The following is a 115343-nucleotide window of genomic DNA, read 5'->3' as shown; positions in this document are numbered from 1 at the left end:
AGTGGTGCCTCCCCAAGGGCCACGTGGAGGCCGGTGAGACGCTCGTGGAGACGGCGGTCCGCGAGGTGGCCGAGGAGACCGGCATCCGGTCGCGCCCCGTGCTCACGCTGGGCACCATCGACTACTGGTTCTCCACCCCCGAGCGCCGCATCCACAAGCGGGTGCACCACTTCCTCCTCGAGGCGGTGGGCGGTCACCTCACGGTGGAGGAGGACCCGGACCACGAGGCCGTGGACGTGCAGTGGTTCGACCTCGCGCACGCGCACCGCACCCTGACCTTCCCCAACGAGCGACGCATCGCCCAGATGGCGTGGCGCCGGCTGTGCGGCGGCTGACCCGGCGGGGCCTGCGACTGGGGGTGGCCCTCGCGGCCGTGGGGGGTGCGCTCCTGCCCTCGGCCCTGCCCGCACCGGCGGCCACCGCCGCGCACCTCCCCTCCTCCTCGGTCACGGGACGCCACCTGCCCGCCGAGGCCGCGGCCGACCGCCCCCCGGTGGACCTGCGGGTCGACGAGGTGGCCCCGGGGTGGGTGACCGGGGGCCACGACGTGCGGCTCACCGCATCGCTCACCGCCGCCGACACCGAGGTGACAGACCTGCGCGTCACCCTCTCCACGGCCGCCCCGCTGGACAGCCGCAAGGAGGTGACCGCCTGGCTCGACGCCGGGGGCGGCGAGCGTCGGCGCGAGCAGGTGCGCAGCGCGGGACGCCTCAGCATCGGCGCCTCCCGCGAGGTGGCCCTCGACCTCACGAGCCCCACCGTGGACCGCCCCCGCGTGCTGCCGGTCTCCGTGGCCGTCTCCGGGGTGGTGGACGGCGAGCGACGCCTGCTCGACGTGCAGCGCACCGTCGTGCCCGTGCTGCCCGAGGGCGGGGTGGACCGGACCACCGCCCGCGTCGGCTGGGCGGTGGGGGCCACGGCTCCCCTGTCGGCCGCTCTCCTCGACGAGGAGGACGACGAGCGACGCGCGGCCTGGACCCGCGCCCTCGACCTCAGCGGGTCGGTGGCGGCCGCCACGGACCTCGGGGACCGCGTCACGCCCGTCGTGGACCCCGCGGTGGTGCCCCACCTCTCCGGTGACCGTGCCGACGCCCTGGGGACCTCCCGTGACGGTGCGTGGCGCCTGGTCCGGCACGCCGTGGACCCGCTCGACGTGGACCCCGCCCGGGAGGCCCTGTGGCGCCATGCCACCGCTCCGCAGGAGGGCGTGGAGCGTCCCCTGGTGCTGGACCTGAGCTCCAGCTCCGGACGGCAGGGCAGCGACGACCCCCGGCTGCACCGCCTCGTGGACGCCACCGCCGAGGACACCGTGGTGCTGGCCCCCTCCGGCTTCCGCGGCGAGGACACGGCCAGCGGTCGGGACGCCGCCGCGGACCCGGGCAACTGGTGGCGCGGCCACCGGGTGGGGTGGGTCGACCAGGCCTCGAGCCACCACCTCGGCGAGCAGGAGAGCGCACCTCAGGGCGACGCCGGCGGACGGGCGCTGCCCGGACAGGCCCTGCTGGGGCTCACGCTCCTGGCCGACGAGACCCGGGAGGCCCACGGTGCGGACCCGGGGCAGGTCCCCGACCTCGTGCTGGCCCCGGACCCGGCCCGCGTGGACGCCGCCGCCCTGCGGCACGCGGTGGACCTGGCCACTTCGGCCCCCTGGCTGCAGTCCGTGCCCGCCGCCGAGATGCTCGCGTGCACCCGGGACTGCCCCACCGAGGCGCCCGAGGGCACTGCCTCCTGGCCCGCCATCGAGCCGCGCACCCCGCGCCCCTCGCCGCGGGCCGAGCTGCCCTCCGTGACCGGGGACGCCGCGGCCCTCGCGGAGGTGGTCGACCGCGGGCCCACCGACCTGCTGCGCGACGGCCCGCTGGCCCAGCTCTCCACCGTCTGGGAGAACGAGGAGCAGCGCCAGCAGTCGTGGACGGAGCTGCACCGCACCACCGACGACCTCCTCCGCGCCCTCGACGTGGAGGACAGCACCGTGAACCTGCTGGCCGACGACGCCGAGCTGCGCGCCACCGTGGCCAACAGCAGCACCACCTCGTTCCACGACCTCCGCGTGGTGGTGCGGCCCGGCAACGACCGCGTCACCGCCGACCAGCCCGAGGGGTCCCTGGGGCTGGGGGCCCGTGGCCGGGCGAGCACCTCGTTCACCGCCCGCACCCACGCCGCCGGCCAGGTGCCGGTGCGCATCCTGGTCACCACCCCCGACGGCGGGCGCGTGCTGGCCCGCGGCGAGGTCACCGTGAACGCCCGGCCCGCCACCGGCTGGTGGTACACCGGCATCGGTATCGTGACCGCGCTCCTCATCGGGTTCGGCGCCTGGCGCACGGTGCGCCAGGTGCGGGCCGGAGCCACCCCACCGCCCTCCTGACCGTCCCAGACCGGAGACCCCCGTGAGCAACTCCTCCTCCGTGGGCCGCAACGCCGCCCTCATGGCCGCCGGCACGCTCACCTCCCGCGTGCTCGGACTGGTGCGCGTGGCCCTGCTGACCGCGGCGCTCGGTGCCGCCACCGACGTCGGCAACGCCTTCGACACGGCCAACCAGCTGCCCAACGTGCTGTTCATCATCATCGCCGGGGGTGTGCTCAACGCGGTGCTCGTGCCGCAGCTCACCAAGGCGATGCGCCACTCCGACGGCGGTCAGGACTTCACCGACCGGCTGCTCACCCTGGCGCTGGTCATCATGGGCGCACTCACCGTGGTGGCCGTGCTGGCCTCGCCGCTGCTCGTGGCGCTCTACGGGTCGGGCTACTCCCCGGAGACGGCGCGGCTCTCGGTCTTCTTCACGATGCTGTGCCTGCCGCAGATCTTCTTCTACGGCCTGTACACGCTGCTGGGGCAGGTGCTCACCAGCCGTGAGAACTTCGGCCCGTACATGTGGACGCCGGTGCTGGCCAACGTGGTGCAGATCGCCGGCATCGTGGCCTACCTGCTGGTCTTCCCGCGCGAGCCGCGGGTCGCCGACGTCACCTGGCCGATGGTCCTGCTGCTGGGCGGCAGTGCCACGCTCGGCATCGTCATCCAGGCCGTGGCACTGATCCCGCCGCTGCGCAAGGTCGGGTTCCGCTACCGGCCGCGCTGGGGCTTCCGCGGGGTGGGGCTGCGCTCGGCCTCCCAGGTGGCGATGTGGTCGCTGGCCACCATCGTCGTGGCCCAGTTGGGCGTCATGGCCAACAAGTCGGTCCTCTCGCACGCACCCCACGGCGTGGCCGGGCAGGCCGCCTACACCAGCGCCTTCCTCATCTTCATGCTGCCGCACAGCCTGGTGACGGTCAGCCTGCTCACGGCCATGTACCCGGCCATGTCGCGCCGCATCCACGACCGCGACATGGCCGGCGTGGCCGGCGACCTGCGCCGCGGCCTGCGCAGCACCACCGCGGCGGTCATGCCGCTGGCGGCCCTGCTGCTCGTGATGGGCCCGGCCGTGGCGGCGCTGATGTTCCCCTCGCAGACCACCAACACGGTGCGCGCCATCGGCTTCGCGGTCGGCGTCCTGGCCGTCGGACTGGTGCCCTACGCCGCCATCGCGCTCTTCCAGCGGGCGTACTACGCCTTCGAGGAGGGCTACAAGCCCTTCGTCATCCAGATCCTCTCCACCTGCCTCATCGTGGCGATGGCGCTCATCGCCCTGGGGCTGCCGCCGGAGAAGGTGCTGCTCGGCATCGCGCTGGCGCAGACGCTCTCGCAGTTCGGCGGTGCGGCCTTCTCCACCCTGCTCATCCGCCGCCGTGTGCCCGGGCTGGCGCTGGGCTCCCTCGTGGCCTTCTACGCGCGCCTGTCGGTGGCCAGTCTGGCCGCGGCGGCCACCGCCTGGGGTTCGATGCAGTGGGTGGCCCGCCGCACCGGCGCCGACGCCCTGGTCTTCGGCACGGACCTGTCCAACCACTGCGGGGGTCCCGGTGAGATCGCCTGCCGCGAGGTGCCCCGGGTGGCCGACCAGTTGCTGCCGGTGGCCTTCACGGCGCTGCAGGCCGGGCTGGTGTTCGTGGGGGTCTTCGCCCTGCTGGCCGCGCTGCTGCGCATCGACGAGGTCTCCGGCGTGGTGCAGCAGGTGGTGCGCCGCCTGAAGCGCGCCTGAGCCGCCCCTAGGGCCTCCTACACTCGCAGGACGCACCCCTGCGCCATCCCGACCGAAAGGACATCGTGCCCGCACTGCAGCCCGGTGACATCGTGAACGGCCGTTACGAGCTGCTGCACCCGGGGTCCCCGGTGCCGGGCGTGGAGCGCTGGATCGGCCGCGACACCACGCTGCACCGCCACGTGGACCTCTGGATCACCCCGGACGACCACCCGCTGGCCGCCGCCGCCCAGGACGCCGCCCGCCGCGCGGCCCTCGTGGAGGACGGGCGCCTGCCGCGCGTGCTCGACATCGGTGTGGAGGACGGCCTGCAGTGGGTCGTCACGCAGCACGACGCCCGCTCCCGGTCGCTCGTGGAGCTCGTGGAGGAGGGGCCGCTGCCCGCGCACGAGGCACGGCGGCTGGTGGGCGAGGCCGCCCTGGCCCTCGAGTTGGCCCGGCGCCACGGCGTGCACCACCTGGCGCTCACCCCGGAGTCGCTCCGGCGTGACGCCGACGGCGGGGTGGTGGTCACCGGGCTGGGTCTGGCCGCGGCCCTTGCGGGCACCGACTCCCTCGACGCCGACCGGGCCGCGCAGCGCGACACCCGCGGCCTGCTGGCGCTGCTGCACGCGGGGCTCACCGGCACCTGGGGCGGTGACACCGCCTCGGCCCTCCCACGCGCGGAGCGCGACGGCCTCGGTGTCGTGCGCCCCTCCGAGGTGGTGGACCACGTGCCGCACGACCTCGACGAGCTCTGCTCCCACCTGGGCCTCGGGGGGCACCCCGTCCTCAACGGGCAGGAGGTCCGCACCCCCGGCGAGCTCGCGGAGGTCCTGGCCCCGTGGAACAGCAGCACCGTCCCCGGGCGGGGCCGGCGGAGGGACCGCGGTGCGGCCTCGGACACCACCCGTGCCGTGCCGGCGGCCGGCGCCGTGACCACCGCCGTCCCCGCGGCGGGCCCCGAGCAGAGCGGGAGCACCCCCGAGGAGACGACTGCGGACGCGCCGACCACGACCATCCCCGTGGTGGGGGCTGCTGCGGCCTCGGCGGCCGCGTCCGGTCAGGCCTCCTCGGCGTCCGGCCCGGAGGCCACGGGTGCCGCTGCCGGCGAGGCCGTCGACGCCGAGGCGCCGGAGGCAACGCACACCGACAGCACCGAGGAGGGTCCTCAGGACCGTCCCGCCGCCGCAGCCGCGGGTGGAACCGGTGGCCCGGGGCGCACGCAGCTGCTGGTCGCCGGCCTCGGGGCCCTGGGGGCAGCGGCCGCCCTGGCCCTGCTCGCGCTCGGCGCGCCCCACCTCCTGGGCGGCGACGACGCCGAGGACAGCGCGGCCCCCACGAGCACCACCCAGCCGGGTTCTCCCGCGCCGGCGGAGCCCGCCCCGGAGGACACACCGACCCCGACGGCCTCCTCGCCGCAGGACGTCACGCCCTCACCGGACGACACCACCGGTCAGGGTGACGAGCCGTCCCCGGACTCCGGCACGCCCTCGCAGACCGACGGGCCCACCGGCACCGAGCCTGCAGACACGGCCACGGACGGCGACACTCCTACGCCCACCACGCAGGACACGGCATCCGACTCCCCGGAGCCCACCACGGCCCCGGCGCCCACGCCGACGACGCCGTCCCCCGAGGCGCCCGAGAGCCCCACCACCACGCGCGAGACGCGGCCTTCACCGTCCGAATCGCCCTCTGCCAGCGCACCGTCCAGCGAAGGCAGTGCTCCGGGCAAGCCCTACCGGCTCCACGGGATCATCGGCTACGACCCCTTCCACGACGGTGACGAGCACACCGACTGGACCCACCGCATCAACAACCCGGCCACCGACCTCGCGTGGTCCACGCACAAGTACGACCACCCGCCGTTCGGTGGCTACACCGACGCGCTGGGCCTGCGCGTCGACCTCGGTGACCTGCGGACCGTGCACGCCGTCGACATCGGCATGCCGCAGGGCGACTGGACCTACGAGGTCCGCGTCGGCCCCAGCCAGGACGTGGGCCGTGCCGTGACCATCGGCGGACGCCGTGGCGGTGGCGACGTCACGTGGACCGCCGAGAAGCCCGTCCAGGGCCGCTACGTCTTCGTGTGGTTCACCGGCACGGGGCAGGGGCCCGACGGCAAGTGGTCGGCCCAGCTCAAGGACATCACCGTCCGCTGACCCCCTCGCCCGCCACCCCGGGGCCATGAGGTCCCCGCGGAACACCGGGCCCCGCCCGACTGTTGTCACCCCCGGTGCCCAGGCACCGCGCCCCACCCCCGGACCCCCAGGAGCCCTCGTGAGCATCATCGCCCAGACGTCGGCCGTCTCGCTGCCGACGCAGACAGCCGCCCAGCCCGCCACCGAGCCGGTCGAGGGCGAGGTGCGTGAGGTCGTCATCGTCGGCTCGGGCCCGGCGGGGTACACCGCCGCCGTCTACGCCGCACGCGCCAACCTGCGCCCGCTGGTCTTCGAGGGATCGGTCACCATGGGCGGGGCGCTCATGAACACCACCGAGGTGGAGAACTTCCCGGGCTTCACCGACGGTGTCATGGGCCCGGACCTCATGATGCAGATGCGCGCCCAGGCCGAGCGCTTCGGGGCCGAGCTGGTCACCGACGACGTCGTCGAGATGGACCTGGCCGGCGACGTGAAGGTTCTCCGCGACGGGTCGGGCGGCACCTACCGCGCCCGCACCGTCATCCTCGCGATGGGCTCGGCCTATCGCGAGCTCGGTCTTCCTCGCGAGAAGGAGCTCTCCGGCCACGGCATCTCGTGGTGCGCCACGTGCGACGGTGCCTTCTTCCGTCAGCAGCACATCGCGGTCGTCGGTGGCGGTGACTCCGCCGTGGAGGAGGCCACCTTCCTGACGCGCTTCGCCGACAAGGTGACGCTGGTGCACCGCCGTGACGCCCTCCGCGCGTCCAAGGTGATGGCCGACCGTGCCGCGGCCGACCCCAAGATCGAGTTCGCCTGGAACTCCGAGGTCTCCGAGATCCTCGGCGAGGACAAGCTCTCCGGCGTCCGCCTGCGCGACACGCAGACCGGTGAGGAGCGCGAGCTCGACGTCACCGGCCTGTTCATCGCCATCGGCCACGACCCGCGCAATGAGCTCGTGAAGGGTCAGATCGACCTCGACGAGAGCGGCTACGTGCAGGTGCAGGGCCGTTCCACGCTGACCAACCTCGCGGGCGTGTTCGCCTGCGGCGACCTGGTGGACCACACCTACCAGCAGGCCATCACCGCAGCCGGCTCCGGCTGTCAGGCCGCCCTCGACGCCGAGCGCCACCTCGCCACGCTGGACGCGTCCACCGTGGAGACCGCCCAGACCGCGCCCGCTGCGGACGAGACCGTCCCCGGCGACGCGCCCGCCTGACCCGACCAACCCGAACCACCACCACAGGAGGAACCCATGGCTGGAACCAGCACCACCACCGACGCCACCTTCGACCAGGACGTCCTCAAGAGCGACGTCCCCGTCCTCGTCGACTTCTGGGCGGACTGGTGCGGCCCGTGCAAGCGCGTCGCCCCCATCCTCGAGGAGATCGCTGGCGAGACCGAGGGCAAGCTGCGCATCGTCAAGCTGAACACCGACGAGAACCCGCAGACCGCCGCCAAGTACGGCATCACCTCCATTCCCACGATGCACGTCTTCTTCCAGGGCGACATCGCCAAGACGATCATCGGCGCGCAGCCGAAGCCCAAGCTGCTCAAGGAGCTCGAGCCCTTCCTGGGCTGACGTCCTCCCACTGCTCCGAAGGGGCCCGCGAGCCACGTGCTCGCGGGCCCCTTCTGCGTGCCGGCCTTCCTTCGCCTGCGCCTCCACGTCCTGACCCATCCGGCGCATGGGCCGCGACGCGCCCGTTCCACGTGAAACATCCACCCTGCACGACGGGGACGACACGAACGGGGCGGGTGATGTTCCACGTGGAACATCACCCGCCCCGTCTCCGTGGGCGCCGCCTCCGGGTCAGGCGTCGGGCGCCAACAGGGTGAGGATGCGGTCGAGGTCGTCCTGCCCCGCGAACTCCACGGTCAGCGTCCCCTTGTTCCGCCCCATCTTCACCGACACCCGGGTGTCCCACCGGTCGGAGAGCTCCGCAGCCAGGTCCTCGTGCTCAGGGGAGGTGCGGCGGCTGGGCAGACGACGACGGCCTGTCTTCTCCTGCTCCGCCCCAGCACCGAGAGCGATGAGCTCCTCCAGGCCGCGGACCGAGAGACCCTCGGCCACGACGCGCTGGGCCATGCGCTCCATCGCGGCTCCGTCCTCCAGACCCAGCAGGGCGCGGGCGTGCCCCGCGGACAGGACCCCGGCCGCCACCCGACGGGCAACGCTCGGGGGCAGCTTGAGCAGGCGCAGGGAGTTGGTGATCCGCGGCCGGCTGCGCCCGAGGCGCTTCGCCAGCTCCTCGTGGGTGCACCCGAAGTCCTCGAGCAACTGACCGTAGGCCGCCGCCTCCTCGAGGGGATTGAGCTGCACCCGGTGGAGGTTCTCCAGGAGCGCCTCACGGAGCATCTCCTGGTCCTCGGTCTGGCGCAGGATGGCCGGGATCGTCTCCAGTCCGGCAAGACGCGACGCGCGGAGACGGCGCTCACCCATGATGAGCTCGTAGCGGTCACCCGCCGTCCGCACCACGATGGGCTGCATGACCCCCAGCTCGCGGATGCTGTGTGCGAGTTCCTCGAGGTCGTCCTCGTCGAACACCTCGCGCGGCTGCCGCGGGTTGGGCACGACCTCGTCGACCGGCAGCTCCACAAGGCGGGCCGGGGCGTCGACCAGATCCTTGGCGTCCGTCGAGGGTGTCGCGGTCGCCTCGGGGCCCTCCGCACCGGCGGGCGCCGCCTCGCCCCCGGCGGCTGCCGTGGCCGACGGGGACGTCAACCCACGCGATCCACTGTCGGCGCTGGGCGCCGCTGCCTGGTCACGCTGCGCGAAGTAGACGTCGCGGGGCCGCGCCCCGCCGTCCTCCTGGGGAATCAGTGCCCCGAGACCTCGCCCCAGTCCTCGTCGCTGCCCTGCCATGCTGTCTCCTCTCGACGCCTTGCCCTGCCGGACGACCCCCAAGTCTCCCATGCAGCGCGAACGTCGACCTCCACGGTCCACATGGCATGTTTCACGTGAAACGCGACGAGCGCTTCCCATCGGGCCCGTTGACTCACGGCATGTGGAGCCCACAACAGATCAGGCGACCCTCCCGAGGGGAGGGCCGCCTGGTGGGAACGCGAGGCTCCTGATCAGCTGCTGGGGCGCTTGCCGTGGTTGGCCTTGCCCTTGCGCTTCGTCTTGCGCTTGCGCGCACGCTTGCTCGACATGGTGACCTCCTGAGCCTTCTGAGACATCGAAGCGCCCCTGAGGGCGCGTATCGCGCAGTATCTCATACCCGGAACCACCGGATCACGTCCACGAGGTGACGTCAGGCACCACGTCACCCCCGCACCCCTCAGGACCAGCGGGCGACGACCTCCTTGGCCGCCGAACGGTAGGCCCGGGCCCCCGGGCCGTCCGCGTCGTAGGCCAGGACGGTCTGCCCGTAGGAGGGCGCCTCGCTGATGCGCACGGACCGCGGGATGAGCGTCTCCAGCACCACCTCACCGAAGTGGTCACGCACCTCCTGCGCCACCTGCGTCGCCAGTCGCGTGCGCGCGTCGAACATCGTGAGCAGGATGCCCCCGAGGCGGAGCTCCGGGTGCAGGTGCCGCTGGATGAGGGAGATGTTGCGCACGAGCAGGCTCACACCCTCCAGGGCGTAGTACTCGCACTGGATCGGGATGAACACCTCGTCGGCCGCCACGAACCCGTTCACCGTGAGCAGGCCCAGGCTCGGCGGGCAGTCGATGAGGACGACGTCGTACGCCTGCGCCTCGCGGATCTCCTGCAGGGCCCGGCGCAGACGGTTCTCCCGCGCCACGAGCGAGACCAGCTCGATCTCGGCACCCGCCAGGTCGATGGTGGCCGGCACCACGCTGATGCGTTCGCTCTCGGGCGACACCTGGGCCACCTGCTCGAGCGTGGCCTCGTCGATGAGCACGTCGTAGACACCAGCCACCCCCGACTGGTGCTCGATGGACAGGGCGGTGGAGGCGTTCCCCTGCGGGTCCAGGTCGATGACGAGCACCTTCAGCCCACCCTCGGCGAAGGCGGCGGCGAGGTTCACCGTGGTGGTCGTCTTGCCGACGCCACCCTTCTGGTTGGCCACCGTCATGACCACGGTCCTCGAGGGGGCCTTCAGCGGCGTGGGGCGACCACGCTCCTTGCGCTCGGCGGGGGTGAAGGGGGGCACCGGATCGTCGTCCTCGTCGTCGTCCGTGGAGGGCTCACCGGTCGGGGCGGACGACCCCTCGGCAGCGGCCGTGGTCGTGGACCCCGCCGCGGCCCCGTCGGTCCCGCCCTGCGCGGTGTCCACCGGGGACTCCTGCGGGACGGCCCCCACGGCCGGCACGCGCTCCACCGACGAGGGCGCCACCGTCGGCTGCCAGCCCACCGGCGCGGTCCCCGGCGTGGGGGCGGTGGGGGTGGCGGGGTGGCTCCCATTGGGCCAGCCGACGGGGTTGCTCATCGCTTCTCCTTGCTCCGGGACCGACGGCCGCGGGAGCTGCCTCCCGAGCGACCGACGTCCTCCTTGGTGACGATCACCACCGTGGTGGGGACCTCCAGGTACGCCGACCCACAGTCCACCACGTCCACGGCACCGCCGCCCAACCGCCGCAGCACCTTCTGCGCCTGCTCGACCTCCTGCTGGGCGGAGGACCCCTTGAGGGCCACCATGCGACCGCCGGTCTCCACCAGCGGGAGGCACCACGGGGCCAGCACCTCGAGGCGGGCCACGGCCCGTGCGGTCACCACGGGGGCCGTCGTCCCGTCGTCGAGGTTCTCTGCACGAGAACGGATCACGGCCACACGGTCGCCCAGGCCCAACTTGGAGACGACCTCGTCCAGCCACACGGTGCGCCGCAGCATCGGCTCCACCAGGGTCACCCGCGTCTCGGGCGCGGCCAGCGCCAGCGCGATGCCGGGCAGCCCAGCCCCGCTGCCCACGTCGAGCACGTGGTCGGCGCCGTCGAGGACCTCGGCCACCACGGCGCAGTTGAGCACGTGGCGCTCCCACAGCCGGGGCACCTCCCGCGGGCCGATGAGGCCCCGCTCCGTACCGGAGGTCGCCAGCATCTGCGCGAACCGCTCGGCCTGCGGCAGCAGGTCACCGAAGACCCGTGCCGCGGCCTCCGGGCTGGGGGCCAGGCCCTCTCCGCCGGCCTCGGGGGCGTCCACGTCACTCACCGGCCGGCGCCGGGGAGACCACCACGTAGCGGTTGGGCTCCTCGCCCGCCGAGGACGAGTGCAGCCCGCCCGCCAGCACGCGGTCGTGCACCACCTTGCGCTCGAAGGCCGTCATCGGCTCCAGGGAACGCTCGGTGCCGCTCTCGCGCACGGCCTCCACGGTGCGATCGGCCAGCTGCTCCAGCGCCTTGCGGCGGTCGGCGCGGTACCCGGCCACGTCCACCATGAGGCGGCTGCGCTCCCCGGTCTCTGCCTGCACGGCCAGGCGGGAGAGCTCCTGCAGGGCCTCCAGCACCTGGGCGCCGGGGCCGACGAGACGGCGCGGCACCGTGCCCTCCTCGGAGTCCACGATGCTCACCACCGCCCGGTCGGCCTCGTGCTGGACGTCGATGTCGCCGTCCATGTCGGCCAGGTCGAGCAGGGTCTCGAGGTAGTCCGCCGCGATCTCGCCCTCGACCTCGATCTGCGCGGGGGTCCGCTCGGGGTGCGCCGGTGCGTCGGCCATGGGTCAGCCCTTCTTCCGCTGCTTCTTGCTCTTCTTGCTCTTCTTGCGGCGCACCGGCTGGGAGCGCTGCCCGCCGGTGCCGCCCTGGGCCATGCGGGTACCGGCCGAGACCGGGTTCACCTGCGGCCCCGAGGCCCCCTTGCCCGAGGGGGTCGAGCGACCCCCGTCGGTGGCCCCGTCCTTCTCGTCACCGAGCGCGTGCGCCCCGGAGTCCTTGCCGCCCACGGGCGCCAGCGTCATGCGCGTGGGCTCCTGGCCCTTGGCGATCTGGCGCGCGTGCATGCGGCGCTCGGCCTCGGTGTTGGGCGTCGGCATGTGGCGGATGATGTACAGCTGCTGGAAGTAGGACCACAGGTTGCTCAGGGTCCAGTACACGAGCAGGGCGATCGCGAAGTTCACACCGGTGAAGGCCAGCACCAGCGGCATGACGTAGAGCATGATCGTCTGCGACTGCCCCATCGGCCCTTCCTTGGCCGTCTCGGGCATGTTGATGTCCATCGACATCTTCATGCTGAAGAAGGTGAACGCGGTCATGAGCACCACGAGCACCAGCGCCACGACCTTGGGGGTCACGCCGGGGTCGTGCAGGAAGGTGTCGGAGAGCTCGGCCCCGAAGATCGAGGCGGAGTCGAAGGAGCGCGCCAGGTCCTGGGTCATGAACCCGATGGGGGCGTGCGCGCCGTCCGCGACGCCCGGGACGGCACGGAGCACCCGGAACAGTCCGTACATGATGGGGATCTGCAGCAGCAGCGGCAGGCAGGAGGCCATCGGGTTGGTGCCGTTGGCCCGGTAGAGCTCCATGGTCTCGGCCTGCTGGCGCTGCATGGAGGCCTGGTCGCGCTTGCCCTTGTACTTCTGCTGGATCTTCTTGATCTCGGGCGCCAGCAGCTGCATCTTGCGGCTGCTGTGGATCTGCTTGATCACCAACGGGATCATGGCCAGGCGGGCCAGGACCACCAGGGCGAGAATCGACAGGACCCAGGTCCAGCCCGACTCGGAGGGCATCCCCAGGGCGGTGAGGCCCCGGTGGGCGCCGGCGAGGATGGCTGCCACGGCCCATTCGATGGGGTAGAGCAGATTCGGCACGGAGAATCCTTCGTCTGTGGACTGCTGAGGTTCAGGGGGTGGGGACCGCAGGGCCCGTCAGGCCGCGTCCCACTCGGGGCCATTGTCCCCCGGGTCGGGCCGGGTGTGCAGGCCGCCCGGGTCGGTGCCGGGCACGGGGTCGTAGCCGCCGTGCGACCACGGGTTGCATCGTGCCACGCGCCAGACCGCCAGGGCAGTGCCACGGAGGGCGCCGTGCTCGGTGAGGGCGGTGACGGCGTAGGCCGAGCAGCTCGGGTAGTAGCGGCACGTGGGCGGCAGGAGGGGGGAGACCAGCCGCTGGTAGCCCCACACGAGCACGAGCAGGGGCCAGGCCAGGAGGGGACGCCCGCCGACGCGCCACATCAGGCGCCCCGGGGGACCGCGCGGGCCAGGCAGCGGTCGAGATCGCGCACGAGGGCGCTCCACTCGGCGGTGGCGCTGGCGGGATGGGCCCGCACCACGAGATCGTGCCCGGCGGGCAGGTCGGCCAGCCGATCGGCCACGAGGTGGCGCAGGCGACGCTGCACGCGGGAGCGCACCACCGAGTTGCCCACCTGCTTGGACACGACGAAACCGACCCGCACGGGGTGCGGGTCGGTCTGGTCGGGCGTCGAGGGCCGGGGGGTCAGCACCACGGACATCGTGGTGGACGAGCCCTTGCGGCGGCCGGTACCGCGGAGCACGGCCGTGAAGTCACGGCTGCGTCGCAGTCGGTGGCGGGCCGCCAGCACCGCGGGTCCGCTCAGGCGGAGATCTTGGCGCGGCCCTTGCCGCGGCGGGCGGCGAGGATGGCACGGCCGGCGCGGGTGGACATGCGGGCGCGGAAGCCGTGCTTGCGGGCGCGACGACGGTTGTTGGGCTGGAAGGTGCGCTTGCTCATGGTGTCTCCTGGTCGTTCGGGCAGGCCCTGGTTCCCCGGGCTTGCGGCCCCGCTCCACGCATGCCGGTCGGCACGACGGCGGGGGATGGCGAGTGCCCGAGCTCCGTGGGCACCTCATGGGCCGTGCGCCGACGCCCCCGGAGGGGTCACCACGGCGCAGACCGGACCCCTCACCCTACGTTTTGCCCCGCTCCCGGGTCAATTCAGCGCGGAGTCGGGTGTGGAGAGCCTGTGGACAACGGCTATCGTTGGGTCTCACCCACCACGCACGTTGGATGTGTCCACAGGGTGTGGACGATGGTGTTGACAACGCCCCAGGGCGGGCGATCCGCACCTCGTGACCCTGGGGACGGACGTGTGCACGACGCCCCGGAACGCTGTGAGGACCCCCTGTGAGCCAGACCCCCGACGACCACGCCGCCGCCATCTGGCACGAGGCCATGGTCCGCCTGCAGGGAGCAGGCCTCGCCCCGCGCGACGTCGGCGTGCTCCGTCTGGCCACGCTGGTGGGCCTGCTCGACGCGACGGCCCTCATCGCCGTGAAGTACGACCACGTCAAGGACGCGGTGGAGGGCCACCTGCGGGACGACGTCGCCACCGCGCTGTCCGAGGTCCTCGACCGCGACGTGCGCCTGGCGGTCTCCGTGGACCCCGACGCGGTGGCCGCCGTCCAGGAGCCCGCCCAGGCCCCGCCCGCGTCCCCGGCGCGAGCGTCCACCACGGGTTCGTCCACAGCTGTGGACGAACCCGTGGAAAACTCCCGCGAGGTCCCCGCGCAGCCCGCGGCGCAGAGCGCCCCCGCCCCTGTGGAGGGCACCGGAGCCCCGGCGTCCCAGGGTGTGGAGCGGGACTACTCCGCACTGAACCACAAGTACACCTTCGACACCTTCGTGCTGGGTTCCTCCAACCGGTTCGCGCACGCCGCGGCCACCGCCGTGGCCGAGGCCCCCGCCCGCGCCTACAACCCGCTGTTCATCTACGGCGGGTCGGGGCTCGGCAAGACCCACCTGCTGCACGCCATCGGGCACTACGCGCGCACCCTCGACTCCTCGGTGCGGGTCAAGTACGTGAACTCCGAGGAGTTCACCAACCAGTTCATCAACGCGGTCTCGGCGGGCCAGGCGAACGCCTTCCAGCGCCAGTACCGCGACGTGGACGTGCTCCTCATCGACGACATCCAGTTCCTGCAGGGCAAGGAGCAGACGATGGAGGAGTTCTTCCACACCTTCAACACGCTCCACAACAGCGAGAAGCAGATCGTCATCACCTCCGACCAGCCGCCCAAGAAGCTCAGCGGCTTCGCCGAGCGGATGCGGTCGCGCTTCGAGTGGGGGCTGCTCACAGACGTGCAGCCGCCGGACCTGGAGACCCGCATCGCGATCCTGCGGCGCAAGGCGGCGGCCGACAAGCTCGACATCCCCGACGACGTGCTGCACCTCATCGCGTCGAAGATCTCGTCCAACATCCGCGAGCTCGAGGGCGCCCTGACCCGCGTGACGGCCTTCGCGAGCCTGTCGGGCTCCCCCCTGGACGAGTACCTGGCGCGCACCGTGCTCAAGGACGTGATGCCCGGGGGCGACTCCGGCCAGATCACGCCGGGGACGATCCTCGAGGAGACCGCGGCCTACTTCACCATCTCGGTGGAGGAGATCCAGGGCGCCTCCCGCTCGCGCAACCTCACGCGCGCCCGGCAGATCGCCATGTACCTGTGCCGTGAGCTGACCGACCTCTCGCTGCCCAAGATCGGCAAGGAGTTCGGCGGGCGCGACCACACGACCGTCATGCACGCAGAGCGCAAGATCAAGCAGCTGCTCAGCGAGGACCGTCGCGTCTACGACGAGGTCAGCGAGCTCACGAGCATCATCCGCAAGAAGGTGGCGCGCGGCCGCTGAGCCAGCGCGTCCCCTCCCCTCCTCCCGCGTCGTCCCCATCCTGTGGGGCCTCGGTCCACACCGCCGTCCGCAGGGTGGTGCACAGGTGTGCTCCGCGGCAGCGGGCCCCGTTTGACAGCGATTCACCGGATCTCCACAGCGTGTGGACAACCTTGTGGATGTGGACGAGGTCACGTCAGGTCCCCACCGGGCCGGGCCGCCACGACCCCCTGTGCACGTTCCTGTGGGCACCTGTGGGAATCCCCCTCCGGGGCGTGGACGGGACGGGCCGGTTCTGTGGGAGCAGGTGTGGACGCCGATCCGTCGTCCCCATCCCCCGCGGTCCGCCCACAGCTCGTCCGCAGGCCTCGTCAACAGGAGGATTCCGCTCCACGCCGCGCAGGACGGCCGTCGTCCCCAGTTCCCACAGCACCGATGACGACGACTACCCGGTTTCTCGAGGAGGGGTTGCGCACCGCGTACGTGGGGGGGTCGTGCTGAGCCCGGTGCGGTGAGGGATCGGGGCTCGGAGGGTGGCGGTGGCTCGCGCTAGGCTTCGCCGGACGTCGCAGGCGCCGTGGACGGGACAGTGGTCCGCATGGCCGAGCAGTGAGGAAGCCATGGAGTTCCAGGTTCAGCGTGAGGTGTTGTCCGAGGCCGTCGCGTGGGTGGTGCGCGGTCTGACCAACCGTCCGCCGGTGCCGGTGCTCGCCGGTGTGCGCCTGGTGGCCGACCCCGCCGGCACGCTGACCCTCTCGGCCTTCGACTACGAGGTCTCCGCCGAGGTCACCGTGGAGGCCGACGTGGTGGAGGGCGGCGAGGCCCTGGTGCTGGGTCGCCTCCTCTCGGAGATCTCCCGCTCCCTGCCGGACAAGCCGGTGCGCATCCAGCAGGAGTCCGGCAAGCTCCAGGTCACCTGTGGCTCCAGTCGCTTCGCGCTGCTCGAGATGCCGCTGGGCGACTACCCCTCGCTGCCCACCTCCCCCGAGGCCAGCGGCACCGTGGACGGCTCGCTGTTCACCAAGGCCGTGGCCCAGGTGTCCGTCGCCGCCGACCGCAGCGACGCCCTGCCGATCCTCACCGGTGTGCACGTGGAGTTCGACCGCGACCGCATCACCATGCTGGCCACCGACCGCTACCGCATGGCCCGCCGCGAGCTCACCTGGACGCCGCGCGACCCCTCGGCCCACCACGTGGCGCTGGTGCCCTCGCGCACGCTGTCGGACACCGCCAAGAGCCTGGGGGCCGTGGGCCCGGTGGACATCGCGCTGGGCGACGAGGCCGGCGGCAAGGGCCTCATCGGCTTCTCCGCGGGACAGCGCCACAGCACCACCCGTCTGCTCGACGGCGAGTACCCCAAGCTCTCCAGCATCTTCCCCACCAGCAGCGAGGTGGACGCCGTGGTGGAGACCGGCGCCCTCATCGAGGCCATCAAGCGCGTCTCGCTCGTGGCCGAGCGCACCACGCCGGTCCGCCTGCGCTTCACGCCCGGCTCGGTGGCCATCGAGGCCGGCACCGGCGACGACGCGCAGGCGTCCGAGGCGGTGGAGTGCACGCTGGACGGCGACGACATCGACGTGGCGTTCAACCCGGGCTTCCTGCTCGACGGCCTGGGGGCCCTGGGCACGGCGTTCGCGCGCATGTCCTTCACCCAGCCGGGCAAGCCGGTGCTGCTCACCGGCCAGGCCGAGGTCGACGGCGAGTCCGACGACTCGTTCAGCTACGTGATCATGCCGGTGCGCTTCCCGGGGGCCTGAGTCCCGCGGGATACGGTGGAGGCCGCAGCAGCCTCCCCCAGCCTCGACTCACCAGGAGTGGTCATGCAGATCGGACTCGTCGGCCTCGGCAAGATGGGCGGCAACATGAAGACCCGCCTGGAGCGGGCCGGCCACGAGGTCATCGGCTTCGACCTCGATCCCCAGCTGCGTGACGTCGACAGCCTGCAGGCCCTGGCGGAGACCCTCACCGGTCCGCGCGTGGTGTGGGTGATGGTCCCGCACGGCAAGCCGACCCGGAACACCATCACCGAGCTGGCCAGGCACCTGCAGCCCGGCGACCTCGTCATCGAGGGGGGCAACTCCCCCTACCAGGACGACGTCGAGCACGACCGGATGCTGGCCGCGCAGGGGGTCGGCTACGTGGACTGCGGCGTCTCCGGCGGCATCTGGGGCCTGGAGAACGGCTACGGCCTGATGTGCGGTGGCCGGGCCGAGCACGTGGAGATGGCGATGCCGATCTTCGACGCGCTGCGCCCCGAGGGCCCCCGCGACGAGGGCTTCGTGCACGCCGGCGAGGTGGGTGCCGGTCACTACGCCAAGATGGTGCACAACGGCATCGAGTACGGGCTCATGGCGGCCTACGCCGAGGGCTACGAGCTGCTCATGGCCAAGGACATCGTCAAGGACGTCCCCGGCGCCTTCAAGGCGTGGAGCCGCGGCACCGTGGTGCGTTCCTGGCTGCTGGACCTGCTCGTGGACGCGCTGGAGGAGAAGCCGGACCTGGAGGGCGTGTCGGGCTACACCACCGACTCCGGCGAGGGCCGCTGGACCGTCATCGAGGCCGTGGAGAACGCCGTGCCGATGCCGGTGATCTCCGCCGCGCTGTTCTCGCGCTTCGCCTCGCGCCAGGAGAACTCCCCCGCCATGCAGGCGGTGGCCGCGCTGCGTGGTGGCTTCGGTGGCCACGAGGTGATGCAGTTCGGCAGCGAGCCGTGGGACCGCGACCGTCCCCAGCAGGTGCACCGTGCCGCCGAGCCCGCCGACACCCGGGGCCAGGCGACGCCCGGGGCCACCGACGACGAGGCGTGAGGCTCCGCCACCTGGCGGTGCGCGACTTCCGGTCCTACGAGGAGGCCGCGCTCGACCTGCCGGCCGGGGTGACCGTGCTGGTGGGCCGCAACGGCCAGGGAAAGACCAACCTCGTGGAGGCCGCCGGCTACCTCGCCACGCTCGGCTCGCACCGGGTGAGCAGTGACGCCCCGCTGGTGCGCTTCGGGGCCGAGCACGCGATCATCCGGGGCGCCGTGGAGCGCGACGGCCGGGAGACGGTGCTCGAGCTGCAGCTCAACCCGGGGCGGGCCAACCGCGCGCAGCTGGGGCGTTCCCCCGTGCCCCGGCCGCGTGACCTGCTGGGCACCCTGCGCACGGTGCTCTTCGCCCCGGAGGACCTGGCCCTGGTGAAGGGCGACCCGGCCACCCGGCGGGCCTACCTGGACGCACTGCTCGTGGCGCGCCAGCCGCGCTGGGCGGGGGTGCAGGGGGACTACGCGCAGGCGCTCAAGCAGCGCAACGCCCTGCTGCGCGACGCCCGTTCCTCCCGCAGCACGCCGTCGGCCTCCACCCTGGCGATGCTGGACGCGTGGGACGAGCACCTGGCGATGGGGGCCGCTTCCCTCCTCTACGCTCGTCTACGCCTGGTGCAAGATCTACGGAGATTCGTGGAGAACGCCTATCGAGAGGTGAGCGACGCCCAGTCCGAGGCCGGCATCGCCTACCGCTGGTCACTGGTGGGCGAGGAGGCCGACGCCGCGGCGCAGGCTCTGGTCGACGGGGGCGAGGTGCCCGAGCGCGAGGAGCTGGCGCGCCTCGTGGTGGCCTCCCTGGCGCAGCTCCGGCAGCGCGAGCTGGAGCGCGGCATCACACTGGTGGGGCCGCACCGTGAGGAGCTCGAGCTGACCCTCGGTCCGGTGCCGGCCAAGGGCTACGCGAGCCACGGGGAGTCGTGGTCGTTCGCGCTGGCCCTGCGGTTGGCGGCCTTTCACCTGCTGCGCACCGACCTGGGCACCGACCCGGTGCTGGTGCTCGACGACGTGTTCGCCGAGCTGGACGCCGGGCGGCGCGAGCGGTTGGCGCAGATGGTGGCCGACGCCGAGCAGGTGCTGGTGACCGCGGCGGTGGAATCCGACATCCCGCCGAGCCTGCGGGAGAGCGCCCACCACGTGGACGTGACCATGGGCCACGCCGAGGCGCGCACGTGAGCACCCCGGGACCGCTCGGCGGGCCGGTTGACCGGAGCGGCAACGGACCCGCGAGCGGGGACCCGGCGGGCGGCGAGGCCGAGCTGGACGCCGCGGACCTGACCCTGGCCCGGATGCGGGACATGGCCCGGGCGCGTGGTCTGCGCCCCGGAGCACCCGGGCGGCGCCGCCGGAAGGACTCCCCCGGCCGGGCCGGCACCTCCGGCAAGGGCCGCCGTGACCCGCAGACCCTGGGTGCGGAGTTCACGCGGATGATCGAGGACCGCGGCTGGGGCGACGAGCTCAAGGTGGGCCGCGTGATGGGCGACTGGGTCGGCATCGTGGGTGCCGACGTGGCCGGCCACAGCCTGCCGGAGAGCTTCGAGGACGGGTGCCTGGTGGTGCGGGCGGAGTCCTCCACCTGGGCCACGCAGCTGACCATGCTGACCAGCACGCTGCAGCGCCGGCTGGACGAGGAGCTGGGCTTCGGGGTGGTCACGAGCGTGCGCGTCATCGGCCCGGCGGCGCCGTCCTGGCGCCACGGCCCGCGGCGCATCTCCGGCCCGGGCCCGCGCGACACCTACGGGTGAGGTGGCCCCGGGTCCGATGCGGGCCCCTGTGGCCGTTCGTGGGGGTGGTGGCCGTACCCGCCCACGGGTGGGGACCCGCTCGTCGCTCGTGAGGTGCCTCCCGGCCCGATTTCGGGGCCGTGAACCGGTGGACGGCCATGGGGAATCGGCGTCCTCTTGCTAAGATGGGGCGTTGCATGTGTCCTCGCGCGCCCGCGCGCGTGAGAGAGGTGCGGGTACGCCAGTGCCCGCCGCACGGCATCGAGCAGCACCCCGCACCACCGACAACGACCAGCCGTCCCAGGGAGTCCCGTGGCCGACCAGCCCCAGCAGCCCACCGCGTCGTCCTCCAGCTACGACGCCAGCTCGCTCCAGGTGCTGGAGGGCCTCGAGGCCGTCCGCAAGCGCCCCGGCATGTACATCGGCTCCACGGGCGAGCGCGGCCTGCACCACCTGGTGTGGGAGATCGTCGACAACGCGGTGGACGAGCACCTGGCCGGGTACGCCGACCGGGTGGAGGTGACGGTCCTGCCGGACAACGCCGTGCGCGTGGTGGACAACGGCCGCGGAATCCCCACCGACGTGCACGCCAAGGAGGGCATCTCCGGTGTGGAGCTCGTGCTCACCCAGCTGCACGCCGGTGGAAAGTTCGGCGGCGACTCCTACGCGGTCTCCGGTGGTCTGCACGGCGTGGGCTCCTCGGTGGTGAACGCCCTGTCCACCCGCATGGAGGTGGAGGTGCGCCAGAAGGGCCGCGTGCACCGCATCGAGTTCGACAACGGCGTGCCCACTGCCCCGCTGCAGGCGATGGAGGAGGTGCCCGAGGACGAGACCGGCACCACCATCACCTTCTGGCCGGACGGCGACATCTTCGAGACCACCCTCATCGACTTCGAGACCCTGCGGGCGCGCTTCCAGCAGACCTGCTTCCTCAACAAGGGCCTGACCATCCAGCTCACCGACGAGCGCCCGCGCGCCACCGACGCGGACGACGAGGGCCTGGACGACGCTGATGCGGACGTTGCCGACGGCCTGACCAAGGGTGCCGACGGCGAGCAGGTCAACGACGCCCCGCAGGAGGGTGACCAGGGCGCCGAGGGCGAGGCCGCCGAGAAGCCCCACCGCTTCCGCACCGTCACCTACCGCTACGACGACGGCCTGCTGGACTACGTGCGCCACCTCAACAGGTCCAAGAAGTCCGAGCCGGTGAACGAGGAGGTCATCGCGTTCGAGACGGAGGACACCGAGCGCATGCTGCAGTGCGAGATCGCGATGCAGTGGACCACCTCGTACTCCGAGTCCGTGCACACCTACGCCAACTCGGTGAACACCCACGAGGGCGGCACGCACGAGGAGGGCTTCCGCGCCGCGCTGACCCGTCTGGTCAACGAGTTCGCCCGGGCCCACAAGCTGCTCAAGGAGAAGGACGCCGCCCTCACCGGTGACGACGTCCGCGAGGGCCTGACCGCCGTCATCTCCGTGAAGCTCGGCGAGCCGCAGTTCGAGGGCCAGACCAAGACCAAGCTGGGCAACTCCGAGGTCAAGGGCTTCGTGCAGCGCGCGATGGCCGACCAGCTGGGCCACTGGCTGGAGGCCCATCCGTCGGAGGGCAAGGCCATCGTGGGCAAGGCCGTGCAGGCCGCCCAGGCGCGCATGGCCGCCCGCAAGGCCCGCGAGGCCACCCGCCGCAAGGGCCTGCTCGAGTCCGGCGGTCTGGCCGCCAAGCTCAAGGACTGCCAGAGCAACGACCCCACGGTCTCCGAGGTCTTCATCGTCGAGGGTGACTCCGCCGGCGGTTCGGCCATCGCCGGGCGCAACCCCTTCAACCAGGCCATCCTGCCCATCCGCGGCAAGATCCTGAACGTCGAGAAGGCCCGCCTGGACAAGATCCTCGCCAACACCGAGGTGCAGGCGCTCATCTCGAGCTTCGGCACCGGCATCGGTGAGGAGTTCGACATCGAGAAGGCGCGGTACCACAAGATCGTGCTCATGGCCGATGCCGACGTGGACGGCATGCACATCCGCACCCTGCTGCTCACGCTGCTCTTCCGCTTCATGAAGCCGCTGGTGGAGCACGGGTACGTCTATTTGGCGCAGCCGCCGCTGTACCGCCTCAAGTGGACCAACGCCGAGCACGACTTCGCGTTCACCGACCGGGAGCGTGACGCCCTCATCGAGGCCGGCCAGGCCAAGGGGCGCCGCCTGCCCAAGGAGAACGGCATCCAGCGCTACAAGGGTCTGGGTGAGATGAACTACTCCGAGCTGTGGGAGACCACCATGGACCCGGACAACCGCGTGCTGCGCCAGGTGACCATGGACGACGCCGCCGCGGCCGACCAGGTGTTCTCGGTGCTCATGGGCGAGGACGTGGAGTCCCGCCGCTCGTTCATCCAGCGCAACGCGCACGACGTGCGCTTCCTGGACATCTGACGCTCGATCAGAGCTTCTACGACTTTCTAGCGACTACGAGATACTGAGGTAGGCACTGTGAGCGAGCAGCCCCCGCAGGACCCGAACGAGCCGATCGAGCCCACCGACGAGACCCCGGTGGAGGGGACCGGGGCCGGCGATGCCGAGCAGCCCACCGAGGGCGCCCAGGTGGCCGCCGGCACCGACCCGGTGGACGACCTGCCCGCCCCCGTGGCCCCGGCGTGGGACGCCATCCCCGAGCACGGCCGCATCGAGCCGGTGGACCTCTCCAGCGAGATGCAGCGCAGCTACATCGAGTACGCCATGAGCGTCATCGTGTCTCGCGCGCTGCCGGACGTCCGTGACGGCCTCAAGCCGGTGCACCGCCGCATCGTGTACGCCATGTACGACGGCGGCTACCGCCCCGACCGCTCGTACAACAAGTGCGCCCGCGTGGTGGGCGACGTCATGGCCAACTACCACCCGCACGGCGACTCGGCCATCTACGACGCGATGGTGCGCCTCTCGCAGCCGTGGGCCATGCGCTACCCGCTCATCGACGGCCAGGGCAACTTCGGCTCCGCCGGTGACGACGGTGCCGCCGCCCCGCGTTACACCGAGTGCCGCATGCAGCCGCTGGCCATGGAGCTGGTGCGCGACATCACCGAGGACACGGTCGACTTCGAGCCCAACTACGACGGCCGCACCCTGCAGCCGACCGTGCTGCCGGCCCGCTTCCCCAACCTGCTGGTCAACGGCTCGGCCGGCATCGCGGTGGGCATGGCCACGCAGATCCCGCCGCACAACCTGCGGGAGGTGGCCGAGGGCTGCCAGTGGCTGCTGGAGCACCCCGAGGCCTCCAAGGAGGAGCTGCAGGAGAAGCTGCTCCAGGTCATCAAGGGTCCGGACTTCCCCACCGGGGCCAAGATCATGGGCCGCTCCGGCATCGAGGACGCCTACCGCACCGGCCGCGGCTCCATCACCATGCGCGCCGTGGTGGAGGTGGAGGAGATCCAGGGCCGCACCTGCCTGGTGGTCACCGAGCTGCCCTACCAGGTGAACCCCGACGCCCTGGCCCGCAAGATCGCCGAGCTGGTGAAGACCGGCAAGCTGCAGGGCATCGCGGACCTGCGCGACGAGACCTCCGGTCGCACCGGCCAGCGCCTGGTCATCGTGCTCAAGCGAGACGCCGTGGCCAAGGTGGTGCTCAACAACCTCTACAAGCACACCCAGCTGCAGCAGAACTTCGGCGCCAACATGCTGGCCCTGGTGGACGGCGTGCCCCGCACGCTGCCGCTCAACGCCTTCGTGCGCCACTGGGTGGACCACCAGGTCGAGGTCATCGTCCGCCGCACCACCTACCGCCTGAAGCGCGCCGAGGAGCAGATCCACATCCTGCGCGGCCTGCTCAAGGCGCTGGACATGCTCGACGAGGTGATCGCCCTCATCCGCCGCTCGCCCACCGTGGAGGAGGCGCGCGACGGCCTGATGGAGCTGCTCGACATCGACGAGGTCCAGGCGCGCGCCATCCTCGACATGCAGCTGCGCCGCCTGGCCGCGCTGGAGCGCCAGAAGATCATCGACGAGCACGACCGCCTGCAGGCCCTCATCGAGGACCTCCAGGACATCCTGGCCACGCCCGCCCGCCAGCGCACGATCATCAGTGAGGAGCTCGCCGAGATCGTGGACAAGTACGGCGACGAGCGCCGCACGGAGATCGTGCCCAACGACGCCGAGGTCAACATGGAGGACCTCATCCCGGACGAGAACGTGGTGGTGACCATCACCCGGGGTGGGTACGCCAAGCGCATCCGCGTGGACGCCTACCGCTCGCAGCGCCGCGGCGGCAAGGGCGTGCGCGGCACCACGCTGCGCGCCGACGACGTGGTGGACCACTTCTTCACCACCCAGACCCACTCGTGGCTGCTCTTCTTCACCGATGCCGGGCGCGTCTACCGCGCGCGGGCGTGGGAGCTGCCCGAGGGGTCGCGCGACTCCAAGGGCCAGCACGTGGCCAACATCATGGCCTTCGGTCCGGACGAGAAGATCGCCCAGGTGCTGGCCATCAAGGACTACGAGGCCGCGCCCTACCTGGTGCTCGCCACCAAGAACGGCCTGGTCAAGAAGACCCGCCTCACCGAGTACGACTCCCCGCGCTCCGGTGGCCTCATCGCCGTCAACCTGCGCGAGGGCGACGAGCTCGTGGGCGCGCGCCTGGTGGACGGTGAGGACGACATCCTGCTCGTGAGCCGTCAGGGCCAGAGCCTGCGTTTCCGGGCCTCGGACGACCAGCTGCGCCCGATGGGCCGCGCCACCTCGGGTGTGACCGGCATGCGCTTCCGCGGCGACGACGAGCTGCTGGTCATGCGCACCGTGCCGCACGAGCAGGCCGACGGGGCCCAGGTGTTCGTGGTGTTCGAGAACGGCATGGCCAAGCGCACCAGCGTGGACCAGTACCGTGTGCAGGGCCGTGGCGGCCTGGGCATCAAGGTGGCCAAGGCCACCGAGAAGGCTGGCGACCTCGTGGGCGCCCTCGTGGTGGGCGACCACCACGAGGTGATGGTGGTCATGAGCTCGGGCAAGGTGGTGCGCAGCCGCGCCGACGAGGTGCGCCTCACTGGGCGTGACACCTCCGGGGTGCGCTTCGCCGACCCGGGCAAGAAGGAGCACATCGTGGCCGTGGCCCGCGCCCACGCCGAGGAGCAGGCCGATGCCGAGGCGGAGGCCGACGAGAACGCCGACACCACCCAGGAGGCCACCGTGGTGGCCGACGGCACCACCGGTGCCACCGGAGAGGACGAGTCGTGAGCAGGACGCAGAAGACCCCGCCCACCCGTCGCAGCCGCTCCTCCCGCCGATCGGCGGGGGGCGACGGTGGCCGCCGACTCGACCTGCGCACCCTCTACGGTGGCGGCGATGGCGGCAGCCGGGCCCTGCGCCGCTCGACGGTGCACTCGGTGAGCCTCGGCTCGGCGCTCAAGCTGAGCTTCCTCACCGGCGTGGGGTTGGGGCTGGCCATCGTGGCCGGCACCACCCTGCTGTGGCTGGCGCTCTCGCTGCTGGGCGTCTTCGACGACGTCAACAAGCTCGTGGGCGAGCTGGTGGGCACCAAGGCCGACCAGGGGAAGGCCACCGAACTCACCGACCTGCTCGGCCTGGGGACGGTGCTCACGTTCACCACCGTGTTCGCCGTGGTGAACACGGTGGTGGTGACCGTCCTGGGCACTCTCCTGGCGTTCATCTACAACCTGATGTCGGCCCTCGTGGGCGGGCTGCAGGTGGACCTCGTGGAGGACTGAGGCGCCGATTGGCGCAATCCGCACGAGGTGCTGTACCGTATCCCCTCGCATCACGGTAAGCCGTGACAGCACGGGCCTATAGCTCAGTCGGTTAGAGCGCTGTCCTGATAAGACAGAGGTCACTGGTTCAAGTCCAGTTAGGCCCACCCATCCACCCCCTGGGGGCCTTGGCGCAATTGGTAGCGCATCTGCTTTGCAAGCAGAGGGTTAGGGGTTCGAGTCCCCTAGGCTCCACGGTTCCAGAAGGCCGTCCGGCACCCGCCGGGCGGCCTTTTGGCGTCCTGTGGGCGTGAGCGAGGCAGCGCAGGCTAGTCTCCGGACCATGCCCCCCGTCGCCCGTGCCGAGAACGTCGCCTTCGTGGACCGCGAGCAGGAGGTGGTGGTGGCCCTGCTCCCCTCCGGCCCGCTGCGCGTCCTCCAGGGGCCCGCGGTGCTGCTGTGGGACCTCACCGCCGAGGGCCCGGTGGAGCGCCCGGCCCTGGTCGAGCAGGTGCTGGACGCCTACGGCGAGTACCCGCCCGAGGCGCCGGCCCAACTGGAGGAGGCCCTGGACCTCATGCTCTCCGACGGGTTCCTGACGGCGTAGGCTTGCGGGTATGAAGAACACCCTCCTGGCCCTCGGTATCGCCGGCGTCGCCGCCCTCCTCGTGACCCGCACCCTGGACAAGAACGCCAAGACCTCCGAGCTCTGGGCCGCTGCCACCGACGAGCTGCCCGCGCAGGTCTGATCCCCCGCGGCCACGCAGAGCACGATGAAGGGCCGACCCCCGAGGGGGTCGGCCCTTCATCGTGCTCCGGGACGGTCAGCGCGTCAGTTGCGCAGCCACTTCTCGTCGGTGCCCTTGCGGGTGGGGGCGTCGCCCTCGCCGTAGGGGTCCACGTTGTTGTCCGACGGGCGGGCGTCCACCGGGTTGAGGCGCTCACCCACGGTCGGGATGGACTGGGTGGGGGCGTTGTCGCCGGCGATGTCGTCCGCCTTCTGGGCGTAGCCGGTGGCGATGGGGCCGGTCGTCGCCGGGTCCTCGAAGCGGCGCTGCGAGCCGGTGGTCGGCTCGGTGGCGGGCTTGTCCGAGGTGGCAGGCGTGGTGGTGCCGGTGCCGGCGGGGGCCACGGACTGGGCCGGGCGACCGGTGGCCAGGGCGGACACCGGGCCGGTGCCCTGCGCCTCACGAGCGGCCTCGGAGGGGCTCAGGTGCACCTTCTCGCCCACGGCCGGGGTGGTGTGGGCGGTGGCGCTGGGACGCATGCCGGCGCCGGGGTTGGCGGCGGCCGAGACGCTGCGGCGCTCGGTGCCGGCCCACGGGTCCTCGGTGGTGGCCACGCGCTGCCACGGGTCACCCTGACGACGCTTCTGGTCGGTGTACCAGAAGTAGGCGGCACCACCCAGGAGGGCAAGACCCAGCACCATGAGCACGCCGCCCTTGCGCTGACGCTTCTGCACGGTCTCCCCGGCGAAGGTGGAGAGCGCACCGCCGGAGTCGGCGGCCTCGTCCTTGGCCTCCACGGTGCCGTCCACCATGCCCTGCAGCTTGGGCAGCAGCTCGTCGACGATCCAGTCGCGGGCGTGGTCGACCTTCTCCGGGGCGGCGTCCAGGCCGTCGGAGAGGGTGCTGGCCGACGCGTCCACGCCGTCGCTGATGCCGTGGGCGGTCTTGGAGCGGGCCGCGGCGAAGGCGGCGGCCACGGTGGGCACGAGCCCGGCGAGGGCGGACCCGGCGCTCTTCGCCGAGGCGGTCGCACCCTCCGCGGTGCGGGCGCCGATCTCGCGGGCGCGCTCACCGGCGTCCTGCGATGCGTCGGCGGCGGCGCTGAAGCGCTGGCGCGCGTTCTCGGCCAGCCGCTCGCTGGCGGTCTTCTTGCGGAACGGGTTGTCGATCACGAATCCTCCTCGGTCGTGGGCTCTGCCCCCATCCTGCACCGAAGGGCGCAGTGACCACCACCTCGGGGGCCGTCGGAGGAGCTCGGGGTGACGCGCCCACCGCCCCGCACCACGGTCCGAGGCCGTTCTGTGACAATGGCGCCATGAACATCACGCTGCACACCACGCTCGGCGACATCCCGGTCGAGCTGTTCGAGAACCAGGCGCCCAAGACGGTCGAGAACTTCGTCGGCCTCGCCAAGGGCACCAAGGAGTACAAGGACGACGCGGGCCGCTCCAACCCGACGCCCTTCTACGACGGCCTCGGCTTCCACCGCATCATCGACGGCTTCATGATCCAGGGCGGCTGCCCGCTGGGCACCGGCACCGGCGGCCCGGGCTACATGTTCGACGACGAGATCTCCCCGGACCTGGCCTACGACCGCCCCTACCTGCTGGCCATGGCCAACGCCGGCATCCGCATGGGCAAGGGCACCAACGGCTCCCAGTTCTTCATCACCGTGACCCCCACCCCGCACCTGCAGGGCAAGCACACGATCTTCGGCGAGGTGAAGGACCCCGAGGGCCAGAAGGTCGTCGACGCCATCGCCAAGGTGCCCACCGGTCGCATGGACGCGCCGCTGGAGAAGGTCGAGATCACCAGCGTCACCGTCAACGACTGACGCACCACCGCACGTGAGCACCCCCCTGCCGGGTGACCCGGAGCACCGCCCCTCCACGCCGGGGGGCGGTGCTCCCGTCTGTCCGCGGCACCCCGACCGGCCCAGCTACATCCGCTGCCAGCGGTGCGAGCGGCCCGCGTGCCCCGCCTGCCAGCAGCCGGCGGCCGTGGGGGTGCAGTGCGTGGACTGCGTGCGCGCGGCACGCCGGGCGATGCCGGCGCGGCGCACCAGCCTGGGCGGCCGGGAGCTCGGGTGGGGCGACATGCCCGTGACGTACGGCCTCATCGGGCTGTGCGTGGCCCTGTGGCTGGTGCAGCTGGCGCTGCCCCAGCTCACCCAGTGGGGTGCCTTCGTGCCCGGTCTGGCCGACGCCGAGCCGTGGCGCTTCGTCAGCTCGGCCTTCCTGCACGACCCGTCCGGTCCCACCCACCTGCTGTTCAACATGGTGGCGCTGTGGTCGGTGGGGGGCTACCTGGAGCGGCTGCTCGGGCCGGCGCGCTACCTGGCGCTGTACCTGGTGAGCGGTCTCGGGGGCTCGGTGGGCTCGCTGCTGCTGGCCACGCCCCCGGACGTCGCCGCGCGCTCCTGGGGGGACTGGTACTCCGGCAGCGTGGGGGCCTCCGGCGCGGTGTTCGGGCTCTTCCTGGCGCTGTTGGTCGTGGACCACGCGCGGGGCCGGTCCACCACCCCGATGCTCGTGCTCATCGCCATCAACGCGGTGATCGGCTTCGTCTACCCCAACATCGAGTGGGAGGCGCACCTGGGTGGTGCGCTCACCGGCGCCGTCCTCGCGTGGGGCATGGCGCGGGCGGCCCGCACCCGCACGCCCGCCCTCGCGTGGTGGGTGGTGGCCGGGACCGTGGTGGTGCTGGTGGCCCTGGCGCTGGCCCGGTACGCGATGGTGGGCGACCCGCTGGCGGGTCTGGTCCCCTGAGCCGCGTGGGGAGGTGCCGTGGCTCCCTCCCCACCCTGTGGATCACAACGGTGTGGTTTTCCCCAGCCTGTGGACGGCCTGTGGGAAATCACATCGGTGTGATTCCCGTCGTCCACAGGCTGTGGACGGTCACTGCCAGCGTGTGGCGAGCAGGAAACCGCCCATGAGCAGCGCCATGCCGGCGGCCACGTTGTAGTAGCCCCAGGCCTCCACCGGGTAACGGCCCTGGGTCACGTAGTAGACGACCACCCACAGCACGCCCAGCACCATCAGGCCCACCATGGTGGGCACCAGCCAGCCGGGGTTGACGCCCGGGGCGGAGCTCGCGATCTCCTCTCGGTGTGGGTCCTGGGTGTCGTCGGCGTCTCGCAGTTCGGGGGGAAGCTCGGTCATGGGCCGCTCCTGTCGACGGGTCTCGGTGGGCGCCATCCTGTCCTACTGCCCGTGGGAGACTGCCACGGACTCGCCCACAGGCCACAGGGAGGACGCATGCGCAGGCTGTGGGGGACGGCCGTCCCCGTGGTCACCCTGGCTGCCGGACTGCTCTTCGGGATCTCCGCCTCGGTGGCCGACGGCGACGACATCCGCCCCGAGAACCGCGATCGGGCCGAGGCCCTGCGGGCCCTGACGGCCAACGTCCGGGACAAGGAGCAGGAGGTGGCCGGGCTGCGCACCCAGGTGGACGCCGCCGTGGCCGACCGTGCCGGCACGGACGACCAGGACGACCCGGTGGCGAGGGCCGCCGGCCTCACCCCGGTCTCGGGGCCCGGCGTGGAGGTGGTGCTCGACGACTCCCCCCTGCGTGGCGACGCGGTGCCCGACGGCTACGGACCCAACGACCTGGTCATCCACCAGCAGCAGATCCAGGCCGTGGTGAACGCGATGTGGGCCGGTGGCGCGGAGGCCGTGGTGCTCATGGACCAGCGCCTGGTGTCCACCTCGGCGGTGCGGTGCGTGGGCAACACGCTCATCCTGCAGGGACGCGTGTACTCGCCGCCGTTCGTGGTGCGCGCCGTGGGGCCGGCCGACGCCATCCAGGCCGAGCTCGACGCCGCGTGGGAGGTGCAGCTCATGCGCGAGTACACCTCGGCGGTCGACCTCGGCTACCGCGAGAGCCGGGTGGACCGGGTGGACGCCCCCGCCTTCACCGGCGAGCTGCAGGTCTCCGCCCGCCCGCTGGCCCCGAAGGGCTAGACGCCGGGGCGGGATCCCGTTCAGGGGGTGGTGCTGGACACCGTGGCGCTGGACGTCGGGGAGCTCTCGGTGGAGGACTCCGTCGGCTCCGTGGCGCTGGTCTCGCTCGCACTCGACTCCGAGGGAACGGGGTCGGTGGCCGAGGAGTCCGTCGGGCTGGGCTCGGTCGGGCTGGGCTCGGTGGGGGACGGGTCCGGGGACCGGCTCTCGTCCGAGGTGGTGGCGGTGGGGTCGGTCGGCGAGGGCTCCGTCGCGCTGGTCTCGCTGGGGCTCGGCTCCGTGGGGTCGCTCTCCGTGGGCGTGGGGTCGCTCTCGGACGGGGACGGCTCGGTCTCCGTGGGCGAGGGGTCGCTCTCGGACGGGGACGGCTCGGTCTCCGTGGGCGAGGGGTCCGTCGTCGGCGAGGGGTCGGTCTCGGTGGGCGACGGCTCGTCGGTCGTGGTGGGGTCCGGGTCGTCCGTGGTCGTGGGGTCCGGCTCGTCGGTCGTGGTGGGGTCCGGGTCGTCCGTGGTCGTGGGGTCCGGCTCGTCGGTCGTGGTGGGGTCCGGGTCGTCCGTGGTCGTGGGGTCCGGCTCGTCGGTCGTGGTGGGGTCGGGGTCCTGCGTCGTGGTGGGGTCCGGGTCGTCCGTGGTCGTGGTGGGCTCCTCGGTGGTGGGCACCGGACCGCCCGGCACCCCGGGGTCGCTCGTGACGGGCTCGTCCTGCGTGGTGGTCCCCGGGTCCTGCGGCGTGGTCTCCTCGTCCGTGGGGCCCTCGGACGTCTGGCCGTCGGTCGTGGTCGGGTCGGTGGCGGAGGGCTCGGTGGTGGAGGGCTCCGTGCCCTCGTCGCCGGCGGTGGAGGACGACTCCCGGTCGTCGCCCGAGCCCCCGTCGGTCTCGGTGGGCGAACCCTCCTGCCCGTCGGAGGACGACGGGTCCACGCCCGGGCCGGTGGGCGCCGGGCTGTTCTCCGTGGAGGCCACCACCAGGGTGACCATGGAGCCGCGGGCCACGGACGTCTGGGGGTCCGGGGTCTGCTCGAGGACGGTCCCCAGCGGGGCCGCGTCGATGCGCCCCTCGATGCGGGCCTCGAGGCCGGCGTCGTCGAGGATCTCCTCGGCCTCCTGCTGGGACTTGCCGCGCACGTCCGGCACGGCGACCGCGCCCCGTTCGTTCGACCAGTGGTTCACGCCGGCGGCCACGCCGACGCCCACGCCCAGCAGGGCCAGGCCCGCCAGCGGCCAGGCCCACCACGGGGTGCCGGTGCGTCGCGCGCGGCGGCTGAACCGTCCCATCATCGGCCCGCCGTCCTCGTCCTCGTCGTCGAGGACCGGGGCGTCGGAGCCCTCCCCCAGGCGGGTGGTGCCGGACACGGTGGTGCCGGTGTCCGTCGTCAGCGGCGCGCCGGCCTCCAGCGAGCGGCCCCCGTCGTCCGTGGCGGCGTGGTCGGTGGCGTCCAGCGCGGTGGCCGCGCTGGCCCCCGCCCCGGCCGCCCCGGCGGCGACGGCGGGCACGCGGGTGGTCTCGTCGGTGTCACGCGCGGCCGTGGAGTCCACCCGGGAGGTGTCGGCCAGGCGGATGACGTCGCTGTCCGCCGGGAGGGAGCCCGTGGTGGAGCCGGAGACGTCCGTGGTGCTCCCCACCGGCGGGGCCGGGGTCGGCTCGGGGGCGGAGACGCGGGTGGTGGCGGCCTCGTCGGTGCCGATGACGGGCACCGCGAAGGTGGGCACGTCGTCACCCGGCTGCCAGGGGGCGTGGTCGTCGCTCGACTCCGCGGTCCCCTCCTCCTCGACGGTCACGTCCGGAGCCGGGGCGTCCTGCGAGGCGTCGTCCACGGGCCCGGCCGGGGCGTCGTCAGCGGCCCCGTCCTCCCGGGGCGCACCGGTGTCCAGCGGCGTGAAGGGTGCGGGCTCGGAGGCCGTGGTCTCCTGCGACCGGTCCACCTCCAGCGGGCGAAACGCGGGGGACTCGCTGGCGACGGCGCCGACGGCGGCCCCGCCCCAGGCGGACGAGGCCCCGTGGCCCACGGCGGTCCCGGTGACCGCGGTGGCCGAGCGCGGCGTGTCCAGGTCGCCGGCCACCGCGCGCAGGAGGCGCTCGGCCTCGCTGGCGGGGTGGGGGCGCTCGGCGGGGTCCTTGGCCAGCATCGCGGCCACCAGGTCGTCCAGGTCCGGCGAGACCGAGGGCAGCTCGGTGGACACGCGGGGGGCCGCCACGTGGAGGTGCTGGTTCACCAAGGTGGTGGGGTCACCGGTGAACGGCGTGCGGCCGGTGAGCATCTCGAAGAGCATGCAGCCCACCGCGTAGACGTCGGAGGCCGGCTCGGCCGGGGAACCGTCGGCCAGCTCCGGTGCCATGTACTTGGCCGTGCCGAGCACGTGGTCCGGCTGCGTCAGGGTGACCGTCACGTCGGCCAGGGCCCGGGCGATGCCGAAGTCCATGATCTTCACCGTGCCGTCGTCGGTGACCATGACGTTGCCCGGCTTGATGTCGTTGTGCACCACGCCCTGCTCGTGGCTGTAGGCCAGCGCGGCCATCACGTCGGCGGCCACGTCCACGGCCCGCCGCGGGGCGAGCACGCCCTCGGTGTCCAGCACGGTGCGCAGGGTGGAGCCGGAGACCTTCTCCATGACGATGAAGGGCAGCGGCAGGCCGCCGCGGGTGTCCGGCTGGTGCTCACCCACGTCGAAGACGGACACGATGCCCGGGTGGTTCAGCCGGGCGGCCGCCAGGGCCTCGGCCTCGAAGCGCCGCACGAAGGCGGGGTCGCGCGCGAGGTCCTCACGCAGGATCTTCACGGCCACGCGACGGCCGAGGCGGGAGTCCCGGGCGGCGACGACGTCCGCCATGCCACCCCGGCCGAGGGTCTCTCCGACCTCGTAGCGGTCGGACAGCAGTGGGGTCTCCATGTGGGTTGTCTCCTAGGCGAGGTCGGACAGGTCGAGGGACTCGGTGAGGGTGATGTCCGGCGAGGACGGGTTGATCGGGCCGATGGTGACCGACGCGGTAGGGTCAAGGGGGCTGTCCGTCGGCGACGGGCTGTCCGAGGGGCTGGGGCTGTCGGTGGGGCTCGGCTCCGGGCTGTCCGTGGGCGACGGCTCCGTGGTGGGCGTCGGGTCAGGCCCGGGTTCCGTGGTGGGGCTGTCCGTGCCGGTGGGGTGCCCCGGACCCGTGGTGGTGGGCTCCGACGTGGGACTGGGCTCGTCCGTGGGGCTCGGCTCCGGGCTCTGCGTCGGCGAGGGCGCCGTCGGGGTCGGGGTCGGGTCGGTGGTGGGTGCGGTCGTCGGGTCGGTGGTCGTCGGCTCGGTGGTGGGTGCGGTCGTCGGGTCGGTGGTCGTCGGCTCGGTGGTGGGTGCGGTCGTCGGGTCCGTGGTCGTCGGCTCGGTGGTGGGTGCGGTCGTCGGGTCGGTGGTCGTCGGGTCCGGCGTGGGGTTCACCGGGTCCTGCGTCGTGGTCGGGATGGTGGTGGTCGGGTCAGCCGGCGTGTCGGGCTCGGTGGTCGGGTCCTCGGTGGGGTCCGGGCTGTTGGTGTGGGTGGTCGTGCGGGTCACCGTGCTGGGCCCGTCGCTCACCGGCGGTGGCTCGTCCCCGCCGCCGAGCACCATGGCCAGCAGCGCCGCCGCCAGGCCCACGAGGAGCACCGCGGCGAGGAACCACGCCCACGGGAAGCCGCGCCGGCGCTGGGGGGCCCGCCGCGACCCGCCGGCCGCCGGACGGTCCAGGTTGGCCATGACCGGGTGTCCCTGCGTGGTGGCGATGCTGCGTCGCCGCACCGGGGGCGCGGCCACCGGGCGGGTCGCCTCGTCGGCCGGGTCGGGACCGACCACGCGCGGGGGCGCGGCGGCCACCGCATCGGGGTTGGTGAGCATGGCCACCAGCTCCCGGGCACCCTGCGGGCGGTCGGCCGGGTCCTTGGCCATGAGGCGGGTGACCACGGCCGCCAGCGGACCGGGGGTGGAGGCCGGCAGCGGCGGGATGGGCTCGTTGACGTGCGCCATCGCGGTGGCCACCACGGACTCCCGCTCGTACGGGCGCTCGCCGGTGAGCATCTCGTGGGCCACCACGCCCAGGCTGTACAGGTCCGAGGCCGGGGAGGCGCCCCGGCCCATGAGCTGCTCCGGTGCCAGGTACTGGGCGGTGCCCATCACCTCGCCGGTGCGGGTGAGGCCGGCGGAGTCCACGGCGCGGGAGATGCCGAAGTCGGTCAGCTTGGCCACGCCCGAGGGGGTCACGATGACGTTGGCCGGCTTGACGTCGCGGTGCACCACCCCGGCGGAGTGGGCGGCCCCCAGGGCGCGGGCCGCCTGGGTCATGAGGTCGGCCACCTCCTCGGGGGGCAGCGCGCCGCGGTCACGGATCATCTGCGCCACGGTGAGGCCGGGGACGTACTCCATGACCAGCCAGGCGCCGTCGTCGTCCTCGCCGAAGTCGTGCACGGCCGCGATGTTGTGGTGGTGCAGCTGGGCGCTGTGTCGCGCCTCGGAGCGGAAGCGCTCGTCGAAGCCCTCGGTGTCCTTGAGGCCCTTGGTCAGCTGCTTCACGGCCACGGGGCGCTGCAGCACCTCGTCGTCGGCCTGCCAGACCTCGCCCATGCCACCGGTGGCGATGTGCTCGGTGAGGCGGTAGCGGCCTGCCACGAGGTCGCCGGAACCGTGCCTGCTCATCGGGCGAGCACCTCCTCCATGATCGAACGGGCGATGGGCGCGGCCACGGACCCACCGGTACCAGTCTCCCCCGAGGCCGAACGGCCCACGTCCTCGACCACCACGGCGACGGCCACCTGCGGGTCGTCGGCGGGGGCGAACCCGGTGAACCACGCGTGGACGTGGCCCTCGGGGTCGTCGAACTCGGCGGTGCCGGTCTTGCCCGCCACCTGCACGCCGGGGATGGCGGCGGCCCGGCCGGTGCCGGACTCCACCACCTGCACCATCATCTCGCGCAGGCGGTCCGCGGTCTCGGGGGAGACCGCACGGTCCAGGTCACCGTGCCCCGGCTCGTCGATGACGTCGAGGTCGTCGTCCAGGATCTGCTGCACGAGGTGGGGCTCCTTGGCCTGTCCGCCGTTGGCGATGGCGGCGCTGATGAGGGCGACCTGCAGCGGCGTGGTGCGCACGTCCTGCTGGCCGAGCGCGGAGAGGGCCGTGCCGGCCTCGTTGGGGTCGGCGGGGAACGAGCTGGGCACCGCGCGCATGGGCACGCGCAGCTCCCGGCCCACACCGAAGGCCTCGGCCTGCTCCCGCAGGGCGTCGTCGCCCACCTGCACGCCGAGGGCGGCGAAGGCGGTGTTGCACGAGACGCGCAGGGCGTCGGCGAGCGTCTGCCGGCCCGAGGGGTCCTGCGTGCACTCCTTGCCACCGAAGTTGCGCAGGCTGGTGCTGGTGCCCGGCAGGGTGTAACGGGCGGGGGCGTCGAGCTGTGTGTCCGGCTGGGCCACGCCCTTCTCCAGGGCGGCCGCGGCGGTGACGAGCTTGAAGACCGACCCGGGCGGGTAGGTGGAGCGCAGCACCCGGTTGGACAGGGGGCGGCCGGGGTCGGCGTTGAGCTCGACCCAGGCCTTCTCCACCGCACCGAGGTCCGTCTGCGAGAGGCGGGTCGGGTCGTAGGAGGGGGAGCTCACCATCGCCAGGATGTCGCCGGTGCGCGGGTCGATCGCGACGGCGGCGCCGCGGCGGTCCCCGAGGGCCTGGGCCGCGGCGTGCTGGGCGCGCGCGTCCAGCGTGGTCTCGATGCTGGCGCCGGCCGGCTCACGGCCCGCCAGCAGGTCGGGCAGGCGCCGGTAGAACAGGGAGTCGTCACGGCCGGACAGCAGGGAGGACTCGGTCCCCTCGAGGCCGCCGCCGCTGCCGTACACCAGCGAGAACCAGCCGGTGGTGTGGGCGTACTCCTCGGCCCGGGGGTAGGTGCGCACCCACGGCACCTGCCCCTGCGCGGGAACGCTGGTGGCCACGGGCTCGCCGTCCACGAGGATCTTGCCCCGCTCCCGGCCGAAGTCGTTGAGCATGGTGCGCCGGTTGCCGGGCAGCTCGCGCAGGTGGTTGGCGTCCACGACCTGGATCCAGCTGCCCGCCACGAGGAGGGCGCCGAAGAGCAGGGCGACGAGCCACGCGAGGTGTCGGATGGGCTGGTTCACGCGGCCACCTCCCGGGTGCTGCGGGCCAGGGCCGAGGCACGCGCGGCCGGGCTGTCGTCGTCGGGTGCCTCGTCCTCGCCCAGCGGGATGGGGGAACGGGCGTCGTGGGAGAGGCGCAGCAGCAGGGCCACGATGGTCCAGTTGGCCAGCAGGGAGGACCCGCCGGCCGAGAGGAAGGGCGTGGTGAGGCCGGTGAGCGGGATGACGCGGGTGACGCCGCCGACCACCACGAAGACCTGCAGGGCCACGGCGAAGGCCAGCCCTGCCGCCAGCAGGGTGCCGAAGCCGTCCCGGGAGCCCAGGGCGATGCGCAGCCCCCGCTGCACGAGGACGGCGTACAGCACCATCATCGCCATGAAGCCGACCAGGCCGAGCTCCTCGGCGAAGGACGGCACGATGAAGTCGCTCTCGGCGAAATAGGTGAGGTCCGGCCGGCCTCGGCCCAGGCCGGTGCCGAGGAGCCCGCCGTTGGCCATCCCCATGAGGCCCAGCGGCACCTGGTCGCTGATGGCCAGCGCCTCCGGGCTGAAGGGGTCGAGCCACATGGTGACGCGCTGCTGCACGTGCCCGAAGAGCCGCCAGGCGGTGAATGCGCCGGCGGCGAACATGCCCAGGCCCAGCAGGATCCACGAGAGGCGCTGGGTGGCCGCGTAGAGCATGGCCACGAAGAGGCCGAAGAAGAGCAGCGAGGACCCGAGGTCCTTCTCGAAGACGAGAATGAGGATGCTCAGGCCCCACACCATGAGGATGGGACCGAGGTCGCGCACGCGGGGGAAGCGCAGGCCCAGCACCTTGGGGCTGGCCTGCGAGAGGGCGTCGCGGGCGCTCACCAGGTACCCGGCGAAGAAGATGGTCAGCAGGATCTTGGCGATCTCTCCCGGCTGGAAGCTGAAGGGGCCCAAGCTGATCCAGATGCGCGAGCCGTAGTTGGACATGCCCAGGCCGGGCACCAGGGGGCTCAGCAGCATCATGAAGCCCAGGGCTGCGCAGGTCCACGTGACCCGGCGCAGCCGCCGGTGGTCGCGCAGCACCACGAGCACCACCATCGCCACGGCCACCGCCAGGGCCGTCCACATGAGCTGGCGCCCGGCCACGCCGCTGGCCAGCCCGCGGTCCTTGGCGATGTCCAGCCGGTGGAGCATCACCAGGCCCAGGCCGTTGAGCAGGGTGACCACGGGCAGGATCACCGGGTCGGCGTAGCGGGCACGCCACCAGAGCACCACGTGGAAGAGCAGGGCGATGCCGGCCATGCCGCCGGCCAGCGTGAGGATGTTGGTGGGCACCGCGCGGGCGGTGCCCAGGCCCACCTGCACGTAGGCCAGGGCGGTGATGCCGATGGCCAGGGCGAGCAGCAGGAGCTCCATCCACCGGCCGTTGCGGGGAGCCAGCCAGCTCTCCTGCACCGGAGCGGTGGCCTCCTGCCCGCGGTGACGCAGAGGGGTCACGAGGCGGACCCCGAGGAGCCGGTGGGGGCGGGCGAGGACGGCGCGGCCGAGGACCGGGAGGGACGGGGCGAGGAGCCCGACCCGCTGGAGCCGTGCGGGCTCGGGGACGCCGAACCCTTCGAGGTCGGCGAGCCGCTCGGGTTGCTGGACCCGCTGGACCCGCTGGAGCTGCCCGAGCCGTTGGAACTCCCGGACCCGCTGGAGCCCGACTTGGTCCCGCTCGGCTCCTGACGGTTCTTCCCGGCCCGCTCCGCGCGCTCGCGGAGGTCGGCCAGGGTGCGCTGGGCGTCCGGCAGGTCGTCGGCCGGGATGGCGTCGCGCACGCTGTCGGCGTAGAAGCCGGGCAGGGCGTCCACGCGCAGGTCGCTGCCCTCCTCGAGGGTGGAGAGCTCCTGGCCGGCCAGCACCACGTCGAACCCGCGGCGGATCTGCACCTGCCCGTCGCGCTCCCCGACGAAGTAGTTCTGCGTGCCCCACCACCACAGGCCCCCGACGGCCAGGGCCAGCAGGGCCAGCGCCCCCACCACCCACGCCACGGCGCGGGCCACGGGATGGCGACGTGGCTCGGTGGCCACGGGGCGCCCGTCGCCGGTGGGGCCGCTGTCGCGGATCTCGATGACCTCACCGGTCGGCTCGGCGGCGCGCTGCCCGAAGTCCGCCTTGGTGCTGCCGGTCACCCCGTCGCGGCTGATGGTGCGCGGAGTGAAGGCCCGCTGCCCGATCACCAGGTGACGCCCGTTGAGAGTCACCGACCCGTCATCGGCCACGGGGACGGTCTGGGTGGGGGCGTCGGCGGACTGCGGCTCGCGGAAGGCGTGCTGGTCCGGCTCCTCGGTGGCGCCCTCGTACTCGTGGCCGGAACGCAGCCGGGCGGCGGCACCCACCATCTGCGGCTGGTTGCGCGGCGCCGAGCCGGGGCGCACCACGTCGGCCACCACCACGGTCACGTTGTCGCGGGTGCCCGCGCGGCGGGCCACGTCCACCAGGGCCTGCGCGGCGTCGTGCGGGTCGGGCGACTCCCGGAGCACCTGGGCGATCGTCTCGTCGCGCACGTAGTCGCTCAGGCCGTCGGAGCACAGCAGGAAGCGGTCGCCCAGCACCAGTGGCATGACGCCGTGGTCGGGCTCGTCGTCCGGCCGGCCGGAGAGCACACGGGTGATGAGGGAGCGCTGGGGATGGCCCCACGCCTCCTCCTCGGTGAGGTGCCCCTCGTCGATGAGCAGCTGCAGGAAGGAGTGGTCGTGGGTGATCTGCGAGAGCACGCCGTCCTGCACGCGGTAGGCCCGCGAGTCGCCGATGTGGGCGATGGCCAGCGAGTGGGAGCTGCGCACCATCGCGATGCAGGTGGTGCCCATGCCCTCGGTCTCGGGGTGCTCCTCCTCGAAGGTGTGGAGCTTGGCGTTGGCCGCGGCCACCTCGCGCAGCAGGATGTCGCCGGCGTCCGAGGCGCGGTAGACGTCGTTGTCCAGCTCGGCCAGGTGGTGCACCACGATGGCCGAGGCCGTGTCGCCGCCGGCGTGCCCACCCATGCCGTCGCACAGCAGCAGCAGGTTGGGGCCCGCGTAGCCCGAGTCCTCGTTGCGGATCTTGGAGCCCAGGCCCAGGTCGGAGCGCGCGGCGAAGTGGAGGTCGAACATGCTCAGGCCTTCGCTTCCAGGACGGTGCGGCCCAGCCGGATGGTGCTGCCCACCACGAGCGGGGCTGCCTCGAGCAGGCGCTGGTCGTCCAGCCAGGTGCCGTTGGTGGAGCCCAGGTCCTCGATGATCCAGCCGTGCGGGTCGGGGCTGATGCGGGCGTGGGAGCCGGAGATGCTGTCGTCGTCGACCGACAGGCTGGACTCCGGGTTGCGGCCGATGACGACGGGGGACGACGTCAGCGCCAGGCTGGCACCCCGCATCGGGCCGGCCACCACCACGAGGCGGCGCGGCTCGCGGGGGGCGTTGCGGCGACCGGGGCGGTCCGGGGAGGCCTCATCCGGCATCGGCGTGCGACGGGTCTGGCGGCGGCGGTCACGGGTGACCACGCGGGCGCCGTAGAGGTCGCTGCGCAGCACCCGCGCGACGGCCAGCACGAAGAGCCAGAGCGCTGCGAGCAGGGCGAGCCGCAGCACCGAGACCGTGAGCTCGCTCACTGCGCCCGTCCGAGCCGCACCGTGACCGTGGTGCGACCCATGACGAAGGAGTCCCCGTCGGCCAGGCGGGTGTTGCGGACGCGCTCCCCGCCCACGAAGGTGCCATTCGTCGACCCGAGGTCACGCAGCGTCAGCCGGGCGGTGTCCGTCGCGTCCACCGTCAGCTCCACGTGGCGGCGGGAGATACCCGGGTCCGGGACGGTGATGTCGCACACCGTGTCGCGGCCCAGCAGGGTGGTCGGCTTCTCGAGCACGTGGCGCACACCATCCACCTCGACCCACGGGCGGGCCACGGAACGAGTGGAGCGGGCGGGCACCTGGGTGGTCGCGGCGGTGTCCCGGGTCTCCTGCTCGGTCTCCTCCTGACCCCCTCGCTCGCGCTGGGCCTGCTCCCGCTCGGCGGCGCGGCGGATCTCGGCACGGTGCTGCTCGGCGGCCGCCTCGCGCTCGCGGTCGCGCCGGGCCTCGGCAGCGCGGTCGGCCTCCTTCCGGGCGCGGCGCGCGTCCTCGGCCCCTCGGGCGGCGGAGTCGTCGGCGGTCGGCTGCTCCGAGGAGGCCTTCGCCGCGGCGATGGCCTCCTCGTCCACCTCGCCCAGGTACTTGGCGTCGGCGGGGATGCGGTGGCCCTGGGTGTGGCGGTCGATGGCGTCGTCGAAGCGCTCGTGCGCGGCGCCCCAGGAGTCGATGTCGCCCCGCTCGTCCAGGGTGGCGGGGTTGCGCACGGTGGCGTGGTGGAGCTTGTAGATGCCCGGCTGCAGGTCCGGGTCGGCCACGAGCTCGATCTGCAGCGGGCCGCCGGGGGTGTAGCGCTGCTCGGTGACGTACTCCTGGGCGTCGGCGATGAGCTCGTCGGTGATCGCCTCGTCGAACGCGATGAGGCGGTCGAAGTCGTCGTCCGACAGCTCGATGGTGAAGACGTTGGGAACGATGGTGCGGTGGCGGTTCACCACGGCCGCGCGCGAGTCCATGGCCTTGCGGATGGCGGCACCGATCTCGACGGGCTGCAGCTCCTCGCGCTTGAACAGCCGGGCGAAGGGCGCCGTGAAGACGCGCTCCGTCCCGGACTCGAAGCGATCCAGCAAGCCCATGAGTGCCTCCCTGCGGCGGTTCTGCAGCGTCGGTCGCGCCACGGGGCGGGTCCACGGGGGTCCGGTGGGCGCGTCGATCCTGCGGCGATCGTACTTGCCGGGGCCCTGCCGCGCGGGAGGACCGGAGGTGGATGCCACGCGTCCGCGGGGTGGACCAAGGCCGTGGGTCGGCGCCCCGTCGGGCCGATTGGCGTGCCCGTGGATGTGCTGTTAACGTATGCCGTCGTTCGATCGATGGGTCGACACCATCTCCGGGTGGTGAGATCAGGTGGTCGGGCACTGCGCGCGAGTGGCGGAATAGGCAGACGCGCACGGTTCAGGTCCGTGTGCCCGAAAGGGCGTGGGGGTTCAACTCCCCCCTCGCGCACGCAAGGGAAAGGCCCCGGGATTCGTCCCGGGGCCTTTCGCGTACCCGGGTCCCGGTCGGTGGTGGCCGACCGGCACCGTCGGGGCGGTGCTCAGAGCACCTGGTGGCCGGGGCGGGCCTCCCCGGAGTCCAGCGCGTCGCGCACCACCTGCGAGGCCGCCTTCACGCGCGGGCTGTTGGGGATGGTCCCCAGACGCCCGGCCTGGAAGTCCTCGAACGCGGTGACCAACTCGGCGCGGGTGTTCATGACGAACGGGCCGTAGGCCATCACCGGCTCGCGGATCGGCTGCCCGCCGAGGACGTACAGGTCGAGCCCCTCGGCGTGGCGGGCGTCCTGCTGCTCGTCGGCACGCACCTCGATGTGGTCGCCCTCGCCCAGCAGGGCCAGCTGGCCGGTGCGCAGCGGGCGGCGCTCGGAGCCCACCGTGCCGTCGCCGGAGAGCGCGTAGACCAGGGCGTTGAACCCGGGGTTCCACGGCAGGCGCAGCTGGGCGCCGGGGGCCACGGTGGCGTGGACGATGCTGATGGGGGTGTGGGTGATGCCCGGCCCCTCGTGGCCGTCCACCTCGCCGGCGATGACGCGCAGCAGGCTGCCGCCGTCCTCGCTGGAGAGCAGGCGCACCTCGCCGCCGCGGATGTCCTGGTAGCGCGGGTCGGACATCTTCTGGTGGCTCGGCAGGTTGACCCACAGCTGCAAGCCGTGGAACAGGCCGCCGGACATGACGAGCTGCTCCGGCGGGGCCTCGATGTGCAGCAGGCCGGACCCGGCGGTCATCCACTGGGTGTCGCCGTCGGTGATGGCCCCGCCACCGCCGTGGGTGTCCTCGTGGAGGAACGACCCGTCGATGATGTAGGTCACGGTCTCGAAGCCGCGGTGCGGGTGCCAGTCGGTGCCGCGCGGCTCGAGCGGGGCGTACTCCACCTCGCCCATCTGGTCCATGTGGATGAAGGGGTCCAGGTCGCGCAGGTCGATGCCCGCGAAGGCGCGGCGGACGGGGAAGCCCTCGCCCTCGTGGCCCTGGGGTGCGGTGGTGACGGAGCGGACGGCGCGGGCTCGGCTGCCGGGGGCCGGCACGACGCGGTCCAGCTCGAGGACGTTCTGGGTGGTCACGGCAGGCATGGCGCCTCCTCCTGATGGTGATGTGTCACCAAGTATAGCGCGCGGGGTGGCCGGTGCATTCCCGCGCACACGGGTCGTGGGCGGAGCAGGTGGGGGTGGTGGGCCACGGCGTCGGGCGTGGACCGCGGCCGGACACGGAACGGTCGGTGCCGTCGCGGGATCCCCCTCCAAGACCCCGGGGCGGCACCGACCCGTCCGGTGTGGGCCAGTGGCCCGATGACGCAGCGGCGCCATCGGTTCCGAGTATCGACGCGCCCGGATCAGGGGTGCGTCATCCCCCGGGCCGATCTGTGGACGGTGTGGTGCCACCTCGTGGGGGTGCCGGTCCGCCTGTGGGCAACCCCGGCGACACACCCCGGGTCCACGGGCGGAGACCCGCGGGCCCACCGGGGCCTCATGCTGGCCCACATGCCTGCACGACGTCTCGACCCCCCGCACCACGACCGCCCCCGGGCCGAGGTGGAGGACCTGGCCGAGCCGCAGGTGGGCTGGCGGGTCCAGGTGCCGCGGGCCATGGCCGCCCTGCTGGTGGCCAACGGCCTGCTGGTGCTGGTCCTCTCCCTCGTGCCGAACCTCTACACCGCGGGCATCCGCACCGTGGACTCGTACTACCTGGTGGCCTACCCCAGCTTCACCGTGGCCACGGTGATGTTCGTGGTGGCCGCCGCGCTCACCGCCCGCAAGCGGGTCGGGTGGGCCATGCTGCTGGTGTACCTGGTGATTCTGCTCGAGGGTGACGTGTTCAGCCTGCTGGAGGGCCAGTCCTGGCACGCCGTGGCCGCCAGCCTTCTGCACCTCACGTGGCTGGGGGTGGCTGTGGCCTCCTACCGCCAGTTCTGCGCGCGGGTCCGGAGCGACGCCTGGCCCTCCGCGGCGGCGTTCATGGTGCTGGGCACCCTGTCGGCCATCCTGCTGGGGTGGCTGCTGGTGCGGCTGCAGCCCGGTGACCTGCCCCACCACCGCCGGCTCGCGTGGGCGGTCGACCACGTCACCGGCCTGGACGGCGGTCTTGCGGCGGACGCGTCCCACGCGCCCCCGGTCTGGGTGACCGGCATCCTGTCGCTCATGGGGTCGGCGGTGCTGGTGGGCACGCTGCTGGTGCTGCTGCGCAGCGCCACCTCCCACAACACCCAGGACGCCCAGGAGCAGGCGGCGGTGCGGGCGCTCCTGGAGCGCTACGGGGCGCAGGACTCGTTGGGCTACTTCGCCACGCGCGACGACAAGGCCGTGATCTTCTCCAGCGACGGACGGGCCGCCGTGGCCTACCGGGTGGAGCAGGGCGTGAGCCTGGCCTCGGGCGACCCGCTGGGCGACCCGCAGTCGTGGGGCAGCGCCGTGCACAACTGGCTGGCCGTCTCGCGGCGCTTCGGGTGGGCGCCGGCGGCGGTGGGCGTCTCCGACGCGGGGGCGCGGGCCTTCGCCGACTGGGGCATGGGTGTCATCTCGCTGGGCGACGAGGCGGTGCTGGACGCCGACGCCTTCTCCCTCAACGGCCCGGAGATGGCCCCGGTGCGCCAGGCGGTACGCCGCGTGCGGCGGGCCGGCGTGGAGGTGCGCGTGCGCCGCCACGAGCAGGTGGACCCCTCCGAGTGGCCGGGCCTGGTGCGTGCCGCCGAGGCCTGGCGCGGGGACGCCCCAGAGCGTGGCTTCTCGATGGCGCTCGGGCGCCTGGGCGACCCGGCCGACGGACGGTGCGTGCTGGTGGAGGCCGTGGACGCCGAGGGCGACCTCGTGGGACTGCTGTCCTTCGTGCCGTGGGGCCCCACCGGGGCGTCGCTGGACCTCATGCGCCGCTCCCCGGACGCGCCCAACGGCGTCACCGAGACGATGGTGGCCGAGCTGTGCCGCCAGCGCGAGAGCGTGGGCGTGCGCCGCCTCAGCCTGAACTTCGCCGTCTTCCGCTCGGTCTTCGCCGAGGGCGAGACCCTGGGGGCCGGCCCGGTGACGCGCATGCAACGCTGGCTGCTGCGCCGGGCCTCCCGGTTCTGGCAGATCGAGTCGCTCTACACCGCCAACCAGCGGTACCGGCCGGAGTGGAACCGCCGGTACGTCTGCTACGCCGAGGCCGAGCAGCTGGCCCGCATCGGGCTGGCGACGGCGCGCGCCGAGGGCTTCCTGCCCGCCTGGGGCCGTCGGCACGCCACCGGTGGCCGGCGTGCGGCCGCCTACGCGGTGGTGCCGGTGACCGCCCCCACCCCCGAGCAGCTGCAGGAGTGGGCCGGGGACACCGACCTGGTGTCCGCGCGCCGGGCCCGCCTGCCGGAGCAGACCCGTGTGCGCATCGCCGCCGCGGAGGCCGCCCGCGAGGCCGGGCGCGAGCCGTGGCCGGTGGCCGAGCGTCCGACGCACACCACCGCGCAGGCCCTGGCCGCCGGGGAGGGCGAGCGCGTGTCCGTGGCCGGGCGCGTGCTGGCGGTCCGCGACCTGGGCGGCGTGCGCTTCGTGCGCCTGCGTGACGGGCAGGGCGACCTGCAGGTGGTGCTGGAGCGCCAGCACCTCAGCGCACAGGACCACCGCGACTTCATGGTGCTGGTGGACGTGGGCGACCTCGTGGCCTTCGAGGGCGTGCGCGGCGCCTCCCGCAGCGGCGAGCCGAGCCTGCTGGCCCACAGCTGGCGGATGGAGGCCAAGTGCCTGCACCCGCTGCCGCCGGTGCGCACCGGCCTGGTGGACCCCGAGGCGAAGGTGCGCCAGCGCCACGTGGACCTGGCCGTCTCGCAGGAGGCCCGCGACACCCTGCGGGCACGGTCGGCCGTGGTGCGCGCCCTGCGCGAGGGTCTGCAGGACCGCGGCTACCTGGAGGTGGAGACGCCGGTGCTGCAGACCGTGCACGGCGGGGCCAACGCGCGGCCCTTCGCCACCCGCATCAACGCCTACTCCATGGACCTCTTCCTGCGGATCGCGCCCGAGCTGTACCTCAAGCGGCTCTGCGTGGGTGGCGTGGACCGGGTGTTCGAGATGGGCCGGGCGTTCCGCAACGAGGGCGTGGACGCCACCCACAACCCGGAGTTCACGCTGCTGGAGGCCTACGCCGCGCACGAGGACTACCGCTCGATGATGGACACCACCCGCGAGCTGGTGCAGGCCGCCGCGGTGGCCGTGCACGGGCGGTGCGAGGTGCCCGGCCCCGACGGCACGATGGTGGACCTCTCCGGCGAGTGGCCGGTGGTGACCCTGCACGACGCGGTCTCCGAGAAACTGGTGGCCCTGGGTGGGCAGCCGGTGGGGCCGCAGAGCACCGCCGCCGAGATGCACCAGGCCGCCCGACGGGCCGGGGTGGAGGTGCGCCCCGACCTGGATGCCGGCGAGGTGGCCCTGGAGCTCTACGAGGAGCTGGTGGAGGGGTCCACCGTGCGGCCCACCTTCTACTGCGACTTCCCGAACTCGGTCTCGCCGCTGTCCCGCGGGCACCGGTCCACCCCGGGTGTGGCCGAGCGGTGGGACCTCGTGGCCTTCGGCATGGAGCTGGGCACCGCCTACTCCGAGCTGACCGACCCGCTGGAGCAGCGGGCCCGTCTGACAGCCCAGTCGGTGGCCGCGGCCGCCGGCGACCCGGAGGCCATGAGCCTGGACGAGGACTTCCTGCAGGCCCTGGAGTACGGCATGCCGCCCACCGGCGGCCTGGGGCTGGGCGTGGACCGCGTGGTGATGCTGGTGACCGGCCGCACCGTGCGCGAGACGTTGGCCTTCCCCCTGGTGCGACCCGCGGGCCGCGAGTGAGCGGCGCGCGCCGGGTGCCCGCATCGGGTGGGGGGCACCGCGCCGTGCCGTGGTGGGCGGCCGGGCTGCCCCTGCTGGCGATGGCGGCCTGGTCGTCCTGGCTGGTGGCCGGGCCGTTCTCGGACCTGTCGCCGTGGCACAGCTGGACCAGCGAGCTGGGGGCGCAGGACCAGCCCCACGCCTGGTTCGTCCGGGCCGGCGACGTGCTGGCGGGGGCGCTGATGGTGCTCTGGGTCGGGCTGGTGGCTCGCCGGGGCGGACTGCGACGTGACCTGCGTGGTCTGGGTGTGGTGGCCGCCGGGGTGTTCGGGGCGGCCACAGTGGCCGATGCGCTGCTGCCCATGGCCTGTGCCAGCACGGTGGACGCCGCCTGCCTGGCCGCCGAGCAGGCGGGGACGCTGCCGTGGACGCACACCGCGCACTCGGTGAGCTCGTCGGTGGCCGGGACGGCGCTGGGAGTGGCCGCGGCCGCGCTGTCCCTGGCGGCGCTGCGCCGGGGCCGTCCCGGGGCACGGGTGCTGCTGGTGCTGGTGGGCGTGATGCTGGCGACCCTGGGCTGGCAGCTCGCCTGCCTGGCACCGGGGGCCGCGCGCGTGGGCGAGGTGCTCACGGTGCCCGGGCTGGCGCAGCGGGTGCAGCTGCTGGGGACCGTGGCGTGGTGGGTGGTGTTCGCCGTCGGGACGGGCTGGGGGGCCGGCCGGTGGTGGGTCGAGGACGATCGGGCGGGCGGGGGTCCCGGGCAGGGGTGACACTGGTGCCATGGAGAGGTGGCGCGCCGCACGGCGTCAGGAACGGGCTGGCCGCGTGAGGGGAGCCCGCGACACCGGACCCCGTGCCACGGACCTGGCCGCGGAGGTGCAGGGGGAGCACGGGCCGTGGGTGGTGCTGATGCCGGGCCTCGGCATGGGCGCTGAGGCGTGGGACGAGGTGGCGGCCGACCTGGCCCGCGACCACCGTGTGGTGCGCTACGACCGGCCGGGGCTGGGGCGGGCCCGTGCCGAGCGGGTGGCCGAGCCGCACCTCCACGACGAGGTGGCCCACCTGCGCCGGGTGGTGCACGAGGTGGTGCCCGACCCCGCGCGGGTGTGGCTCGTGGCGCACTCGATGGCGCGCTTCATGGCCGAGGCGTACCTGCGCAGCGACCCGCACCGGGTGGCCGGGCTCGTGGCCGTGGACGGCTCCGTGGAGGAGGACCCACGCCTCCGGTGGCCCGTGGAGGACGACCTGCGCCACGCCCTGGCGGCCGGGCTGGGCTGGCTGCCCCTGGTGGGGCGCCGGGTGCGGTCCGCCTTGCTGGAGGACGCCGGGTACACCCGCATGGCCGCCGAGCTGCTGCGGCTGCGCCGGGCGCTTCCCCTGCCTGCGGTGCCGATGGTGCTGGTGGTGGCCGCCCGCCCGTGGGAGCCCGGTTCGCGGCGGTGGGTGCGGCGGCAGCGCCACCTCGCCCAGCGGCACCGGGTGGAGCTGCGGCGGACCCGCCCCGGGGAGCCGCTGCCCCGCATCCGCACCGTGGTGGTGCCCGACAGCGGCCACCTGGTGATGCGCGACCAGCCCACCCGGTTGGCCGCGATGGTGCGCGCCGCGGTGGCCGCTGGCCCGGTGCCTGGGGAGACCGGCTGGGGCTGAGGTGCCCGTCAGCCGGCGTGGGCGGCGGCGGCCGCCAGCTCCTCCATCTGTGCGCGCACGCGGGTGAAGGCCTCCCGGGTGATGGCCTGCCAGAGCCGCAGGGCCAGGCCGGAGTCCTCCACCTCCAGCTGGCGCAGGACCTCCGGGGAGAGCAGCCAGGTCTGCAGCTCCTCGCGGGCGGTCACCGTGGCCGCGTGCCGGCCGTCGCCCACCAGGCCGAACTCGCCGAAGCTGTGGCCCGGGCCCAGCACCGCCAGCCGCCGCAGCTCCGGGCCGCGCGTGGTGGGGTCGGCCACGTCCTGCTCGTCGCCGGCCGCCCCGGCCGCCCCGGAGGTGGTCTCCACGGTGCCGCTGGTGATGAGGTGGATGCCCACGAAGGGGTCGCCCTCGCGGATCACCACCTCCCCGGCGGCGTAGTGGCGCGACTCCATGCGGGCGTGCAGGGCCTTGGCGTCGGCGGCGTCGAGGGTGGAGACGACGCCCACGTCGCCCACCTCCACCTCCTCGAGGTCCAGGCCGGGTCCACCGTGCCGCTCCAGCAGCAGGTTCTCCACCGCCTCGACGCCGACGCGGCGCCGCGCCACCACCCGCACCGCGTCGCCCGCCAGGCCGCGGTCCGGGTCGTCCACGAGCACCAGCACGCGCCCGGCATCGGCCATGCCACGCGCCACGGCGGCCAGCCCCTCCCGGGCGAACTGCGGCACCACGGTGACGCGCCGGACGTCCAGCAGCACCGCATCGACCTCCTGCAGCGAGCAGAGCTCCCGCATCACCGACTCCGCGGCCCCGAAGGTGAGCGCCCCCTGCACCTCGATGACGCGCCCCCGGTGGCCCACGCGCTCGAGCACGGTGGCGGCCGCCGGCGGGCGGCGCACCCCGCTGGGCACCGCCGTCACCGGGTAGGTCACGCGCACCGCCGAGTGGGGCTCGCGCACGCCGTGCATGAGGTGCAGGTCCAGCTGGGCCGAGAGTGCCTCGCAGGCCAGCACGCCCCGCTCGGAGTTGCCGTGGCGGTCCAGCCGCGGGGAGTACACCGCGAACCCGGCCTGCCCGGGCACCACCACGAGGATGCCGCCGCCCACCCCGGACTTGGCCGGCAGACCCACGCGCACCATCCACTCGCCGGCGTCGTCGTACATGCCGCAGGTGCTCATGACGCCCAGCACGCGCTCCACCACGGCCTCGTCGAGCACGCGCTCGCCGGTCTGCGGGTGCACGCCGCCGGTGGCCAACAACGCCGCCATCATCGAGAGGTCGCGGACGGTCACGAGGATGGAGCAGGCAGCGAAGTAGTCGTCGGCCACGGCCTCGGGGGCCTCGGTGACCAGGTCGAAGCTGCGCATGAGGTGGGCCAGGGCCAGGTTGCGGTCGCCGTCCTCCCGCTCGAAGGCCAGCACCTCCTCGTCCACCTCCAGCGCGCGTCCGGCCATGCGGGAGTAGCCGCGCACCAGGCGGTCGCGGCGCGTGTCGCCCCGGGCCACCGAGCCCTCGTCGTGCGGGTTGGAGGACGAGCCGGCCACCAGCGAGGTGGCGGCGATGGCGCCGGCGTTGATGAGGGCGTTGGACGGCCGCCCGGTGCCCTCCTGCAGGGAGATCTCGTTGAACGCCTCGCCGGAGGGCTCCACGTCGATGACGGCGTCCACCGCCTCGAACCCGGAGTCGGTGAGCGCGATGGCGTAGGTGAACGCCTTGGAGATGGACTGGATGGCGAAGGACCGCTCGTCCTGGCCCACCGAGTAGGTGTGGCCGTCCACGGTGGTCAGGGCCAGGCCGAAGTCGTCGGCGTCCACCCCGCCGACCGCCTGCGCGAACGCAGCCACCTCCCCCTCGGTATGGGGCAGGAAGTGGTCGTGCACGCGGACCAGCAGGTCGGTCAGGGGCGTGTGCGGGGTCGGCTCGGCCATGCCGCGAGTCTCGCAGGTCCACGGTCCCGGACCGCGCCCCACAACACGACTTGGCACGGCACGATCTGGCCACGACCGGCATCGCAGGGGGTTCGCCACCGCCATGACGTCCACCCCCGTGACGTCCACCGGCGGCAGGGCACTCACCGCGTCCCCCGGGTCAGGTGCACGGTCGCCCGACCGGACGCGTCGCGCGTCACGGTGTGCTGCACCCCGGGGTGCTCCACCATGCGGTTGTGCCGGCCGCACAGGGGGATGGCATTGGCCAGGTCCGTCGACCCCCGCGGCGACCTGCCGGTCGGTGGCCCACCCCGCGGCGACCTGTCGCCACCCCGGTCGCCGGGTGACCCGCGTCGGGCTGCCCACGGCTGGTCGTGATGCACCTGACACCAGGCGAACGGGCGATCACACCCCTCGGCGGCGCACTCGTCGTACACCCGGGAGAGCGCCACTCGTTGCGCATCGGAGAAGAAGCGCCGTTGCCGCCCCAGGTCCAGCGGCATGCTCTCGCCACCCAGCACGCTGGGGACGATGCCGGCCTGTGCCGCGATCCGCCGGACCTCCCCTGCCGAGAGGCGGTGGGCGCTGTCGGTCACCCCGGCCCGTTCGGCCTCTCCCCGCAGGGTCTCCAGGTCGGTGTGGACCACGACGGTGGCGGCGACCTTCTGGTGCAGGTGCTCGGTCGGCAGCCGCTCGACGAGCTCGGCCAGGGCCAGGCCCCGCTCGTGCCACAGGTCCAGCTGCTGGTCGCGGGACTCCTCGTCGGTCCGCGACCGCCCCAGCACCGCGGCGGGACGGGTGCGACGAGCCGGCGACGCCATCGCCTGCAGCACCCGTTCCAGGGCCATGGCCTGGAGGGTCGGCAGGACGGCGTGCAGCACGGAGGTGCCGTCGGCGCGGTGCGTGATCGTGGCCCGGGTGGCCTGCCATGCGGCTTCCTCCTGACGGTGCAGCAGGTCGTTCTCGTGCTCGTCCACCTGTCGCCGGGTGCGGCCCACGGCCGCCAGCACCCGCCGCCCCGCTGCCCGGAGCGAGGCCGGGGAGAGGCGATGGGCCGATCGGGTCAGGTCGCGCTCGATCTCCTCGCGTTCCGCTGCCGTGACGTCCTCGGGGAGCTCGCGCAGCGTCGCCAGGATGACGTCCACGTGCTGCCGGCTGATGAGTCCTTCGTCGAACGCCCGCCCCGCAGGCGTTCGCCTCCGTGCGGCCATCCTCTCCGCATCGTCCGGCACCTCCGGGTCACCCGCCGTCCTGCCCGTCGTGGCCAGGCTCTCTCGCCCCACGGGCGCCACGGGGCCGTTGCCCAGCTCGCGGGCCAGGTGGGCGTCCTTGCGGGCAGCCGCCGGGTCCCGCTGCCCGTCCCGGGCGAAGAACTGCCCCTCGTCCAGCAGCGTCGAACCACCGCGCTCGCGACATCCCGCCATGAGGTGCCCCACCCGCAGACGGGCGGACTCCAACCGGTTGACGGCTCGGTTCACCTCCGCCGAGAGGGAGCCCAGCGCTGCGGCGTCCACGCCCGGCGCGGTGGGAGCGAGCGACGACAGGGTCTGCAGCAACTGGTCGGTGGCTCGGTGGGCCTCCGCGAGGGCGGCACGTGCATCGTCCACCGACGGTCGCGCCCGGTCCGCCGCCTGCCGCGCGGCATCCACCCCCGGCCCTGCCGTGGTGTGCGAGATCCCCATGATCACCCCCCGTGACCCTCGTGCGCCCGGCGCGGTAAGCCCGTGCCCTTGACCCAAGGATAGTACAGATGAACGAGCACATGCAACACGTGTACCCATGTCCACCCGGTGCGACCATGTCCGCCATGGATGCCGTGCAGCACGTGGACGCCGTGACCCGTCGGGTGGAGCCCCTGGGCGAGGGCTGGGTGCTCTCCCTCTCTCGCGTGGTGCCCGGGGTGCCGCGCACGGTGTGGCCCCACTGGCAGCAGGCCGTGGCCAGTACCGGTGCGCGTGCCGACGAGCTGCTGGACCCCGAGGGCTGGCGCGGCAGCCTGGAGGTGGACGGGGTGACCTCCTGGGTGGCCGCGGACCTGACCCGTGACGGCGGGCAGACGGTGCTCACCGTGCAGCACGCCCTGCCCGCCGGGGTGGTGGACGGGCCGCAGCAGGACGTGGCCGCGGCGCTCGTGGCCCGGGGACTGGTGTGGGACCGGCTGCTCTGGGGGCTCGGCCGCGCCGTGGAGGCCGAGCGGGGCGAGCTGGAGGACGTGCCCGCCCGCGAGGACGAGGCGGCCGACGCAGCATCGGAGCTGTGGCGGGTGGCTGCGCGACAGGCGGGCATCCACCCGCGCTGAGGGGCGCGCCCCCATCGGGCCCGGGGAGCCGGTGCTCAGGCCAGGCCCATGTGGCGGGCCTCCTCCCACAGCTCCTCGCGCACGCTGGGGTGCGCCGCGTTCTCGATGATGCCGGCCGCCTGCTCCCGCTCCGAGAGACCCCACAGCCGCGCCACGCCCTGCTCGGTGACGACGGCCGTCTGCTGGAAGCTGGTCACCGGCTCGTCGAGCAGCGGCACCACCGTGGACACGTCTGCCCGCGGGTGCCATGAGCGCAGCCCGATGAAGCTCTGCCCGCCCGCCGAGTGCAGCGCGCCCACGATGAAGTCGGTCTGCCCGCCGAAGCCCGAGTGGATGTGCGCGTCGATGCGCGAGGCGTTGGCCTGGCCGAAGAGGTCCACCTCCAGGGCGGCGTTGATGGAGGTCATGGCCCGCTGCTGCGCGATGCGCCCCGGGTCGTTGGTCTTCTCCGTGCGGAGCATGCGCACCTGCGGGTTGCCGTCCACCCAGTCGTAGAGCTCGGTGGACCCGAAGCAGAAGGACGACGTGATGGGCGCCTCCGGGTCCAGGGCGTCCTGTCGGTGCAGCTCGAGCACGCCGTCGCTGAACATCTCGGTCCAGATGCGCAGGTCGCGGCGGCCGGTGAGATTGGCCAGCACGGAGTCAGGCACCGCACCGATGCCCATCTGCAGCGTGGCGCCGTCGCCGATGAGGGCCGCCACGCGCTCGCCGATGACGCGCCCCGCCTCGTCCGTGGCCGGTGCGCCGTCGTGGGCGGCCAGCGGGGCGTCCACCTCCAGGGCCAGGTCCACGTGCTCCACCGGCACCTGCGCGTCGCCGTAGGTGTACGGCATCCGCGGGTTGACCACGGCCACCACCAGCCCGCCGCGGGCCCGGCACGCCTCGATGGCCGCGGGCATGATGTTGGTCTCCAGCCCCAGGCTCAGCTGGCCGTCGCGGGGCGGGGCGCAGTGGGCCAGCACCACGTCCGGCGGCAGGGTGCTGCTGAACAGCAGGGGCACCATCGAGAGGCGGCTGGGCACGTAGCGCAGGCGGGGGTGGCGGCGCTGACCGGGGCCCACGAAGGAGGTCTCGACGGTGACGCCCTCACGGTCCGGCAGGCCGGGCGGGCCGTTGAGCACGTTGAGCACGTACTGCGCGCAGGACCGGTCGGCCACGGCCACGGCCTCCCACGGCACGCACATGTTGCCGCTGGCCACGATGCGGGGGGTGCCCGGCAGGGCGGACAGTCGGGACTCCAGGGCCTCGGCGCTCACGGTCTGCATGGGGAGATGGTGCCCGATGGGGCGGTGTCCGGCCACGGGCGGTCGCGGCCGGGGGGGTACCACGGCCTCCGCAGGCCAGTCCGGCGACACCGCCGCCACCACCTGCGTGAGCCGCCCGTGGGGATCCGGTGCCACGCAGCGCGACTGGCCCGGCATCGACTCCGGCTCCTAACTCGACGGCGCCCGCGCCACCCGGCACACCTGCACCGACCGCGTCGTGTTCGACCTGGGTCGAGTGAAGCGCGAGGACGTCTCCTACGACGTGCGCTATGTGGGCGCCGTGCACAACGACTTCAGCGGCAAGAAGGTGCCGTTGGACGGCGGCGCCTTCCTCGAGCTGCACCTCGGCTCGCCGGCCCACGTGTGGAAGGACGGCCGGGTCGTGCCCACCTGGGCACCGGCCAACCCGATGCGCGCCGTGAACGTCTCCGGATTCCGCACGCTGCGCCAGGTGGCCCTGGTGTCGTCGTGGGAGGGCCCCTCGTCGCGTCACCGCGCGGTGCGCTCGTTGGTGGACTCCCCGGCCCGGTCGCCGAGGGTGGTCAGGGCGTCGACCACTCGTCGGGCCCGGCCGCGCAGTCCCTGGCGGGCCACCCGTCCCTCGACGGTGGTGCCGGGGCCCAGCGGGTCGACCGCCTCGGCGCCGGGCAGCACCCGGTTGACCAACCCCATGAGGCGGGTGGTGAAGGAGGGGGCCAGCCCGTGCACGCGCGAGCCCACCTGGGTCACCGGGGTGAGCATGACGTGCGTGTGACCCTCCAGCACGCCGTGCACCATCCTCTCGGCGGCGCGCTCGGCGTCCATGGACAGCAGGGGCAGCGAGGCCGAGGGGCCGAACCAGGTGAACTCCCGGGCCGCGTCACCGGTGAACAGGGCGGCGTCGTGCGAGCCGGTGCGCATGAGGCCCGGCACGATGGTGGTGGCCGTGACGCCGGTGCCGGCCAGCTCGGCCGTGAGGCCTTCGCTGAAGCCGACGGCGCCGAACTTGGCCGTGGAGTAGGGCAGCAGGTGCGGGGGCGCCACCTTGCCGCCGACGCTGGTGACGGTGCCGATGCGGCCGCGTCCCCGCTGCCGCATGTGCGGGAGCACCTGCATCGTCACGTTCACCGGACCCATGAGCATGGTGCCGACGGCCTGGTCGAAGTGCTCCAGGGTCATCGCCTGCGCGGGCCCCACCTGGATGATGCCGGCCACCGTGAGCAGCACCTCGATGGGGCCGAGGTCACGCTCCACACCCTCGACGAGCGCGGTCACGGCATGGCGGTCGGAGACGTCGCAGGGGGCGATGTCGACGGTGGCCTCGGGGTGCTCGGCGAGCAGCTGGGCGCGGGCGGCCTCCAAGGACTCCTGGCTGCGCGAGGAGAGCACCACGCGGTGGCCGTGCTGGATGAGCTGCTCGGCACAGAGCAGGCCCAGCCCGCGCGATGCCCCCACCACCAGGGCCAGTGGTTCGCCGCCACGGGGTGCCGGGCGGGCGGTGCCTGCGGACGGGGACGTGGCCGGGCGGGCGGACGGGGAGGGGAGGGTGGACGGTGTGCTCGACACGGTGGAGTCCATGCCTCCACGGTAGGGGCGCGGCGCTCACCGCGCGCGCTGGACGGATCACGTCTAGCGTGGAGCCGACCGAGCAGGACCCCCATCCGGCCCCGGCCGGGCAAGGAGCAGGACCATGCGCGCACTGACCTGGCAGGGCCCCCAGGACGTCCGGGTGGAGACCGTCCCGGACCCCGTCATCCAGCAGCCCACCGACGCGATCGTCCGTGTCACCTCGACCGCCATCTGCGGCTCCGACCTGCACCTGTACTCGGTGCTCGGGGCGTTCCTGCACCCCGGGGACGTGCTGGGCCACGAGTTCATGGGCGTCGTGGAGGAGGTCGGGCCCGAGGCCGCGGCGTCCGGGCTGTCCGTCGGCGACCGCGTGGTGGTGCCGTTCAACATCTCGTGCGGCCACTGCTGGATGTGCTCCCGTGGGCTGTTCGCCCAGTGCGAGACCACGCAGAACCGCGACCAGGGCAAGGGGGCCTCGCTGTTCGGGTACACCGATCTCTACGGCGCGGTGCCCGGCGGCCAGGCCGAGTACGTGCGCGTGCCGCAGGCCCAGTTCGGACCGGTGACGCTGCCCGAGCACGGCGCCGACGAGCGCTACCTGTACCTCTCGGACATCCTGCCCACCGCGTGGCAGGGCGTGCAGTGGGCCCAGGTCCCCGAGGGCGGCACGCTGGCCGTCTTCGGACTGGGTCCGGTGGGGCAGTTGGCCGTCCGGACCGCGCTGCGGCTGGGGAGGGTCGGCCGCGTCATCGGGGTGGACCTGGTGCCCGAGCGCCTGGCAGCCGCCCGCGCCTGGGGCGCTGAGGTGGTGGACCTGAACCAGGTGGACGGGAAGGGCCGCAAACCGGAGGAGGTCGGCCGCGCCATCGCGGAGCTCACCGACGGGCGGGGTGCCGACGGCGCCCTGGACGCGGTGGGCATGGAGGCCCACGGCAACCCGGTGGCCGAGCGCGTCATCACCGCCGCCGGCCGGCTGCCCGGGGTCATCGGCAAGCCGGCCATCGAGAACGCGGGCATCGACCGCCTCGCGGCGCTGCACGGCTGCATCGAGTCGGTGCGGCGCGGTGGCACGGTCTCGATCTCGGGCGTCTACGGGGGCATGGTGGACCCGATGCCGATGATGACCATGTTCGACAAGGGCATCGCGATGCGGATGGGCCAGTGCCACGTCAAGCAGTGGACCCCCGAGCTGTTCGACGTCGTGACGCAGGACGAGGACGTGCTGGGCCTGGAGGACCTTGCCACCCACCGGGTGGGCCTGGAGGACGCCCCGCGCATGTACGAGGTCTTCCAGAAGAAGCAGGACAACTGCCTCAAGGTGGTCATGACCCCCTGACGCGCGTCCCGTGGGCCGAGTGCCCCACCCCTGCAGGGCACTCGCCGGCAATCACCGCCAGCGGGTGCCCTGCAGCAGTCCGATGAGGTGGTCCAACACGTCCTCGCCGGCGCCCAGCCCGTTGTGCTCGTGCGCGCTGGTCTCGTACACCCGGGCGTCCTGGAGCAGCGCGGCCGTCTCCAGCGAGAAGTCGCGCGGCACGTAGGCGTCGTTGCTGTAGACCGCCGCGGCCACGGGCACGTCAGCCCGGCGCAGCGCCTCGGCCGGGTAGAGCTCCGCCCACTCGACCTCGGCCAGCAGGTCGGTCGCCTCCGCGAACGGTGCCAGCAGGCTGTCCTCGGTGAACAGCGACCGGTGCAGGTGCTCCCCGCCCAGCAGCGTCGGGTCCGCCGCCACCGCACCGGGGATCGTGCGGTCGGCCGCCCAGCGGGTGGCGACGCCGTCCGCCATCGAGGACTCGTGCAGGACCGAGTAGAAGGGGTTGCGACCGCCGAACGGCAGCATCCCCTCGAGGTCGGCCGCGAAGGCCGATGACGTGTGGTCGCGCTCCAGCAGGTGGTGCAGCCGCTCGGAGCCCCAGGACATGCCCAGCCCGTGGCCGACGGTTCGGAAGCGCTCGGGGGAGACGACGTCGCCGTTCGGCAGGACGATCTCGCCGTCGGCCGCGCGCTCGGTGAGCTCGGCGATGCGGGCGCGGTCGCCGGGGAAGCGGCGGTGGTGCTCCTCGGACTTCCCGATCATCAGCTCCCAAGTGGCGCCGTAGACCTCCTCGATGGTGTGGTCCACCGGCGGCAGACCGCCGGTGATGAGCGCACCGGCCAGGGACTCGGGGTGGGTGGCGAGGTAGTGCAGGGAGGTGAAGCCGCCGAAGGACTGCCCGAGGACGGTCCACTGCTCGGCCCCCAGGGCTTCGCGCACCAGCTCGCAGTCCGCGACGATCGAGTCCGCCCGGAAGTGCTGCAGGTAGGCGGCCTGCTGGGCGGGCGTGGTACCGGCCAGGACGCCGGTCAGCCCGGGCGCGGTGCGGCGCGGCCCCAGGGTGCTCCCCACGGGGGTGGACAGGCCCGTTCCCCGCTGGTCCAGCATCACCACCTGGTAGTCCTGCAGGGCACGCCGCAGCCACGACGGGCTCGAGAGGGTGAGGGAGGGACGTGGGGCCTCGCCGCCCGGGCCGCCCTGCAGGAAGACCAGATACGGCTTGTCCGCCCCGTCGGTGCCGGTGACCACGCGGGCGAAGAGCTCGAGCGTGTCTGCGGGCAGGGCCACGTCCGCCGGGGCGTCCGGGCCGGTCGCCGGAGGCCGGGACAGGCCGTGGTCGACGGGCGCCTCGAGGCGCAGGGTGCGGATGGTCAGGCCGGGCTGGTACTCGGTGGTCTGCTGCATGCGCCGAGCCTAGGGCCCGTGACACCATCACCCGATGCGTCTGTGGAGTGTGCACCCCGCCCAGCTGGACCGTGCCGCCCTGGTGGCCGGCTGGCGGGAGGGTCTGCTGGCGCAGAAGGTGCTGCGGGGGCTGACGAAGGGCTACACGCAGCATCCCCAGCTGGAGCGCTTCCGGGCGCTGGACGACCCGGTGCTCGGCATCGCGACCTGGCTGCACGGCCTCGCCGATGCCGCCGACGCCCGCGGCTACCGGTTCGACCGCACCCGGGTGGTCTGCGATGCCGACCCGCACCTGCGCCTGCCGCTCACCGACGGGCAGCTCGCCTTCGAGTGGGAGCACCTGGGGGCCAAGTGCCGCCAGCGCTCACCCGAGTGGTGGGCGCAGGTGGGGAGCGACGAGCCCCGACCCCACCGCCTGTTCGTGGTGGAGCCGGGGCCCGTGGCGGCGTGGGAGCGCCCCTGAGGGACGCCCCGGCGCGTCACTCGGTCTCGCTGGCCTGCAGGCTCTTGGTGGGCGCGTCACCGGCGCGGTCGCTGGCCTGCGCGTCGGTGTCGTCGTGGTCGTCGATCCACTCCTGCGGGTCCTTGTCCTGCGGGGTGATGCCCTTCGCGGCCTTGAGCGCCTCGTAGCGCAGGAACTCCACGGCGATGTCGTGGCGCAGCTGCAGCGATGCCTGCTGGCGGAAGTCCAGCAGGTCCTGGCGCTCCTCCTCGCCCATGTGGGTGGAGTTGGCCACGTTGGCGTCCACCACGGCCTTCCACCACGCCTCGGAGCCCACCTCCTCGGCGTCCGCCCGGCGCACCGCCTCGCGGATGGAGTTGTGGTCCTCCAGCGCGTCCTCGATCTCGTGCTCGGCGTTCGGGGCGTCCGCGCCGCCGGTGCCCAGGGTGAGCAGGTGGGGGTAGAAGTACTTCTCCTCGGCCTCGGCGTGGGTCTCCAGCAGGATCGCCAGCCGCTTCCACACGGCACCCAGGCCCTCGGTGTCGGTGCGGTCCCACTCCTCGAGGTAGGAGAACAGGGTGCGCTGCTCGTCGTGCTGGCGCTGGATGATCTGGCAGATGTCCATGGGGCCTCCCGGGTGGTGGTGGGTTCCCAGGCAGCCTAGAGGCGACCGCGCCCCGCCGCCTGTGGGAGGCGGACGGGGCGCGGGGGCGCGGGACGGGTCAGGCGCGCTGGCCCGCGCGCTCCTGGTGGCGCACCGTGAGCACGCCCAGCCCGGAGAGCACCGCCAGTGCGACGGCGCCGGCCACCAGCGTGGGGCGGGTGTCGGGCGAGAGAGCCATGGCCACCAGCACGACGGCGAAGAAGGCCAGGGCCAGCAGGGAGGGCAAGGGCCACCCGGGCATCGCGAACTCGCCGCGCTCGAGCCGGCCGCGGGCCACCTGGCGGCGCATCACGAAGTGCGCCACGAGGATCGTCCCCCACACGAAGATGGTGGTGAAGCTGGCCAGCGACGCCAGCAGCATGAAGATCACGCCGGGCCAGATGACGTTGGCCACCAGCCCCAGCACCAGGCCCGCACCCACCACGGTGATGGCACCGGTGGGCACGCCCTGGGCGCCCACGTGGCGCAGCGCGGCCGGGGCGCGACCGTGGTCGGCCAGGCCGTAGAGGGTGCGGGCGGTGGCGAAGACGATGGCGTTGAGCGCGGAGAACGCCGCGATGATGACCACGGCGTTGAGCACGTGGCCGGCGGCGGGCAGGCCCACGGCATCGAGCACCTGGACGAAGGGGGACTGCTCCCCGTCGATGCTGTTCCACGGGGCCAGCGCCAGCATGATGCCCACGGACCCCACGTAGAAGATGAGGATGCGCCAGGGCACCGTGTTGATGGCCTTGGGGATGGCCGTACGGGGGTCCCGCGCCTCGGCCGCGGTGAGGCCCACGGTCTCCACGCCGCCGAAGGCGAACACCACGATGGTCAGGGACATGACGATGCCGCTGATGCCGTGGGGGGCGAAGCCGCCGTGCTGCCACAGGTGGGAGATGCTCGGCTGGCTGCCGGGCAGGCCGGACCCGGAGGCGAGCAGGCCCAGGCCGAGCAGGATCATGGCCACGATGGCGCCCACCTTGAGCAGGGTGAGCCAGAACTCGGCCTCGCCGAAGTACCGCACGGCGGCGACGTTGAGCAGCAGCACCAGGGCGATGACGCCGGCGATCCACACCCAGCCGGGCACCTCGGGCCACCAGCGGCCCAGGTAGATGCGCAGGGCGGTGGCGTCGGCGATGCCCACCAGGAGCATCTCCAGGGCGAAGATCCAGCCGAGCACGAAGCCCGGGACACGGCCCAGGTAGCGCTCGGTGAAGTCCACGAAGCTCGTGGCGTCCGGCTGGCGCACGACCATCTCGCCCAGGGCGCGCATGACGACGTAGATCGCCGCGCCGGCCAGGGCGTAGGCCACCAGGACGGCGGGCCCGGCCACCTGGATGGCGCCGGCGGAGCCGAGGAAGAGCCCGGTGCCGATGGCGGTGCCGAGCGCGATGAACATGACGTGCCGCGTGCTGAGGCCACGGTCGAGGGCGCGGGGCGCTGCGGCGTCCTCCGTGGGGGCGGGGGGCAGGGGGGTGGCCACGGGGGGGTCCTCTCGGGGATGGGTGAGTGCGCAGAACCGTAGGGCATGTGGGGGCGGTCCGTGGGGTCGGGTGCGGGCCGGTGCGCTGGTCGGAGGGGCTCGCCCCGCGCAAGAAGTAACACAGGGTTTGGAGAAAAAACACGCTGCGTGACCCCATGGTGGGGCGCTCGTGCGGCCGCACCGTCCCGACCCCTCATCGACCCCTTGGGAGTTCTCCGTGGTCCTCGTCGGCGCCCTGCTCGGTCTCGTCATGCAACGCGGCCGCTTCTGCGTCACCGGCGCTTTCCGCGACGTGTGGCTCAGCGGCTCCACGCGCTGGCTCACCGCCTTCGGCCTGGTCGTCGCCCTGCACGCCGTGGGCTACCTCGCGCTCACCGCCACCGGCGTGGTCTCGCCCGAGGTGGACCCGCTGCCGCTGGGTGCCGCCGTGGTGGGTGGCCTGGTGTTCGGCGCCGGCATCATCGCCGCCGGAGGGTGTGCCACGGGCACCTACTACCGGGCCGACGAGGGCCTGGTGGGCAGCTGGTTCGCGCTCACCTTCTTCGCCCTCTCGGCCGCGGTCATGAAGTACGGCCCGCTGGCCGGCGGCTGCACCGTGGGCCACGGCATGGTGGCCACCGCCCAGCTCAGCTGGGAGGGGTGGGGCGCCACCGGCTCGATGCTGCTGGGCGCCACGACGTGGGCACGCGCCTGTTCGTGACCGCCCGTCAGGGCCGTACCGCCAGGGCCGACGCGGCGGACCAGCCCGCCACCGAGCGCCCCGCTCCGGCCCTCACCCCGGTGGACGAGCGCCCCGCTCCGGTGCTCACCCCCGTCGGCTGAGACGTCCCGCTGGGGCGGGTGCGGTGACGCGCTCGCCCCAGCACTCCCCTCGACACCGACACCGACCCCCGACTCCCCCAGGAGGACCCCGTGACCACCTACGCCCTCGACACCGCCGGGGACGTCTGCCCCTTCCCGCTCGTGGACGCACGCCGCGCCATGGAGCAGCTGCAGGTGGGCGACCAGCTGCGCATCGACTTCGACTGCACGCAGGCCACCGAGAGCCTGCCCCAGTGGGCCGCCGAGGACGGCCACGAGGTGACGGCCTTCGACCGCACGGGTGACGCCGCGTGGACGATCACCGTCCGCAAGGGGAGGTGAGCCGCCGCTGGGGCCTACGCTCGGGGACATGACTCCCAGCAGCCCAAGCGGTCCCCCTGCCGGCGAGCAGTCCCGCCCGCAGCTCAACCCGTCCTCCCAGCCGGCCGTCGTTCCGGGTGCGTACGGCCCGTACCCGGGCGGTCCCGGCCAGGAGGAGCACCCCGACGGCGTGCCCGTGTTCGTGACGGGCCTGCTGAGCCTCATCGCGTTCCCGCCCATCGGGTTCCTGGCCTGGGTGATGGGCAACCGGGCCCGCCGTGACATCCGCTCGCAGCCGGGGCGCTATCGCAACGAGGGCCTCGTGACAGCCGGCTGGGTGATGGGCATCATCGGCGGACTCATCACCCTGTTCCTCGGTGCGCTGTTCGTGCTGATGTTCGGCCTGGGCATCGGCGTCCCGATCCTGATCGGCCTCAGCGAGGCCTGAGCCCCGCCCCCACGGCGCGGAGGGGCGCCCACCACCACGGTGGGCGCCCCTCGCGCGTGTTCCGGGGACGACGGGACGCGGCTCAGCCGACCAGCCCCACCTCGGTGGCGAGGAAGAACACGGTGAAGCCGGCGAGGAAGACCAGGCCCACCCACGAGAGGGCGCGCAGCCACGCGGGCAGGTGCTCCTCGCGGCGCACCAGGCTGAAGTTGAGCCACGCGAACACCGGCGCGGTGACGAAGGCCACCATCATCGAGAAGCGCAGCAGCTCGCCCATCTGGGCGCTGAACCACAGGATGACGGCCAGCGACGCCACCGCGATGAGGGTGCTCCACAGGATGACCGCGGTGCGCCCGGCGTTGCCCCCGCCGCGGCGCAGGTGGTGCAGGGACTCGGCGCACGCGCGGCCGTACCCGTCCACCACGGTGATGGTGGTGCCGTACATGACCACGAACGCGAGCAGCGCCATGAGCGGGCGGCTCCACTCGCCCATGGTGGCGGTGTACATGCTGATGAGTTGCGGGATGTACGCGCCGCCGGCCATCTTGATCTCCACCCCGGTGCCGAACTGCACCAGGGCGCCCATGGCCAGGAAGAAGACCGCCAGCACGGTGGTGACCACGTAGCCCACGTTGAAGTCCCACAGCACGTCGCGCGCCGTGGACGGGGTGCGACGCTGCTTCTCGGCCACCCACAGCGACTGCAGGGCCGAGATCTCGATGGGGGCCGGCATCCAGCCCACGAGCGCCACGAGGAAGGGCACCGAGGCCAGCGTCCACGGGCTCGCGGCCACCGCGTCGGCGGCGCCCTGCGGGCCCTTGGCGGCGGCCACCACCACGGTGAGCACCGTGACCGTGGTGAGGATGACGACGATCACCTTGGTGAGGCCGTCCAGGGCGGGGAAGCGGCCGGCCAGCAGGATCACCCAGACCGACAGCATCATGAGACCGGCCACCCACGGCACGCTCAGTGACCACGAGGCGGGCAGGGCGAACTTCAGGATGACCGCGCACAGGATGCCCACGCCGGCGGCGGCGATGACGGCCGAGACCACGCAGAGCAGGAAGAACACCCAAAGGTAGCCGCGGCCCTTGCGGGCGTAGCCCTCCACGAGGTTGTGGCCGGTCTCCACCGTGTACTGGGCGCCGAAGCGGAAGAAGGGGTACTTGAGCACGTTGGCGGCCACGACCAGGCCCACCAGCTGCCACTGGAACAGGGCGCCGGCCTGGGTGGAGCTCACCAGGTGGGAACCGCCGATGGCGGCCGAGGCCATGAGCAGGCCGGGGCCCAGGGCGGCGACGCGAGAGCGCCAGGTGCTGGGGGCGCCGGGTGGCGCGGACGTGCGGGAGTCGGGCAGTGCGGTCGACATGGCAGCACCCTGCCGCCGGACGCCGACGGGGCCCCACCGCGACGTCGCGGTGGGGCCCCATCGTTGCCAATCCGTGACCTGGCCACGGGGCGTGCGTGTCAGGCGTGGGCGGGCACGGCGTCGATGGCCTCCTCGCCCATGTCCTCCAGCTCCTTGCCGTTGGTCTCCTGCACGTAGCGCCACACGAACAGCAGCGAGAGCAGGGCGAACGCGGCGTACAGGCCGTAGGCCAGGGTGAGCGACACCTCGGCCAGGCGCGGGAAGCTCATGGTGATGGTGAAGTTGGCCAGCCACTGCGCGGCGGCGGCCACGCCGAGGGCCAGGGAGCGGATCTTGTTGGGGAACATCTCGCCCAGCAGCACCCACACCACCGGGCCCCAGGTGATGCCGAAGGCCACGATGAACAGGTTGGCCGCCACCAGGGCGATGACGCCCCACGGCTCGGGCAGGGAGACGGTGTGCGTCTCACCCGAGCCGCTCACCACGGCCTGGGAGAACGCCACCGCCATCGTGGCCAGGGAGAGGAACATGCCCGCCGAACCGGCCAGCAGCAGCGGGCGGCGGCCCACCCGGTCCACCAGCAGGATGGCCACGATGGTCACCACGATGTTGGTGACCGAGGTGCCCACGTTGATGAGCAGGGCCTGCGACTCCTCGAAGCCGACGGCCTGCCACAGGGTGGAACCGAAGTAGAAGATGACGTTGATGCCGACGAACTGCTGGAAGACGCTCAGCAGGATGCCCACCCAGACGATGGGCTTGAGGCCGGCCGCGGCGCCCTTGAGGTCGGACAGCGACTGGCGCTCCTCGAGGTTGAGGGTGCGCTGGATGTCGGCCACCTTCTCCTCCACCTCGGCCTCGGGGGTGCCGATGACGTCGATGAGCAGGCGGCGGGCCTTCTCCACCTGGCCCTTGCCCACCATGTAGCGGGGGGACTCGGGGATGCTCAGGGCGAGCACGCCGTAGACCACGGCCGGCACCACGCCGGAGAGGAACATCCAGCGCCAGGCCTCGAGGCCGAACCACAGGTCCTGCGCGGCGCCGCCGGCCAGCTCGGCCAGCCAGGCGTCCACCAGCAGGGCGGCGAACAGGCCGATGACGATGGCCAGCTGCTGCAGCGAGCCGAGCTTGCCGCGGATGCGGGCCGGGGAGATCTCGGCGATGTACGCCGGGGCCAGCACGGAGGCCATGCCGATGCCGGCACCGCCGACGAAGCGCCAGGCCATGAGGTCCCACTCCGAGACGGTGAGGAAGCAGCCCAGCGAGGAGGCGGTGAACAGCACGGCGGCCACGACCATGGCGCGGGTGCGGCCGATGCGGTCGGAGACGGTGCCGGCGAACCAGGCACCCACCATCGCGCCGAGGAGGGCGATGGCCACGGTGAAGCCGATGAGGGAGGACGACAGGCCGAAGCGGTGCTGGATGGCGTTGACGCCACCGTTGATGACGGCGGAGTCGAAGCCGAACAGGAAGCCACCGAGCGCGGCGACGAGGGCGAGCATGACCACCTGCGAGCCGGACTCGGCGGCGGTGCCGGGCAGGCGGCTGGCCGGCGAGGCGCCGGAGGTGGAGGGGTGGAGCGGTTCAGTGGGCATCGGAGAAGTGTGCGGCCCCCGGGGGTCTGCGCGCCAATCCCGCTCGACCGCGCGGGGGCTCAACGGCCTCCCTCAGCCGGTGGATTCGGCGGTGAGCTCCAGGAAGGCGCCCAGGGTGAGCAGGTCGTGCGGCGAGGCCGGCGCGATGTCGGTGAGCGCCGCCGAGCGCACCACGTACGCGGCCACCTGTCCGCGGGAGACGGCCACGTTGAGGCGGTGCACGTCGAACAGGAAGGCCATGCCGCGCGAGACCCGGTCGCGGGCCGATGCGGTCATGGAGAGCACCACCACCGGGGCCTCCTGGCCCTGGAAGGCGTCCACGGTGCCCACGGCCACCTCGCCCAGACCGGCCCGCTCCAGGGTGGTGCGCAGCAGGGCGACCTGCGCGTTGTACGGCGCCACCACCAGCACGTCGGCCTCGGTGAGGGGGCGCTGCTGCTCGCCGGCCGGCAGGTTCTCGTCGGTGAGCGTGCGGCCCAGCAGGTCCTGCACGACCCGCAGCACCTCGTCGGCCTCCTCGGGGCTGGCCACGGCGTTGTCCTGGTGGTCCACCACGCGCACGTGCAGGCCGGGGGTCACCCCCTCGATGCGGCGGCCGGCGGTCACCTGCTCGTGGGAGCGCAGCCGGCCGTCGTAGGCCAGGGCGGAGACGCGGCGGGTGAGCTCGGGGTGCATGCGCCAGGTGGTGTCCAGGAAGTAGCCGAACCGCTCGGGCAGCACGTGCTCGGAGCCGATGAGCCAGCCGAGCGCGGAGTCGTCGAGCGGCTCGGGGTGGATGCCCTGGGAGACCTGCGGCAGCTGCTGCGGGTCGCCGAGCAGCAGGAGGTTGCGGGCGGCCCGGCTGGCGGCCAGCAGCGGCGCCAGGGAGAACTGGCCGGCCTCGTCCACCACCAGCAGGTCCAGTCCCTCGGCATCCAGGGCGGGGTTGGCGAAGGTCCACGCCGTGCCGCCCACCACGAACCCGTGGCCGGCGGCGGTCTGCTCCTCCACCCACGCCGCGGGCTGCCCGGAGCCCTTGATACGGGTGAACGCGGCCTGCGCGTTCTCCGGCCGGGCCTGCTTGCCCACGCGCACGTCGGGCACCCCGGCGCGCACGCAGGCGGCCAGGAAGTTCTCCACCGCGGCGTGCGACTGCGCCACCACGCCCACGCGCCACCCGCGGGCCACCAGGGCGGCCACCACGCGGGAGCCCAGGTAGGTCTTGCCGGTGCCGGGCGGGCCCTGCACGGCCAGGTAGCTGTTCTGCAGCATCTGCACCGCGGCGGTCACGGCGTCGACGGGCGTCTCGATGCCGGGGTCGCCCACCTGCGGCAGCAGGGTGCGCCGGGCATCGGGCCCGGGGGTCGTGTCGCTGCCGGTGTCGCCACCGGGGCCGTCCTCGCCGGTCGGGGCCTCCCCGTCGATCCGCGGTGCGCGGCGGGCCAGCACGTCGAGCCCGGCGGTGGCCGGCAGCGGCTCGGTGCTGCTGGCGTCGCGGTGGGCCAGCACGCCGGCGGCCAGCTCCAGCAGGGCGGCGTCCAGGTGGGTGGTGCTCGGCGGGGCGGTGGGGCCGAAGCCCACGGGCACTGCATCGGTGGGCGGCACCTCGGGGCGGTCCGCCCTGGGGCGCGGACAGGGCACGGTCACGGTGCACACCTGCAGGCCGGTGGCGGCGTCGGTGCGGGAGTCGGTCACCTCGGCCGAGGAGGGCCACGCCACGTGGGGGTACCCGCCCTCGGGCACCAGGCCCTGCGGGTGCGGGGCGCCGAACACGGCCACGAGTCCCGTGCCGGGCGGCACCGGTCGGCCGCCGGTGTCCACGCGCACCTCCAGGGTGCGCCGCGGGTTGCTGCGCGGGGTGGGGCGCTCCCACTCGTCGGTCCAGGTGGCGCGGTCCACGGTGGCCACGCCGGAGGTCAACGGCCACTCGGCCACGGGCAGGGCCAGGCGCTCGAAGTGCCCCCACCAGTGCGGTTTGTGCTCGCGGCGGTAGTACTGCGGGGCGGCGCCCACCATGGCCAGCGCCTGCTCGGCACCGGTGCGCTCGCCGGCCGGCGGCAGGCCCAGGGCGCGGAAGCGCTCCTCGGCCTCCTGCGCGGCCGCCCACCGGTCCGATGCGGTGGCCTCCGGCGTCTCGGGCAGCGCCGGTTCGGGCACTGTGGGCCCGGGTTCCTCGGCGTCGCCGTCCGGACCGCCACCGTCCCCCTGGGCGTGAACTCCGCACCGGTGCTGAACTCGACTGTCGAGTTCAGCACCGGTGCGGTTCTCGGTGCCGGTGCACTCCGGGCAGGCGCCCTCCGCCCCACTCGCGTCCGCCACGGCATCGCGCTGGGCGAGCAGCCAGTCACGCAGCCGCCAGGTGGACTCGCAGTCCAGCTCGTTGTACGCCCGGATGCGCTCCAGCATCCCGGCCGCGCGCTCGGCCTCCCCGGCGTCGCGGGCGGTGCAGTACCGCTGGTACTCCACGATCGAGTCGGCCCCACCGGTCACGCCGTCGGCCCCGCGGGCGGGCATGTACAGCGGCTCCAGCTTCTTGATGGAGTAGCTCGCCTGGCTCACCCGCACACCTGCGCGCACGGTGGCGTAGAGGTCCACGAACACGTGCTGGCGCAGCAGGTCGTCCAGCTGCTCGGCCCCGATGCCGTGCACCGCCGTGAGCCGCTTGAGGGCGGTCACCTCGTAGGCGGCGTAGTGGTAGACGTGCAGGTCCGGGTAACGGCGGCGCCGAGCGGCCAGCCAGTCCAGGAAGTCCGCCAGCGCCCGGCCCTCCTCGGCGCGGTCGTGCGCCCACCACGCGCGGTACCGGGCGCCGTGCTCGTCGGGCGGCCCGTAGGCGGCGGGGTCGTCACCACCGACGACGTCAGCCCCCTCGGGCACGTCCAGCACCTCCACGCCGAAGAGGTACTCCAGCCCGCTCGGCGCCCCCGGCGCGGGCCGCCACAGCGGGTCGCCCTCGAAGTCGAAGAACACGTCCCCCGGGCTCGGCGCGGGCAGGGCGGCCAACGCCTCGGCCGAGATCACCTCGCTGAGCACCACCTCCGGTGCCGCGGGGTCGGCCTCCCGTGCGGCGGCGGTGGCCTCGCGGGCCCGTACCTGCAGGGCGGCCTGGTCGCGCAGCGCCTCGAAGTCGGCCTGCCGGATGCCGCGCGGGCCCCGCTCGGCGGTGGCCAGCTGCGCCATCGTGGTGATGCCGTGGGCGTGCAGGGCCTTGCGTCGCGGCATCGACATGCGGGCCACGCCGAGCAGGTCGTCGCCCGCCGCGGCGCGGGGCGCGCACACGTCGCAGCGCCCGCAGGCGGCCACCCCCTCGGCGCCCCAGACCACCGACGCGCCACCCTCCCGGTGCGCGGTCACCAACCGGGAGAGCCGCGCCCACCGGTCACGCACCACCGCGGCGGTGGGGCCCAGCGGGTGGGCGTCCACGGCGCCGGTGCCCAGCACCAGCTCCACCTCGGGCGCCACGGGCACTCCCTGCCGCGTGAGGGCCTCGGCGTAGGCGGCCACCTGCAGCATCGAGGCCACGGTGGAGTGCGCGGCCAGCTTGGTGTCGCCCACGCGCCAGCCCTCGGGGGTGCGCACCACGAAGTCGGCCATGCCGCTCAGGGGCAGCAGGGGTGTGCCGTCGGCGGTGGTGCCCTCCAGCAGCACGGGGGCCTGGTGCACCACCTGCACGTCGGGGCGGCGGCACTGCTGCACCGTCCAGGCCATGCCGTCGGCCAGCGCGTTCCACGTGAAACCGCGCGGGCGCTCGCCGGTCACCACACCGGCACCGAACCGCTCGCGCAACCGCTCCAGCTCGCGCGTCTCGTGGGCCGTGCCCAGCTCCGCCAGGCGGTCGGCCATCGGGTCGTCGGCCACCTCGCGCGGGGCGCGGCCCAGCGTGACGTCCACGCGGTGCAGTAGCGCGAACTCGCACTCGCTGGCCAGGCGGAGGTCCTGGGCGCTGGTGGCCAGCGTCCCGTCATCGAGGAGGAACATGGCGCCACCCTAGGGGTGGGCACCGACACCCACGAGGGGTCGATGCGGTGGGCGCAGGTCTCCGCCGAGGGTCGCAGAGGGACGGGTCCGGTTGCCCCTATGGTGAAGACGTGCCCGCGGGAGCGGGCACCGTGCCGGGGAGGCACGTCTTCCCCGGGGCGTCCACACATCACGTACGTGCGTGCGTGACAACGAAAGGGATCCCATGACCATCACCAAGATCGCCGGTGGCTCCCTGGCCGCCGCCGTGGCCGTGGCCGGCCTGACCTTCGCCGGTGGCACCGCCGCCCAGGCCGCTCCGGGTGCTCAGGACAACCTGCCGACCTGCACCAAGTTCACGGGGAGCGGCTCGCACAAGATCACCGACGTCGACGGCAACGGCAAGGCCAGCGCCGGTGACAAGATCACCCTGACCGTCGTGCTGAAGAACGGCACCAAGTCGAACGTCCCCTTCCACGCCTTCAGCGCCCCGTACACGGACGCCAACGGCGGTGCCGCCTACTACTCCCTCACCACCAAGCAGGACACCCTCAAGGCCGGCGGCACCGTCACCCTGACCGGCACCCACACCATCAAGGAGGGTGACTTCGGCAAGACCAACCCGGTGACCCTGGTCGGCCCGGAGTTCGTCTACCACGAGAACAACGTGCCGTCCTGCAACGTGAAGCTGGCGAACGTGACCTTCCAGGGCGACGACCTGGGTGGCGACAAGCCGGCCCCCAAGCCGGAGCCGAAGCCCGAGCCCAAGCCGAAGCCGGAGCCCAAGCCCGAGCCGAAGCCGGAGCCCGGCCCCCCGGTGGACACCGGCTACATGGGTGAGGACAACACCGCCACCGCCGGCCTGGCCGGTGCGGGTCTGCTGCTGGCCGGTGCCGCCACCGTCGGCGCCACCCGCCTGCGTCGCAACAACTGACGCACGCACCCACGGCCGAGGGCCGGCTCCCCACCCGGGGAGCCGGCCCTCTCGCCGTACCTGTGGCCTGCCTCAGCCCTTCAGGCGCGGCAGGCGCGGGCGCCAGCGGCTCAGCGGCGAGTCGTCACCGGTGTGCCGCACGCCCTGGGCGCCCGGGTCGGTGGGACGGGCGCTCGGCGTCTCGATGGAGTCCACCACCTCCACCTCCGGGTACTCCGGGGTCCACATGAGGTTGGCGATGGTCTCGCGCGGGTTGTCCAGCTCCAGGGTGGCCACCCCCTCCTCGACGGCGGCGGCGGCCACGCGCTCGGCCACGGCCGCGGACACCGAGCGCAGCTCCCGCATCGAGGGCAGCACGGCCGCGCCCTGCGTGCCCACGGTGGTCATGTCGGCCACGGCCTGGGCGGCGGCGGTGATCATGCCGTCGGTCAGGCGGGTGGCGCGCACGGCCACGGTGCCCAGCCCCATGCCGGGGAACACCAGCGCGTTGTTGGCCTGGGCGATGGTGTAGGTCACCCCGTCGCGGACCACGGGCTTGAACGGCGACCCGGTGGCGATGAGCGCGCCGCCGTCGGTCCACTCCAGCAGGTCCTCCGGCACGGCCTCGGCCTTGGCGGTGGGGTTGCTCAGCGGCAGGATGATGGGCCGCTCGGTGACCGAGGTCATCTCGCGGACGATCTCCTCGGTGAACGCCCCGGCCTGCGCGGAGGTGCCGATGAGCAGGGTCGGCTTGGCCTGTCGCACGGTCTCGGCCAGCGAGTAGTTGCCGTCCTCGTCGGCCTGCCAGTCGGCCAGCTCGTCGGTGGGGCGGGCGTAGCGCTCCTGGAAGGGGCGCATCCTGCCGCCGGTGTGGATGAGGCCGCGGCTGCCCAGGCCCCAGAAGCGGCGGGTGGCCTCGTCGGCGTCCAGACCCTCGCTGATCATGATGTCGCGCATCAGGTCGGCGATGCCGATGCCGGCGGTGCCTGCGCCGTGGATGACCACGCGCTGGTCGGAGAGCTGCTCGCCCTTGGCCTTGCACGCCGCCAGGGCGGAGGCCACCACGACGGCAGCGGTGCCCTGGATGTCGTCGTTGAACGAGCACACCTGGTCGCGGTAGGTCTCCAGGATGCTGTGGGCGTTGGAGGCGCCGAAGTCCTCCCAGTGCAGCAGGGCCTTGGGGAAGCGCTCCTGCACGGCCTCCACGAAGTCGCCGATGAAGGCCTCGTACTCCTCGCCGCGCACGCGGTCACGGCGCAGGCCCAGGTAGTTGGGGTCGTGCAGCAGGGCCGGGTTGTCGGTGCCCACGTCGAGCACCACCGGGAGCACCCGCATCGGGTGGATGCCGGCCGCAGTGGTGTACACGGCGGACTTGCCGATGGCGATGCGGATGCCGCCCACGCCCTGGTCGCCGATGCCGAGGATGCCCTCGGAGTCGGTGACCACCACGATGTCCACGTCGTCCGGGCCGTTGCCGTAGGCGGCCAGCGCGGAGGCGATGCCCTCGGCGCCGCCGTGGTCTTCGATGGACAGGTAGATGCCGCGCTGACGGTCGAAGGTGGAGGAGAACTGCTGGATGGCCTCACCCACGGTGGGGGTGTAGATGATCGGCATCATCTCGTCGAGGTGCTCGGCCACCAGGCGGTGGAAGAGGATCTCGTTGAGGTCCTGCAGCGAGTTCAGGTACACGTACTTGGCCAGGTTGGTGGGCTGCATCTGGAACTGGCCGTAGCAGCGGCGCACCTGGTCGTCGATGGTGTTGACCGCCGGCGGGATGAGGCCGCGCAGACCCAGCGCGTCGCGGTCCTCCGGGCTGAAGGCGGACCCGCGGTTGAGCATGGGGCGCGCCAGGACCTGGCGGCCGCGGACGGCGATCTGGACGGTCTCGTGGCCGTCTTCGTTGCGGAACTGGTACTGGCGAGGCATGGAGCCAACGTAGTGCCCTGCGCGCCGCGCGTCGCGGGCGGTGCGCGGTGTACCGGGTGAGGGGGGTGGGATTGTCCTCGAGAGGCCGCGAGCCCTGCGGGATGGGGTGACGCGCACCCGGCGTGGTGTCGGCGTGATGCGTCACCCCACCTCATCCCGGACGGATCCGGGAACACGGGTAGCCCGCAGGTTGAGAGGGGCTCATCACTGAATCCTCAGTGCAGGGGAACTGTAGTCACCGAACCAGGGATCTGGAGTGTTTGAATCTCTCAACCTGGGGGTCTGGGGTTGACCAGACGGCGTCGGCCCTCTATCTTCGAGACACTGTTAGGTGTGGCGGATCACACAACGGTTGGCTGGCTCGCTCTGGGTACGAGGTCGAATCGGATGTCGGAGGAGGTTTCAGTGCAGTACGAGTGGAGCAGCGCTGCACGGAGCCTGTGGGCAAAGACCGGGGAGGAGCCTGGGGACTGGCTCAGCCTTCCCCGCCACCTCGAGGACGCGGCGGCGGTTGCGCGACTGCTGTGGGAGCGGTGGCTGGCGCCCGGGGTCCGCGACCGGCTCGATGCGGAGCTCGATCTGCGTGGTGAGGGCGCGAACCTGCTGGCGTGGCTGGCCGGCGTCCACGATGTGGGCAAGGCCGCCCCGTCGTTCCAGTCGCAGCTCATGGTACGAGGGGACCGGACCTCGTTCGCGGACCGGGTGATCGATGCCGGACTGCCACTGCGGGGCCCCGCGCTGGCCGGCGACCGCTACCCCCACTCGGCGGGGAGTGCCTGCGCTGTCAAGAGGTGGCTCCCCTCGGCCGTCCCGGGAGCCTCGAAGAAGGTCGCCGAGCGACTCGCGTCGGTGGTGGGAGCCCATCACGGCCTGCCGTCCCGGATCGGTATGGAAAAACGAGCTGCCCTGGACTCCGGGGGCCCGTGGCGGGCCGTGCAGGATGAGCTGCTCGTCGGGATCACTTACCTCACCGGCGCCGAGGGAGTCATCCGGCGCCTTCCCGTGGAGACGGAGCTTCGGCACCACCTGATGCTGTTGTCCGGACTGGTCGTGATGGGCGACTGGATCGCCTCCAACCAGGACCTCTTCCCCCTCAACGTGCCCCACGACGCATCCTCGGAGAGGCGCGCGGGCAGGGCGTGGATGGACCTTGATCTCGGTGAGCCGTGGGCCACGCAGCCGCTGCCGGAGGACGCGGGGTCTGCCTATGCGGTCCGCTTCGCCTGGCCCGGAGGTCGTACTCCCTGGCCCGTCCAGGCGGATGCGCTCCGCGTGGCCAGGGGGTTCACAGGGCCGGGGCTGCTGTGCATCGAGGCGCCCATGGGTGTTGGCAAGACCGAGGCTGCCCTCGCGGCTGCGGAGGAGCTCGCCCGCACCACCGGCCGCACCGGGGTGTTCGTGGCGGCGCCGACCATGGCCACCTCGGATGCGCTCTACACCCGCGTCGCGGCATGGGCCGAGCGGGCGGGGGTGCCGGGGCGCCCGGCATCGCTCTTCCTCGCTCACTCGAAAGCCACGCTGAACGAGGACGCCCGGTCACTTCCCCGCCGTGGGCTCGGCGTGCGGAGCGTGGCCGTTGATGCACCGGGAGACCACGAGTCGGTGGTGGCGCACCAGTGGCTAACGGGCCGCAAGAAGGGTTTGTTGTCTAGCATCGCTGTGGGCACCGTGGACCAGGTCCTGCTGATGGCGTTGCAGGCCAAGCACTCGATGCTCCGGCACCTGGCCCTGGCGTCGAAGGTCGTGGTGATCGACGAATGCCACGCCTATGACACATACATGGGGCATTATCTGCAACGTGCGTTGCACTGGTTGGGGGCCTACGGGGTGCCGGTCGTGCTGCTCTCCGCGACCCTGCCGCCCGGCATCAGGGGTGAGCTCGTGAGGGCCTACCGGGCTGGCCTCACGGCCACACCGGCACAGTCCACGGAGGTGCCGGACACCGCTGATGCCTACCCCGTCCTGACGGCCGCAACAGCCGAGGGGGTCACGGCCACTACGTCAGAACGCTCCGGGCGTGAGCTCCGCCTGGATGTGCGGCCGATGTCCGATGAGGATGATGACCTGGCTGCGGCGATGTCCCGTGTGCAGCACGAGGGTGGCTGTCTCCTCGTGGTCTGCAACACCGTCGCCCGCGCCCAGCACGCCTACCGGCTGGCTCGGGTGCTCGTCGGCAGCGATGCTCGGCTGGTGCACGCCCGGTTCATCGCCTCGGACCGCGTGACGAAGGAACGGGAGCTGCTCCATGACCTCGGCCCTGGGGCCGCGCGCGGAGCAGGGCGCCCCCCACGGCGGATCGTCGTGGCGACCCAGGTGGTGGAACAGTCCCTGGACCTGGACTTCGACGCCATGGTCACGGATGTGGCCCCCGTCGATCTCGTGCTGCAGCGGGCGGGCCGCGTCCACCGTCACACGCGCCCGGTGGGCGATCGGCCTGTGTGGGCCCGGGTGCCACGCGTCCACGTAAGGGGGGCTCAGTCGTGGGGCAGCGACGACGGGGCTCCTGAGTTCGAGCCGAGTCAGGTGCTCGTCTACGACCGCGCGACGCTCCTCGCATCCACCGCAGCTCTCGGCCTCCACACGGGAGGCGCGAGCGTGTCCATTCCTAGCGACATTCCGCGCCTCGTGCGCGAGGTGTACTCCGCAGCCCCGCAGATCCCGGCTCCGTGGGCAGATGCGTGGGAGCGGGCCGCCGCCGAGCTCGACGCGCGCACGGCGGATCAGCGATCCCGCGCCGCCACCTTCCTCCTGGACACCCCCCGTTCCGCCGAGCGGTTCGGCGCCCTCTGGGCGATCGACTCCCGCGACGTGGACTCCGCGGGCGGTGAGGCACGGGGTCTGGCCCAGGTCCGGGACTCGTCGCCCACGATCGAGGTTCTCCTGACGCGTTCGGCCAGTGGTGGGTACACGCTCCTGGACGGAGGTGCCGACGCCCCGGTCGTGTCCACCGGTCAGGTGCCGCCGTGGCCGACTGCGCAACACATTGCGGCCTCGTCGGTGCGTCTGCCCCACCGCTTCTCCCAGCCGTGGCTCTTCGATGCCGCGCTCGACCAGCTGGAGGCGGAGACGGACCTCGCGTGGCAGCAATCGCCCTCGTTGAGGGGTCAGCTGCAGCTGATGGTGGACGCGGAGGGGCGTGCCACGGTGGCGGGTCACCGGCTGCGGTACGACGCGGAACTCGGACTTCTGGAGGAGAAGGAATGACGATGAAGACGACGGCAACCGAAGGGTTCGACCTCATCCGCGAACCGTGGGTGCGCGTACTCCTGAACACCGCGGAGAGCGTTGAGCTCTCGGTAATGGACGTCTTTGCCCGGGCGCGGGAGATCCAGCGCATCGCGGGTGAGTCGCCCCAGCAGGACGCCGCGCTCCTGCGCTTGCTGCTGGTGGTGTTCTGGCGTGCCCACCACCGGGACCCGAGACTTGCCGCGGCTGGTGCCTCGGGGCGGGCCGAATGGTGGGTCGAGCAGTTCACGGGGTCGGAGGACGAGGCGTCGCAGCGACGCGTGGCCGAGTACCTGGGGGACATGTCCCCGCGGTGGGACCTGAGACACCCTGACCAGCCGTTCATGCAGGTGGCGGGTCTGGCCACTGCGTCCGGCAAGCGTGACCCCATCACCAAGCTGGTCCCCGACGCGGAGTCGCCGTACTTCTCCGTGCGAGCGGCGGACGGCCTCGACTCCGTGGCCGCTGCAGAGGCAGCTCGGTGGCTCGTCCACCTGCAGGCCTGGAACTACTCGGGCATCAAGTCCGGTGCGGTGGGTGATGACCGGGTGAAGGGAGGGAAGGGGTACCCCATCGGGACCGGGTGGAGCGGACGCGCGGGGACCGTTGTCCTCCACGGACGCAACCTCGCGGAGACCCTGGCGCTCAACACCCCGCCGTCCGTGGTCTTCGGGGAGTCGATGGCTCGTGACCTTCCCGTGTGGGAGCAGGAGGTCAGCACCGCTGCGGCGCGAGGGCCTCAGCGCGCCACGGGGCCCTGTGACCTGCTCACCTGGCAGTCGCGGCGTGTGCGGTTGTTCTGGGAGGAGGGTCGCGTGACGGGCATTCTCGTGGCGAACGGCGACCGCATCGAGTCCCAGAACGAGATGTCCGACCCGATGACGGCCTACCGGTTCAGCGAGCCCCAGTCGAAGAAGGCGGGGAAGGACGTCTGGATGCCGCGCGCGCACAGTGAGGTACGCACTCTGTGGCGAGGCGTTGAGCCGTTGCTGAAGCACCACGAGGACGCCTCCGCCACGGTCCGCCCGCCGGCCACGGTCACCGGACTGAGGGACCTCTGGGACGAGCACATGGACCTGCTGGACGAGGACGTCGTCGTGACGGCGGAGCTCATCGGCGCGGTGTACGGCACGCAGGACGCCGTGGTGACGTCGACGATCCACGACGAGGCGCCGCTTCGCCTGAGTGCCCTGGCGACCAACGACCCGGCGGTTTCGCACACGATGATCTCCGCTGCCGGGGCCACCATGAACGTGGCCGTCGCCCTGGGGCAGTTCTCGGCCATGCTGCGACAGGCCGGGGGGCGGGAGTACGAGTTCGACGCTGCTGCTACCGAGACAGCCCTCGCGATGTTCGACGAACCGTTCAAGGACTGGCTGGCGCGCTTCACCCCCACGGAGGACCTCGTGGCGCAGCGTGACCAGTGGTTGCGTCTGGTGAACGACCTCGTGGTCAATCAGGCCAGGACGTTGACGGCGGGCGTCTCTCCGGCAGCCATCGTCGGGCGTGAGGGGGAGGACGGCCGGCTGACCAGTGCCGCCACCGCGTGGTCGCTGCTGAGGCACCGGCTCCAGAAGGAGCTGGGTGCAACGGCAACGACACCCCGACCTGGGGAGCACGCGAGATGACCAGAGACCTCGACGAGAAGGGACGGGACACCATGACTGTCACCGACACGGAGACGGAGGCGACGGAGGCGAGTCCGCCGTCGCTGTACAAGGCGGTGGCCGCAGCCGCCCACCGGCTCCAGCGGGACCTCCTCGGGCAGGATGCCCAGCGGTCCGCGCGAGCGCGTGGGGTCTTGAGCCGGCTTCGGCGTGCGGCAGCCCAGCAACCGGGGGAGGACCCCCGCGCGTGGTGGGAGGTCTCGGAGGAGGTCCTCGGTGAGCTTCCGGAGGGAGACCTCGGCCGAGGGGATACGCCCTCGCACTCCGAGTGGGCTGCCTTCGTGGCAGTGACCCTCTTCAGCATCCACCAGCAGTCCCACGCGCAACCCATGCACGTTGCGGGCGTCAGCCTCGGTGAGGCCGTCGGGACACTGCGTCGTCGCACGGAGAGCGGCTCCATCAAGCCCCGTCTGGACGCGCTCATGCTCGCGACTACTGAGGCAGGGATCCGCTATCACCTTCGATCCCTCATCGGGCTGCTGAACGCGCACTCCATCCCCCTGGACTACGGCCGACTGGCTGAGGACCTGCGCCGGCTGCGCACTCCTGCCCGGCGGCGTGACGTCGTCATTCGATGGGGGCGCGGTTACGCAGCCTCCCTGCACCCTCGCCCCGCTGCCACGACCAGCACCGAGTGACCCCTCCGACACCGACACCACAGGAGAACCTGACCATGAGCACCTTCATCGACATCCACGCGCTGCAGACCCTGCCGCCGAACAACATCAACCGCGACGACACGGGGTCGCCCAAGTCCGCCACCTTCGGTGGTGCTCCCCGCCAGCGCGTGTCCTCCCAGGCGTGGAAGCGAGCCATCCGCCGCGACTTCCCCAACTACCTCGACCGGTCCGAGCTGGGGGTGCGCACCAAGCGGGTCGTCGAGAAGATCGCCTATCGCGCGGTGGAGCTGCAGGGCATCGAGCAGCCGAGTCTCGAGGACGAGCAGCACCGTGCACTGCTGCTGACCGCGGCGCAGGGCGCAGAGGCACTGCTGGCGAAGGCCGGGTTCAAGCCGGCCAAGCGCAAGCTCAAGAAGGACGCCACCGAGCAGGAGCAGCTGGACGCGATCTTCTCCGAGGTGTCCTACCTGCTGTTCCTCAGTGACCAGCAGGTGACCCGTGCCGCCGAGGCGGTCAACGCCGACCCCGAGTCGGGTTGGTCCAAGAAGGACGCCGCGGCGATCGTCGACAACGACCACTCGGTGGACGTGGCGATGTTCGGCCGGATGGTTGCCGATGAGCCGGCCTACAACGTGGACGCAGCGGTGCAGGTGGCCCATGCCATCGGGGTGAGTGCCTCGGAGCCGGAGTTCGACTACTTCACGGCCGTGGACGACATGGCCGAGGGTGCTGAGGAGTCCGGTGCCGGGATGATCGGCACGGTCACGTTCACGTCGTCCACCCTGTACCGCTACGCAAACATCGACCTGGAATCGCTGGGCGAGAACCTGGGGTCCGAGGAGATGGCGCAGCGTGCGGTGAACGCCTTCGTGAAGGCGTTCATCACGTCCATGCCCTCGGGCAAGCAGAACAGCTTTGCCAACACCACCCTGCCGGAGGCGGTGGTCGTCGTGGTGCGGGATGACCGTCCGGTCTCCTGGGTGAACGCCTTCGAGGAGCCGGTGGTGGAGGGGGCCGCGGGTGGCCGTCGCCGTGTGGCGGCAGAGAAGCTGGCTGCTGAGGCGGCCTCTCTCGACGACATGTACGACGCCCACCCCCGAGCTGCCTGGGTCATCACCACGGACGCTCTGGCGGAGGCACTGGAGCCTGTCGGCGAGCGCGTGAACCGCACCGAGTTGTTGGAGCGGCTCGACGCCGAGATCCGCGGGGACGTGGCATGACGGCACTTCTTCTGCGGCTCAGAGGGCCGCTGCAGTCATGGGGCGACGACAGCCGCTACACCGAGCGACGGACCCATCACACCCCGACGAAGTCCGCCGTGGTGGGTCTGTTGGCAGCAGCCGAGGGGCGGCGTCGTACCGAGACCGTGGAGGACCTCGTCGCCCTGGAGTTCGGGGTGCGCGTGGATCAGCCCGGAACCCTGTTGCGTGACTACCAGACCGCCATCGACTGGCGGAAGGGGCCGCCCGCGAGGCTGAGCAACCGCTACTACCTGGAAGACGCGTGCTTCGTCGTGGCCGTGTCGGGCCCGGAGCAGGTGCTCCGGGGGCTGGAGGGAGCGCTCCGCTCACCGCGGTACCCGCTGTACCTGGGGCGCCGTTCCTGTCCGGTGAGCCATGACCTCGTCATGGGACTGGAAGACGGCGACGTGGAGGCAGCGCTGCGGCAGGTGGAGTGGCAGGCTTCCGCCACCCACCGGCGGACGCGGCCACGACGGGTTCCGCTGAGCATCTACCGTGATGCCCGTCCTGGAGAGGAGGTCGAGGAGCGGGTCCACGACGTCCCGGTCAGCTTCGACCCACGACACCGTGACTACGCATGGCGGTCGGTGTTCATGCCGGCGCCGCACGTGGTGGAGAACCCCGACGGCCGAGAGGCGTTCGATCCGTTCTGGGAGGCGGTGGCTGGGGCATGACGGTTTTGACCCGCATGGCAGTGAATCCAGCGACGCGCAGCGGCCGGAAGATCGTGTTCAACCGTCAGGCGATGCACGCCGCCGTGATGGCGGCCTTCTCGCCGGAGAGGCACGAGGAGATGGAAGGGCGCCCTCTGTGGCGTCTCGACCACGACGGTCATCGGCACGTGCTGTACGTCGTCAGCCCCGTGGAGCCTGATCTGACCCACGTGGTGGAGCAGGCGGGCTGGGCCGGTGAGTCGTGGTCATCGACGGACTATGGGCCGTTCCTGGCGCGCCTGCGCACCGGCCAGAGCTGGGGATTCCGGTTGACGGCCAACCCGGTAAAGAACGTGGCGCAGGCCGGTGCCCGCAGCAAGATCCTGCCGTACGTGACCCCGGCCCAGCAGTTGTGGTGGCTGGCACGCCGGGCGGAGGGGTGGGGCTTCGGTCTGCCGCTGGAGGGCGGTGAGCTGTACGTTCCCGGTGAGGAACCGTCGGCGACTGACTCTGAGCCTCCCTCGGTGATGGTGTCGAACAGTCAGGACGAGCGGTTCGGTAGGAAAGACGCTGGCCGCGGCGGAGCCAAGGTGACGCTCCGGATGGCCCAGTTCGACGGCATCCTCCAGGTGACGGACGCCCAGCGGCTTCGAGAGGCCCTCGTCTCGGGCATGGGCCGCGCGAAGGCCTACGGGTGCGGCTTGATGACCCTGCGGCCGGCGGTCGAGGGCTCCGCATGACGGGGCCGGGGCGTCGCATGGAAGCCAGGGAGCTGACGCGTGTGGCGCACCGGCTCTCGTTCATCTACCTTGAACACGTGACGGTCCATCGGGATGGGAACGCCGTGACCGCAACGGTTCAAGACGGCGTGGTGCACATCCCCTCCGCCGCCTTGGGCTGTCTCCTCCTCGGGCCCGGCACGCGCGTGACCCACGCGGCGATGTCCCTGCTCGGCGACTCCGGAGCGTCCGTCGTCTGGGTGGGAGAGAACGGTGTGCGGTACTACGCCAGTGGTCGATCCTTGGCTCGCTCTACGCGGCTCCTGGTGCGGCAGGCCGAGCTCGTCTCCAACACCCGCTCGCGCCTGGCGGTGGCCCGGAGGATGTACGAGCTGCGCTTTCCCGGTGAGGACGTGTCCACCTTGACCATGCAGCAGCTGCGGGGGCGTGAAGGAGCCCGCGTGCGGCGCCTCTATCGGCATCATGCCAAGAGGACAGGGACGGAGTGGAAACGCCGCGACTACGACCCGGATGCGTTTGATGACGGCGACGTCGCCAATCGGGCCCTCACGGTGGCGAACACCAGCTTGTACGGCATCGTGCATTCGGTGGTCGCGGCCCTGGGCTGTTCGCCAGGACTCGGGTTCGTTCACACGGGCAACGACAGGTCCTTCGTCTACGACGTGGCCGATCTGTACAAGGCGGAGGTGAGCATCCCGGTGGCGTTCGATGCTGCCGCCCTCGATGACGTGGACCTGGAATCGACGGTGCGACGGCGGGTCCGGGATGCGGTGGTGGACCATCGCTTGCTGGAGCGATGTGCCCGGGACATCACCATGTTGTTGTTGGGTGAGGAGGAGACGCTCGAGCCGGAATGGGAGCAGGAGGAGGTGCTCTCCCTGTGGTCCGGCCGTGGGCACACCACGGTGGCAGGGGGCATCAGTTACGGGGTGGACTGGTGATGGTCCTCGTCGTGACCGCGGCGCCGAGTGGTCTGCGTGGCGAGTTGACCCGATGGCTGATGGAGATCGACTCCGGGGTGTTCGTGGGCAACCCGAGCCAGAGGATCAGGGAGGAGCTGTGGCAGCGCGTTCAGGAGAACATCAAGGAAGGACGCGCGTTGATGGTGTACCGATCACAAGGTGAGCAGCGTCTGACCGTCCTGACACACCGTCACCACTGGGAGCCCACGGACTTCGACGGACTCACCCTCATGAAGCGGCCGCTCCCGGACGACCGTCCCGGTAATCCGCCGTCGAGACGCACAGGCTGGAGTGCTGCGCGCGCTCGTCAGCGTGGGCTTCGGCCGGGATGGCGTCGCGGAGACCCTGAGCCGAGAAACTGAAGGAAAACGGCGCGTCCGCTGCCACGTATGCTGGCGGTTAGGCCGTTTTCTTAGTGTGAGCCCCGCGCGAGCGGGGATGAGCCCAACGTCGCCTGAGCGTGGTCGATGACGGAACCGTGAGCCCCGCGCGAGCGGGGATGAGCCCAGGCGGTTCTCGGGGTCCAGGTCGGCGGTCAAGTGAGCCCCGCGCGAGCGGGGATGAGCCTGTGTGGGTGGACGGGGAAGGTACCGCCTACGGGTGAGCCCCGCGCGAGCGGGGATGAGCCCCACACGCCGCCATCGGAGTAACCCTCCGTGAAGTGAGCCCCGCGCGAGCGGGGATGAGCCGGTGGAGGCCGAAATTTCGGTCCTACAGGGCATGTGAGCCCCGCGCGAGCGGGGATGAGCCACGCTGATCTGTGCCCTCCCTGTGCCGTCGTGGGTGAGCCCCGCGCGAGCGGGGATGAGCCTCCCAACGCCCCTTATAATGTGTGGGTGGACGGGTGAGCCCCGCGCGAGCGGGGATGAGCCCCGTGGTAACCGTGGGCGCGTAGGTCTGGTTCCGTGAGCCCCGCGCGAGCGGGGATGAGCCTCCGCGAGGCACAGCGATACGCGCTGGAGCACGGTGAGCCCCGCGCGAGCGGGGATGAGCCCGAGGGTGGCGGTGCACATGGTGTCGTCGCCCTGTGAGCCCCGCGCGAGCGGGGATGAGCCCGGCGGCCACGACTGGCTCACCGACGGCACCACGTGAGCCCCGCGCGAGCGGGGATGAGCCCGCGTCCAGATCATCCGGAGTCAGGAACACGCCGTGAGCCCCGCGCGAGCGGGGATGAGCCGAAGGATGTGGCCGCCGCGGCGGGAGTGACGCGGTGAGCCCCGCGCGAGCGGGGATGAGCCCTCGCTCGTGGACTGGGGGTGGCAGCGGCAGCGGTGAGCCCCGCGCGAGCGGGGATGAGCCCCTCACCTCTCCCGGCGGCGCTCCCGGCCCTCGGTGAGCCCCGCGCGAGCGGGGATGAGCCGTGATCCACGTCAGATTCCCTTCGGTCCGGCGTGTGAGCCCCGCGCGAGCGGGGATGAGCCCTGCAGGTCCTCCCCGGTGGGGGCGGTGGTGCCGTGAGCCCCGCGCGAGCGGGGATGAGCCCCCCGAGCGTCCCCAGGTGCTCCGTGGGTGCCGGTGAGCCCCGCGCGAGCGGGGATGAGCCCCCGTTGGAGGGCGTGAAGGCCGCCAAGGACCTGTGAGCCCCGCGCGAGCGGGGATGAGCCCCCAAGACCGGGCAGCGCGCCAGCGCCTACGAGTGAGCCCCGCGCGAGCGGGGATGAGCCGCCAGGTTGTCGGCGCTCTTCGGCATCCTCGGCATCAGCCCTGCGGGAGCGGGGTTGAGCCCATGTTGGGGTAGAAGGCCCGCGTGATCTCCATGTGAGCCCCGCGCCAGCGGGGATGGGCCAGCATAGATGGCCATGTGCGGCCCGCTGCCGTTCATGCGCGCCGTGCGCCGCACCCTCATGGACAAGGGCGTGGACCCCCGCAACATCTCCTACGAGGTGTTCGGCCCGGACCTGTGGGCCCAGGACCCTGACAACGACGCCGCCGAGCAGAAGGTGCAGCTGAACGCCGCTCTGGCCTGACCTTCCCTGTGCTCCACCGGGCCTCCTCCGCGCCGTGCGGGGGAGGCCCCAACGTTTGGTCAAGACCTCGGCAGGAGTCCGTCTGCGGCCTTGAGGGGCACTGTGGCGCACCGCACGATGGCGGGGCCGGAGCCCCCTCCCTGCGCCGGCCCCGCCCAGCGGGCGGTCCCCCATCCAAGGAGAAAGACCATGCGTCGCACAACGCTGAGCGCCCTCATCGCCTCCCCGGTGGCCGCCGTCTCGCTGGCGGGCCTGGCCCTGTCGTCCACCGCCATGGCCGACAGCCCCGACCTCGGCCCGGAGTCCGCCGCCGTCGTCGACTACCAGGCCCCCAACGGGGGTGTGGACAGCTCCACCCGCTACGTGGTGACCACCGCCGCCGAGAGGGCCGAGCACTTCGGTGCCACCACCGCCCTGGGCACGGTGAAGGACGCCTCCGGCCAGGACCTGGTGATCTCCCGCACCACCGCCGACCAGATCGCCCGCATGAACCACGGCGAGGCCGGCGAGCGCGGCCCGGGCTTCCGCTCCTTCGCCACCCGGGCCGAGGCCGAGGCGTTCGTGGAGAACGACCGCACCGCCCAGACGGTGGGCGCCGCGCTGGACCTGCCGCCGGTGGACAACCAGGACACGGTGAACCCGTGGCTGGACGCGGTGCAGGAGGAGAGCATCCGCAAGACCATCACCGACCTCTCCACCACCTGGCCCAACCGCTACTACGCCTCCAGCCACGGCAAGGCCGCCGCCGCCTACGTGCACGACGCGTGGACCAAGGTGGCCGGCGACCGTGAGGACGTGACCGTGGCCTACGACGAGTCGTGCGGCTCCGACTGCGGCAACCAGTCCAACGTGACCATGACCGTCAAGGGCACCGAGAACCCCGAGGAGATCGTCGTCATCGGTGCGCACTTCGACTCGGTCTCCAACGCCGGCCAGGGCGACGACATGGACGCCCCGGGTGCCGACGACAACGCCTCGGCCACCGCCACCGTCACCGAGGTGGCGCGGGTGGCGCTGGAGAGCGGCTGGAAGCCGAAGCGCACCGTGGTGTTCGCCGCCTACGCCGCCGAGGAGGTGGGTCTGGTGGGTTCCAACGCCATGGCCCAGTCCTTCGCCAGCGAGGGCAAGAACGTGGTGGGCGTGCTCAACCTGGACATGACCAACTACGACGGTGGTGACACCGACATGTCCGTGATGGAGGACAACGTCAACACCGAGCTGACCGCCTTCAACAAGGAGGTCTTCGCCACCTACCTGGAGCCCAAGGGCATGACGCTGGGCGCCATCTCCTGCGGCTACGGCTGCTCGGACCACTCCTCGTGGACCTCGGCCGGCTACCCGGCCTCGATGATGAGCGAGACCGAGCTGTTCCCCTACATCCACACCGCCTACGACACCCTGGAGAACTCCGGCGGCACCGCCGAGCACTCGGTGAAGTTCGCCCAGTTCGGCCTCGCGTTCCTCGGCGAGATGGCCAAGACCGGCGCCTGATCCCCCTCCGCCCGGGTTTGTGTGTGGGCCCGGGCACCAGGCGCTCCGCTTCGAGCCCCACCCCTGAGCGGGGGCGGGGCTCGAAGTCCTTGCGGGGGGGTCAGGAGGCCGGTCTCAGGGGCACTCCTGGCCGTGGGGCATCGCCAGCAGACGCCGAGCGGGGGTGAGTGAACCCTTGCGCCCGCTCTCCTCGTGGTACTCGATGGTGAGGTGGTCCTCCGTGGTGTGGTCGCCGGTCACCTCGAGGACGACCGCCACCCGCTTGGACTCACCGGGGGCGAGTGTGGGTGAGCTGTCCCCCGGGCGAGGAGGGATGTCCGGGGAGGCGGCTGCGGCGTACAGGTACTCGTCCATCCCGACGAGGAACCAGTCACGCACCGTCTGGCCCGACCGGTCGGGCATCTCCACGCGGTCCACCGTCAACGTGACATCCCCATTGTTCGTGATCATCTGGGTTGCGAACATCTTGAGTTGGTCCGGTTTGGGTCCTGCCGGGCCACAGGTGCGAGCTCCGCTGTCGGGCGCGGTGAGTGCTGTGGACGGGTGCGGCCAAACCCCCCAGACAGCGGCCGCCGCGAGGAGAAGGACCCCCACAGCGGTCGCTGCCGAGAGCACCAGGTGTCGTGTAGAACGCATCGCCGCTCCTTGCGACTCCTGCGGTGACCCGAGTGGTCCCCGCCGTCGGGAAGAGAGTCCGGCCACGGGTGGCTGCCCACAAGGGCCGAGGGGAATCGTGTTCGAATCGTGACCGCCCCGGAGCTCTGTTCAGCGTGCCGGCGCCCTCACCAGGGGTGGGGTTCGAAGTCCTTGAGGAACACGCCGTACAGGTCCTCGCCAGCCTCACCGCGGACGATCGGGTCGTAGACGCGCGCGGCGCCGTCCACCAGGTCCAGCGGGGCGTGCCAGCCCTCGGCGGCGATGCGCAGCTTCTCGTGGTGCGGTCGCTCGTCGGTGATCCACCCGGTGTCCACGGCGGTCATCAGGATGCCGTCGGTCTCCAGCATCTCCTTGGCCGAGGTGCGGGTGAGCATGTTGAGTGCGGCCTTGGCCATGTTGGTGTGAGGGTGGCCCGAGCCCTTGTAGCGGCGGGAGAACTGCCCCTCCATCGCCGAGACGTTGACCACGTACGAGCGGCGCGCGCCGGCCTGGACGGCGGCGGCCAGCGCCGGGCGCAGGCGGCTCACCAGCAGGAACGGTGCCACCGAGTTGCACAGCTGCACCTCCAGCAGCTCCATCGGGTCCACCTCCTGCACCTTCTGCGTCCACGAGTTCTGGGTGGCCACGTCCGGCAGCAGGCCCCCCGCATCCAGCGCGGTGCCCGCCCGGTGGGCCTCCAGGCTGGCCGACCCGGCACGCAGGGCCAGGCGCGTCATGTCCGATGCGGTGAGCGCGCCCCCCTCCACGTGCGCCACCGCGTGCTCGCTCAGCGAGCCGACCAGCGCCGCCGGGTGCGCCTCGCTGATGCGGTCGAAGGCCAGCATCGAGGGGCGCAGCTCGTCGCCGACCAGCGGCTGCTTCTCGCCCTCGGTGAGGTGGGAGTACGAACCCGGCGTGCGGCGCACCGTCTGGCACGCGTTGTTGATGAGGATGTCGAGCGGCCCGCCGGCGGCCACCTCGTCGGCCAGGGCGATCACCTGGGTGGGGTCGCGCAGGTCGATGCCCACGATGTGCAGACGGTCGATCCAGTCGGCCTGGTCCGGCTGGGCGGCGAAGCGGCGCGCGGCGTCCCGGGGGAAGCGCGTGGTGATGGTGAGCTCCGCGCCGTCGCGCAGCAGCATGAGGGCGATGTACATGCCGATCTTGGCGCGGCCACCGGTGAGCAGGGCGCGCTTGCCGCGCAGGTCCGTGTGCTGGTCGCGGCGGGCGTGGCTGTCGCCGGCGCAGTCCGGGCAGAGCCAGTGGTAGAAGGAGTCGACCGCGGTGAACTTCTGGTGGCAGATGTAGCAGCCGCGCGGGATGTTCAGGTGGCCGATGACGTGCCCGGGCCCGGCCAGGCCGGTGGGGGTCTCCAGCAGGATGCCGGCCGTCTCGTCGTCGATGCGCTGCGGGCTGCCGGTGGCGGTGCGCTCCATGAGGCGCTGGTCGGCCTCGAGCAGGGGCTGGCGCTCGGCGCGGCGGGCCTCCGCGCGGCGTGCCTTGCGGACGGCCTTGTACATGCGGCCCGCGGCGCGCTTGACGGTCTCGATGTCCGGGTGGCCCTTGGGCAGCTCGTGCAGCTGGCCGAGCACGCGCAGGGTGGCCTCGAGGTCCGCCGGGTCGATGCCGGGGTGGTCGGTGGCGGGGTCCTCCGGGGCCAGGCCCTCGGCGGCGGCGTCGGTGTCGTGCGTGGCGTCGGCGGGGGTCACGTCATCGGGCTGGTGGGGCTGTGGGGGCTGGTCGGGCACGGGGCGCATCGTAGGTGCCCTGGCCGGTCCGAGCCCCCCGATCCGGTCGGGCGGCCGGCGCGGGGGGCGGGAACGCGCAAGGGGGTGGGGCGGGTGCAGATCCAGGTTCAGGCGGCGCGGGAGGGGTGCCGCGCCAGGGTCGCTCGCATGCCGGCCGCGGTGAGGTGCTGCCCGAAGAGCACGTTGCCCGGTTCGGCGAGACGCCCGCGGGCCAGCGGCGCCTCCACGGGTGCGAAACCCATCGCCACCACCAGGCCGCTCACCACGGTGCGGGCGGTCGGGTCGTCGCCGGCGACGAGCAGTGCGCGGCGGTGGTCCGGGCCCGATGCGGGGTCGGCGCCACCGGGCCCCCGCGCCTCGAGGTCGCCGTCCTCGCCGTCCGCGCCAGCCGCGCCGCCCGCCCCACCGGGCGCCACCTCCACGTCGTGGTACGAGAGGTGGTTGAACGCCTTGACCACCCGCGAGTGCCGCAGGTGCTCGGCCACCGCCCCGCTCGTACCACCCGGGTGCACGGCGGCCGGCATCAGCTCGGCGGCATCGCCCCAGGCGTTCATGGCGTCCACCACCACCCGCCCGGCCAGCAGCTCGGGGTCCAGCTCCTCCAGGTGCTCCAGCGGCAGGGCCAGTAGCACCGGCACCGCGGGCGAGCCCGCCGGCATCAGGTGCAGGCGCCGGTGCACGCGCACCCCCAGCCCGCGGGCGGCCGCGCGCCCGGCCAGGGCCCGGCCCATGCGGCCGGCACCCAGTACGTCCAGCTGGTCCACGCGCGTGCTCCTCTCGATGCCGTGCTCCCGGGCGTCCGCGCCGGACTCCCGCACGCCGCCCACGGTGCAGTGCCTCATGCCGGCCGCACCGTCAGGTCACCGTCCCGGGCCGCGCCCGTCTGCCCCGCACCGTCACGTGCTGCGTGGGCGCCGCCACCGGCGACCGTGCGGCCCGCCCGGGCCCGGCGCCGCGCCGGAACCCACGCCCCGGAGAGCAGCCGCTGCGCGGCCAGGTCCACCAGTGTGCCCACCGCTCCGATGAGCAGGATCACCACGAGCATCTCGTCGTAGGCCAAACGGTCGCGGGCGTTGAGGATCTCGTACCCCAGCCCGCTGCGCACCCCCAGCATCTCCGCCGGCACCAGCACCACCCACGCGATGCCCAGCGCCAGCCGGATGCCGGTGAGCACCTGCGGCCGCACCCCCGGCCACACCACGGAGCGCAGCAGCTCACCGCGCGAGGCGCCCAGGGTCCGCGCCACGGCACCCCAGCTGGGCGGCAGGCTGCGGATGCCGTGCGCCGTGTTGAGCACCACCGGCCAGGTGCCCGCCGCGGCCACGATGAACACCACCGGCGCCGCCCCGATGCCGAAGGCCGCCACGGCCACCGGCGCCCAGGAGAGCGGCGAGACCATGCGCAGGAACTGGATGCCGGGAGCGGTGGTCTCGCGCACCCACCGGCTGGCGCCCACCATCGCGCCCAGGGGCACGCCCACGAGCACGGCCAGCGCCACCCCCGCGGCGAGGCGCCCGAGGCTGGTGGCCAGCCCCGGCAGCAGGGCGCCGCGGCCCCACAGCTCGGCCAGGGCGCCGGGCACGCGGTCGGGGCGCATGGCGGCGGCCATCGGGTCGGTGCGGCCGGCCACGGCGGTGAACACCCACCAGGCCAGCACGAGCAGCAGCACGCCGAGCAGGCCACGCCCCAGGGCGCGGGCGGAGGGGGTCATGCGGAGTACTCCTCGGTACGGGGGGTCAACAGGGGCGAGTCGGGGCCGTCGAGGGCCTCCAGGGAGTGGCGCACGAACCGGTCGTCCACCACGCGGGCGTGCACCGATGCGGGGTCGGCGTCGCGCAGGAAGGCGTCGGGGGCGTCCACCACGGTGCGGCGCATGGCCTGCACCAGCCGGGTGGTGAAGTCCTTCTGCGGCCACGGGGTGAAGTCCAGGCGCTCGCCGTACCAGTCGGCGTGGTCCACCTGCGGCGGCGCGGTGCCGGGCCTCGGCCCGTGCGGGTGGTGGTGCAGCGCGGCGGCGATGGCCGGTGGCGGCTGGGGCAGGAACTCGCGGCTCAGCATCGCGGCGGCCTCGCCGCGGTGGGCGCCGGTCCAGCGGCCGGCCTCCACCAGTCCGCGGGTGAAGCGCTGCAGCACCTCGGGGTGCTCGCGGGCCAGGCCGCCGCGCACCACGGTGACGCAGCAGGCGTGCTGGCGCCACACGTCGCCCAGGAAGCGGTGGATGCGGCCCACGCCCTGGAGCGCGGCGCCGGCGTTGAACGGGTCGGCCACGGTGAAGCCCTGCAGCGTGCCACCGCCCAGGGCGGGCAGCATGTCCGCCGGGGCCATGGGCACCAGGGCCACCTCGCCGTGGCTGGCGCGGGGTCGGCGGCGGATGACGGGCACCATCCCCTCGGCGCGCAGCATCTCCTGCAGCACCACGTTGTGGATGCTCCACCAGGCCGGAATGGCCACGGTGCCGCCGGCCAGGTCGGTCAGCCGCCGCACGTGGGGCGCCACGGTGAGCGCCGAGCCGTTCACGTGGTTCCACGCCACGACGGTGGTGTCGGCCCCGAGCCCCAGGCGCAGGTGCAGCGCCATCGGCATGAGCAGGTGCACCACGTCCACCTCGCCGGCCATGAGCGTCTCGGTGACCGACGCCCAGCTGCGCAGCAGCACCGGCGGCGCCACGTGCACGTCCTGCCGCGCGAAGTGCCCACCGGCGTGGCCCACCAGCAGCGGGGCGGCATCGGTGATGGGCAGGAAGCCGATGCGCAGGGGGTTCTCGCGGGTGCCGGCACCCACCGGGCGGCGGTCGCCGGCCTGCCAGGTGCCGCCCGCCCAGGCCGCCGCGCCCGTGCCCAGCACCGCGGCCGATGCGGTGAGCAGCTCGCGCCGCGTGGCGCCGACGCTTCTCATGCCGCCCACGCCACGTCCCGCGCGTAGTGGGCGGCCAGCTCGCGCTCCAGGGCCACGCGCCCGGCATCGTCGGCGGGACGGGTCCAGCGGCCGGTGACGCCCCGGGCGCCGTCCAGGTGCACGATCTCGTCGCCCAGCCGCACGGCCTCGGGCACGTCGTGCGTCACCAGCAGGGCCGCCACAGAACGAGCGGCCAGCAGGTCGGCCAGCCAGCCCTGCAGGCGGTCGCGCGTGGCCGGGTCCAGCGCGCCCAGCGGCTCGTCGAGCAGCAGCACCTCGGGGTCCACGGCCAGCGCCCGGCCGATGGCGGTGCGCTGCGCCTGCCCGCCGGAGACCTCGTCCACGCGGGCGTCGGCCAGGTGCTCGATGCCGAGCTCGGCCAGCAACTCGCCCGCCGAGAGGTGCCCGGCGCCCCGGTTGGCGCGGAACCCGGTGCCCAGCACGAGGTTCTGCTCCACCGTGAGCCACGGCAGCAGGGCCGGCTCCTGGAAGGCCACGGCCGGACGGCGGGCCGCCGGGTGGCGCTCCACGGTGCCGGTGGTGGGCTCCAGCAGTCCGGCGGCCACCCGCAGCAGCGTGGACTTGCCGCTGCCGGAGGGCCCCAGCACCACGGTGGTGCGGCCGGCCACGAGGTCGAGGTCCACCCCGGCCACCGCCGGTGAGGCGGCACCGGGGTGGGTGTAGCCCACGCCGCGCAGGCGCAGCACGGTGGTCATCCCGCCTGCTCCAACCGGCCCAGCAGCACACGCAGGTGGCCCTCGGTGGGCGACTGCACGGGCAGGAACTCGGCCTCGCGCACACGGCGGCTGGTGGCCGAGCGCAGGGCGAAGCCGCGCCCACCGGCCACGCGGCGCTCCAGGGTGGTGGTGCTGCCGGTGAGGTGCGCGGCGGCCAGACGCAGGCGCACCAGCTCCCGGCGGGAGGCCTCGGCCGGGGCGGCGGCCACGGCCTCGAGGCGGGTGGTGAGCTCCTCCAGCTCGCGCGACAGGGCCGCGTGGTCGTCGGCGAACACGGCCGACTCCGGGCCCGCCAGGAACTCCGCGCTGGCGGCGAGCGACGCCTCGCAGAGGCCCAGGCAGAACGCGCTCTGGAACGCCAGGAAGGGCGTCGTCACGCGCTCGCGGAGGGCGGCGGCGTCGCGGGTGAGCACCCGCTCGGGGCCCACCTGGACGCCGTCCAGGGCCAGCGATCCCGATGCGGTGGCCTCCAGCGCCGTGAGGCCGGACAGCAGACGCACGGACAGGCGCGGGTCGTCGGTGGCCACGCGGACCACGGCCAGCGCAGGGCCAGCGGTCGCCTCGGACCCGCCGGCCGCCGCACCGCCCTCCTCCAGCCGCACCGGCAGCAGCACCTCGCCGTCGGGCAGCAGGTTGGACGCCCACGGCATCCGCCCCTCCAAGCGCAGCCCGCCGTCGGGCAGGGGCGTGCCCACCACGGACACCTCGCCCAGCCCGGCCGCGCTCTTGAACAGCGGCGCCATGGCCGAGCTCAGCGGCACCGCGCCGGTCTCCACGCCCTCGGGCAGGGGCGCCCCGGCCGCGTCGAGGTACTCCACCCCCATCCGGTGGCCCCACAGCGAGAACGCGGTGGACAGGCACCGGGCGCCGGTGGCGCGCAGCACGGCCACCTGCTCGCGGAGGTCGCCGGCGGTGGCGGTGTCACCGCGGCCCAGGGTCAGCGCGGTGCCGCCGTGCTCGGCCAGGGTGGTGAAGGCGGGGCGCTCGCCGCGGTCCACGGCCGCCGCGTGCTCGGCCGCGGCCTCCAGCAGTGCGGTGTGCGCGTCCTCGGGGCTGGCGTCCACACCGGTGTGCGTGCGCGCGGCCAGGGTGGTCACCGGCCCACACCCCGCAGCAGGTCGAGGTCCAGCACGTGCAGGCGGTCGATGGGGGTGCTCACGGCCTCGCGGGCGCGCACCACGGCGTCGGTGTCCGGGGCGTCGTAGAAGCACAGGCACTTGGCCGTGTCCTCGCGGACGTAGGTGCGCAGGAAGGAGGTCTCGGGCACGTCGGCGTACTTGGGGGCGTTGGCCTTCTTGCGCGCCAGGTAGGCGTCCATGGTGATCTCGGCGGGGATGTCCCACTCCACCAGGTAGCCGGCGGCGGGGCGGGCGGCCTTCACGTCGGCCAGCTCGGCGCCCACGAGGCGCACGGTGGCGGGCTCGGAGACCTCGGCGGCGGCGTCGCCCAGCGCGGTGGCCAGGTCGGCGGCGGGTGCGGCATCGGCCTCGCCCTGCACCTCGGCGATGACGAAGACACGGCCGCGGTCGGAGGTCACCTGGGCCTCCACCAGCTCGTGGCCTGCCTCGGTGAGGGTCGATGCCGTGCGGTCGAGCAGGGCGGACACGGCCTCGCGAGCGGTGTCGGCGGGGACGATCTCGATCAGCTGCAGGCTCATGGGTGCTCCTCGGGGGCGGTGGGGGAGTGCGGCCGGTGCGGTCGGCACCGTCGACGCCGCACAACGGTAAACAGGCGTGCGGATGTTCCAAACTCAGAGTGATGTGAGATAGCGCACGCCGGCATCTCCCACGCAGAGACCCCCGGCCTGGGTCAGGACCCCCTCGCCACGGTGGGGTGTTCCTGACCCAGCCCAGGGGTCCTGGTCCAGTTCGGGGGTCCTCGGTGAGTGGTCCGGCTCAGCCCTCGCCGCCGCCCGCCTCGCCGCCGCGGGCTGGCACGTGGCCCTCGAGCGCGGCGTCGAACCGCGCGTCGAGCACCTTCTGCATCGACCGCACCCAGCTCGCCGTCACGTGCGCGCCCTGCCGGTAGGTGAGCACCCCGCCCACCACGGCCCGGCAGGTCCCCTCGGGGCAGAGGAAGTCGTTGAGGTCCACCACGGTGGCGTCCTCCACCCGGTCCACGGCACCACGCAACGGGGGCGAGCCCTTGCCCTCGGCGGCCGGCCAGTCGCAGGCCGTCACGTCCTGCCGGTGCTCGGCCACGCACTCGTACACCTTCGTCGGTGGCACGGGCACGTCCAACAGCGCCACCACCCGCGTCCCCCGCTCGGCCAGGGGCCGCCAGTTGCGCTCGTACCCCGCCACCAGCGGCTCCACGCCGTACTCGCGGGTCTCTCCGCCGGCAAACGCCACGTGGGCCCCGCCGCTGACGACCAGCACGTCCGGCTCCAGCGCGGTGAGGCGCTCGCGCACCCCGGCGCCCCAGGCCATGCAGCTGGCGTACCCCTTGTGCTGGGTGAGGGGCGCGTCGGCCCAGGTGCAGGACGACTTCGTGTACGACACCACCAGGTACCCGCGCCGCCTCGCCCAGTCGTCCAGGGCGGGCAGCCACTGGTCGGCCTTGGAGTCGCCGGCCACGGCCACCACCACGTCGCCCTCGGGGTCGCCGAAGCGGCACTCCACCGGGTCCGGGCTCTCCTGGGTCACGTGGCAGCCGCGCGCGTGGGTGGGCGGCACGTCCTCGACGGCGGTCGTCGGCGCCGGCGTGATCGATGCCGGGTCGGCCGCGAACGCCTCGGGCCGCACCACGGGCTCCACGTCCGCGGGCACGCTGCCGGCACCGGGGTCGGGCAGCAGCTGCTCGGCGCCGTGGTGGCCGACGGTCAGGTCCACGGCCGGCTCGGTCCGCTGCGACCCGATGGCCACCAGCGCCGCGGCGGCGGTCACCCCGGTGAGTCCCGCGCCCAGCAGCAGGGCGTTGCGGGTGCGCTTGAACGCCGGGGCGAAGCGCACCGGGTTCTCCACCAGCCGGTGGCCCGCCCACGCGGCCGGCACGGCCACCAGCACGGCCAGCAGGGTGGCCCACAGCGGGGCGTCCCCGTCGAACGGGCCCTGGTCCACCAGCACCACCAGCGGCCAGTGCCACAGGTACAGCGAGTAGCTCAGGCCGCCCACCCACACCATCGGCGCGGAGCGCAGCCCGGCCAGCAGGACACCCCCGCCGGAGACGCCACCGGCCACCACCATCGCGGTGCCCAGGGTGGGCAGCAGGGCCGCGCTGCCGGGCCACGGGGTGGCGGGCGTGACCAGGAAGAAGCCGGCCAGCACCAGCACCACGCCCAGCAGCACCAGGCCCGATGCGGCGGGGCGGCGCAGGCGCGGCCAGAACCCGGCGCCGCAGGCCACCACGGCGCCCACCACGAGCTCCCACAGCCGCGTGGTGGTGACGAAGTAGGCCGACTCCGGCGTGTGCGCGGTGGCCCACAACGACCACGCGAAGGACGGCAGGCCGATGAGGAGCAGCCCGCCCACGGCCGTGGGGCCCAGCCGCGTGCGCTGGCGGCGCACCACCATCGCCACGCCGAGCAGCACCAGCGGCCAGACGACGTAGAACTGCTCCTCCACCGCGAGCGACCAGTAGTGCTGCACCGGGGAGGGCTGGGAGTCCTCGGCGAGGTAGTCGGTGGAGCGGTCGGCCAGGCGCCAGTTGACGACGTACAGCGCCGATGCCGCGACGTCGCCCCACATCTCGCGCCACCGAGTGGACGGCAGCAGCAGCCAGGAGGCCACGGCGGTGAACGCCAGCACGAGGGTGGCGGCCGGCAGCAGGCGCTTGAAGCGGCGCCCGTAGAAGGCCGGCAGGTCCACCGTGCCGGTGGAGCGCACCTCCTTGAGGAGCTGGCCGGTGATGAGGAAGCCCGAGAGCACGAAGAACACGTCCACGCCCGAGAAGCCGCCGGGCACGAAGGGCAGGCCGGCGTGGTACGCCATCACCGAGAGCACCGCCACGGCGCGCAGGCCCTCGATGTCGGGGCGGAACCCGGTGGGGGCCGTGGCCGGGGTGGCCGGTCGCTGTGTGTCGCGCTGGGCCGCCGCCCGGGTGCCGGGGGCGGGCACGCGGCGCACGCGGTCGGGCAGGGGGCGCACGCGCGGGCCCCGCGGGGCGGGGCGTCGTCCTCGGCCGCTCACCGGGGCGACGGAGCGTGCGGGGGTGCGGCGGCGCGCGGTGGTCACGTGGTCTCCCCGGGTCGGGCCCGCCGGTGGGGTGTGGCTCCTGGGGCGTCTGGTCGATCGAGCGAAGGATAGGCGAGCAGGGGCGACGTCCCGGGTTGGAACGACCCGGCCGAGGGCGCGACACTCACACCGTGCCCACCCGCCACCGCCTCGCCCCCCTCGCCTCGCTCACCGCCGCCTGCCTCGTGCTGGCCGCGTGCTCCGACGACGGGGGCGGCCCCACCGCGCCCGACCCGGCCTCGCCGCCGACCGTCACCGCACCGGACGGCGAGGCGGCCACCTGGTCGGACTGGGTGTCCTACGGCCCCGACGAGCGGCAGCGCTACCTGATGCTGCCCGGTGAGCAGGACGGCGGCGTGGCGGTGCTCGTGCACGGCGGCAGCTGGGTGGGCGGCACCGCCGGCGCCTACGTGGACCCCGCATCGCCCCTCAACGCCCTGGTGCGCGCCCTGCATGACGACGGGTGGTGGGTGGCCGCCGTGGAGTACCGGTACGCCGACCGCGCCCCGTGGCCCGCCACCGCCGACGACGTGCACGCTGCCACGCGCCACGCCGTCCGCGCGGCGCGCGAGCAGGGCGCCGACGACCGCCTGCTGCTGGCGGGCGACTCCGCCGGCGGGCACCTGGCCGCCCTGGAGGGCACCACGCACCCGCGCGAGGTGGACGTGGTGGCCGCGTACTACGGGCTGCACGACTTCACCACCTCGGCCGGCCAGCGCACGGCCCGCGGCTGCCCGCAGGTGGACGTGGGGGCACCCAACGTGTTCGGCACCGAGCCGACCACCCCGCAGCAGCTGGAGCGCGCCCGGGCCGCCTCGCCGGTGCACCGGGTGACCCCGGACTCCCCGCCGATGGTGCTGCTGCACGGCCAGGACGACTGCATCGTGCCGCCGGAGCAGTCGCAGCAGATGCACGACGCCCTGGCCGACGCGCACGTGCCGGTGGAGCTGGTGAGCCTGCCGGGCCAGGGGCACGGCGGGCCGGCGTTCACCGACGGCACCACGCTGCCGGCGGTGCTGGACTTCGTGGACGAGCACGCCCCGGCCGCTGGGGCCGCCTCCGGCGCGGCAGGCTGAGGCGATGAGCTCCGCCGACCGCGCCACCGAGACCGCCCCCGTCCCCCGCGTCCGGGTGGGCGCCCGCTCGTTCGGCCCCGGTGCCCCCGCCGTCGCCGTGCCCGTGATGGGCTCCACCCCCGAGGAGGTGCTGGCCTCGGCCGCGCGGGCGTGCTCGGGCCTGGCCGACCTCGTGGAGTGGCGGGTGGACCACCTCGCCGCGCCGGTGGCCGACCTGCTCACCGACCTGCCGGACCTGCTGGCACGCCTCGTCGAGGCCCTGGACGGGGTGCCGCTGCTGGTGACCTACCGCACCGCCGGGCAGGGCGGCGAGGGGCACGCCACGCCGCAGGAGTACCTCGCCCTCGTGGAGCGACTCGCGGACCTGCCGGGGGTGGACCTCGTGGACGTGGAGCTCGACCACCCGCAGCGCGACGCCGCCCTGGCCGCCCTCCGCGCCGCCGGCATGCCCCGCCTGGTGAGCCACCACGACTGGTCCGGCCAGGCGCCGGAGGCCGAGCTGGAGCAGCAGGTGGCCGACCTGCGCGCCACCGGGGCCGATGCGGTGAAGCTCGCCACCACGCCCGCGGACACCCCGGCGGCCCTCGAGCTGCTCGCCGTCCTGGACCGGGTGAGCACCTCGGGCGTCCCCGTCGCGATGCTGGGCATGGGCGCGGCGGGGCAGGTCACCCGGCTGGTGGGGCCGGCCTGTGGCGGGTTCCTCACCTTCGCCCACGCGGGCGCGGCCAGCGCGCCGGGGCAGCTCGACGTGCACCTGGTGGCGGCTACGGTGGAGGGCCTGTGCGGGCCGGGAGACGAGCCGCCCGCCCCCTGACCGTCCCGAGAACCCCTGCCCGAGAGGACCGTCGTGACCACCTCCCCGATGCAGACCACCGTCTTCGCCGTGTGTGCCGCCCTGACCGTCACCGGGTGTGGCGGAGGCCTCCCGGGCGAGGGGGCTGCCGGCCCCACCACGGCCGTCACCGCGGCGCCGTCCGGGGGAGAGGGGCAGCCCGCCGCGTCGGAGGTCGCCTCCGGTGACGGTGCAGCCGGTGACGAGGGGGCGCAGCCCGGCCCGTCGGCGGAGGGCACGAGCGCTGCGCCCGGCCAGCCGGGTGACCCGGCCGCGACCGGCGGCGAGGACGGAGCGGGCAGCGTCGGGGACCCCGACGACGGTGCTGGTGCCGCGCCCGCACCGGAGCAGCCCGCCGCGTCGGGCCAGCCGGGCACGTCCGCCCAGTCCGACGACCCGGGCACGGGGCAGCCCACGGACGGCGGAACCGACGGCTCCGCCCCCGGCGCCCCCCAGCCCGGTGACCCCGTCGTGGACCCGGGGCAGCCCGGTGCGTCGGCGCCCACCACCACGCAGCCCACCGAGGGGGCGCCCACCTCGTCGCCCACCCCGTCCGGCGGCACCGTGTCCGCCCCGGGGGATCCCGCGCCCACCGACCCCACGGCGCCGGCCCCCACCGACACCGCGCCGGCCACGGACGAGCCCGACCCCACCGACTCGGCCCCGGCCACGGACGAGCCCGCCCCCACCGACTCGGCCCCGACCACGGACGAGCCCGCCCCCACCGACTCCGCCCCGACCCCCTCGGACAGCGGGCCCGGCGACCCGACCGACCCCTCCAGCACGAGCCCCAGCGAGTCCGGCCCCACCAGCCCGGACGAGGGCTGGAGCGACTGGTACCACTACGGCGACGCCGCCGAGCAGAAGTACGCCCTGCTGCCCGGCGAGCCCGGCCGGGACGTCGTGGTGCTCGTGCACGGCGGCGGCTGGGTGGGCGGCCGCGCCGACGCGTTCATGGACGAGTCCTCCCGCAAGAACCGGGTGGTGCAGCGTCTGCACGACCAGGGCCTGTGGGTGGCCACCGTGGAGTACCGCAAGGCCGACGAGCACCCCTGGCCGGCCACCAAGGACGACGTGCACGCCGGCGTGACCGCTGCGGTGAAGAAGGCCCGCAGCCAGGGCGCCGGCCGGCAGGTGGGCCTCTTCGGCGACTCGGCCGGGGGCCACCTCGTGGCGCTGGAGTCGGCCACGCACCCGGGCACGGTCGACGCCGTGGTCGGCTACTTCGGCATCTACGATCCGCTCACCGGCAAGAAGCAGCGCCGGGCCATGGGCTGCCCGAAGGCCACGGCCGCCGAGGACCACATCCTCATGCACGACGCCACCGACCCCGCCGTGCGCGACCGGCTGCGCCGCACCGCCTCGCCCGTAGCCCTGGCCAGCCCGAGGACGGCCCCCACCTACCTGCTGCACGGCGACGCCGACTGCGTGGCCCCCGCCGCCCAGTCACGCCAGATGCACGAGGCCCTGCGCGACAAGGGCGTCGACTCCCGCCTCGACGTGGTGCCCGGCGCCGACCACTCCCAGCCGGCCTTCTGGACCGGGGACCGCCACCTGGGCCGGGTGGCCTCCTGGTTCGCCGACCACGGCGTGGACTGAGGCGCGTTGGTGCGGTCGGGCCCGCATCGGCCGGTAGTGTCCGGAGAATGATCCGACGCACCCTGCGTGATTTGCCCGCCATCAAGTGGCGTGACGAGAAAATCAACGAGTGGCGCGAGCTCGCCCGTCAGCAGAAGGCCGAGCTCCGCGAGGCCCGGGCCGAGATCGAGCGCCTCCGCGGTGCCTCGGCCGGCGTCACCGGAGTGGAGCCCGGCGACGACCTCGACGGCGCCACCCTCACCCGCGACAAGCCCGGCACCCTGCCGCGCGCCGAACTCTCCCGCCGTCAGGTCAAGGCCCTGAACGATGCCGGGTACCCCGGCACCGTCGGCGCCGCCCCGGGCGACGCGCGCGCCTACCCGAGCTTCGTGGACCACCTCTACGAGGCCCGCCGCCGCCGGATGCACCTGCAGAGCCAGGGCCTGCGCAACCACCCGCGCAGCGCCATCCCCAAGAAGCTGCAGAACCTGGCGCTCGGTGCCAGCCACGGCGTGCAGCCGCCCAATGTGCTGCGCATCTGGACCCGCAAGAACGAGATCGACCTCTCGGAGCTGCCCGAGGAGTTCGTCATCAAGTCCAACGGGGGCGCGGGCTCGCGCGGGGTGTATCCGCTGCGCCGCGTGGACGCCGCCCGCGACCTCTACGAGGTCAACGACACCACACGCCGCCGGATCACCGGGGCCGAGGTGGTCAGGAACCTCACCACCGACCGCAAGCTGCTGGGCCCCTGGTTCGCCGAGGAGATGCTGGTGGCCGACGTGGGCGACGACCCGCTGCCCGCCGACATCAAGATCTACGCCTTCTACGGCGAGGTGGGCTACGGCTTCGCGCGCCGCGCCCCCATGCACCGGGGCGCGCAGGGCTGGCAGGAGAACCTGCAGTTCCGCTACTTCGACGCCCAGTGCCGCGACATCCCGCTGCGCCGCGACCCGGCCTCGCAGACCGACATCCCCTTCTCCCCGAAGCTGCCGCAGATGGTGGAGTTCGCCAAGGTGCTCTCCAAGGCCGTTCCCCTGCCCTTCGTGCGCGTGGACCTCTACGGCACCACCCGCGGCATCGTGATGGGGGAGATCACCCTGGTGCCCGGTGGCAGCCAGCACGTCTTCCCGCTGGAGGACGCGCGCCTGGGCCTGATGTGGGAGGAGGCCGAGATGCGTCTGCAGATCGACCTGGCCAACAACGGCCGGCCCTTCCGCAACATCGCCGGCGACCACCCGGTGCCGGAGATCCTGCGGCCCTACCTGCCCCAGGCCGACTGAGCGGCGCCCTCCCCCCGCGGGAGGGCGGCGCGGTGGTGCGCGGCGGCCTACCCTGCACCCATGCTCCGACAGACGCTGCGGGACCTGCCCGCCATCAAGTGGCGTGACGAGAAGATCGCCGAGTGGCGCGAGACCGCCCGCACCGAGAAGGCCGCCCGCCGCGCCGCCGAGCAGCGTGCGGCCGAGCTCGAGGGCAGCGCCACCGCCCGGGCGCGGTCCGCCGAGACGCTCGAGGCCCGCCTGGCCGATGCCGAGGAGGCCCGCCGTGCCGCCGAGGAGCGGGCACGCGCCGCCGAGGCCGAGGTCGAGCGCCTCCGCGAGGCCACCCGGCGCCCCGACCCGATCCAGCTGCCGTGCGGCCAGAAGCAGCTGGGCACCCACACCACACTCGTCCGCGACGCCGACGGCGCCGCGCCCCGCGCCGAGCTCGGCGGCGACCTCGTCAAGGCCTTGAAGCGTGCCGGGCACGAGCCCTCGGCGGGCACCACCGCCGGCGACCCGCGCGCCTACGGCAGCTTCGCCACCCACCTGCTGGAGGCCCGCCGCTACCGCAAGCGCCTGTCCGACCAGGGGCTCAAGAACCACCCGCGCCGCCAGATCCCCAAGAAGCTCGAGAACTTCGCCCTGGCCGCCAGCCACGGGGTGCGTCCGCCGCACGTCCACGCCGTGTGGCGCACCCCCGAGGCGATCGACCTGGCGGGCCTGCCGGACGAGTTCGTGCTCAAGTCCAACGGCGGCGCCGGCTCGCGCGGGGTCTACCCGGTGCGGCGCGTGCCCGGGCTGGCCGACACCTACGAGGTGGCCGACGAGACCCGCCGCCGCCTGACCGGCGCGGAGATCATCCACAACCTCACCACGGACAAGAAGCTCTCCCGCCCCTGGTTCGCCGAGGAGCTGCTCGTCTCCGACGTGGGCGGGGTCGGCCTGCCCATGGACTACAAGTTCTTCTCGTTCTACGGCGAGGTGGGCTTCGCCTTCACCCGCCACGCCCCGATGCACCGCGGCGCCGAGGGCTGGATGGACGCCCAGGAGTTCCGCTACGTGGACGGCGAGGGGCAGGACATCGAGATGCGCACCGGGGCCTCGCGCCGTGACGTGCCGCTGAGCCCGCTGCTGCCGGAGATGCTCGAGGCCGCGAAGGTGCTCTCCCGGGCGGTGCCGCTGCCGTTCGTGCGCGTGGACCTGTACGGCACCCCGCAGGGCGTGGTGATGGGGGAGATCACCCTCATGCCCGGCAGCCACGTCACCGACCTGCTGCCGCTGCAGGACGCACGCCTGGGCCGCATGTGGGAGGAGGCCGAGATGCGCCTGCAGATCGACCTGGCCCACAACGGGCGCCCCTACGCCATCCTGGCCGGCGACCACCCGGTGCCGGAGGTGCTGCGACGCTACCTGCCCAAGAAGGCCTGAGCCGCCGGACACGCCATCAGGCACGCGAGGGGCCGCACCCACCCGGGTGCGGCCCCTCGCGTCGAGGACGGGCGTCAGCCGCCCATGCAGGCCTGCTCGACCTTGCCCAGCTGCTGGCCGATCTTCGGGTCCTGCGGGCCCTTGGCCTTCTCCATCGCCCCGGCCAGGCCGGTGAGGGCCTTGCCCACCGCCGGCGGGGAGACCTTGGCCAGGTCCTTGAGGCCTTGCGCGCCCTCCGCGGGTGCGTCCAGGGAGGCCGGGTCGCTCATGGCGCCCTGCCAGTAGCCGCAGGCGTCCGTGGCGGAGAGCTTCTTGACCTTCGTGTCGATGCCCTCCATGTCCTTGAAGGTCGCGATGTCCAGGGCGCCGTCCTGGCCGGCAGCCGCCTCCGACGGGTCGGACTCCGGGTCGGACCCGGCGTCCTCCGGGGCGGCGGAGCCCTCGGCGTCGACGGACTCCCCGCCGGGCGCGGACTCCCCGCCGGGCGTCTCCGCGTTCGTCTCCGCCGGGGCCTCGGCGGAGGGGCTCGTGCTCGTCCCGGTGGACTCCTCACCCCCGCCGCAGGCGCCCAGGGCGAGGGCGGCGGGCAGGACCGCGAGGGCCAGCAGGCGCTTCGAGGTGCGGACGGGTCCGGTGCTCGGTGCGGTGTTCATCCCCCCTGCCTAGCACCCGGGCGCGGAGTGGGCCCAATCCGCGACCGGCCGGGACATACCGTGGGGTCGACCCCGACCGACCCCCGGAGGCACCCCATACCCACCCCACCCACCGGTGGACCCCGACGCCGTGACGCCGCCGGCGCGCACGCCGCCACCCCGGACCCCCACGGCCGCCGGCGCCGGTTCCTGCGCGAGGTCTCCTACCCGCACAGAATCCACCCGGCGATCGTGCCCGGTGTCTCGGTGGAGGACCAGAAGGTGCGCTACGGCATCGACAAGGTGGTGCTCGGCACGTCCGCCGCCGCGGTGCTGGCCTTCATCGCCTGGGGGCTGTCCGATGCCGCGCAGGTCACCCGCGTGACCACCGCCATGCTCACCTGGGTCATGGCCAACCTCGGCTGGCTGTTCAATGGCATCGCCGTGGTGATCCTGCTCATCGGCGGGGCCACGGCCCTCACCGGCCTGCAGAACCTGGTCACCGTCTCGGCGCTGCCCTTCGCCGTGGTGATGATCGGCATGTGCGTGGCCGTGCTGCGCGACTTCTCCACCGACCCGATGATGATCCGCCGCGAGTTCCGGCAGCAGGCGCTGGAGAACGCGGTGCGCGAGGGCGTCACCGAGTACGGCGACGACTGCAAGCTGGCGGTGGAGCCGGCGCACGGCGAGGCCGGGCAGTGGGCGGCCGGCCGGGACTTCGAGTCCACCGCCGAGGAGTACACGGCCTGGTACCAGCGCACCGACGAGGACGGCGAGCCGGTGGCGTACGACGACGAGACGAACGAGTAGGCCGACGACGCGCCGCGGGAGTGCCCCCAGGGATAACCTCTGGCCCCATGACCTCCTCCCGGCTCCGCTCCCTGGCCCGACGACTGCGCCCTGGAGCGGAGCGCAGGAGGCAGCTGGAGGAGCAGCTCGCCCGATGCGGGGGCCAGCTCTCGCAACGCGAGGACGAACTGTCCCGGGCCCACGCGGAGCTGTCCGAGGTGCGCTCCGAGCTCACCCGGGTGAGGGGCCGTCTCGAACAGGCCAGCGCGATGCGGGCGGTGGTCGACGCCCCCAACGCGATGCCCCGGGCGGTGCTGCCACCTGCGGTGCAGGACCGCCTGCGCAGCGCCGGCTTCCGCAACACCGGTGGCACGAAGAAGGGTGACCCTCGGGCATACGCGAGCTTCGTGGCAAAGCTCTTCGAGGTGCGCCGGTACACGTATGCCGTCCAGCAGACCGGTCTGCCTCACCCCCGGCCGGTGGTGTCCGACCGGCTGTCGGCCCTCGCGCTGGCGGCGAGCCACGGCATCGGCGTGCCGACCATCCACGGACTCTGGCGCGCCCCCGAGGAGATCGACCTCTCGGGCCTGCCCGACACCTTCGTGCTCAAGGCGAACCGGAGCGCCGGCAGCCGGGGGGTGATCCCGTTGCGGCGGCAGCCGGGTCACCCCGACCGCTACGAGGTAACCGACGACTCCTCGCGCAGCCTCAGCGCGTCCGAGGTGATCGATTGGGTGACGTCGAGGCCGGGACTCCGTGGCCCCTGGTACGCCGAGGAGATGCTCGTGGGCGACGACGGGTCCGGCAGCATCCCCCACGACTACAAGGTGTACTGCTTCTACGGCGAGATCGGCGGCGGTTTCGTGCGCCGCACCCACACGCACTTCGGGGTGGAGGGGTTCTCCGAGGGGGTGCGTTTCCGCTACTTCGACCATGAGGGGCGGGATGCCGTGTGGCGCAAGGAGCGCGTGGACCAGTCGATCCCGCTCTCACCCCAGCTGCCGGAGATCCTGGAGACCGCCCGCAGGTTGTCGAGGGTGGCGCCCCTGCCCTTCCTCCGGGTGGACCTGTACGCCACCACCCGCGGTGTCGTCATGGGCGAGCTCACCCTCGGCCCCGGTGGGAACCAGTACCTCCGGGCCGAGGACGACGTGCGCTTCGGGCGGTTGTGGGAGCGCGCCCAGGTGCGCCTGGAGTCCGACCTCTACACCGGCGCACGTCCGTACGGTCTGGTGGCCGGGGACCACCCCGTGCCGGAGCTGCTGCGCGAGTTCCTGCCCGGCGCCTGAGCGCGGGTGCGCCCACGCGGGGCCCGACACCCGCGTGGCTGAGGGCTCCTACAGCCAGCCGTTCTCGCGGGCCGTGGTGGCCGCCCCGGCGCTGGTGCGTGCCCCCGTCTTGCCGATGGCGGAGGACAGGTGGTTGCGCACCGTGCCGGCCGAGAGGAACAGCTCGCCGGCGATCTCGGCGACCCCCTTGCCGGCAGAGGTCAGCCGCAGCACGTCGGTCTCCCGCGGGGTGAGCGGGTTGGGGCCGGCCAGCATCGAGGCCGCGGCCAGCTCGGCGTCCACGGTGCGCAGCCCGGCGTGGGTGCGACGCACGGCCTCCACCAGCTCGGCCGGCGGGCAGTCCTTGACCACGAAGCCGCTGGCCCCGGCGTCGAGGGCGCGGCGCAGGTAACCCGGCCGGCCGAAGGTGGTGACCACCAGCACGCGGGGCCCCTCGGGGTGGCCCACCAGCTCGGGCAGGGCGTCGATGCCGCTCCCGCCGGGCATCTCGATGTCCAGCAGCACCACGTCCACCGGCTGCTCGGCGGCGAACTGCACGGCGGACGGGCCGTCGGACACCTGGCCCACCACGTGCAGGTCGGGTTCCAGGTCGAGCAGGGCCGCCAGGGCGCCGCGCACCAGGGCCTGGTCGTCCACCACGAGCACACGGATCATCGGGGGGCCTCCTGCGGGGTCGGGGTGGTCGTCGCGCCGCCGGCCGGCGCGGCACCGGTCGGCGAGGCCGCGCCGGTCGGGAAGGTGAGCACCAGCCGGGTGCCGGGAGCGGCATCGGACCAGGTGACGGTGCCCCCGAGGGAGGCCACGCGCTCGCGGATGCCGCGCATGCCCGAGCCCTCGGCGGTGTCAGCCCCCTCGGGCAGGCCACGACCGTCGTCCTGCACCTCCACCCGGTCGGCGGCCAGGCGCACCGTCACGTGCGCGGCCCCGGCGTGGCGGGCCACGTTGGTCACGGCCTCGCGGAGCACCCACGCGGTGACGGGGCGGAAGCGCGGCGGCACGGCGGTGGCGCTGCCCTCCACGGCCAGCACGGCGCCGGCGCTGCGGGCCAGGTCGGCGGCACGGTCCAGCTCGGCCTCCACCTGCGGCGAGCGCAGCCCCACCACGGTGGAGCGCGCCTCGCCCAGGGCGGTGCGGGCGAGCGCGGCCACCTCGGCCACCTCGGCGCGGGCGCGCTCGTCGTCCCGGCCGATGAGGCGCTCGGCCAGGTCGGCCTTGAGCACGATGGCGGTCAACGAGTGCCCCAGCACGTCGTGCACGTCGCGGGCCACGCGCTCGCGCTCGGCGGAGACGGCCCAGGCGGTCTCCACCTCCTGCAGCTCGGTGCCGCGGTGGATCATCTGGCGCACCGCGAGCATCCCGGAGGTCACCGGCAGGGTCAGGAGGGCGAACCACGCGGCATCGGGCCAGGGGGTGAGCAGCATCGGCAGCGGGGTGGCGGCCGCGCCCAGGGCGACGGGCAGGTGGGCCGGGCGGGGCAGCTGCAGGGCGCAGTGCACGCCCACGTAGGGCACCAGGCCCAGGGCGCCGGGGCCCAGCACGGGCACGGTGGCCGCGGTGAGCGCGAGCAGGGCGCAGAGCACCAGCCACGGGCGCCACTCGGAGTAGCCCACGAGGTAGACCACCGCGAAGGCCAGCACCGCCGCCAGGGTGAGCCCCTGCGCCTCCCACCCGACGGGGGCCCGGAAGGCGGCCATGGCGGGGAAGACCAGGAAGACCATGAACGACAGGGCGATGGCCAGTGACCAGCGCTGCCACGGGTCGGGACCGGAGGCGGCGGGGGAGCTCACGCCCGTCCGCCCGTCCGCCGCATCATCAGGGCGCACGCCACCCCCAGCACCAGGAACCATGCGCCCATCGTCGCCCACGGCTGCCACAGCGGCACCTGGGTGGTCCGATCGAGCCACCCGTGGGTGACGGGGCGGCTGGCCGCGTTGGCCACGCCGAACATGGGCGTGAAGCGCGCCAGGTCGAGCAGCCAGCCCGAGAGGGGCATGAAGATGTTGCCCAGGAAGGCGAACACCACGAGCGACCCGGACGCGATGCCGATGGCCGAGTCCGACCGCATCACCAGGGCCACGAGCAGGCCGAACAGGGCGAACAGGGAGGAACCGAGCCAGCCGGTCACGCCCGCGGTGAGCCAGGTCTGCCAGGACGCCTCGGCGCCGGTGGACGCGGCGATGCCGAGCACCACCACCATCGGCACCGCGGCCACGAGCAGGGCGGTGAGCAGCTTCTGCACGGCGAACCCGACCGGGCTCAGTCGGGTGAGCAGCACCTGGCGGGTCCAGCCCTGCTGGCGCTCCCAGGCGGTCAGGGCGCCGATGGCCGCACATGCGGTGCACGCCCCGTAGGTGGCGAGGTTGACCGCCACCAGGGCGGCGCCGTTGCCGCCGGGCAGCTGGAAGTCACCGGTCTGGCCGCTGGAGAACACGAGGTACATGAACACCGGCAGACCGATGGTGAACACGAGGTTGGAGACGTTGCGCAGGATGCGCACGGTGTCGATGCGCAGGTAGGTGGGGGAGAACGGGATGCTCACGGGGTGCTCCTGGGGGTCGTTGCGGACGGGGTGCTGGCGGTGCTCGTGCTGGCGGTGCGGGTGAGCTCGGCGAAGGCCTCGTCGAGGCCCAGCGGCACCACCTCGAGCTCGCGGGCGCCCCACTGCTGCAGGGCCAGGGCGGCCAGGCGGTCGGAGTCGGTGGTGCGCAGCTCGAGGCGGTCCTCGGCGGTGGCGCGCGCGTCCACCACGGTGGGGTCGCCCGCCAGGGTGCCCAGCACCGCATCGGCCCGGGGCACCGTGCAGCGCAGCATGCGGCCGGGCACCCGGTTGCGCACGGCGGCGGTGGCGTCGTCGGCGATGACGCGCCCGCTGGCCATGAGCACCGTGCGGGGCGCGTACTCCTCGGCCTCGGCGAGGTAGTGGGTGGCGAAGACGATGGTGCGCCCGGCGTGCGCCTCCTGGGTGACGGTGCCCCAGAACTCCTGGCGTGCCGTGACGTCCATGCCCGCGGTGGGCTCGTCGAGCACGAGGAGGTCGGGGTCGGGCAGCAGGGCCAGGGCGAAGCGGAGGCGCTGCTGCTCGCCACCGCTGCACCTGCCGACGCGCCGGCCGGCCAGGGGGTCCAGGCCGGTGCGGGCCATGACCTCCTCGCAGCGCTGGCGGGTGGTGCGGTGCAGAGCGCCGACGGCGCGGACGGTCTCGGCGACGGTGAGGTCGGTGAGCAGGGAGCCGGTCTGCAGCATCGCGCCGAGGCGGCCGCGACGCACCGCGGTGGCCGGTGGTTCACCGCAGAGGCGCACCGTGCCGGCATCGGGGGCCTGGAGACCCATGGCCAGGTCGAGCGTCACGGACTTGCCGGCACCGTTGTGGCCGAGCAGGGCCACCACCTCGCCGCGGCGGAGCGTGAGGTCCACGCCGCGGACGGCCTCGACGCGCCGGGTGCCCCGGCCGAACGCCTTGGTGACGCCGGCGAGCTCCAGCACCGGGTCACCGGCGGAGGGTGCGCCAGAGGTGCTGGCGGCGTTGGCGGGGGCGGCGCCGGCGGTCGTGGGCGCCGCGTCAGGGTGTGGTCGCTGGGTCGGGGCGGTGGTGGGGGTGTCCATGGACCCACCGTGCTGCGGCGGGCCTCCTGGCACCTGCCCCTGCCGTCACGTCCTCACCGTGACGGCAGTCATGGGTGCCCGCTGCGCCGGCCGTGCGCCTTTCTGCCGCTGATCCCCGCCGCGCCCCCTGCCCTCCGCGCCCCTCCTCGCGGGCCCCACACCTCCGGGAACCTTTCAGACCCACTACGACGTCGCGGTGGGTCTGAGAGGTCCCCGGAGGGTGCCGGCTCAGGCGGTGGGGTCGAGCAGCAACTTGCCGCTGGTGCGGCGCCCGGCGAGGTCGTCCTGGGCGCGGGCGGCCTCGGCCAGCGGGTAGGTCTCGCCGATGGTGAGGCGCAGCGACCCGTCGGCCACCTGCGCGAGCACGTCCCCGGTGAGCCGCAGCAGGTCCTCGCGGGTGCTCACGAAGGTGTGCAGGGTCGGCCGCGTCAGGTAGACCGACCCGGCGGCGTTGAGCCGTTGCGGGTCCACCGGCGGCACGGGTCCGCTCGCGGCCCCGAACAGGCACAGCAGGCCGCGGGGGGACAGGCTCGCCATCGAGGCGTCGAAGGTGCTGGCCCCCACGCCGTCGAACGCCACCTTCACCCCGCGCCCACCGGTGATCTCCCGCACCCGGTCGGCCACGTCCTCACGGTCGTAGCGCACCACGTGCGCCGCGCCGGCCGCGCGGCCCGCCTCGGCCTTGGCGTCCGTGGAGCAGGTGCCGATGACCTCCACGCCGTCGGCCGTCAGCATCTGCGTGAGCAGCAGCCCCACGCCGCCGGCCACCGCGTGCACGAGCACGGTGTCGCCGGCCTCGAGCGGCCACACCTCGCGGGCCAGGACGTGCGCGGTGGTGCCTTGCACGAGGGCGGCCACGGCCTGCTCGTCGGAGACGCCGTCGGGCACCGGCACCACCTTCTCGGCCGGCACCACCGCGTGGGTGGTGTAGCCCTGCCCGTTCACCAGGCACCAGGCCACCCGGTCGCCAGTGGCCACGTCGGTGACGCCCTCTCCGACGGCCGCCACCCGCCCCGCACCCTCGTTGCCGGCCGTGGCGGGCAGCTCCACCGGGTAGGTGCCCTGACGGAAGTAGGTGTCGATGAAGTTGACGCCCGCCCGGGCCACCTCGACGACGACCTCACCGGGCCCCGGGGTGGGGTCGGGGGACTCGGTGACCTGCAGGACCTCGGAACCGCCGTGCTCGGAGAAGGTGATGTGGCGCATGGGCCCCAGCCTGCCACGCCCACTGCGGTCAGGACATGGATGACGCCGAGTCCACTCTGGAGGCCCTGCGGCTGCCGGTCATCACCCTGGACGCGCTGCTGCTGGGCGCCGTGGTGCTGGCCGTGGGTCTGGTGCCCGCCTGGTGGTCCGCTGGGTGCTGCGGGCCTGCGGTCGGGGCGCCTCGGCGGTGCGGGTGTTCGGCAGCATCGTCGGGTGGGCCGTGGCGCTCCTGGCGCTCGGCGTGGCGTTCACGATGGTCTTCCCCAGCATCAAGCCGGTGGACATCATCGGTGGCATCGGCATCGTCTCGATCGCCGCCGGTATCGCCTTCCAGACGGTGCTGGGCACCATGTTCGCCGGCATCGTCATCCTGGCCCGCGACCGGTTCAACGTCGGCGACCAGGTGCACGTGGGAGACGTGCGCGGGACGGTGGAGGACATCGGTCTGAGCTCCACCGTGATCCGCTCGTTCGACAGCCGGCAGCTGCTGCTGCCGAACAGCCTGGTGCCCTCCCAGGTGGTGACCGTGCAGACCGGGTACGAACGGGTGCGCACCACGGTGACGGTCGACCTGGACCTCGCCACCGACCAGGACCGGGCGCGCGAGGTGGCTCTGGCCGCGATGCTGTCGGTCCCCCAGGTGCACGCCGACCCGGCGCCGCAGGTGCTGGCCGCCGAGGTGGTCACCGGGGCGGTCACCACCGAGCTGCCCTTCTGGTCCGGCGCCCGGCAGCTCGAGACTCGGGAGGCCAAGGACGCGGTGATCCGCGCGGTGCTGCGGGCGTTCGCGGCCGAGGGGATCGGCCTGGTCAGCGCGTGGTGACCGTCGAGGCGGGCGTCACGCTGGACGAGACCGTCCGCCGCGCCGGCGCCGACGCGACCCCGCGCTGAGCGCTCGCCGCCGCGCGCCACGACCGGTCGGGCAGCCTCCGTGTCAGCCGCGGTTCGCGGCCTTGACGATGCCCTCGTGCATCTGCGTGAACAGGGCGTGGTGGGCGGCGAACAGGCCCCACCAGTAGGCCTCCCCGCCGAGCCCGCGGGGCACGAACACGACCTCCTGCTCGAACACCGACCGCCCGTCGTCGCCCGGCGCGGGGGTGACGGTGAACCGCAGGCGCGCGGTGCCCGGCAGACGCATCTCCGAGCGCAGCCGCACCGACCGCCCACCGTTCTGGTCGCCCACCTCCTCGACGCGCCAGGAGTCCACCCGGTCGCCCTCGCGCAGGTCGGCGTGGTCGCGGACGTGGCGGTGCCCCGGGCCGCCGGCCAGCGTGTCGACGCGACCCCGCATCGACCACAGCGAGTCCGGCACGAACCACCCGGTCTGCCCGCCCAGGGAGGAGACGACCTCCCACACCCGGTCGGCCGGGGCGTCCACGGCGGTGCGCCACGTCTCGGTCCGCGGCTGACGGCCCACCCAGGCCGGGTCGGCGGGCGTCGCGTGGGCGGGGTCCTCGGCCAGGTCGTCCTCGCCCACCGGTGGGGCGTCCACCGCATCGGACCGGTCCAGGGCGCGGTCCACGGCGGTGTCGAACGGCGTGTGGCCGCCGGACGGGGCGCCGGTGAACTGCTCCAGCGCGCGCCCGTCCTTGACCACCACCTCGTGCACCAGAGAGCCGACCAGCGGCTTGGCCACCCCGGCATCCACCGGGGTCACCACGCCCACCCAGTGGCTGGCGAGCCACGGGGTCATCACCGGCGCCAGCACGATGCGGCGCCTCGCCAGACCGGCACGCTGTGCGTAGCGCTGCAGCATGTCGCGGAACTCCAGCACCTCGTCACCGCCCACGTCGAACGCCCGGTTCACCTCGGTCGGCAGCGACGCGGCGCCCACCAGGTAGTGCAGCACGTCGGCGACGGCGATCGGCTGGATGCGGTTGGCTAGCCAGGCCGGAGCCACCATCACCGGCAGCCGGTCGGTGAGGTGGCGGATCATCTCGAAGCTCGCCGAGCCGGCACCCACGATGACGGCGGCCTGCAGCACGGCGGCCGGGGTGCGGGCGGCCAGGAACACGTCGCCCACGGCCTTGCGGCTGTACAGGTGCTCCGAGAGCGGCTCGTTCAGGGGGTACATGCCGCCCAGGTAGACGATGCGGCCCACCCCCGCCTCGTCGCAGGCGTCGGCGAAGGTGGTGGCCATCGCCTGCTCGCGCTCGATGAAGTGCCCCTCGCCGTCCATGGAGTGCAGCAGGTAGTAGGCCACGTCGACGCCGTCCAGGGCCTCGGCGAGGTCCTCATCCGAGGTCGCGTCCCCGGCGCTGACCTCCACCCGGTCCGCCCAGGGGCGGCCCTCGAGCTTCGCCGGGGAGCGGGCCAGCACCCGCACCTGCCACCCGGTGGCGAGCAGCGCGGGCACCAGGCGGGAGCCGATGTACCCGGTGGCACCGGTGACCAGCGCGATCCCGGGGGTGGTGGCGGTCCCGGACGTCGTGCCATCAGCGGTCGAGGGGCGGATCTGTGGTCCGGTGGCGGCGGTGTCCATGATCCTCAGCGTAGGGGCGCTTGGGGTGGGGTGCGCGCTCACGCCAGGCCGGTGCGCGCTCACGCCAGGCCGGTGCGCGCTCACGCCCGGCCCGTGGGTGCACTCAGACCGCGCGTTCCATGAGCGTCGGCAGCACCAGCAGCATCCCCAGCGACCACACGCAGTGCACGATCACCGGTGCCAGCACACCGCCGGTGACCCGACGTTGCAGGCCGACCACGAGACCGAGCACGGCGGCGGCCAGGACCAGGCCCAGCGACCCGGTCGCGATCGTGGTGAGCGTGTAGACCACCGTGGTCACCGTGACCGGGTGCCGGGGCGTGGCCGAGTACAGCGCCCCCCGGAAGAACAGCTCCTCGGCCACCCCGTTCACCAGGGCCAGTGCGACCACCAACGGCAGGTAGCCCAATCGGGCGTGGTCGAGCACCGCGTTGACGCTCTCCTCCAGCAGTGGGATGCGGGCGGCCACCAGGGCTCCGACGACGAACACCACGATGATCCCCAGGGCCACCAGCACCGGCTGCACCACCGGGCGGACGTAGTGCTGGCCGGACCGGGTGTGGTTGCGCCCCAAGTGCAGCGGTCCGGAGGCGAAGGAGCCGGCGGTCCAGGTCACGGCCAGTGCGGCGGCGGCTCCGTAGAACGACGGCGCCCCCGGCGCCGAGCGCAGCGACCAGCCGAGGAACACGATCCCCACCAGCAGCGTGCAGGCCACCACCAGCTGTCGACGGCGGAGCTCCGCGGTGGTCACCCGGTGGTCCCGCGGCACCTGGTCGACGAACTGCGCACTGCCGAAGTGCCGCAGCTCGCGGACCAGCGGGTCGAAGGGGGTGCGCATGCCACAAGGGTAGGTGCGGCCCGTCCCCGTGTCCCGTGCGCAACGGCCACACCCGTGATCCACGGCGCCCCGCCTCGCCCCCACACCCAGGCCGGCGCGAAGACCCGCGTCGCCCCCCACCCTGGCCGGCGCCGGCCGCGCCCCACGGCCCCGCCCCTCTGTGTCCTGAATCACCCTGTGTCTGTGGTTTACTGCGCGGCGGCCCGCCGGGGACCGGCTCCATCACGCCCCTGCGGAGACGACACGAAGGGTGAGGAGACCCATGAGTACCGCCGTGCACACCACGGGGAAGGCCGAGAACGACCGCAGCTTCCTGGGGCACCCCCGGGGACTGGCGACGCTGTTCAACATCGAGCTGTGGGAGCGCTTCTCCTACTACGGGATGCGCGCCATCCTGCTCTACTACATCGTCGACACGGTCGCCAATGGAGGCCTCGGTCTCCAGGACAGCGTCGGTGAGGCGATCGTCGCCACCTACGGTGCCGCCGTCTACCTGTTGTCGATCATCGGTGGCTGGGCCGCCGACCGCCTCATCGGTCCGCAGCGCAGCGTGCTGCTGGGCGGCGTGGTCATCATGGCCGGCCACATCTCGCTGGCGGTTCCCGGCAGCCTCTTCTCGTGGCTGGGCATCGTCCTGGTCGCGCTGGGCACCGGCTTCCTGAAGCCCAACGTGTCCACGATGGTGGGCCACCTCTACGACGACCGCGACGTCCGCCAGGACCAGGCGTTCACGATCTTCTACATGTCCATCAACATCGGCGCGTTCTTCTCGCCGTTCGTGGTGGCCTGGCTCAAGAGCCACTGGGGCTACCACGCGGGCTTCGCGGCCGCCGCGGTCGGGATGGCCGTGGCGCTGGTGGCCTACCTCATCGGCAAGCGCACGCTGGCCGACGAGTCCATCCGCGTCCCCAACCCGCTGTCCTCCGAGGAGCGCCGCCGCGTGCCCGTGCTCGCGCTGGGGCTGCTGGCCCTGGTGGCCGCCGCCATCGGCGTGGCCCGCCTGTGGCGCGAGACCTGGCCCGAGGCGATCGCCGACGGCATCTTCATCCTGTCGCTGGTGGCCTCCGTCGCCTACTTCGTCACGATGTTCCGCAGCTCCAAGGTGGAGCCGGTCGAGCGCAAGCACCTGTGGGCCTACCTGCCCATCTGGCTGGCCGCCGTGGCGTTCTGGATGATCTTCGAGCAGGCCGCCGTCAAGCTGGCCAGCTACGGCAAGAACCGCACCGACCTGGGCTCGCTCGGCTTCGAGTGGAACCCGGAGTGGTTCCAGTCGGTCAACCCCATCTCGATCATCGTCCTGGCGCCGCTCTTCGCGATGCTGTGGGCCGCCCGCAGCGGCAAGTTCCCGTCCACCGCCGCCAAGATCGCCCTCGGTGTGTCCATCGTGGGCCTGACGTTCATCTTCCTGGCGTGGGCCTCGCTCACCTTCCCCGGTGCCACCAGCCCGGTGTGGGTGCTGGTCTTGGTGTTCGTGGTGCAGACCGTCGCCGAGTTGTGCCTCAGCCCGGTGGGCCTGTCCGCGACGGCGTCCCTGGCGCCCAAGGCGTTCGCCTCGCAGGCGATGGCGCTGTGGTTCCTGTCCTCGGCGACCGGCCAGTCCATCGCCGGTCAGCTGATCTTGGCCATGGAGGGCATGGAGGACCACGTGTTCTTCCTGACCACCGGTGGCATCGCGATCGTGTTCGGCCTGCTGCTGTTCCTGCTCGTGCCCAAGGTGTCGCGCCTCATGGCCGACGCCGAGCCGGAGCGCCTGGCGCACTGACCCGACGCTCCTGAGGTGGCCCGCTGCGCGCTCGCGTGGCGGGCCACCGGCGTCGTGGGCAAGTCCTTGCCCAGCGTTCACCCCGGATTCACCCATGGACCAGATCGGTGCCACGTGCCCGGTACACACTGTGCCGCCATGCGCACCCCTGCACAGACCTCCCATGCCCTGACCGTGCGGAGTGCCGCGACGCACTCCTCGACCTCCGCGGCCTCGGTCACCTCCGCCGACCCGACTGCTGTCGGCCCCACCCACACCCCCGCCACCGCGCCCTCGCGCCGCCTGGTGCTCGCCTCGGGTGCTGCCGCGGCGGTCCTCGGCGCCTCGCCGTTGCTCACCGGCACCGCGGCCGCCGGGGACGCCTACCCCTTCCGCCTCGGGGTGGCCAGCGGTGACCCGACGCCCGACGGCGTGGTGCTGTGGACCCGCATCGCCCCGGACCCGGTGGCCGCCGACGGCCTGGGTGGTCTCACGGCGTCCACGAGGACCACCGTGGAGTGGGAGCTGGCCACCGACGAGACCTTCCGCACCATGGTGCGCCGCGGGTCCGTGACCACCGACTCCTCCGTGGGCCACAGCGTCCACATCGAGCTCTCCGGGCTGCGTCCCGACGCCTGGTACGCCTACCGCTTCCGCGTGGGATCGCACGTCTCCCCGGTGGGTCGCACCCGCACCGCCCCGGCGCCCACGAGCGACCGCCCGGCCCGCATCGGCGTGGTCTCGTGCGCGCAGTGGGAGCACGGCTTCTTCACCGCCTACCGGCACCTCGCGGACGAGGCGCCCGACATGGTCCTCCACCTGGGTGACTACATCTACGAGCACGGCCCGGGCGGGTACCCGGTGAAGTCCGGCGTGGCCCGCAGGATGGTGGGCGCCGAGATCCACACGCTGGCCGACTACCGGCGCCGCCACGCCCTGTACAAGACCGATGCCGACCTCCAGGCCCTGCACGCCACCGCCCCGTGGGTGGTGGTCTTCGACGACCACGAGATCGACAACGACTGGGCCGCGGAGTACCACGAGGTGTTCGGCCGCACGCCGGCCTTCCTCGAGCGTCGCGCCGCGGGCTTCCGTGCGTACTGGGAGAACATGCCGCTGCGCCGCACCTCGGTGCCCACGGCCGACGGCATCCACCTGTACCGCCGCCTCACGTGGGGTCGCATGGCCACCTTCCACATGCTCGACACCCGCCAGTACCGCTCCGACCAGACCGGCTGGGTGGGCCCGGTGCCGGCCACCTACGACACCCGCCGCACGATGCTGGGCTCCACGCAGGAGGCCTGGCTCGACGAGGGCCTGCGCTCCTCCGGTGCCCGTTGGGACGTGCTCGGCCAGCAGGTGATGGTGGCGCAGTACGACATGATGGCCGGCCCCGGCTTCATGACCAACCAGGACGCCTGGGACGGCTACGTGGCCGCCAAGGACCGCCTGCTCACCAGCATCGAGCGGTCCGGTGCCCGCAACCCGCTGGTGCTCACCGGTGACGTGCACGAGTCCTTCGCGAGCGACCTGTGGCGCACCACCGACTCGGGCCGCACCACCATCGCCTCGGAGCTGGTGACCACGTCGGTGACCTCCGGCGGTGACAGCAAGGACTCCGCCTTCACCGGCGACGCGGACAACCCGCACATGCGCTATCACGAGACCACGCGCGGCTACCTGCGCCTGGACCTCGCGGCCGACGCCCTGACCGGCACCTTCCGCGCGGTCGACCGCGTGAGCACGATGGGCGGTGCCGTGCGCACGGACGCCACCTTCCGCCTGTCCGACGGCGTGCGCGGGCTGCAGAGCGCCTGACCCAGCGCGTTCCCGCGGGCCCTCCCGGGACGGCGCGGCGGCACGCGGAGCCCGGTGCAGGACGGTCCTGCGCCGGGCTCCCGGCGTGTGCTGTCCGCGCGTCACGTCCTGCCTCCTTCCGAGAGCGAGCGGCGTCGTGACCCGTCGGGCGGCCCACCGGGTGTCCCTCGGGGTGGGGTGTCCGTCCTCCATGGTTGTCCGGGTCGTCGTGGGTGGTAGGTGATGGTCCGTGTGCC

General features: G+C 73.2%; 96 protein-coding genes, 3 tRNA genes, 2 pseudogenes and 1 CRISPR repeat array (1 of these 102 running past the window's edge). Of the genes and pseudogenes, 54 read left to right on the top strand and 47 right to left on the bottom strand.

Annotated features, from left to right (window positions below; translation table 11 throughout):
- From ACFFHC_RS01205 to trxA, 6 genes are all read left to right on the top strand, one after another.
- A protein-coding gene (locus ACFFHC_RS01205) for an NUDIX hydrolase (protein WP_070705064.1) crosses the window boundary here: on the top strand, positions 1-335 show its 3' portion. Its footprint begins 148 nt before the window's first position; only the last 335 of its 483 coding nucleotides appear in the window; the start codon falls outside the window, past its left edge; it ends in the stop codon at positions 333-335.
- Positions 323-2365 carry a hypothetical protein gene (locus tag ACFFHC_RS01200; RefSeq protein WP_379802563.1) on the top strand — a complete coding sequence of 681 codons (2043 nt, stop codon included), beginning with the start codon at positions 323-325 and terminating at the stop codon, positions 2363-2365. Before ACFFHC_RS01205 ends, ACFFHC_RS01200 begins: the two co-directional genes overlap by 13 nt.
- Positions 2366-2387: 22 nt before the next feature.
- Entirely contained in the window at positions 2388-4073 is a 1686-nt protein-coding gene (gene murJ / locus ACFFHC_RS01195; protein ID WP_379802562.1) for a murein biosynthesis integral membrane protein MurJ, read from the top strand.
- A gap of 65 nt (positions 4074-4138) precedes the next feature.
- On the top strand, positions 4139-6217 hold the full coding sequence (locus ACFFHC_RS01190; RefSeq protein ID WP_379802561.1) for a hypothetical protein: 2079 nt from the start codon (positions 4139-4141) through the stop codon (positions 6215-6217).
- Between the two features lie 118 nt (positions 6218-6335).
- On the top strand, positions 6336-7412 hold the full coding sequence (gene trxB / locus ACFFHC_RS01185) for a thioredoxin-disulfide reductase (protein WP_371327511.1): 1077 nt from the start codon (positions 6336-6338) through the stop codon (positions 7410-7412).
- A gap of 36 nt (positions 7413-7448) precedes the next feature.
- Positions 7449-7775, top strand: a complete 327-nt coding sequence (trxA, locus tag ACFFHC_RS01180; protein WP_070705051.1) for a thioredoxin — start codon at positions 7449-7451, stop codon at positions 7773-7775.
- 231 nt (positions 7776-8006) lie between these two features.
- On the opposite strand, the gene ACFFHC_RS01175 is transcribed toward trxA, so the two are convergent.
- The 9 genes from ACFFHC_RS01175 to rpmH all read right to left on the bottom strand — a co-directional run bounded on the left by ACFFHC_RS01175 (position 8007) and on the right by rpmH (position 13783).
- Positions 8007-9059, bottom strand: coding sequence for a ParB/RepB/Spo0J family partition protein (locus tag ACFFHC_RS01175; RefSeq protein WP_101849159.1), 1053 nt, complete (start codon positions 9057-9059; stop codon positions 8007-8009).
- Positions 9060-9271: 212 nt separating this feature from the next.
- On the bottom strand, positions 9272-9376 hold the full coding sequence (locus tag ACFFHC_RS01170) for a 50S ribosomal protein bL37 (RefSeq protein ID WP_371327537.1): 105 nt from the start codon (positions 9374-9376) through the stop codon (positions 9272-9274).
- 101 nt (positions 9377-9477) lie between these two features.
- A complete protein-coding gene (locus ACFFHC_RS01165; protein ID WP_379802560.1) occupies positions 9478-10593 on the bottom strand; it encodes a ParA family protein in 1116 nt (371 codons plus the stop codon).
- Positions 10590-11312, bottom strand: coding sequence for a 16S rRNA (guanine(527)-N(7))-methyltransferase RsmG (gene rsmG, locus ACFFHC_RS01160; RefSeq protein WP_070705897.1), 723 nt, complete (start codon positions 11310-11312; stop codon positions 10590-10592). The genes ACFFHC_RS01165 and rsmG overlap by 4 nt, the downstream gene beginning before the upstream one ends.
- Complete coding sequence (locus ACFFHC_RS01155; RefSeq protein WP_070705896.1) at positions 11305-11817, bottom strand: Jag family protein; 513 nt, start codon at positions 11815-11817, stop codon at positions 11305-11307. The genes rsmG and ACFFHC_RS01155 overlap by 8 nt, the downstream gene beginning before the upstream one ends.
- A 3-nt stretch (positions 11818-11820) precedes the next feature.
- Entirely contained in the window at positions 11821-12903 is a 1083-nt protein-coding gene (gene yidC / locus ACFFHC_RS01150) for a membrane protein insertase YidC (RefSeq protein ID WP_379802559.1), read from the bottom strand.
- Between the two features lie 57 nt (positions 12904-12960).
- The gene (gene yidD, locus ACFFHC_RS01145) at positions 12961-13266 is read right to left on the bottom strand and encodes a membrane protein insertion efficiency factor YidD (RefSeq protein ID WP_083323712.1); all 306 of its coding nucleotides are present in this window, start codon (positions 13264-13266) and stop codon (positions 12961-12963) included.
- Positions 13266-13586 carry a ribonuclease P protein component gene (gene rnpA / locus ACFFHC_RS01140; RefSeq protein ID WP_379802558.1) on the bottom strand — a complete coding sequence of 107 codons (321 nt, stop codon included), beginning with the start codon at positions 13584-13586 and terminating at the stop codon, positions 13266-13268. Before rnpA ends, yidD begins: the two co-directional genes overlap by 1 nt.
- Before the next feature lie 59 nt (positions 13587-13645).
- On the bottom strand, positions 13646-13783 hold the full coding sequence (gene rpmH, locus ACFFHC_RS01135; RefSeq protein ID WP_070705893.1) for a 50S ribosomal protein L34: 138 nt from the start codon (positions 13781-13783) through the stop codon (positions 13646-13648).
- A 440-nt stretch (positions 13784-14223) separates the two neighbouring features.
- Between rpmH and dnaA the strand changes: the two genes are divergently transcribed.
- The 12 genes from dnaA (at position 14224) to ACFFHC_RS01075 (ending at position 26614) form a co-directional block, all read left to right on the top strand.
- The gene (dnaA, locus tag ACFFHC_RS01130) at positions 14224-15675 is read left to right on the top strand and encodes a chromosomal replication initiator protein DnaA (RefSeq protein WP_238138125.1); all 1452 of its coding nucleotides are present in this window, start codon (positions 14224-14226) and stop codon (positions 15673-15675) included.
- Between the two features lie 599 nt (positions 15676-16274).
- Positions 16275-17411, top strand: a complete 1137-nt coding sequence (gene dnaN, locus ACFFHC_RS01125; protein ID WP_070703499.1) for a DNA polymerase III subunit beta — start codon at positions 16275-16277, stop codon at positions 17409-17411.
- Positions 17412-17474: 63 nt separating this feature from the next.
- Positions 17475-18461, top strand: coding sequence for a phosphogluconate dehydrogenase (NAD(+)-dependent, decarboxylating) (gene gnd, locus ACFFHC_RS01120; RefSeq protein WP_379802557.1), 987 nt, complete (start codon positions 17475-17477; stop codon positions 18459-18461).
- Entirely contained in the window at positions 18458-19630 is a 1173-nt protein-coding gene (gene recF, locus ACFFHC_RS01115) for a DNA replication/repair protein RecF (RefSeq protein ID WP_101849154.1), read from the top strand. Before gnd ends, recF begins: the two co-directional genes overlap by 4 nt.
- Positions 19627-20199, top strand: a complete 573-nt coding sequence (locus ACFFHC_RS01110; protein ID WP_379802556.1) for a DciA family protein — start codon at positions 19627-19629, stop codon at positions 20197-20199. The genes recF and ACFFHC_RS01110 overlap by 4 nt, the downstream gene beginning before the upstream one ends.
- Positions 20200-20490: 291 nt before the next feature.
- Positions 20491-22608 (top strand): DNA topoisomerase (ATP-hydrolyzing) subunit B, encoded by a 2118-nt coding sequence (gene gyrB, locus ACFFHC_RS01105; protein WP_070703502.1) that lies wholly within the window; start codon positions 20491-20493, stop codon positions 22606-22608.
- Between the two features lie 276 nt (positions 22609-22884).
- Entirely contained in the window at positions 22885-25395 is a 2511-nt protein-coding gene (gene gyrA, locus ACFFHC_RS01100; protein ID WP_238329891.1) for a DNA gyrase subunit A, read from the top strand.
- Positions 25392-25886 carry a DUF3566 domain-containing protein gene (locus tag ACFFHC_RS01095; protein WP_379802555.1) on the top strand — a complete coding sequence of 165 codons (495 nt, stop codon included), beginning with the start codon at positions 25392-25394 and terminating at the stop codon, positions 25884-25886. The genes gyrA and ACFFHC_RS01095 overlap by 4 nt, the downstream gene beginning before the upstream one ends.
- 72 nt (positions 25887-25958) lie before the next feature.
- A tRNA-Ile gene (locus ACFFHC_RS01090) sits at positions 25959-26032 on the top strand.
- 15 nt (positions 26033-26047) lie between these two features.
- Positions 26048-26120 (top strand) — tRNA-Ala (locus ACFFHC_RS01085).
- Positions 26121-26208: 88 nt separating this feature from the next.
- Entirely contained in the window at positions 26209-26472 is a 264-nt protein-coding gene (locus tag ACFFHC_RS01080; RefSeq protein ID WP_070703503.1) for a hypothetical protein, read from the top strand.
- Between the two features lie 10 nt (positions 26473-26482).
- The gene (locus ACFFHC_RS01075) at positions 26483-26614 is read left to right on the top strand and encodes a hypothetical protein (RefSeq protein WP_256374411.1); all 132 of its coding nucleotides are present in this window, start codon (positions 26483-26485) and stop codon (positions 26612-26614) included.
- 83 nt (positions 26615-26697) lie between these two features.
- Here the strand turns inward: ACFFHC_RS01075 and ACFFHC_RS01070 are convergent, their stop codons facing one another.
- Positions 26698-27765 (bottom strand): hypothetical protein, encoded by a 1068-nt coding sequence (locus ACFFHC_RS01070; RefSeq protein WP_379802554.1) that lies wholly within the window; start codon positions 27763-27765, stop codon positions 26698-26700.
- Positions 27766-27908: 143 nt separating this feature from the next.
- On the opposite strand from ACFFHC_RS01070, the gene ACFFHC_RS01065 reads away from it, so the two are divergent.
- Positions 27909-28427, top strand: a complete 519-nt coding sequence (locus ACFFHC_RS01065; RefSeq protein ID WP_070705400.1) for a peptidylprolyl isomerase — start codon at positions 27909-27911, stop codon at positions 28425-28427.
- 181 nt (positions 28428-28608) lie between these two features.
- Positions 28609-29361 (top strand): rhomboid family intramembrane serine protease, encoded by a 753-nt coding sequence (locus ACFFHC_RS01060; protein WP_379802553.1) that lies wholly within the window; start codon positions 28609-28611, stop codon positions 29359-29361.
- A gap of 129 nt (positions 29362-29490) precedes the next feature.
- Here the strand turns inward: ACFFHC_RS01060 and ACFFHC_RS01055 are convergent, their stop codons facing one another.
- Positions 29491-29754, bottom strand: coding sequence for a cell division protein CrgA (locus ACFFHC_RS01055; RefSeq protein ID WP_070705401.1), 264 nt, complete (start codon positions 29752-29754; stop codon positions 29491-29493).
- A 96-nt stretch (positions 29755-29850) separates the two neighbouring features.
- Here ACFFHC_RS01055 and ACFFHC_RS01050 point away from each other — a divergent pair, with 96 nt between their 5' ends.
- Complete coding sequence (locus ACFFHC_RS01050) at positions 29851-30555, top strand: DUF881 domain-containing protein (RefSeq protein ID WP_070705402.1); 705 nt, start codon at positions 29851-29853, stop codon at positions 30553-30555.
- Positions 30556-30575: 20 nt separating this feature from the next.
- On the opposite strand, the gene ACFFHC_RS01045 is transcribed toward ACFFHC_RS01050, so the two are convergent.
- The 7 genes from ACFFHC_RS01045 to ACFFHC_RS01015 all read right to left on the bottom strand — a co-directional run bounded on the left by ACFFHC_RS01045 (position 30576) and on the right by ACFFHC_RS01015 (position 41328).
- Positions 30576-33443, bottom strand: coding sequence for a protein kinase domain-containing protein (locus ACFFHC_RS01045; RefSeq protein ID WP_379802552.1), 2868 nt, complete (start codon positions 33441-33443; stop codon positions 30576-30578).
- A 12-nt stretch (positions 33444-33455) separates the two neighbouring features.
- The gene (locus tag ACFFHC_RS01040; protein WP_379802551.1) at positions 33456-35198 is read right to left on the bottom strand and encodes a serine/threonine-protein kinase; all 1743 of its coding nucleotides are present in this window, start codon (positions 35196-35198) and stop codon (positions 33456-33458) included.
- Positions 35195-36664 carry a peptidoglycan D,D-transpeptidase FtsI family protein gene (locus ACFFHC_RS01035; protein ID WP_141494613.1) on the bottom strand — a complete coding sequence of 490 codons (1470 nt, stop codon included), beginning with the start codon at positions 36662-36664 and terminating at the stop codon, positions 35195-35197. Before ACFFHC_RS01035 ends, ACFFHC_RS01040 begins: the two co-directional genes overlap by 4 nt.
- Positions 36661-38028, bottom strand: coding sequence for an FtsW/RodA/SpoVE family cell cycle protein (locus tag ACFFHC_RS01030; RefSeq protein WP_379802574.1), 1368 nt, complete (start codon positions 38026-38028; stop codon positions 36661-36663). The genes ACFFHC_RS01035 and ACFFHC_RS01030 overlap by 4 nt, the downstream gene beginning before the upstream one ends.
- A gap of 77 nt (positions 38029-38105) precedes the next feature.
- Positions 38106-39746 (bottom strand): PP2C family protein-serine/threonine phosphatase, encoded by a 1641-nt coding sequence (locus ACFFHC_RS01025; protein ID WP_070706061.1) that lies wholly within the window; start codon positions 39744-39746, stop codon positions 38106-38108.
- A gap of 2 nt (positions 39747-39748) precedes the next feature.
- Positions 39749-40240 (bottom strand): FHA domain-containing protein FhaB/FipA, encoded by a 492-nt coding sequence (locus tag ACFFHC_RS01020; protein WP_070706063.1) that lies wholly within the window; start codon positions 40238-40240, stop codon positions 39749-39751.
- Complete coding sequence (locus ACFFHC_RS01015) at positions 40237-41328, bottom strand: FHA domain-containing protein (protein WP_070706065.1); 1092 nt, start codon at positions 41326-41328, stop codon at positions 40237-40239. Before ACFFHC_RS01015 ends, ACFFHC_RS01020 begins: the two co-directional genes overlap by 4 nt.
- Before the next feature lie 283 nt (positions 41329-41611).
- On the opposite strand from ACFFHC_RS01015, the gene ACFFHC_RS01010 reads away from it, so the two are divergent.
- Positions 41612-41695: transfer RNA gene (locus ACFFHC_RS01010), tRNA-Leu, on the top strand.
- A gap of 91 nt (positions 41696-41786) precedes the next feature.
- Here the strand turns inward: ACFFHC_RS01010 and ACFFHC_RS01005 are convergent.
- A complete protein-coding gene (locus ACFFHC_RS01005; protein ID WP_101849148.1) occupies positions 41787-42815 on the bottom strand; it encodes a pirin family protein in 1029 nt (342 codons plus the stop codon).
- A 408-nt stretch (positions 42816-43223) separates the two neighbouring features.
- Between ACFFHC_RS01005 and lysX the strand changes: the two genes are divergently transcribed.
- The 3 genes from lysX to ACFFHC_RS00990 are packed head-to-tail and all read left to right on the top strand — an operon-like array spanning position 43224 to position 48161.
- Positions 43224-46535 (top strand): bifunctional lysylphosphatidylglycerol synthetase/lysine--tRNA ligase LysX, encoded by a 3312-nt coding sequence (gene lysX / locus ACFFHC_RS01000; protein WP_379802550.1) that lies wholly within the window; start codon positions 43224-43226, stop codon positions 46533-46535.
- On the top strand, positions 46532-47284 hold the full coding sequence (locus ACFFHC_RS00995) for a DUF998 domain-containing protein (protein WP_141494610.1): 753 nt from the start codon (positions 46532-46534) through the stop codon (positions 47282-47284). Before lysX ends, ACFFHC_RS00995 begins: the two co-directional genes overlap by 4 nt.
- Positions 47285-47294: 10 nt before the next feature.
- On the top strand, positions 47295-48161 hold the full coding sequence (locus ACFFHC_RS00990; RefSeq protein WP_141494609.1) for an alpha/beta fold hydrolase: 867 nt from the start codon (positions 47295-47297) through the stop codon (positions 48159-48161).
- An 8-nt stretch (positions 48162-48169) separates the two neighbouring features.
- On the opposite strand, the gene glsA is transcribed toward ACFFHC_RS00990, so the two are convergent.
- Together glsA and ACFFHC_RS00980 are read right to left on the bottom strand one after the other, a co-directional pair.
- Positions 48170-50065 (bottom strand): glutaminase A, encoded by a 1896-nt coding sequence (gene glsA, locus ACFFHC_RS00985; protein WP_070705938.1) that lies wholly within the window; start codon positions 50063-50065, stop codon positions 48170-48172.
- Between the two features lie 143 nt (positions 50066-50208).
- A complete protein-coding gene (locus tag ACFFHC_RS00980; RefSeq protein WP_180802180.1) occupies positions 50209-51747 on the bottom strand; it encodes a DUF222 domain-containing protein in 1539 nt (512 codons plus the stop codon).
- Positions 51748-51872: 125 nt separating this feature from the next.
- Here ACFFHC_RS00980 and ACFFHC_RS00975 point away from each other — a divergent pair, with 125 nt between their 5' ends.
- The gene (locus tag ACFFHC_RS00975; RefSeq protein WP_379802549.1) at positions 51873-52364 is read left to right on the top strand and encodes a hypothetical protein; all 492 of its coding nucleotides are present in this window, start codon (positions 51873-51875) and stop codon (positions 52362-52364) included.
- Positions 52365-52399: 35 nt separating this feature from the next.
- Here the strand turns inward: ACFFHC_RS00975 and ACFFHC_RS00970 are convergent, their stop codons facing one another.
- Positions 52400-53629: an acetyl-CoA hydrolase/transferase family protein gene (locus tag ACFFHC_RS00970; protein ID WP_379802548.1), complete on the bottom strand. Its 1230-nt coding sequence runs from the start codon at positions 53627-53629 to the stop codon at positions 52400-52402.
- A gap of 190 nt (positions 53630-53819) precedes the next feature.
- On the opposite strand from ACFFHC_RS00970, the pseudogene ACFFHC_RS11585 reads away from it, so the two are divergent.
- A pseudogene (locus ACFFHC_RS11585) lies at positions 53820-54104 on the top strand (AMIN-like domain-containing (lipo)protein); the annotation flags it as partial.
- 14 nt (positions 54105-54118) lie between these two features.
- Here the strand turns inward: ACFFHC_RS11585 and ACFFHC_RS00965 are convergent.
- Entirely contained in the window at positions 54119-55186 is a 1068-nt protein-coding gene (locus ACFFHC_RS00965; protein WP_379802547.1) for an SDR family NAD(P)-dependent oxidoreductase, read from the bottom strand.
- A 112-nt stretch (positions 55187-55298) separates the two neighbouring features.
- On the opposite strand from ACFFHC_RS00965, the gene ACFFHC_RS00960 reads away from it, so the two are divergent.
- On the top strand, positions 55299-56513 hold the full coding sequence (locus ACFFHC_RS00960) for a zinc-dependent alcohol dehydrogenase (RefSeq protein WP_070705946.1): 1215 nt from the start codon (positions 55299-55301) through the stop codon (positions 56511-56513).
- A 51-nt stretch (positions 56514-56564) separates the two neighbouring features.
- On the opposite strand, the gene ACFFHC_RS00955 is transcribed toward ACFFHC_RS00960, so the two are convergent.
- Positions 56565-57896: an alpha/beta hydrolase gene (locus tag ACFFHC_RS00955; RefSeq protein WP_379802546.1), complete on the bottom strand. Its 1332-nt coding sequence runs from the start codon at positions 57894-57896 to the stop codon at positions 56565-56567.
- A gap of 34 nt (positions 57897-57930) precedes the next feature.
- On the opposite strand from ACFFHC_RS00955, the gene ACFFHC_RS00950 reads away from it, so the two are divergent.
- A complete protein-coding gene (locus tag ACFFHC_RS00950) occupies positions 57931-58359 on the top strand; it encodes a pyrimidine dimer DNA glycosylase/endonuclease V (RefSeq protein ID WP_379802545.1) in 429 nt (142 codons plus the stop codon).
- 16 nt (positions 58360-58375) lie between these two features.
- On the opposite strand, the gene ACFFHC_RS00945 is transcribed toward ACFFHC_RS00950, so the two are convergent.
- Together ACFFHC_RS00945 and ACFFHC_RS00940 are read right to left on the bottom strand one after the other, a co-directional pair.
- Positions 58376-58963, bottom strand: coding sequence for a hemerythrin domain-containing protein (locus ACFFHC_RS00945; protein ID WP_141494973.1), 588 nt, complete (start codon positions 58961-58963; stop codon positions 58376-58378).
- A 97-nt stretch (positions 58964-59060) separates the two neighbouring features.
- The gene (locus tag ACFFHC_RS00940) at positions 59061-60470 is read right to left on the bottom strand and encodes an amino acid permease (protein ID WP_379802544.1); all 1410 of its coding nucleotides are present in this window, start codon (positions 60468-60470) and stop codon (positions 59061-59063) included.
- 217 nt (positions 60471-60687) lie between these two features.
- Here ACFFHC_RS00940 and ACFFHC_RS00935 point away from each other — a divergent pair, with 217 nt between their 5' ends.
- The 4 genes from ACFFHC_RS00935 to ACFFHC_RS00920 all read left to right on the top strand — a co-directional run bounded on the left by ACFFHC_RS00935 (position 60688) and on the right by ACFFHC_RS00920 (position 62040).
- Positions 60688-61170 carry a YeeE/YedE thiosulfate transporter family protein gene (locus ACFFHC_RS00935; protein WP_238329909.1) on the top strand — a complete coding sequence of 161 codons (483 nt, stop codon included), beginning with the start codon at positions 60688-60690 and terminating at the stop codon, positions 61168-61170.
- Entirely contained in the window at positions 61167-61292 is a 126-nt protein-coding gene (locus ACFFHC_RS00930) for a hypothetical protein (protein WP_269149659.1), read from the top strand. The genes ACFFHC_RS00935 and ACFFHC_RS00930 overlap by 4 nt, the downstream gene beginning before the upstream one ends.
- Positions 61293-61382: 90 nt before the next feature.
- Positions 61383-61613, top strand: a complete 231-nt coding sequence (locus ACFFHC_RS00925; protein ID WP_070705150.1) for a sulfurtransferase TusA family protein — start codon at positions 61383-61385, stop codon at positions 61611-61613.
- 28 nt (positions 61614-61641) lie between these two features.
- Positions 61642-62040, top strand: a complete 399-nt coding sequence (locus tag ACFFHC_RS00920; RefSeq protein ID WP_101849135.1) for a hypothetical protein — start codon at positions 61642-61644, stop codon at positions 62038-62040.
- A gap of 82 nt (positions 62041-62122) precedes the next feature.
- Here ACFFHC_RS00920 and ACFFHC_RS00915 read toward each other — a convergent pair whose 3' ends face one another.
- The 3 genes from ACFFHC_RS00915 to ACFFHC_RS00905 all read right to left on the bottom strand — a co-directional run bounded on the left by ACFFHC_RS00915 (position 62123) and on the right by ACFFHC_RS00905 (position 68961).
- Complete coding sequence (locus tag ACFFHC_RS00915) at positions 62123-63409, bottom strand: NRAMP family divalent metal transporter (protein ID WP_101849134.1); 1287 nt, start codon at positions 63407-63409, stop codon at positions 62123-62125.
- A gap of 98 nt (positions 63410-63507) precedes the next feature.
- Positions 63508-65004: a sugar porter family MFS transporter gene (locus ACFFHC_RS00910; RefSeq protein ID WP_379802543.1), complete on the bottom strand. Its 1497-nt coding sequence runs from the start codon at positions 65002-65004 to the stop codon at positions 63508-63510.
- A 72-nt stretch (positions 65005-65076) separates the two neighbouring features.
- Positions 65077-68961, bottom strand: a complete 3885-nt coding sequence (locus ACFFHC_RS00905; RefSeq protein WP_101849132.1) for a TM0106 family RecB-like putative nuclease — start codon at positions 68959-68961, stop codon at positions 65077-65079.
- Positions 68962-69166: 205 nt separating this feature from the next.
- On the opposite strand from ACFFHC_RS00905, the gene ACFFHC_RS00900 reads away from it, so the two are divergent.
- A complete protein-coding gene (locus ACFFHC_RS00900; RefSeq protein WP_070703618.1) occupies positions 69167-69874 on the top strand; it encodes a hypothetical protein in 708 nt (235 codons plus the stop codon).
- Positions 69875-69946: 72 nt separating this feature from the next.
- On the opposite strand, the gene ACFFHC_RS00895 is transcribed toward ACFFHC_RS00900, so the two are convergent.
- Complete coding sequence (locus tag ACFFHC_RS00895; protein ID WP_141494560.1) at positions 69947-71779, bottom strand: NAD-dependent malic enzyme; 1833 nt, start codon at positions 71777-71779, stop codon at positions 69947-69949.
- A 405-nt stretch (positions 71780-72184) separates the two neighbouring features.
- Between ACFFHC_RS00895 and cas3 the strand changes: the two genes are divergently transcribed.
- The 10 genes and pseudogenes from cas3 to ACFFHC_RS00845 all read left to right on the top strand — a co-directional run bounded on the left by cas3 (position 72185) and on the right by ACFFHC_RS00845 (position 84345).
- On the top strand, positions 72185-74983 hold the full coding sequence (cas3, locus tag ACFFHC_RS00890) for a CRISPR-associated helicase Cas3' (RefSeq protein WP_379802542.1): 2799 nt from the start codon (positions 72185-72187) through the stop codon (positions 74981-74983).
- A gap of 2 nt (positions 74984-74985) precedes the next feature.
- Positions 74986-76632 (top strand): type I-E CRISPR-associated protein Cse1/CasA, encoded by a 1647-nt coding sequence (gene casA / locus ACFFHC_RS00885; protein WP_379802541.1) that lies wholly within the window; start codon positions 74986-74988, stop codon positions 76630-76632.
- Positions 76629-77309: a type I-E CRISPR-associated protein Cse2/CasB gene (gene casB / locus ACFFHC_RS00880; RefSeq protein ID WP_083323556.1), complete on the top strand. Its 681-nt coding sequence runs from the start codon at positions 76629-76631 to the stop codon at positions 77307-77309. Before casA ends, casB begins: the two co-directional genes overlap by 4 nt.
- A gap of 35 nt (positions 77310-77344) precedes the next feature.
- Positions 77345-78511 (top strand): type I-E CRISPR-associated protein Cas7/Cse4/CasC, encoded by a 1167-nt coding sequence (gene cas7e / locus ACFFHC_RS00875; protein WP_379802540.1) that lies wholly within the window; start codon positions 77345-77347, stop codon positions 78509-78511.
- Positions 78508-79206, top strand: a complete 699-nt coding sequence (gene cas5e, locus ACFFHC_RS00870; protein ID WP_070705204.1) for a type I-E CRISPR-associated protein Cas5/CasD — start codon at positions 78508-78510, stop codon at positions 79204-79206. The genes cas7e and cas5e overlap by 4 nt, the downstream gene beginning before the upstream one ends.
- Positions 79203-79925: a type I-E CRISPR-associated protein Cas6/Cse3/CasE gene (gene cas6e, locus ACFFHC_RS00865; protein ID WP_379802539.1), complete on the top strand. Its 723-nt coding sequence runs from the start codon at positions 79203-79205 to the stop codon at positions 79923-79925. The genes cas5e and cas6e overlap by 4 nt, the downstream gene beginning before the upstream one ends.
- A 17-nt stretch (positions 79926-79942) precedes the next feature.
- Positions 79943-80866: a type I-E CRISPR-associated endonuclease Cas1e gene (cas1e, locus tag ACFFHC_RS00860; RefSeq protein WP_379802538.1), complete on the top strand. Its 924-nt coding sequence runs from the start codon at positions 79943-79945 to the stop codon at positions 80864-80866.
- Positions 80779-81249, top strand: coding sequence for a type I-E CRISPR-associated endoribonuclease Cas2e (cas2e, locus tag ACFFHC_RS00855; protein WP_379802537.1), 471 nt, complete (start codon positions 80779-80781; stop codon positions 81247-81249). Before cas1e ends, cas2e begins: the two co-directional genes overlap by 88 nt.
- Before the next feature lie 55 nt (positions 81250-81304).
- A CRISPR array of direct repeats spans positions 81305-82673; the repeat unit is 28 nt; unit sequence GTGAGCCCCGCGCGAGCGGGGATGAGCC.
- A 13-nt stretch (positions 82674-82686) separates the two neighbouring features.
- Positions 82687-82854 (top strand): annotated as a pseudogene (locus tag ACFFHC_RS00850) (hemin transporter); the annotation flags it as partial.
- A gap of 189 nt (positions 82855-83043) precedes the next feature.
- Positions 83044-84345 (top strand): M20/M25/M40 family metallo-hydrolase, encoded by a 1302-nt coding sequence (locus tag ACFFHC_RS00845; RefSeq protein ID WP_379802536.1) that lies wholly within the window; start codon positions 83044-83046, stop codon positions 84343-84345.
- Positions 84346-84459: 114 nt separating this feature from the next.
- On the opposite strand, the gene ACFFHC_RS00840 is transcribed toward ACFFHC_RS00845, so the two are convergent.
- From ACFFHC_RS00840 to ACFFHC_RS00800, 9 genes are all read right to left on the bottom strand, one after another.
- Complete coding sequence (locus tag ACFFHC_RS00840; RefSeq protein WP_070705383.1) at positions 84460-84810, bottom strand: hypothetical protein; 351 nt, start codon at positions 84808-84810, stop codon at positions 84460-84462.
- A gap of 317 nt (positions 84811-85127) precedes the next feature.
- Entirely contained in the window at positions 85128-86738 is a 1611-nt protein-coding gene (locus tag ACFFHC_RS00835; RefSeq protein ID WP_083323600.1) for an SDR family NAD(P)-dependent oxidoreductase, read from the bottom strand.
- Positions 86739-86836: 98 nt separating this feature from the next.
- Positions 86837-87571, bottom strand: coding sequence for an NADPH-dependent F420 reductase (locus ACFFHC_RS00830; RefSeq protein WP_379802535.1), 735 nt, complete (start codon positions 87569-87571; stop codon positions 86837-86839).
- The gene (locus tag ACFFHC_RS00825; protein WP_379802534.1) at positions 87568-88440 is read right to left on the bottom strand and encodes an ABC transporter permease; all 873 of its coding nucleotides are present in this window, start codon (positions 88438-88440) and stop codon (positions 87568-87570) included. Before ACFFHC_RS00825 ends, ACFFHC_RS00830 begins: the two co-directional genes overlap by 4 nt.
- Positions 88437-89624 carry an ABC transporter substrate-binding protein gene (locus tag ACFFHC_RS00820; RefSeq protein ID WP_379802533.1) on the bottom strand — a complete coding sequence of 396 codons (1188 nt, stop codon included), beginning with the start codon at positions 89622-89624 and terminating at the stop codon, positions 88437-88439. The genes ACFFHC_RS00825 and ACFFHC_RS00820 overlap by 4 nt, the downstream gene beginning before the upstream one ends.
- A complete protein-coding gene (locus ACFFHC_RS00815) occupies positions 89621-90340 on the bottom strand; it encodes an ABC transporter ATP-binding protein (protein ID WP_101849126.1) in 720 nt (239 codons plus the stop codon). Before ACFFHC_RS00815 ends, ACFFHC_RS00820 begins: the two co-directional genes overlap by 4 nt.
- Positions 90337-91458: an acyl-CoA/acyl-ACP dehydrogenase gene (locus ACFFHC_RS00810; protein WP_101849125.1), complete on the bottom strand. Its 1122-nt coding sequence runs from the start codon at positions 91456-91458 to the stop codon at positions 90337-90339. The genes ACFFHC_RS00815 and ACFFHC_RS00810 overlap by 4 nt, the downstream gene beginning before the upstream one ends.
- Positions 91455-92018: a DUF4242 domain-containing protein gene (locus ACFFHC_RS00805; protein WP_101849124.1), complete on the bottom strand. Its 564-nt coding sequence runs from the start codon at positions 92016-92018 to the stop codon at positions 91455-91457. Before ACFFHC_RS00805 ends, ACFFHC_RS00810 begins: the two co-directional genes overlap by 4 nt.
- Positions 92019-92256: 238 nt before the next feature.
- Positions 92257-94446, bottom strand: a complete 2190-nt coding sequence (locus ACFFHC_RS00800; protein ID WP_379802532.1) for an acyltransferase family protein — start codon at positions 94444-94446, stop codon at positions 92257-92259.
- 218 nt (positions 94447-94664) lie between these two features.
- Here ACFFHC_RS00800 and ACFFHC_RS00795 point away from each other — a divergent pair, with 218 nt between their 5' ends.
- Genes ACFFHC_RS00795 through ACFFHC_RS00775 form a run of 5 tightly spaced genes read left to right on the top strand, consistent with a single transcriptional unit; the run spans position 94665 to position 100709 of the window.
- Positions 94665-95609, top strand: coding sequence for an alpha/beta hydrolase (locus tag ACFFHC_RS00795; RefSeq protein ID WP_070705708.1), 945 nt, complete (start codon positions 94665-94667; stop codon positions 95607-95609).
- 4 nt (positions 95610-95613) lie between these two features.
- Positions 95614-96423 carry a type I 3-dehydroquinate dehydratase gene (aroD, locus tag ACFFHC_RS00790; RefSeq protein ID WP_379802531.1) on the top strand — a complete coding sequence of 270 codons (810 nt, stop codon included), beginning with the start codon at positions 95614-95616 and terminating at the stop codon, positions 96421-96423.
- Positions 96424-96456: 33 nt separating this feature from the next.
- Entirely contained in the window at positions 96457-98040 is a 1584-nt protein-coding gene (locus ACFFHC_RS00785; RefSeq protein ID WP_379802530.1) for an alpha/beta hydrolase fold domain-containing protein, read from the top strand.
- A gap of 47 nt (positions 98041-98087) precedes the next feature.
- Positions 98088-99299: an ATP-grasp fold amidoligase family protein gene (locus ACFFHC_RS00780; protein ID WP_083323429.1), complete on the top strand. Its 1212-nt coding sequence runs from the start codon at positions 98088-98090 to the stop codon at positions 99297-99299.
- Between the two features lie 60 nt (positions 99300-99359).
- On the top strand, positions 99360-100709 hold the full coding sequence (locus tag ACFFHC_RS00775; protein ID WP_379802529.1) for an ATP-grasp fold amidoligase family protein: 1350 nt from the start codon (positions 99360-99362) through the stop codon (positions 100707-100709).
- Between the two features lie 74 nt (positions 100710-100783).
- Here ACFFHC_RS00775 and ACFFHC_RS00770 read toward each other — a convergent pair whose 3' ends face one another.
- Positions 100784-101362, bottom strand: coding sequence for a hypothetical protein (locus ACFFHC_RS00770; protein ID WP_070705779.1), 579 nt, complete (start codon positions 101360-101362; stop codon positions 100784-100786).
- Positions 101363-101593: 231 nt separating this feature from the next.
- On the opposite strand from ACFFHC_RS00770, the gene ACFFHC_RS00765 reads away from it, so the two are divergent.
- On the top strand, positions 101594-102151 hold the full coding sequence (locus ACFFHC_RS00765) for a BCCT family transporter (protein WP_237769823.1): 558 nt from the start codon (positions 101594-101596) through the stop codon (positions 102149-102151).
- 47 nt (positions 102152-102198) lie between these two features.
- Complete coding sequence (locus ACFFHC_RS00760; protein WP_379802528.1) at positions 102199-103419, top strand: ATP-grasp fold amidoligase family protein; 1221 nt, start codon at positions 102199-102201, stop codon at positions 103417-103419.
- Between the two features lie 48 nt (positions 103420-103467).
- Here the strand turns inward: ACFFHC_RS00760 and ACFFHC_RS00755 are convergent, their stop codons facing one another.
- The 5 genes from ACFFHC_RS00755 to ACFFHC_RS00735 form a co-directional block, all read right to left on the bottom strand.
- Entirely contained in the window at positions 103468-104073 is a 606-nt protein-coding gene (locus tag ACFFHC_RS00755; protein ID WP_070705788.1) for a response regulator transcription factor, read from the bottom strand.
- The gene (locus tag ACFFHC_RS00750; RefSeq protein ID WP_379802527.1) at positions 104070-105206 is read right to left on the bottom strand and encodes a sensor histidine kinase; all 1137 of its coding nucleotides are present in this window, start codon (positions 105204-105206) and stop codon (positions 104070-104072) included. Before ACFFHC_RS00750 ends, ACFFHC_RS00755 begins: the two co-directional genes overlap by 4 nt.
- Entirely contained in the window at positions 105203-105958 is a 756-nt protein-coding gene (locus ACFFHC_RS00745) for an ABC transporter permease (protein WP_083323689.1), read from the bottom strand. The genes ACFFHC_RS00750 and ACFFHC_RS00745 overlap by 4 nt, the downstream gene beginning before the upstream one ends.
- Complete coding sequence (locus ACFFHC_RS00740; protein WP_101849117.1) at positions 105955-107022, bottom strand: ABC transporter ATP-binding protein; 1068 nt, start codon at positions 107020-107022, stop codon at positions 105955-105957. Before ACFFHC_RS00740 ends, ACFFHC_RS00745 begins: the two co-directional genes overlap by 4 nt.
- Before the next feature lie 228 nt (positions 107023-107250).
- On the bottom strand, positions 107251-108228 hold the full coding sequence (locus ACFFHC_RS00735) for a quinone oxidoreductase family protein (protein WP_101849116.1): 978 nt from the start codon (positions 108226-108228) through the stop codon (positions 107251-107253).
- 142 nt (positions 108229-108370) lie between these two features.
- On the opposite strand from ACFFHC_RS00735, the gene ACFFHC_RS00730 reads away from it, so the two are divergent.
- The gene (locus ACFFHC_RS00730; protein WP_379802526.1) at positions 108371-109051 is read left to right on the top strand and encodes a mechanosensitive ion channel family protein; all 681 of its coding nucleotides are present in this window, start codon (positions 108371-108373) and stop codon (positions 109049-109051) included.
- 111 nt (positions 109052-109162) lie between these two features.
- Here ACFFHC_RS00730 and ACFFHC_RS00725 read toward each other — a convergent pair whose 3' ends face one another.
- Positions 109163-110710: a DUF2867 domain-containing protein gene (locus ACFFHC_RS00725; RefSeq protein ID WP_101849114.1), complete on the bottom strand. Its 1548-nt coding sequence runs from the start codon at positions 110708-110710 to the stop codon at positions 109163-109165.
- Positions 110711-110813: 103 nt separating this feature from the next.
- Positions 110814-111548 (bottom strand): CPBP family intramembrane glutamic endopeptidase, encoded by a 735-nt coding sequence (locus tag ACFFHC_RS00720; RefSeq protein WP_141494847.1) that lies wholly within the window; start codon positions 111546-111548, stop codon positions 110814-110816.
- 262 nt (positions 111549-111810) lie between these two features.
- Here ACFFHC_RS00720 and ACFFHC_RS00715 point away from each other — a divergent pair, with 262 nt between their 5' ends.
- A complete protein-coding gene (locus ACFFHC_RS00715) occupies positions 111811-113310 on the top strand; it encodes a peptide MFS transporter (protein ID WP_070705794.1) in 1500 nt (499 codons plus the stop codon).
- A 138-nt stretch (positions 113311-113448) separates the two neighbouring features.
- A complete protein-coding gene (locus tag ACFFHC_RS00710) occupies positions 113449-115107 on the top strand; it encodes an alkaline phosphatase D family protein (protein WP_379802525.1) in 1659 nt (552 codons plus the stop codon).
- Positions 115108-115343 lie beyond the last annotated feature (236 nt).

Source organism: Kytococcus schroeteri, from assembly GCF_042433515.1.
Taxonomy (GTDB): Bacteria; Actinomycetota; Actinomycetes; order Actinomycetales; family Dermatophilaceae; genus Kytococcus; species Kytococcus schroeteri.
Note: the sequence above shows the minus strand (reverse complement) of the source record. Positions and strands in the feature narration are given on the sequence as shown.

Bases quoted from the DNA above. Each gene is read 5' to 3' on its own strand.
- yidD (WP_083323712.1), bottom strand. From the start codon at position 13,266: ATGTGGCGCGTCGGCGGGCGTCCCCTCCTGGCCTGGCCCCTGCTCGTG.
- ACFFHC_RS00945 (WP_141494973.1), bottom strand. From the start codon at position 58,963: ATGGACATCTGCCAGATCATCCAGCGCCAGCACGACGAGCAGCGCACC.
- lysX (WP_379802550.1), top strand. From the start codon at position 43,224: ATGCCTGCACGACGTCTCGACCCCCCGCACCACGACCGCCCCCGGGCC.
- ACFFHC_RS00760 (WP_379802528.1), top strand. From the start codon at position 102,199: ATGACCTCCTCCCGGCTCCGCTCCCTGGCCCGACGACTGCGCCCTGGA.
- ACFFHC_RS00960 (WP_070705946.1), top strand. From the start codon at position 55,299: ATGCGCGCACTGACCTGGCAGGGCCCCCAGGACGTCCGGGTGGAGACC.
- ACFFHC_RS00805 (WP_101849124.1), bottom strand. From the start codon at position 92,018: ATGAGCCTGCAGCTGATCGAGATCGTCCCCGCCGACACCGCTCGCGAG.
- ACFFHC_RS00895 (WP_141494560.1), bottom strand. From the start codon at position 71,779: ATGCCTCGCCAGTACCAGTTCCGCAACGAAGACGGCCACGAGACCGTC.
- ACFFHC_RS00965 (WP_379802547.1), bottom strand. From the start codon at position 55,186: ATGGACTCCACCGTGTCGAGCACACCGTCCACCCTCCCCTCCCCGTCC.
- ACFFHC_RS00715 (WP_070705794.1), top strand. From the start codon at position 111,811: ATGAGTACCGCCGTGCACACCACGGGGAAGGCCGAGAACGACCGCAGC.
- ACFFHC_RS00740 (WP_101849117.1), bottom strand. From the start codon at position 107,022: ATGGACACCCCCACCACCGCCCCGACCCAGCGACCACACCCTGACGCG.
- ACFFHC_RS00720 (WP_141494847.1), bottom strand. From the start codon at position 111,548: ATGCGCACCCCCTTCGACCCGCTGGTCCGCGAGCTGCGGCACTTCGGC.
- ACFFHC_RS01075 (WP_256374411.1), top strand. From the start codon at position 26,483: ATGAAGAACACCCTCCTGGCCCTCGGTATCGCCGGCGTCGCCGCCCTC.
- cas5e (WP_070705204.1), top strand. From the start codon at position 78,508: ATGACGGCACTTCTTCTGCGGCTCAGAGGGCCGCTGCAGTCATGGGGC.
- ACFFHC_RS00830 (WP_379802535.1), bottom strand. From the start codon at position 87,571: ATGAGGCACTGCACCGTGGGCGGCGTGCGGGAGTCCGGCGCGGACGCC.
- ACFFHC_RS01030 (WP_379802574.1), bottom strand. From the start codon at position 38,028: ATGGAGCTCCTGCTGCTCGCCCTGGCCATCGGCATCACCGCCCTGGCC.
- ACFFHC_RS00725 (WP_101849114.1), bottom strand. From the start codon at position 110,710: ATGGACACCGCCGCCACCGGACCACAGATCCGCCCCTCGACCGCTGAT.
- ACFFHC_RS00950 (WP_379802545.1), top strand. From the start codon at position 57,931: ATGCGTCTGTGGAGTGTGCACCCCGCCCAGCTGGACCGTGCCGCCCTG.
- ACFFHC_RS01155 (WP_070705896.1), bottom strand. From the start codon at position 11,817: ATGGCCGACGCACCGGCGCACCCCGAGCGGACCCCCGCGCAGATCGAG.
- ACFFHC_RS00775 (WP_379802529.1), top strand. From the start codon at position 99,360: ATGCTCCGACAGACGCTGCGGGACCTGCCCGCCATCAAGTGGCGTGAC.
- ACFFHC_RS00920 (WP_101849135.1), top strand. From the start codon at position 61,642: ATGACTCCCAGCAGCCCAAGCGGTCCCCCTGCCGGCGAGCAGTCCCGC.
- ACFFHC_RS00905 (WP_101849132.1), bottom strand. From the start codon at position 68,961: ATGTTCCTCCTCGATGACGGGACGCTGGCCACCAGCGCCCAGGACCTC.
- ACFFHC_RS01080 (WP_070703503.1), top strand. From the start codon at position 26,209: ATGCCCCCCGTCGCCCGTGCCGAGAACGTCGCCTTCGTGGACCGCGAG.
- dnaN (WP_070703499.1), top strand. From the start codon at position 16,275: ATGGAGTTCCAGGTTCAGCGTGAGGTGTTGTCCGAGGCCGTCGCGTGG.
- ACFFHC_RS01065 (WP_070705400.1), top strand. From the start codon at position 27,909: ATGAACATCACGCTGCACACCACGCTCGGCGACATCCCGGTCGAGCTG.
- ACFFHC_RS01005 (WP_101849148.1), bottom strand. From the start codon at position 42,815: ATGCCTGCCGTGACCACCCAGAACGTCCTCGAGCTGGACCGCGTCGTG.
- ACFFHC_RS00845 (WP_379802536.1), top strand. From the start codon at position 83,044: ATGCGTCGCACAACGCTGAGCGCCCTCATCGCCTCCCCGGTGGCCGCC.
- ACFFHC_RS00820 (WP_379802533.1), bottom strand. From the start codon at position 89,624: ATGAGAAGCGTCGGCGCCACGCGGCGCGAGCTGCTCACCGCATCGGCC.
- ACFFHC_RS00755 (WP_070705788.1), bottom strand. From the start codon at position 104,073: ATGATCCGTGTGCTCGTGGTGGACGACCAGGCCCTGGTGCGCGGCGCC.
- ACFFHC_RS01170 (WP_371327537.1), bottom strand. From the start codon at position 9,376: ATGTCTCAGAAGGCTCAGGAGGTCACCATGTCGAGCAAGCGTGCGCGC.
- rpmH (WP_070705893.1), bottom strand. From the start codon at position 13,783: ATGAGCAAGCGCACCTTCCAGCCCAACAACCGTCGTCGCGCCCGCAAG.
- ACFFHC_RS00780 (WP_083323429.1), top strand. From the start codon at position 98,088: ATGATCCGACGCACCCTGCGTGATTTGCCCGCCATCAAGTGGCGTGAC.
- ACFFHC_RS00735 (WP_101849116.1), bottom strand. From the start codon at position 108,228: ATGCGCCACATCACCTTCTCCGAGCACGGCGGTTCCGAGGTCCTGCAG.
- ACFFHC_RS00835 (WP_083323600.1), bottom strand. From the start codon at position 86,738: ATGCGCCCCGTGCCCGACCAGCCCCCACAGCCCCACCAGCCCGATGAC.
- ACFFHC_RS01055 (WP_070705401.1), bottom strand. From the start codon at position 29,754: ATGACCGAGCTTCCCCCCGAACTGCGAGACGCCGACGACACCCAGGAC.
- ACFFHC_RS00975 (WP_379802549.1), top strand. From the start codon at position 51,873: ATGGATGCCGTGCAGCACGTGGACGCCGTGACCCGTCGGGTGGAGCCC.
- ACFFHC_RS01040 (WP_379802551.1), bottom strand. From the start codon at position 35,198: ATGAGCAGGCACGGTTCCGGCGACCTCGTGGCAGGCCGCTACCGCCTC.
- glsA (WP_070705938.1), bottom strand. From the start codon at position 50,065: ATGGCCGAGCCGACCCCGCACACGCCCCTGACCGACCTGCTGGTCCGC.
- ACFFHC_RS00710 (WP_379802525.1), top strand. From the start codon at position 113,449: ATGCGCACCCCTGCACAGACCTCCCATGCCCTGACCGTGCGGAGTGCC.
- aroD (WP_379802531.1), top strand. From the start codon at position 95,614: ATGAGCTCCGCCGACCGCGCCACCGAGACCGCCCCCGTCCCCCGCGTC.
- casA (WP_379802541.1), top strand. From the start codon at position 74,986: ATGAAGACGACGGCAACCGAAGGGTTCGACCTCATCCGCGAACCGTGG.
- ACFFHC_RS01175 (WP_101849159.1), bottom strand. From the start codon at position 9,059: ATGGCAGGGCAGCGACGAGGACTGGGGCGAGGTCTCGGGGCACTGATT.
- ACFFHC_RS00910 (WP_379802543.1), bottom strand. From the start codon at position 65,004: ATGCCCACTGAACCGCTCCACCCCTCCACCTCCGGCGCCTCGCCGGCC.
- ACFFHC_RS01015 (WP_070706065.1), bottom strand. From the start codon at position 41,328: ATGGGCTTGCTGGATCGCTTCGAGTCCGGGACGGAGCGCGTCTTCACG.
- cas1e (WP_379802538.1), top strand. From the start codon at position 79,943: ATGGAAGCCAGGGAGCTGACGCGTGTGGCGCACCGGCTCTCGTTCATC.
- ACFFHC_RS00825 (WP_379802534.1), bottom strand. From the start codon at position 88,440: ATGACCCCCTCCGCCCGCGCCCTGGGGCGTGGCCTGCTCGGCGTGCTG.
- ACFFHC_RS00815 (WP_101849126.1), bottom strand. From the start codon at position 90,340: ATGACCACCGTGCTGCGCCTGCGCGGCGTGGGCTACACCCACCCCGGT.
- cas2e (WP_379802537.1), top strand. From the start codon at position 80,779: ATGGGAGCAGGAGGAGGTGCTCTCCCTGTGGTCCGGCCGTGGGCACAC.
- ACFFHC_RS00970 (WP_379802548.1), bottom strand. From the start codon at position 53,629: ATGCAGACCGTGAGCGCCGAGGCCCTGGAGTCCCGACTGTCCGCCCTG.
- dnaA (WP_238138125.1), top strand. From the start codon at position 14,224: ATGGTCCGCCTGCAGGGAGCAGGCCTCGCCCCGCGCGACGTCGGCGTG.
- ACFFHC_RS00915 (WP_101849134.1), bottom strand. From the start codon at position 63,409: ATGTCGACCGCACTGCCCGACTCCCGCACGTCCGCGCCACCCGGCGCC.
- ACFFHC_RS00980 (WP_180802180.1), bottom strand. From the start codon at position 51,747: ATGGGGATCTCGCACACCACGGCAGGGCCGGGGGTGGATGCCGCGCGG.
- ACFFHC_RS01050 (WP_070705402.1), top strand. From the start codon at position 29,851: ATGCGCAGGCTGTGGGGGACGGCCGTCCCCGTGGTCACCCTGGCTGCC.
- cas7e (WP_379802540.1), top strand. From the start codon at position 77,345: ATGAGCACCTTCATCGACATCCACGCGCTGCAGACCCTGCCGCCGAAC.
- ACFFHC_RS00770 (WP_070705779.1), bottom strand. From the start codon at position 101,362: ATGAACACCGCACCGAGCACCGGACCCGTCCGCACCTCGAAGCGCCTG.
- gyrA (WP_238329891.1), top strand. From the start codon at position 22,885: ATGCAGCGCAGCTACATCGAGTACGCCATGAGCGTCATCGTGTCTCGC.
- ACFFHC_RS01045 (WP_379802552.1), bottom strand. From the start codon at position 33,443: ATGGAGACCCCACTGCTGTCCGACCGCTACGAGGTCGGAGAGACCCTC.
- trxA (WP_070705051.1), top strand. From the start codon at position 7,449: ATGGCTGGAACCAGCACCACCACCGACGCCACCTTCGACCAGGACGTC.
- ACFFHC_RS00955 (WP_379802546.1), bottom strand. From the start codon at position 57,896: ATGCAGCAGACCACCGAGTACCAGCCCGGCCTGACCATCCGCACCCTG.
- ACFFHC_RS00840 (WP_070705383.1), bottom strand. From the start codon at position 84,810: ATGTTCGCAACCCAGATGATCACGAACAATGGGGATGTCACGTTGACG.
- casB (WP_083323556.1), top strand. From the start codon at position 76,629: ATGACCAGAGACCTCGACGAGAAGGGACGGGACACCATGACTGTCACC.
- cas6e (WP_379802539.1), top strand. From the start codon at position 79,203: ATGACGGTTTTGACCCGCATGGCAGTGAATCCAGCGACGCGCAGCGGC.
- ACFFHC_RS01165 (WP_379802560.1), bottom strand. From the start codon at position 10,593: ATGAGCAACCCCGTCGGCTGGCCCAATGGGAGCCACCCCGCCACCCCC.
- ACFFHC_RS00990 (WP_141494609.1), top strand. From the start codon at position 47,295: ATGGAGAGGTGGCGCGCCGCACGGCGTCAGGAACGGGCTGGCCGCGTG.
- ACFFHC_RS00900 (WP_070703618.1), top strand. From the start codon at position 69,167: ATGACCATCACCAAGATCGCCGGTGGCTCCCTGGCCGCCGCCGTGGCC.
- gnd (WP_379802557.1), top strand. From the start codon at position 17,475: ATGCAGATCGGACTCGTCGGCCTCGGCAAGATGGGCGGCAACATGAAG.
- ACFFHC_RS01025 (WP_070706061.1), bottom strand. From the start codon at position 39,746: ATGTTCGACCTCCACTTCGCCGCGCGCTCCGACCTGGGCCTGGGCTCC.